Origin of the sequence: Exiguobacterium sp. s149 (genome assembly GCF_018618395.1) — a bacterium.
Lineage (GTDB): Bacteria > Bacillota > Bacilli > Exiguobacteriales > Exiguobacteriaceae > Exiguobacterium > Exiguobacterium chiriqhucha.
In genome coordinates this window covers 345698-459284 of the sequence record NZ_JACSLZ010000001.1, presented here as the reverse complement: position 1 = coordinate 459284, position 113587 = coordinate 345698, and the positions used below count along the sequence as shown (strand labels likewise).

Below are 113587 nucleotides of genomic sequence, written 5' to 3'. Positions count from 1 at the left end.
AATTGATTGTCGCGAAGCAAGAAGCGGAACGGGCCAACATTGCCAAAAGTGAATTTCTCTCCAATATGAGCCATGAAATTCGGACCCCGTTAAATGTGATTCTTGGATTTTCCCATTTACTCAAACAAGAAGGATTAGATCAAAAAAATAAACGACGTGTCGAAGACATTCTCCAAAATGGCGAACATTTACTGATGCTCATTAATGAAATTTTAGATATGTCAAAAATCGAATCGGGATATGTACAGATCGTGAAACAAACCATCTCACTTCCTGTCATGATCGAGGATCTTTATCGTATGTTCGAAATGATGGCGTATCAAAAAGGTATCGAGCTATTGGTTGAAGTGGACCAATGTGTTCCAAATCAAATCGGGAGTGACCCGACGAAAGTGAAACAAATCTTAATCAATCTCATTCATAATGCGTTGAAGTTTACGGACCGAGGAAGGATCCGAATCAAGGTCTCGGCTTCCGCCAGTCAACTTTGTTTCATCATCACAGATACCGGTCGGGGAATCGAAGGGCAAGAACTGGAGCTACTGTTCGAACCGTTCTATCAAAAAAAGTATACCGACCAACAGCAGGGCACCGGTTTAGGGCTTCCAATCAGTAAGCAATACGCTACATTGCTTGGAGGCGATCTTCAAGTGGAGAGTAGCGTTGGACACGGTAGTCGGTTTACATTCACTCTCCCGCTCGAACAGAATGAGAGAGTGGAGACCGTCAATTCAGAGTCGGAGAAATGGACGGACGTTCGATTTTCAAACATGCACGTCCTAGTCGTCGAGGATACGCCAGCCCAACAAGATATTTTACAAGAACTACTCGAAGCGGTTGGCTGCAAAGTCAGTTTGACTTCTTTAGGCAACGTTGCGCTCGAAAAAGTTCGAACAGAGCGCTACGATATGATCTTATTGGACGTTCGGTTGCCTGATCTAGATGGAATCGAAGTAGCTACTCGACTCAAATCGCATGCTAATTGTCCACCAATCATTATCATATCGGCCAACGCGTTCGACGAAGATCGCCAAAAAGCCTTTGCGTCAGGCGCAAGTGCGTTCATTTCGAAGCCATTTCATCCAAACCTATTGTTCGAGGTCATGCATCGGCACCGAAATACCATCATCGTGGATTCACAAGCGATGTTGTCCGACGTGTACACAGCCATTCAAGAAGGGGATGTGGAAACGATTGAACACTTGGTGAGCGATTACCGGATGGAGACACCTCATTTACAACCGATATGGGAAGCGATTGATCAATTTGATTACGAGCTCGCAAATCGTCTGCTTCATCAAGCGTTAAGGGGGGAAGCTGATGTGTGAAGCCAAAAAACGAATCGTGTTTGTAGTCGATGACACACCGGCCAATTTACGGCTGTTATACGACATTTTACATCAGGCCGATTACCACGTACGTGTTTACCCGAACGGTAAATTGATGTTACAGGCGATGGAGCGAGTGCAACCCGACTTGATTTTATTGGACATCATGATGCCTGATATGAACGGATATGAAGTCTGTGAGATTCTTCGGAGACGATATAATCCAAATATCCCTGTCATCTTTCTAAGTGCGCTGACCGAGTCGTATGATAAAGTGCGTGCTTTTGAAGTGGGAGGGCAAGATTACATTACGAAACCGATTCACCCAGAAGAAGTATTGCTACGTCTGAACGCTCAATTAAAACATGTGAATGAACGCGAACGATTCTCGTACAATCTAGAAGAAAAAGACAAACAGTTACACGAGTATCAGGAGGGGCTAGTCAAGACGTTACTCCGCTTATCTGGTTTGCGCGATAACGATACCGGTAATCATATTGAAAGAGTACAAGCGCTCGCGACAAGTTTGGCGGAGCTTCTTTTAACGGAATCGAGTGCACAAGTTAATCCAATGTTCGTCGAAGCGATTCGTCTGGCAGCACCGCTACATGACGTTGGAAAGATTTCCGTCCCGGATTCGATCTTGTTAAAACAAGGTAGGCTTACTGAAGAGGAATGGCAACTCATGAAAGAACATGTTCGAGTCGGGGGCGAAGTGCTTGGAGAGCTCCATCGGCAATTTCCGGAAAATTCCTTTACCCAGATGGCGATGGACATCGCGCTCTATCATCACGAGAGATGGGATGGGCAAGGTTATGTCCATGGTCTATCTGAAGAAGCAATTCCGCTTGCGGCGCGAATTGTAAGCATCGTCGATGTATATGATGCGTTACGAACTATGCGGCCATATAAACCCGCTTATTCACATGTAGAGACATTGAAAATCATGGGTCAAATGGAAGGTGCGTTCGATCCTCACTTGTTCAATCTGTTTTTGAATCACGATCTGCTTTTCTCCACTGTGTTTGATTCCATTTACGAGGCGGGGCAGGTAGAGCGTAACGCTCAGACTCCGTTTACCATTTGATTGAGGCAAGAAGCGCGACGGCTTCATCCTTCATAGATCCCCTATTCCAGACAAAAGCCCGGCTCAGATGAGCCGGGCTTTTGGATTAGAACGTCTCAGACGTCGTTTTTGCTTGCATGTGGAGCTGGATATAATCCGGTCCGCCTGCTTTCGAGTCTGTCCCTGACATGTTGAACCCGCCGAACGGCTGATAGCCGACGATGGCGCCTGTGCAACCACGGTTGAAGTACAAGTTCCCAACGTGGAAGTTCTGACGCGCGTACTCTTGGTTCGAGCGGTCACGCGTGAGGACGGCACCCGTCAAGCCGTATTCCGTGTTGTTGGCGATGTCAATCGCTTCTTTGAAGTCTTTCGCTTTCGTGAAGGCGACGATCGGTCCAAAGATTTCTTCTTGCATGAGGCGTGCTTTCGGTGCGACGTCAGCGACGACCGTCGGCTCGATGAAGTAACCTGTCGAGTCGTCAGCTTTACCGCCGGCAACGATTTTGCCTTCTTCTTTGGCGACGTCGAAGTACGACGTGATCTTCTTGAACGCGGCCGCATCGATGACCGGTCCCATGAAGTGTTCGTTTTGCTCCGTGTTGCCGACCGAGAGTTCGTTCGTCAATTCGACGACGCGATCAAGTACTGTGTCATAGACGCTGTCGACGATGACGGCGCGCGAACATGCCGAACATTTTTGACCAGAGAAGCCGAACGCCGATTTGACGATTGACTGGGCCGCGAGTTCGAGGTCCGCTGATTCGTCGACGACGATCGTATCTTTTCCGCCCATCTCTGCGATGACGCGTTTGAGCCAGATTTGGCCGTCGTTCAATTTCGAGGCACGCTCGTTGATGCGCAAGCCGACGTCACGTGAACCTGTGAAGCTGATGAAGCGAGTCTTTGGATGGTCGACGAGATAGTCACCGACTTCTGCGCCTGGTCCTGGGATGAAGTTGAGGACACCTTTCGGAAGACCTGCTTCTTCCATGACCTCGACGAATTTCGCAGCGACGATCGGTGTCGTCGATGCTGGTTTCAAGAGGATCGTGTTACCGGCAACGATGGCCGCAACGGCCGTCCCTGCCATGATTGCGAACGGGAAGTTCCAAGGGCTGATGACGATCCCGACCCCGAGTGGGATGTAGTCATAGCGGTTATATTCGCCCGGGCGGCTCTCGACTTTCTTGCCTGGTTTGAGCTCGAGCATTTGACGTGCATAGTACTCCATGAAATCGATGGCTTCCGCTGTATCCGCGTCCGCTTCGTTCCAAGGCTTGCCTGCCTCTTTGACGAGGTAAGCCGAGAACTCGTGCTTGCGCTTGCGGACGATGTTCGCCGCTTTGAACAAGACGTCGGCACGGACGGCCGGGTCGACATGGCGCCATGAGTCGAACGCTGTGAGCGCTTCTTGCATCGCACGCTCCGCGAGCTCTTGGTTCGCTTTCGAGACGTGACCGATGACTTCTTCTTTATTGGCCGGGTTGTAAGACGTGATTTTGCCTTCCGTCGTCACTTTCTCCCCACCGATTACGAGCGGATAGTCTTTTCCGAGCTCACCGTTGACTTTCTCGATCGCCGCTTGGATAGCTGCGGCGTTCTCTTTGTTTGTAAAGTCTGTGAATGGTTCATGTTTGTATGGAATCATTCTCGTTCCCCCTTAAAAGTGATCGTATATTGAAGCGCTTACGTCTGTATTGTATCGAAAAACCTAGTGAAATCCTAGTGAAACAATTTTCCAGAAAAGCGTGTCGTTTTCGCTCGAAATCGAGTCGTGGTAGGATGAGGGTACAGGACGACTTGCGAAGGGAATGATTGAATGTACAAGTGGTTAATGCCGCTCGCGCTGACCGTGTTGCTCGCGGGATGCGGGACGGCGGACGAAGCACCGACGGAACAGGCAGCCGAAGAGACGAAAGCGCCGCTCCCGGAAGAGGTCGAGACGTTGTATACGTCATACCAACAAGCGCTCGAAAGCGGGGATGCGGAAGCTCTCGCCGACATCGACTATGCGGGCGAATTGACCGACATTCCGGCGACTGGTGCTGAGATGCGTGATCTCACACCGGGCGATATGTACGAGAGCTGGGTGAACGAGGACGGGGACGTCGCGTTCATCGTCCACGAGATGGAGGATGCGGACGGCAACGAACTGCCGAACCGACTGTCGAAAGTCGCCATCAAAGACGGTGAGGACTGGAAACTCGTCGTCACCCCGGCCCTCATCCCGGCCGATGTGATTGGGGAGGTCGGCGACATGTTGACCGGCATCGAGGCGAATGAGTATGGCGTGAACGCAGAGGCAAACGCGCGACTCGCCGAAGTGCCGGAAGACGAGGCCGGCCCGATTTATGACCAAGTGAACGCCCAGACCGACTACGTCGCGCTCGAGGCCGACAATAACGTCTTCTTGCTCATGGCGGAGACGCTCACCGTGCCGGAGAATCAAGACACGATGGCCGACTACTTCGAGGCGTACCGGACGTGGTATACCGACAATGAGGCAGCACTTAAAAAGGCCGCTGCAACAGAAGACCCGGTCGAGTATCTCGAGTCGCTCGAACCGCTCAAACAAAAATTAGAACAAGCGATCGATGGGTATGACGAGAACCTCGTCGACCCGTCGTTCGGATAAGGAGGAAATCATATGTTAGCACCGACATTCACATTACCGAACCAAAACGGGGACATGGTCTCGCTCGAGGACTATCGTGGACAGAAAGTCGTTCTTTATTTCTATCCGAAGGACGCGACGCCGGGTTGTACGACCGAGGCGTGTGACTTCCGCGACGCGACACCGCGACTGAACGGGGCCGTCGTCATCGGTATCTCGGCTGACAGCCAGAAGAAGCACCAAAACTTTATCGCCAAACACGAGCTCCCGTTCGATTTGCTCGTCGATGATACGCATGAGGTGTCGGAACTATACGGCGTCTGGCAATTGAAAAAGAATTACGGGAAAGAGTACTACGGCATCGTCCGTTCGACGTTCCTCATCAACGAGGACGGCTATATCGAACAGGAATGGCGTAGTGTGAAAGTGAACGGGCACGTCGACGAGGTCGTCGCGGCGCTCACAAAATGAGGCAGGACGGCTTCCTTATGGGGGCCGTTTTTTGTACGTCTCGCATTACAAATTTATTTCAAATACTAAAATCGGAATCGAGGTGTTTCAATAGGTTAGAGAGGTATATTACGAAAGTATTACGCTGGTATCAGATGTTTGGCTCATTTGTCAACTTGACGAAGTTGAGAATGTTCTGAAAAATATGAAGGAACGGTGAACATGAGATATACATAGGGGGCATAAGCGTATGCAGCAATTTGAATCATGGGTGACGAGTCTATCCAACCTCGTCTGGGGACCACATCTCCTCATTTTACTGATTGGGACGGGCGTCTATTTGACGTTCCGGCTCGGCTTCATCCAAGTGACGCGGCTCGGGTTCGGGTTGAAAGAAGCATTTCTCCCGAAACCGAAAACGGGAGCGGAGGCGGAAAAACAGAAAACGCAACGCGGGGACATCTCGCACTTCCAGGCGCTCATGACAGCGCTCGCGGCCACGGTCGGGACCGGGAACATGGTCGGTGTCGCGACGGCGGTCGTCCTGGGGGGACCGGGCGCCATCGTCTGGATGTGGCTTTCTGGTTTCATCGGGATGGCGACGAAGTACGCCGAGGCGATTCTCGCCGTCAAATATCGTGTCGTCGATGAGCGGGGCGAGATTGCCGGTGGACCGATGTATTACTTGGAGCACGGCTTAAAGAAGAAGTGGCTCGGTATGACGTTTGCCTTGTTCGCGGCGATCGCCGCGTTCGGTATCGGCAACGGCGTCCAGACGAACTCGATCAGTATGGCGCTCAACACGTCATTCGGGATTCCGATGCTCGTAACGGGCATCGTGCTCATGGTGCTGACAGGATTCGTCATCCTCGGTGGCGTCAAATCGATCGGCAAAGTCGTCGGCGTATTCGTGCCGGTCATGATTATCGGATATGTCGGCGGGGGTCTCGTCATTCTCGTCATGAACTTCGAGTTGATTCCGTCGGCATTCGCGACCATCTTCTCGAGCACGTTCAGCGCGGAAGCCATCGGCGGCGGGGCGCTCGGTGCCGCCATCCGTTATGGGGTCGCACGCGGCGTATTCTCGAACGAGGCGGGCCTCGGCTCGGCACCAATCGCAGCCGCTGCCGCGAAGACCGATTTCCCGGGACGGCAAGCGCTCGTCTCGATGACGCAAGTATTGATTGATACGCTCATCGTCTGTTCGATCACAGGCTTGACGATCGTCATGAGCGGTCAGTATACGAGCGGGCTGCAAGGCATCGAGTTGACGCAAGCGTCATTCGCATACTTCCTCGGTCCAATCGGGGAAATCATCGTCACGGTGTCACTTGTTTTCTTCGCCTTCTCGACGGTCATCGGTTGGTGTTACTACGGGGAGCGCTCGGTCTATTACTTGCTCGGTGAACGGTCGATCGTCCCGTATCGTGTCGTCTATATCCTCGTCGCCGGACTCGGCGCGATGACGACGAACTTGAATCTGATTTGGGCCATCTCGGACGTCTTCAACGGACTGATGGCGATTCCGAACTTGATTGGTCTCTTGTTCTTGTCGGGTGTCGTCGTCGCCGAGACGAAGCGTTTCGAGCTCGAACGGCAAAAAGAACTGCGGCAAGCCGCTTAACCAAAAGGAAGCATCCTCATGCGAGGACGCTTCCTTTTGTCATACTTTGAATTGACCGATCAACGCGTTCAACTCATCCATCTTCTGTTGGGATGCCTCGGTGGCGCGGTTCAACTCGCTGAAGCGGTCGACCGACATCGTCACTTTCTCGGCGATCTCCTGTGTGCCGAGCGCGCCGTTGTTAACCGTGACGGCCACATCTTGGATGACCCCGATCATATTCGACGTCAATTGCTCGAGTTCGACGGCGGCGACGGCGAACTCTGAGGCGGTCGCTTCGAACCGGCCGGCGTCTTCGCTATAATGCTCGGCCGCCTCTTCGAGCTGGTCGTAATCCTTCAACACATTCGTATCGAGGAAATGGAGCATCTCGCTCGACGTGTCGTTCAAATGGTCGACGGAGTGGAGCACGGTCGTCGAGATGGCTTGAATCCGTTCGACGGTCGTCCGGCTCGTCTCGGCCAGTTTCCGAATCTCATCGGCGACGACGGCGAACCCGCGTCCCGCCTCACCGGCCCGAGCGGCTTCGATCGAAGCGTTCAACGACAAAAGGTTCGTCTGGGCGGCGATGTCTAAAATGTCGTTCGTGAGCGTCGCGATTTCCCGGACGGCTTTGGCGTCTTGCATTGCCTTCTCCAAGTTGACACGTGTCGACGAGAGGACGTGGAGCGCTGATGCTTTCGCCTCGACGGCATGGTCGCGCAGGGCGACGGCGCGGGCATCGACTTGCTCGGCCTCGACTTTGCGCTCGGCAGCCATCGTCACGATGTTGTGGAGCGTCCGTTCCATGTCAGAAGCCGACGCGTTCATCTCTTGGGCGCTCGCGGCCGTCTGTTGCATCCCGGCCGTCAAATCTTCGGTCGTGGCGGCCGTCGTCGTCATGTATGTGTCGAGCTCGCGCAGCTCGTCATACATGCGTGCCGACTGTTCGGTCACCCCGTGAGACACACCGTTCACTTGTAAAATCAATTGCCGGAGATTGGCGAGGAACTGGTTGAAGTCGCGGGCGAGTCCCGAGAACTCGTCGCGGCGCTTCACCGGGATAGCCGTCGTCAAGTCGCCTTCGCTCGTGGCCAGCTCCCGCATCTTCACTTTGAACTCTTTGAGCGGCTCGAAAATCGAGCGGAAGATGAACAGCATCATGAGCACCGTGAAGACGATTGCCGCGGCCATGATGATGATGAGCGTGAGCTGGACTTGCTCGAACAATGCCTGACCAGCTTCCGTGTCAGACCGAATCTCATCGCGGTTCAAGTTGACGAGCAGACCGAGCGTGTTCGAGAGGGCGTCGGCGGCCGGTGTCGCCGTATCCCGGATATAGGTGTCGGCCGCGGCTTGACCGTCCGCGTTCGAGATGCGGATGAGCTCCTCGATATTCGTTTTAAATGTCGTCCATTGATCTGTCGCTTGATCGAACAGCTCCTGATCGGCTTTCGTGATGATCGTCGACTCATAACCGCTCATCTGTTGCTCGAGAATCGTGATGCCCGTGTCGAGGTTCGTTTCGACATTTTGCTTCGTCACCTCGTCCTCAACCAAGGCGTGGCGCATCATCTGTTGACGAATCTCGAGCAGCTGTTTATCGACGAGATGGATTTGATCCATCCCTGGAACCCACGAGACGTTCATATCTTGCTGGGCGGCCTTGGACGCGTTCAACGCATAAAACGAGTAGCCGCTCACCCCGAGCAGCAACACGAGCAAGACGGTGAAGGCGACGATCAGTTTGTTACGAATTGACATAGGAATCCCCCTCGAAAAAATGATGCTTCCTCCTAAGCATAATGAGATTGGAGGGCGGACCGAATAGGGGTTTTGGGAAACGAGTCAATAGTGTGGGCGGATTCCCTAACTTTTCAAAAAATCGTTCCTCCTTGGAGAGATGGGATTTTCTTTTTTGTCTTATAAAAAAGTGGTATGATAATGGACGATGTATTGAAAACTGTTGGAGGTGGAACCTTTGGCTCGAATCACAGAAGCTGAAGTTCGGCACGTCGCCGGACTCGCCCGACTTGCGATCACAGAAGATGAAGTGACGCACTTCACGGAGCAATTGACAAAAATCCTCGAGTTCGCCGAGCAACTCGATGAACTCGATACGACGGGCGTCATCCCGACGACCCATGCCCTAGATTTGAAAAACGTACTACGCAAAGACGAGGTTCGTCCTTCACTTCCACGCGAGGAAGTCGAACGGATGGCACCTGATTGGGAGAACGGCCAAGTCCGTGTCCCAGCGGTCTTTGAATAAGGAGGCCCTTCATGAGTTTATTTGATCACGGTGTAGCCAAGCTGCATACGCTTATAAAAGAAGGCGAAGTCACGGTATCCGACCTCGTCAAAGAATCATTTGACCGCATCGAGGCGACCGACGAGAAAATCGGTGCCTTCTTGACGCTCAACGAAGACGCGTTCGAACAGGCGAAACGGATGGACGAGCTCGCCAAGACCTCGGACAACCCGCTCTTCGGTTTGCCGATTGGCGTCAAAGACAACATCGTCACGAAAGGGACACGCACGACGTGTGCCTCGAAGTTCCTCGAGAACTTTGTCCCGGCCCATGACGCGACGGTCGTCGAGCGTCTCCATGACGCCGGTGCCGTCACAATCGGGAAGTTGAACATGGACGAGTTCGCGATGGGTTCATCAAACGAGAACTCGGCGTTCAAAGTCGTCCGTAACCCGTGGGACCCAACGCGCGTACCAGGCGGTTCGTCAGGCGGTTCAGCGGCAACGGTCGCGGCCGGCCAAGTCCTGTTTAGCCTCGGCTCGGATACGGGTGGCTCGATTCGTCAACCGGCGGCCTATTGTGGCGTCGTCGGGATGAAACCGACGTACGGTCTCGTCTCACGTTACGGCCTCGTCGCATTCGCCTCGTCGCTCGACCAAATCGGTCCGCTCACACGTACGGTCGAAGATAACGCCTACTTGTTGAACGCGATTGCCGGTCATTGCGACATGGACTCGACGTCAGCAACGGTCGACCTTCCGGATTACACGAAATCGCTTCACGGCGACATTAAAGGCATGAAGCTCGCGCTTCCAAAAGAGTTCATGGCCGAAGGTGTGTCAGACGGTGTCCGCAAACAGATTGAAGAAGCGGTCGAGACGCTCAAGTCGCTAGGTGCGACGGTCGAGGAGGTCTCGCTTCCGACGGTGAAATATGCGCTCCCGACATACTACTTGCTCGCGTCATCAGAAGCGTCTTCGAACCTCGCCCGGTTTGACGGCATCCGTTACGGGCGCCGTGCCGAGGCTGATGCGCTCGAAGAAGTGTTCACGTATTCGCGCGAACAAGGTTTCGGGGAAGAAGTGAAACGCCGCATCATGCTCGGGACGTACGCACTCAGCTCGGGTTATTACGATGCCTTCTATAAGAAATCGCAACAGGTCCGCACGCTCATGAAGCAAGACTTCGCGAACGTGTTCGCCGACTACGATGCGATTATCGGACCGACTGCGCCGACGGTCGCGTTCAAACTCGGTGACCAGCTCGAAGATCCGCTCACGATGTATGCCAACGATATTATGACGATTCCGGTCAACTTGGCGGGTATCCCGGCCATCTCGGTACCGGCTGGCTTGTCAGAAGGCCTCCCGGTCGGTTTACAGATCATCGGGAACCATTTCAGTGAACCAACACTCTACCGCGTGGCCCATGCTTTTGAACAAGCAAACGGCGGTTTCAAGATGCCACAGCTCTAAGGAGGACGTACGATGAACTTTGAAACGATCATCGGGATCGAGGTGCACGCCGAGCTGAGCACGAAGTCGAAGATTTGGTGTGGCTGCTCGCGCACATACGGTGCCGAAACGAATACACAGACGTGTCCGATTTGTCTCGGACACCCGGGCGTCTTGCCTAAATTGAACGAAGAGGCGGTCAATCTCGCCATCAAGGCCGCGATGGCACTCAACTGCGAAATCGCGACCGATACGAAATTTGACCGCAAGAACTACTTCTATCCGGATACGCCGAAAGCGTACCAAATCTCGCAGTTCGACCAGCCAATCGGTTTCAACGGTCACGTCGATGTCGAAGTCGACGGTGAGATGAAGCGGTTCCGCATCGAACGCGTCCATCTCGAGGAAGATGCCGGGAAGATGAACCACACGGGCGAGAAACACTCGGTCGTCGACTTCAACCGGACTGGGTCACCCCTCATCGAGATCGTCAGTGAGGCTGACATGCGTTCACCGAAAGATGCTGTCGCGTACCTCGAGCGCTTGAAAGAAGTGCTCTCGTTCGCGGGCGTCTCGGACGTCAAGATGGAAGAAGGGTCGCTTCGTTGCGACTGTAACATCTCGGTCCGTCCGTTCGGTCAAGAGCCGTTCGGAACGAAGACGGAGCTCAAAAACTTGAACTCGTTCTCGAACGTCTTGAAGGCGCTCGAGTACGAGGAAGACCGTCACCGCAAACTGCTCATCACGGGCGGCATCATGCGTCAAGAGACGCTCCGTTTTGACGAGGCGGCGAAGAAGACGATTCTTATGCGTGTCAAAGAAGGAGCGGCCGATTACCGCTACTTCCCAGAGCCGGACCTCGTCCGTCTCGAAATCGATGAGGAATGGAAAGAACGCATCCGCGCCACGCTTCCGGAACTTCCGGTCGCACGTCGCGAACGTTATATGAATAACTATGGCCTGTCGGCGTATGACGCCAAGGCGCTCACGTCGACGCGGGAGTTCTCGGACTTCTTCGAAGCGACGACGGCAGCCGGTGCCGAACCGAAAGCGGCCGCGAACTGGCTCATGGGCGAAGTGCTCGGTCACTTGAACAAATCGGACGATACGATTGAGACGATGAAATTGACGCCGAGCTCGCTCGCGGAGTTGATTCGTTTGATTGGAGAAGGTACAATTTCTTCGAAGATTGCCAAACGCGTGTTCACAGCCATGATCGAAGAAGGCGCCGAGCCGAAGGCGTACGTCGAAGCGAACGGTCTCGCCCAAATCTCGGACGAGAACTTGCTCCGCGGCTACATCCTCGACTTGTTCGAAGCGCATCCGCAGATGATTGAAGACTTTAAAAACGGGAAAGACCGTGCCAAAGGCTTTATCATCGGGCAGATCATGAAGCAGACGAAAGGGATGGCGAACCCGGCACTCCTCGATGGCTTGTTCCACGAAGAGATTGCCAAACGCTAAACAAGCGGCCAGGCACTTGTGTCTCGCTTTTCGCTCGACTTGAGCATGGGGAGAGAATAGTATGCAACGAAAACGCGCACGGGTCATCTATAACCCGACATCTGGAAAAGAAGTGATCAAACGGGAACTCCCGTACATTTTGAACCGCCTCGAGGATGCGGGTTATGAGACGTCGACGTACGCGACGAAAGCAATCGGCGACGCGACGCTCGAAGCCGTTCGAGCCGCGGAGGCCGAGTTCGACTTGATTATCGCGGCTGGTGGGGACGGGACGCTGAACGAGGTTATCTCGGGACTCGCCCCGCTCGACACGCGTCCGACGATCGGGCTCATCCCAGTCGGAACGACGAACGACTTTGCCCGAGCGATGCGGATTCCGCTCAACGTCGTCGGTGCCCTCGACGTCATCTGTGACGGATTCGAGATGCCGGTCGACCTCGGTGAGATTGAAGGGGAGAAAGGCGACATCCATTACTTCATCAATATCGCCGGGGGCGGTATCATGACGGAGCTGTCGTATGAGGTCCCATCGAAACTGAAGACGGCACTCGGTCAGCTCGCCTATTACGTCAAAGGGATGGAGAAACTTCCACTCATCAAGCCGACGTATATCGAGCTCGAGCACGACGAGGGCACGTTCAGTGGCGAGGTCATGATTTTCCTCACGTCGAACTCGAACTCGGTCGGTGGCTTTGAGAAGATTTCACCACACGCGTCATTAAACGATGGACTGTTCGACTTGTTCATCTTGCGCAAGTGTAACTTGTTCGAGTTCATTCACGTCGTCCGTTTGTTGCTCCGTGGTGAGCACTTGTCGAGTCCGCTCGTCGAGCACGTCAAGACGGGACGCGTCAAGATGAAGACGACGACGGAACGGATGAGTCTCAACATCGACGGTGAATACGGCGGCGAATGCACGGGCGAGATGCGAAACTTGTTCCGTCACTTGACGGTGCTCGCACCAAACGCGCGCATCCGTGAGATGGAAGACTTGAACGCCCAGTATGAACGCGAACAGATGATTAAACAGCTGTTCAACGTAGCGAACGAGAAAGCAGAATGATTCGGCTCGGCGTGGCGCACACGCCGAGCTTTTCGTTCGCTTGGAACGGGTATGAACCAATACACACTATTTTTTGAATCGGGAAAGGAGAGACTCATGTTACCAGTCCAAAAGAATGACCGTCTCGATGTCCACATCCACGATCTCACGCATGAGGGCGCGGGCGTGGCACGCGTCGACGGTTATACGCTGTTCGTCCCGAACGCACTTCCGGGAGAGACCGTGGAAATCGTCGTGACGAAGACGAATAAACAGTACGGGTTCGCCCGCTTGCTCGATGTGAAAGAAGCGAGTGCGGACCGCGTCGAGCCACCGTGCCCGATTTTCTATCAGTGCGGGGGCTGTCAGCTCCAACACTTCAGTTACGACGGCCAGCTCCGTCAAAAACGGGACCGTGTCGTCGATGCGTTGAAGCGACTTGGCCAATTCGATGTGCCTGTCCACGAGACAATCGGCATGCCGGAACCATGGCGTTACCGCAACAAGGCACAAGTGCCGTTCAAAGACGAGGCCGGTCGCCTCGTCGCCGGTTTCTATCGTCCACGTTCGCACGATATCGTCGAGATGAAGGAATGTCTCATCCAAGACGAACGCAACGATGAGGCCGTCCAAGTCGTCCGTGACGTGCTCGCGGCGCACGGCGTGCCGGCGTACGATGAGAAGACAGGACGCGGCGTCATCCGCCACGTCATGGCCCGTTACGGGTATCATTCGGGTGAATTGATGCTCGTCCTCATCACGAAGACGACGAAAATCAAAGGCGTCAACGAGATTGTCGCCGACATCTTGAAGCGTCTGCCGGACGTGACGTCAATCATGCAAAACGTCAACCCGGACAAGACGAACGTCATCTTGGGGTCGACGAACAAATTGTTATATGGCCATGAGACGATTGAGGACAAGATTGGTGGACTGACGTTCACGATTTCTCCGCACTCGTTCTTCCAGGTCAACCCGGTCCAGACGGAGAAACTGTACGGCAAGGCGCTCGAATACGTGCAACTGACTGGGACCGAACAAGTCGTCGACGCCTATTGCGGCATCGGGACGATCAGTCTGTTCCTCGCCCGGAAAGCGGCGCACGTGTACGGCGTCGAAGTCGTACCGGAAGCGATCGAGGACGCGAAACAGAACGCGCTTGTCAATGAAATCGACAACGTGACGTACGCGTGTGGCGCGGCAGAAGATGTGTTGCCACAGTGGAAGAAGGATGGCATCAATCCGGACGTCATCGTCGTCGACCCGCCGCGTAAAGGTTGTGCCGAGTCGTTCCTCGAGACGATGGTCGAGATGGCACCGAAGCGGATCGTTTACGTGTCGTGTAACGTCGCGACGCAAGCGCGCGATATGCGTTACCTCGCCGACCGTGGCTACAAATTAGTCGAAGTCACCCCAGTCGACATGTTCCCGCATACGGCGCATGTGGAGACGGTGGCGTGGTTAGAAAAAGTGGAATAAGCTGAATGTAGATGAACCTTCGGATGTAAACTTCGAAGGTTTTTTTGTACATTTGTTTAGAAACTAGGACGTGATGAAGAAGTGTTGTCATCATTCAGCGTGAACAAGGGAATAGGATAACGATTGACCGCCATATGGAGATGGGACTAGTTATAAACTTGATTTCCGAAGGAGGAAACTCGGTTTGAAATCATTGAATGCGTGGATTCGAGTGTACACATCGACCGTCCAACAAGGCGACGTACCGCTTGCGTATCGAAGCATCCTTGAGTTCATGGGACGGTTGAAATCTCGCTTCATGAAGAGCGGATACGAGGTGAGCGGTCTCTACCCGGGCTATATGGATATGTCGTATGTCGCTGTGAACACATCACGTTTGAAGGAGCACGGACTGAAAATCGCCGTCGTCTATCTCCATGCGACCGGGCAGTTTAAAGTATAGTTGTCCGCTCGCAATCGGATGTTAACTGAACAGTACGCGACAACTTTCCAAGCAATCTCGGGTTTCCATGATGACCAAAACCGAGATGCCATCATCGAGCGGACGTTGACGCCAACGCCAAATTTTGATGAGCCGGAGCAGTTGGCTGAATTGATTGAGCGGGAAGTCGAACGGTTCATTCAAGATGTGGAAACAACGATTGAGGGAGGGCGCTGATGGATTGGATGACCGAAGTAGAACAGAGACTGAAACGAGGCAATCAACTTTTATTTGCGAAAGACAGTGTGCTTCTAACCGATTTGAATACGATGATTCACGGACAAAACCGGCGCACGCTGGCGTTATGGGCGTTTGAGTTGGCCGATGAGGCCGTTCAAGCGCTATCTGAGCGCTACCCGGATGAAACGAGACTGAAAACCGCAGTCCAATTGTCTAGAGCGTGGGCTGCGGGCAACGTGAAGATGCCCGTCGCAAAACAAGCGATTTTGCAGGCCCATGCTGTGGCGAAAGAAATTGATTCGCTTGAGGATCAAGCCTTGTGCCACGCCATCGGACAAGCTTGCAGCGTCGTTCATACTCCAGGGCACGCACTAGGTTTTCCAATCTATGAGCTGACTGCACTCGTTCATCGTCACGGTGTACGGGTGTGTCAACCAATCGTCGAAGCGCGCGTGAAGCACTATATGGAGCGGATTGAATCTTGGCGCGCGCATACTTCTGAGTATGAATGGGCTACGTTCATGATGAATGACTAAAAGACTTCTCAAGAATGAACCCTTCGATCGTGGATTGAAGGATTTTTACTTTGTCATGACCGGAACGCGCGTACGAAGAGACTGCGTTGTGAGGCTAGTAGGGTCAAGCCGCTCCGCTTAGCGATTTCCTCGACGACTTGTTCGACTGTAAGGTGATCGGTCTCGATTTTGTCATGTGTGATGTCGTGATGAAAGGCGTGGAGGCAGCGGTCGATTTGTGCCTTGCTCCACGAATTGAACCATTCGAAGCGCTTATTCAATCGTCTTACAAGTGTCCGCTTATCGGCGTGGAGGATATAATGGTCGACCCGAATCCCGTCACGTTGTAGGGCTCCAATGATTTCATCGTAGTAGAGCTGGTCCACGAGCGTCATCGGGACGATGATTATGCCATCGTATGACCGGGCAATCCTCGCCAACATCTCAACATTGAACGCCCGCCATTCCGGATGATGTTGGAAATCGGCAAGTCGCATGTCTTTGGGCAGATTGTCGCGAATGAAAAAGCCGACTTGTTCCGGGTCATATAAAAACGCGTTCGGTAACCGCTGTTGCAATTGTTTGGCGGCTGTCGTTTTTCCTGATCCGAAAGCGCCGTTGATCCAAACGATCATCTTTATCCATCCTTCCAAAATACTTTCTGTATTACCATTCTGATTGCATTGACGATTGTCCTGTGAAAAATAAAAAAGACGGACTATCACGCAGTCCGTCTGTCTCATATTTACAGCACTCTACTGGCCGCAGTTTCCTGTTCAGAAACAGCGTCTTCACGCATCGCATCAATTTCTTTATATTCGTTCGTGTCTTTCCACAACTCATCTTTCAACGGATTGAGTTTGTATTTGACAATCCGTGTCACTTGCCAGAAGGCGAGGACGACGTTCAGTGCCAAACTGAGCAGGGCGATCGTCCAGTTCGCTGCCGGATTGTAGGACACACTCACATTGAACGTACTACCGACAGCAAAGAAGTAAGGGAACGTCATGACCCACATCATCCAAAATGTGAGCGTCTGCGCCCGGTTTTGCATCCATGTGCCTTTTGCCCAAAGCAAGGCGGGAACCGTCGCGGCGATGTTCAAGGCGAAGCCTGAATAAAAAGCGTTACCTGGTGCGCATGAATAGACGTAAGCGATGTTCCAAATGCCGTAAGCGACAATCCAAAGTTTCGTTTGGTCCGGCCAGAGCATGTCTTTCTTTTTACCAGATGTCGCGAAGATCCCGACCCAGCCGCAGATGAGGACCAAGTTCAAGATTCCTGCGACGGCGTTCACATAGTTCCAACCGCCCGAGATGTAGTACATTCCATCGACCATCCCTTCGAATCCCATGATCCCGACTTGGAACTCTCGAACGACGGCCTCGGCGATGTTAAGTGCCAAAATACCTGGGACAAGCATCAAATACCATGGATGCTTCTTATGGTAATCGGTGAAGCGGATGACCATGTAAATCAAGCTTCCGGCCAATGCTGAATACACTTTCACCCAATGGAACCATGAGGTGATTTCAGGATCGGCGGTGAAAAACCAAATCGGGGTCAAGGCGATTGGTACGGCCATGAACATGAAGATGCTTGCTTTTTTGCTAGATCGGACGATTTCATTCAACCCGATCAATAGACCGAAGACGACGAACCACATCACGACATTGTACCAAGGGATAGACTCAAAGAAGAACATACGATAACGCCCCTTTCATTTCTAAAGGATAGTGATGAAGCAACGATGAAAAGATGATGTCTTTGAACATACCGAACGTTCGTTATGTTTATGTGAAAAGTGTAACAAACTAATGAAAGCAATGTCAATACGATTTGGTACGTCACAGGGACATGTCATAAATCCGACAAATCATTATGATATAATTAGCCATTATTACGTGAGGAGCGTCGGGCATATGATGAACGAAGGAAAACAAAAGATATTAGATGCGGCGCGAGCGACGATTATCGAAAACGGGATTCAAGGTACGACGCTTCGGGGAATCGCAAAAAAAGCAGGCTTTAGCACGGGCGCGATCTATCATTATTACAGTTCGAAAGAGGCCATTCTGTATGACGTGATGGACGAAGGATTAGGTGAGATTCGACGAATCGCGACCATCTCGCTTGAAGATAAGAAAGAGGCCCGCGAAATCATTCAAGAAATCTTCGATGGGATGCAAGACCGACTCAAAAAAGATGCGGAAAGCCGTTTGCAGTTTTATTTGGCCCATGAGGCGATGCTCGGGAATGTGGAGTTACAAAATAAGTTTAAGGAAAAATATGAGGATTGGATCAATCGCGTCGAAGCCATCTTTGTGAGAGCGTACGGCGTTGAACGCGGACCTTCGACGAGAGCGGTCGCCGCATGGACGATGGCGGCAATTGATGGGATGGTGCTCCAAACGTTATTGAATGTTCAAGTCGTCGAGTCTGTTCATACGAATCGTATACTGGAGTATTTGCTGCAGGACGGGTTTACACACTTCTTTAAAATCATTGAAAATGAACAACGTTTCGATTCTTGAAGTATTGTCAGTTGATACATTCCCGCGTCCATAATAAGATAGATGAAGTGATTTTATTGGATTGACTACGAAAGGGAATGATTTGACATGAAAGAAAACTTCTGGCGCGACCTTCCGCGTCCATTCTTTATACTTGCCCCGATGGAAGACGTGACCGATGTCGTCTTCCGCCACGTCGTCGCCCATGCCGGCCGACCTGACGTCTTTTTCACTGAGTTCGCGAACTCGGACAGCTACTGCCACCCGGAAGGGAAAGGTAGCCTGCGCGGACGCTTGACGTTCACCGAAGACGAACAGCCGATGGTCGCCCACATTTGGGGCGATAATCCTGACTACTTCCGCGAGATGAGCATCGGGATGGCCGAGATGGGCTATAAAGGCCTCGACATCAATATGGGTTGCCCGGTCCCGAACGTGGCGAAGCGCGGCAAAGGGAGCGGGCTCATCCTCCGTCCTGACGTCGCGGCGGAACTCATCCAAGCGGCGAAAGCTGGTGGGATCCCAGTCAGCGTCAAGACACGTCTCGGATTCGCGAAGCTCGACGAGTGGCGCGACTGGTTGACGCATCTCTTGAAGCAAGACATCGCCAACTTGTCGATTCACTTGCGCACACGCAACGAGATGAGTAAAGTCGACGCGCACTGGGAGATGATCCCGGATATCGTCAAATTGCGTGACGAGATTGCGCCGGACACACTGATCACGATTAACGGTGACATCCTCGACCGTCAGATGGGGTTAGAACTCGTCGAGAAGTATGGCGTCGACGGCGTCATGATTGGTCGCGGGATTTTCAAGAACCCGTTCGCGTTCGAGAAAGAGCCGCGTGAGCATTCGATGGAAGAGTACCTCGACTTGCTTCGTCTCCAACTCGATTTGCAAGACAAGTTCCAAGAAGAAGTGCCGCGTTCGATTTCAAACTTGCACCGCTTCTTCAAGATTTACGTGAAAGGGTTCCGCGGGGCGAGCGACCTCCGTGTGAAGCTCATGGACACGAAATCGACAGACGAAGTGCGGGCACACCTTGATGCGTTCGTCGAGAACTATCATAGAGAAGAAGCGGCGCTTGCCGAGGCGGCGTCGACAGTCGAATAATGTTTTACGGGGATTCAGTGTATACTGGGTCCCTTTTTTATGTGGCGATAATGAATCGAAACTTTTGATCCACTTGGTTCGTAAGAAGGGATGGGAGGGATGAACATGAACGAATGGCGTGAATCTGCGGTCGGTCTTGGCCTTGCGTTTGGAACGGCTGGCGGGCTAATTATCTCATTATTAGTCAATTTTCCGTCCATGTATGGAATCGTCATCGGTTCGATTATCGGCTATTGGATTGGGCTCTTCATCTCTATCCGTGCTATGAAACGATAACGACCCATTATTAAAACAGGAGGAGCGTTTCAATATGAGTGAATTTCAATTTATAACGAGCGATCGACCACTGAAAGAAGTCGAAAATCCATATATCGAGTTCTTATCGATCAACGAGGCCATCAAAAAAGGCGTCGTGTTGCCTGACATGCTTACAGACGACGAAGACCTCGATCGTGACGAAAAGATTTTGATGAGCGTCGAGTCGGAAGAGCAGCTCGACGAGATTGAGATCAAGCGAGACTTGTACTATGACGTGGAGAACGTCGAGGCGTATTCCATAAAACCGCACGTCGTTGAGTTACGTTGGCGCTATTCCGATGTGAGAGCCGAACAGCTCATCGAGTATATAACCGACCACTTGAAGACGGCGGAGGAAGTCGAGATTTGGAAAGTGTGGGTCGATGAACAGACAGCACCAAACGTTCAATCGATCACGCTCGATGCGTTAACGAGTGATGCGCTAAGTTTTTTAGGTACAGATGGGTTCGATCGGCCGGAATGCCTTCGCGTGACAAAAGCATAACCTGACCGAACGAGATTTCTCGTTCGGTTTTTGTTTTGTCTCCTCACTTGAAAAAGACTGCTATATTATGAAGAGAAGAGTCAGGAGGGAATCAGATGCACATTTTAATCGTTGAAGACGACCGGACAATCGCCTCCGGTCTCCAATATTCGCTCGAACAAGAACAATTCACGACGACGTTGTGCCAGAACGCGACCGACGCGACACGTTTGATTGAACAACAGTTACATACGATCGACCTGTGTCTATTCGATTTGTCGTTGCCGGACGGGAGCGGCTATGACTTATGTCGGCTCGTGAAGCAAAAACAGGATACGCCCGTCATCTTTTTGACGGCGTTCGATGATGAAGTGAACGTCGTCATGGGACTCGATATGGGAGCGGACGATTACATTACGAAACCGTTCCGGGTCCGTGAACTTATCTCGCGGATTCATTCGGTGTTGCGCCGCTACCATAAACAGGTCAGCTCGCCCGTTTTGACAATCGGGTCGGTCGAAATCAACACGCAAGACGCGAAAGTCAAAAAAGATGGAAGCGAGATCCTGTTGACAGCGCTCGAGTATCGTTTACTGCTCATCTTCGGGAAACATACGGGCCAAGTGTTATCACGGACCCAGCTGCTCGACCAGATTTGGGACATGGGCGGGGATTTCGTGAATGACAATACGTTGACCGTCTACATCAAACGGTTACGCGAGAAGCTCGAGGATGACCCGCAGCGGCCGACGTTGATTAAGACGGTTCGCGGGATTGGCTATAAGGTGGAACGCTGATATGTTGCGCAATCGAGAAATCCGTATCTATTTAGTCAGTCTGTTGCTGCTGATTGGGGTGGCTTCTATCGTCGCAGCTTTGTTCCTATCGATGGAGGCCGTCATTCTCGTCCTCCTTTTGTCGGTTGCGTTCTTGATCGTGACATATCGGTTCACCGCGTGGCGCTATCGGGAAATCGACCAGCTGTCGAGCTACCTCCAAGAGATCAGCAACGGCAACTATAAACTCGACGTCCGGGACAATCGCGAAGGCGAGCTCAGTCTATTGAAGAGCCAGATTTATAAAGTGACGAAGATGTTGTCCGAACAAGGGATGCATCTCGAGGAAGACAAGCAGAAGCTGACGGATGCCATCTCCGACATCTCTCATCAGTTGAAGACACCGCTCACGTCAATGACCGTCATGGCAGATTTGCTCAGTGACCCGAGACTGTCGGATGACAAGCGTCAAGAGTTCACACATAACGTGCAGGTACAGCTCGAGCGGATGGAATGGCTCGTGTCGTCGCTACTCAAGCTGTCTAAAATTGATGCCGGGACGATTCATTTCAAACGGGAACCGGTGTCCGTCCCCGTGCTCGTTCAAGCCGTGACGGAACCGATGCTCGTGCCGATTGATATTAAAATGCAGCGGCTTCAGATTAAGGGTGAGCGTGATGTCACGTTCGAAGGCGACTTGAAGTGGACGACCGAGGCGCTCATCAACATCTTGAAGAATTGCGTCGAACACACACCGGAACAAGGGGAGCTGTTCATCGACTTCAGCGAGAACACCCTGTATACGGAAATCGTCATTCGCGATACGGGGAGCGGCATAGCCAAACAAGACATCCCGTATATTTTCCAACGTTTTTATAAGGGTATGAATGCGAGTGACGACAGCGTCGGCATCGGGCTCGCCATGGCCCACAGTATCATCACAAGTCAACAAGGTGAACTGACCGTCCGCAGTGAACGTGGAGCCGGGACCGCGTTTCAAATTCGATTCTACAAAGCAATCGTCTAAGTGACGAAACAGTCACTTTCGAGTCACGGACGTGTCACACTCGCTCGGTACACTCAAAGTAGATCAAGTACTGGAGGGTGCAAACATGAACATATTAGAAGTGCAACACTTATCGAAAGTATACGGAAAAGACGAGATGGAAGTGCGGGCGCTCGATGACGTGTCGTTCACGGTCAAAAAAGGCGAGTTCGTCTGTATCGTCGGACCGTCGGGCTCGGGGAAGTCGACGTTGTTACATTTGCTCGGCGGCGTCGATGTCCCGACGAGTGGACAGGTGTTGATCGACAACACTGATATTTACAAGTTGGATGAGACACAGCTCGCCATCTTCCGCCGTCGTCAAATCGGGTTGATTTATCAATTTTATAACTTGATCCCGATTTTGACGGTCGAGGAGAACATCACGTTACCGATGTTGTTGGACGAGCAAAAAGTCGACGCCGCCCATTTGGAGCGCATCATCGGCATCCTTGGTCTGTCGAACCGATTGACTCATCTGCCAAACCAACTGTCTGGCGGGCAGCAACAACGCGTTTCCATCGGTCGTGCGCTCATCAGCAACCCGGCCATCATCTTGGCCGATGAGCCGACAGGGAACTTGGACAGTCAAAACAGTGAAGAAATCATGAGCCTCCTCAAACTGTTCAACAAGAAGTTCAATCAGACGCTGATCATCATCACCCACGACGAACGAATCGCCTTGCAGGCCGACCGGATCATTTCGATCGAGGATGGGAAGATTGCGAAGAACGAGGTCGTCCGCTCATGAACATCATCAATAAAATGACGCTTCGACACTTGCGTGAAAACAAGCGGCGTTCGCTCGTCACCATCATCGGGGTCATCATCTCGGTGGCGATGATCACGGCTGTGACGACACTCGGTTCATCGTTCTTAGACTTGATGATCCGTCAAGACATCGCGGACAATGGGGAGTGGCACGTCAAATATGTCAACACGAACGAAGACCAGGTCGAGGCGATCCGGAATGACGCGGCCACGAAGGACGTCATCCTGTCGAGTGACGGCTATGCGGAATTAAAAGAATCACAGAATGCCTATAAACCATACTTATACGTTAGGAACTATAACATCTCGGGGCTGAAGAATTTTCCTGTCGACTTGACGGAGGGACGCTTACCGAACAAAGAAGGCGAAGTCGTCATTTCCGAGGCCATCCGTCAAAACGCACAAGTCACGTACAACATCGGGGACGAATTGACGCTCGAGATCGGCGAACGCATTGACGAATCGTCAGGTCGTGTGTTGACGCAAAGCGATGGCTTGATGCGTGACGGGGAGACGATGCTTGAACAGTTGAAAATCGAGGATACGGTGACGTTGACCGTCGTCGGCACGATGACGCGCCCAGCCTGGGAACCGACGTGGTCGCCTGGCTATACGGTCGTCGGATACATCGACGACAAAGCGTTGAACGGTGCGACCGTCGATACGTATGTCGCCTTGAACGATGTTGACGGCTCGATTTATGAAGAAACGAAACAACTGATGCGCGAACAGAAAATCGAAGGGATTGATTATAACTCTTCGTTGCTTCGCTATTATGGGGTGACCGATGATGACGGCTTGCGCAAGACGCTGTACGGGTTCGGGGGCATCATCATGGCGGTCATCGTCATCGGCTCGATTTCGCTCATCTATAACGCCTTCGCCATCAGCGTGTCCGAGCGCTCGCGCTACCTCGGGATGCTCGCGAGCGTCGGGGCGACGAAGCGGCAAAAGCGGAACTCGGTCTTCTTTGAAGGGTTCGTCATCGGAGGGATCAGCATCCCAATCGGTATCCTTGCCGGGGTGGCCGGAATCGGGGTCACGTTCCTGTTCATCAACGCCTTCGCGGAAAAAGCGCTCAACGTGACGGAGAAGTTTGAGGTCGTCGTCACACCGCTCACGCTCCTGTTGACGGTCCTCATTTCGAGCGTGACGATTTTCATCTCGTGTTATCTGCCGGCGCGCCGCGCTTCGAAGATTTCGGCGATTGACGCGATTCGTCAAACCCAGGACGTGCGACTGACGTCGAAGAACGTGAAGACGTCAAAATTTGTGCGCCGTATCTTCGGGTTGGAGGCAGAGATTGGATTGAAAAACACGAAACGTAACCGGAAACGGTATTTGGCGACCGTGTTCTCACTCGTCATCAGTATTGTGCTGTTTTTAGTTGTTAGTTACTTCACGGACCGGCTCGAACAGTCGCTCGAGATGTCGCAAGGCACGTACGAGTTCGATATCCTCGTGAACGGGTCGAATCTCACGAAGGATGACTTACGTCGCTATGAGACGTTGGACAATGTGACGGGTGGGACGTACTTCGAGAACACGACCGTCCAGACGATGGTCGACGAAGCGCAATTACCGAGCGCGTTGACCGAGAACAAAGACTTGGCATCAGCCTTTGTCGATGGGAAGTTCATGTACTACGTCTCCCTCTACCAATTGGATGACGACAGTTTCGATGCGTACTTGAAGCAGATCGGAGCATCCGCCAGCAACTTTGAAGATGGAGACGTCCCAGGCGCCGTTTTGATTGATGAAGTGTCGTATCAAGATGTGGACAAGAAAAAGTTCGTCAATTCGAAGACGATTGAGACCGAAATTGGCGATACGCTTGAACTCCGGGACGAGAATGCGACGGACGAAGCGGCACCGCTTAAAACAATCAAAATCGGAGCCATGACCGACGTCGCCCCGACCGGTGTGATGACGAGTTCACTCGGATGGCTCGATGTGATCGTCCGGGAAGGGACGTTCGAAAAAGATGCGATTGGGAAGTTGATGCAGCAGTCGAGCCCATCAATCGCCTTGAACACGAGTAATCCTGAGGCGACGCAACAAGTGATTGAGGCGGAACAAAATATGGACCAATACATCTTCAACGTGTCGGAGCAGCGTGAACAACAAGAGCAGGTGTTGTTGCTGTTATCGATTTTCGTCTATGGGTTCATCGTCTTGATCTCGCTCATCTCGGTGGCGAACATCTTCAACACGATCTCGACGAGTGTCTCGCTCCGTCGTCGCGAATTCGCGATGCTGCGGTCGGTCGGGATGACACCGAAAGGGTTCAACAAGATGGTGTATTATGAGAGCATCTTCTACGGCATGAAGGCGCTGGCGTATGGCGTGCCGGTCAGTGTGCTCATCATGTACCTCATTTATCGTGCGCAAATCAACACGTTCGAAGCCCCGTTCACGTTGCCGTGGGGCGACATCTTGTTCGTCACGGTCGTGATTTTCCTTATCGTCGGTTCTTCGATGTTATATGCCATTTCGAAAGTGAGGTCGGATAATATCATCGACCGGTTGAAGCAAGAAAATAACTAATATGCATGGAAAGGGATTCAGTGTCTACTGAGTCCCTTTTTTTTGTAAACTAAGAATGAGAAAAGAGGTGGGAGAATGGACATCCGAGAAGTATTGAGTGGCGGAGATTTGCGCTCGGTCGGCCACGTCGATGAGGTCGTCGCCTACGTCGGGAACGACCCGGACCGATTCAGTGAATTGATGACCGGTTTGACCGATGCCCGTCCCGTCGTCCGGATGCGGAGTGCGGACGCGATGGAGAAAGTGACGCGTCGTCATCCGGAGCTGCTGCAAGCACATCAGGCGTCCTTGTTCGAGCAGCTACAGATCGCCACCCAACAAGAAGTGAGGTGGCACTTGGCCCAACTCATGCCACGGCTGATGTGGACGGAAGACGAGGCGGCCGACGTCGTTCATATGCTCACCGATTGGATTGCTACGGAGACTAGCGCCATCGTCATCGTCAACTCCTTGCAGGCGATCTTCGACTTGAGCGCCGAGCATTCACGCTTCCGTGACGACCTGAAAACCTTGCTCGAATCGCAACTCGAGACGGGGAGTCCAGCCGTGAAGAGCCGCTCAAAAAAACTATTAAAGAAGTTGTGACCGATGGACTTCATTTCCGGTCTATAAAGATGTAAGTACATCGAAAGGGGGATTCGATTGGACGATCAAGCGATTATCGATTTGTATTGGCAACGTTCCGAGCGGGCGCTTGAGGCGACGGCGCAAAAGTATGGCGGCTATTGTCATACGATTTCCTATAACATTTTGCATAGCCGAGAGGACGCAGACGAATGCGTCAATGACACGTACATGAAAGCGTGGCAAGCGATTCCGCCGACACGTCCAGTGCGGCTCGCCGCCTATTTGGCGAAGCTTGTCCGTAACGTCTCGCTCCATAAGTATGAGAAGGCGAACGCCAAGAAGCGCGGAGCCGGGCAAGTCCCGTTCATCGTCAGTGAGCTCGAGCACTGTCTCGCCTCCTCCGTCGCGACGGATTCAGAGGTCGTCGAGTTGTTGAACGACTTTTTGGCCCGGTTGCCGCAAGAGACCCGACAGATCTTTATGGGACGCTACTTTCACTTCCAGTCGATTAAAGACATCGCGACAATGCGACACGTGAGCGAGAGCAAGGTCAAGATGGTGCTGCTTCGGACCCGTAATGACTTGAAGCAAATACTCGAAGCGGAAGGGGTGGCACTATGAACGGAGATCGGCTCACACGTTTGATGGGGGACGTCGATGACCGTTTCGTCGAGGAATCGATGGAATTCGAGGGAAAGAAACGAAGACATTGGCGTTGGATGGGAGGTCTCATCGCTGTCGCTGCTGTTGCACTCTTTGCCGTGACATGGGACGGCTTCAAAGAGTTGATTCCGCTGTCGGACAGCTCGAGCAATATGTCGGTCGCGTATATCGATGAAAAGGACATCGATGTCGGGATGTCGTCGGCAAACCTGATCGAGATGAGTGAAGATGAACTGTTCTCGAAATGGGAGCCTGTCGTGGTGCGGGGCGTCGTCAAACAGATTGACCACATCGAGCTCGACTTCAACGGACAAGAGGAATATCAGTCGATCGTGACGATTGGCGTGACAGACGTCTATCGGGGCGAGGTTGAGCCCGGGAGTGAGATGAAAGTACTCACCGTTGCAGGCGTCGGTTCGAAAGTGCTTCAGTCAGATGCGGACGTCATATCTGAACTTCGCCTCGGCATGGAAGGGATTTTTATGCCGAGACGGCATGACACTTCCCACGTCTGGTCACAAAACGGGGCAACGCTTCAAGTTATGGATGTGAGTGATTACGGCTTTCCGGACGGTGAGCGATACATGTTCTTGAACACGGACGAAGGGCTCGTCTTCAGTCGTGATGCCTATCCGTCGCTACGAGGTGCTGAAACACTCGATGACGTAGAGGCGTTTATGATGGACCGGTTCCGTTAACGGGAAGGGATATATAGGAGAAGGGAGACTACGATGACAGAACAGAATTGGCGAGCGTCGGGTGTAGGACTCGGACTAGTGTTTGGAGCGGGGATTGGCATCATCAGTTCGCTCCTATTTGGATTTGAATTGGTGTACGGAATCGCGGCAGGTACTGCATTCGGCTATCTCATCGGACTCGTGGTGTCATTGACAGGAAAGACATGATTGAAGGGAAGGCTGACTCAAAGTGATCACAAAGAAAATAATCCAGTAGGTGAAGAAACAAGGAAGCTTTGAGATGAAGGAAAACTTTCGCGAAATCAGGTTTCGGGTAGGGGGTTCGGCATTTCTTGAATCAGAAGGAGGACATCATATGGATCGCACCATCACTGTCAAAGGAACGGGAAAAGTATTGGCTAAACCAGATTTGATTGTCGTGAAAATGGAGTTGACCTCGAAGGCTGTCCGTTACGAAGAGACGATGAACGGGGCGGCAATCGCCGTCACACGTCTGCAAAAAGCGATTGAACAGGCCGGCTTTGCGAAGACGGATTTAAAGACGACCGACTTCTCAATCGACACCGACTATGAGAGCTATCGGGACAAACAAGGCAACTATAAATCCCGTTTCCGGGGTTACGTCTGTCAGCAGAAGACGAAACTCGAGTTTCCGCTCGATACGAAACAATTGTCAGCGGTCATCGAACATGTCAGCAACTCGCTAGCCGAGCCGAAGCTGTCCATCTCGTTCACGATCAAAGACGCGGATTCGATTCAAGACGAATTGCTCGCGAGCGCGGCGGCGAACGCGCGTCATCGGGCCGAACTGTTGGCGAAAGGGGCCGGGGCGACGCTCGGTGACTTGCTTCAAATCGACTACACATGGGGCGAGCTTCATCTTTATTCGCCGACTCGTCTCACGCTCCATGACGAGGTTCTCTTCTCGGAGGCGGCGATGCCGGAACTTGAGCCGGATGAGATTGATCTGAGTGACTCGGCGACGTTCGTGTGGGCGATTCGATGAGACGCGTCATCGGATTAGTATTGCTCCTTCTGTCTGTCTCTTTGTCGGCTCAAGCTTTGTCGTGGGCGTATGCGTTCGTCGTGTTGGACGGACGGGTGTATGAAGTGATGGATGTCGCCGTATTGGAGGCTGACTTGGGAGAAGTCGTCGGCGAGGTCAAGACGATGGCCGACGATATGGATGGCAGCTATTATGGGGACGCTTCGAACATGTATCCGGTTGGGACAACATATCGGAAAGTGAACGGGGAAGCGATGGAGGACGTCCTTGCGGTCGAGGGTGGGTCTGGGTGGAAGCGGGCCGAGTATCGGCATGACGCCCCGTTCAGCATGCGTGACCATCTGGATAAGGTTGCGTATGCGGTGTTTGGAATTGGTGCTGTCCTTTTTGTGTCTACACGAGTGAAGAAAAGACATAAAAATTAACTGAATCCATGATGAGGCCTCGTTCATTAAGGGAAGAGTCATATATAGATACGTAGAGCTTCCGCACAATGGAGGGAGATTGTATGAAAATTCTCATCATCTTTGACTCGATGTACGGGTGTACCGAAAAAGTCGCATATGCCATCAAGGGCGGGTTCGGCGACTTACACCGCGTCGACATCATGCAAATCAGCCACGTCGGATACGGCGACCTCGCCAACCTTGATTTGTTCATCGTTGGTTCGCCGACGCATGGCGGGCGCGAGACTGAGGACGTGAAAACTTTTTTAGACGGCCTGTCGGATCATGCGCTCCGAGGCATCCGTGCTGCGGCGTTTGATACGAGCATGGCTGAAGAAGACCAAGGCTTTTTCGTCGGTAAAATCGTCAAATGGTTCGGCCACGCCTCGACCCGGATCGAGCAGCTCTTGTTGGACAAAGGAGCAGAACCGGTATTGAAAGAGTCGTTCATCGTCCTCGATAAAGAAGGTCCACTCAAAGACGGAGAACTCGAGCGGGCGACCGAATGGGCTCGTCACTTGATGGACAAATAATCGGGCGTGTTCCTCACGGGACGCGTCTTTTTTGATGTGGAATTGTCCGAAGCGTTCTCAAAACGGGTAAATATAAGGGTATCTCTATTGTATGGAACGGAGGGAGAACGATGAAAAAATGGGAACGTGACGTCCTCATCGGTTGGATTGTCGTCTTGTTGGTGCTCGTTGCGCATTATGTGATCACGGTATCGCTCGGAAACACGTATTTTGCCGAGTCGACGATGAATCGGATGCTTTGGCTCAGTAGCTTCCCGGCCTTTTTGATTGCCTTTCTCGCAGCCCTCTTCCAAAAAACGAACACGCTCATGCTCGCCGTGCGTCGTGGCGTCATCTGGACGGCCGAACTTGTCGTCGGCCTCTCGCTCGTCGCCTGGTTTTTCCGGGCGTTCGAGACGCTGTTCGTGACTCCGGGCGCGTATTGGGTGTTCGGAGCGGTCCTACTCGCACCGCTCGTCTATTTGTTCGAGTTCCGCCGTCAGAACCGGGGCACGAAGGCCGGTGCCCACTAAGCGTAGAAAACGTCTCCTTAAGGGGGCGTTTTTAGTCTGGCCAGGAATGGGAATGGGATACAGAAGATTAGAATGGAGGGAGTCACTATGAGTCAGTATTTTTCATCATCATACGAAGAGTCGCGTGAGAAGTTTCTCGCCCTGCTCGACCGCGTCAAACCCTATTATCCGACGGCCCGCGTGATGTCCCACTCGATTGGCGAGGATACGATTGATGTCATCATCGGTGAACCTGCGGGATCACGCGAAGCGGTGCTTCTCATGACAATCGGAGAGCACGGCATCGAAGGGTACGCCGGGGCAGCCGTGACACACCAGTTCGTCGAGACGCAACTCGAAAACCTTCGGCACGAGTCGACCGGCATCTGTCTCATCCATGCCGTCAATCCGTGGGGAATGAAACACTTCCGCCGCGTCAATGAACATAACGTTGACTTGAACCGAAACTATGTCATCGACCGGGAGGCCCTCCCGCGTAACGTCAATAAAGAATATGAGGTCATGCGGCACTTGTTCGTCCCGGACGGCGTCATCGATGATTACCATGAGGCGCGCGAACACATCTACTCGTTCCTCGGATCTGGCATCAAGCTCGACGGGTTTGACGCGATGACCGAGGCGAAAGGAATGGGGCAGTATCAGTTCCCGAAAGGTGTCTATTACGGCGGCGAGTCAGATGAACCGTCCGCCATCTTTTTAAAGGAGATTCAGCACGATTTGCTCGACCGCTACGACCGCGTCATCCACATGGATTGGCACACGGCGCTCGGTCCGACGAACGAAGTGACGATGGTCATCAGTGAACGGGACGGGCGTGATGTCGACGAACTGAAGCGGACATACGGATTGAAAAATATCCAGACGTATGACCCGACCGACGTCCTCGGAGACTCGACGAACCATTTCTATTACGTAAGGGACACGCACTATCCGGACAAACAGCTCGTCTCGGCGTTATTCGAGTTCGGGACGTTCGGGACGTCGACGAAAGCGACGATTCGCGAGTTCTTGACGATCATTCTCGAGAACCGGCTCTACTTTGAAGGGACGAAAGACCCGGAAGCCCGAAACGGCATTCGTAAAGAATTCATGGCCATGTTTTATCCGGAAGACGAGTCGTGGCGGACGTCCGTATTACGCGAAGGAGCAGGCGCAATCGAGCATGTCTTGAAAGCCGAATCGCTCTGGCGCGACAGTTGACAGGTTTCTACTTCGGTCAAACGGGAAAAAGTGGGTTGTGGGCAAACACGCACGCCGCTCAACAATCCAACTGGGGGTTTTGACTAATGGGGAACTATATTACAGCACATGATGGAACGAGTATTTACGTGGAAGACGTCGGGACAGGCGACGCCGTCGTCTTCTTACACGGCTGGCCAGCGAACAACAACATGTTCGAGTATCAAAAGAATGCGTTGCTCGAAGCAGGCTACCGTTACGTCGGAATCGACTATCGTGGCTACGGCAAGTCGGATGCGCCGGCGACAGGTTATGACTATGCGACGATGGCGTCGGACGTGCACATGGTCGTTGACGGGCTTGGCATCAAAGATTTCACACTCGTCGGCTTCTCAATGGGTGGGGCGATTGGCATCCGTTACGCCGTCGACTTCCCGGATGACGGTCTGAAGAAACTTGTCCTGTCAGGTGCTGCGGCACCGGTGTTCACGCAACGACCGGACTATCCGTACGGGATGACGCAAGCTGAGGTCGATGCGTTGATTGAGGACACAAAGAAAGATCGACCGAAGATGCTCGAAGGGTTCGGTGAGATTTTCTTCGAGAAAGAACATTCGAAACCGATGCAAAACTGGTTCCATCACCTTTCGCTCGTCGCGTCGAGTCACGGGACGATCGCTTCGGCGAAAGCACTCCGTGATGAGGACTTGCGTGAGGACTTGCCGAAAGTAAATGTCGAGACGCTCATCATCCATGGCGTGCACGACAAGATTTGTCCGTTCGAGTTCGCGCTCGAGATGGAAAAGGGCATCCCGAACTCGCGCATCGAGCGGTTCGAGGAGAGCGGTCACGGTACCGTCCTTGACGAGATGGACAAGTTCAACAAGACGTTGCTCGAATTTATTTGAGTGAGACAAGCCTAGGGACATTCCTAGGCTTTTTTTGATGGAGATCTGTTGCACGTTTGTTACGGTTTTTGAGGCTAGAATGACCTCCACTCGGGTATAGCTACAGTGAAGCCGTTTTGGATAATTCCGTTTAGATTGGTCAACCAAACATGTGAGACAAGAAGTTTGATTCACGGTCAAGATTGGCTTTGGAGAAGCTGTTCGGGGCCGTGCCTGTTTGTGTGTTCACAACAACTTCGGACGGATTGTTTGGAAACGCTTTATGGTAAAGAGAGAATAAGCCTCCTTGTGACAGAACAGATGCAGATTAGATGGTCATTTTGTGCTGACTAGACCCTAATACATGGTACAATGAAGAGGTGGATTTTTAGATTGAGGAGAGATTGTACATGAATATCGCTTTCTTTTTATATCCGAAAGAAGACGTCAAATATCTAGACCCGGAATCGACGGTGCGCCAAGCGCTCGAGAAGATGAAGCATCATCGCTTCACCTCGGTGCCGCTTGTATCCGAAAACGGCTTTTATGCCGGGACGATGACGGAAGGGGATTTACTCTGGGCACTCGCCGAACAGCTTCGCGGGGAAGAAGACTACGAAAAAGTGCTGCGGACAAGGTTGAAAGATATCAAGCAACGCGTACGGTATAAGCCGGTCGCCATCACGGCGCAAATCGAGGAGCTCGTCGATGCGATCACAGATCAAAACTTCGTGCCGGTCGTCGATGACGGGAAGTATTTCATCGGCATCATCCGGCGCCGCGACATCATCGAGTATTACTCGACGAAGTTGCAACAGCTCGAGAATAAAGTGAACTGAACGAACGGACCAACCTGTGTGAAAGTAGGTTGGTTTTTGTATGGGAAAAACAGGGGCATGCTTTATACTTGTATATATAGAGTCAAGACATACAAGAAAGGAGTGACAATGGATGGCGATGCCCGATTTACATATGTTGCGTGAATCGCTCAAACCGGATTGTGCGAACTGTTTCGGTCTCTGTTGTGTGGCGTTCCACTATTTGAAATCTGAGGATTTCCCCATGGATAAACCCGCAGGACAGCCGTGTGTCCATTTGGCAGATTCGTATGCCTGCAACATCCATTCCGAACTGCGTGAGCGAGGTTTCAAAGGATGTACGGTGTACGACTGTCTCGGGGCCGGGCAGTTCGTGTCACAAGTGACGTTTCACGGACGAAGCTGGCGGGAGGATGGTGTGGACGGCGCGCGCATGTTCGCGACGGTGCCCATCATGAGCCAAGTCCATGAGCTGCTGCTCTACATCACTGACATCTTGAGCCGGGACATCCCAGAGCACGATGCCCGGATACTCGAAACACTATTGGAAGACTTATTGTCATTCCGTGAGTCACCGACTGAACAGTTGACCGGAACGGCACTGATGGCGTTCCGACAACAAGCCCGCCCATTGTTCGTCCGACTCAGTCAGCACATACGTGCGGAAGGATTGAAACAGGACGGCCTGACGTTGACGTCACGACATGAGCAAGACCGGGCCGATTTGATTGGTCGAAACGTGAGTCAGCATGACGTAAGAGGAACCTGTTATCGAGGCGCCTTATTGATCGGTGCTAACTTACGCGGGCAAGACCTGTCCTATGTCGATTTCATGGGGGCCGACGTGCGAGACTTGGACGTGCGAGGAGCAACGTTGACCGACAGTCTGTTTTTGACACAGATGCAAGTGAACGCGATGAAAGGGGACCGGCAAACGAGACTGGCACCCGTTTACACGCGACCGAGCCATTGGCTGTAACGCAAGAGACGACTTCCATGTAGGAAAGTCGTCTTTTTTGAGTACATGAGAATTACGAAAGCGGTGGGAAATGGGGGAGCACATATTCCCCGAGCTCCTCGATGACCTCGTCGGCCGGACGTTGCCCGTCGAACAAAGCGAAGAACAAATGATTGACGCCGATGGCCCGATACGCCTCGAGCAGTTTGATTAACTGATTGCGACCGACACGGAAGCCGAGCCGGATTGGAGTCGGCAGTTCGTCCGGGTCATGCGCCAAATCGAGATGCATCGGCATCGAGAACGGACGGAACCCTTTTCCATGCGTCTGACCTGATTCGCGCCAATCGTTCAGCACTTGTTGCTGGGCGAATGGGGCCTGCGGATAATACATCCACCCGTCCCCGTGTTGCCCGAGCCAGTCCATATCCTGCTGCGCGAACCCGGTGATCATCGTCGGGATGCGCTTCTTCGGACGCGGAACGAGCGTCGCCTCATGGACCTCGCCGTACAACGAATCGATGGTCGGATAGTTGCGGTAGAGCGCCTGCTCCATGACACGGAGCGACTCTTTGAATTGCTCGCCCCTTGTCGCATGGTCGACGCCGAGCCCTTTGAAATCGGCTCGACGGTCACCGGATGAGATGCCGAGAATCAAGCGTTCCGGGAACAGCGCTTCAATCGTCGCGACTTCTTTCGCCGAGCGGAGCGGATGCCGGAGCGGTAAGACGAGCGCCGACGTGCCAAGGGCGATTCGTTTTGTCTGACCAAGCAAGTGCGTCCCGTAAATCAACATGTCGTAAATCTGACCGACTGCCGGGTCCAAGAAGTTCGGGTCTTTCAAAAGAACGTCCCGGAGCCAGAGCGCCGTGAAGCCATAGTCATCTGCTTTTTGAGCGAGCTCGACTTGACACTCGAGCGTCGGGGTACGCATTTTGAAATTTTCTAACGGGATGTGGAGGCCGAGCGTGAGCTCGCCCTCCCGATACATCCGATTGTAGCTTTTGTGATTATTGAACATAAGCTCCTCCTTATTTCGCTTCCAAACGACGCGAGACGGCGGTCAAGATGACAGCGAGGATGACCATGATGCCACCGACCCAAGGTGTGTGCACGAGACCGATTGAGTCCGCGACAAACCCACCGATGGTCGCACCGAGTGCGATACCGATATTGAAGGCGGCGATATTGAGCGCCGACGCGACATCGACCGCGGCCGGTACATATTTTTCAGCCAATTGAACGATATATAGTTGAAGTCCAGGTACGTTCATGAAGGCGAGCAATCCCATCAAGACGATAGCGATGAGTCCCGCGACTTTGAACGGAATCATGAACGACATGACGATCATGACAGCGGCGTGGACGATGAACATATAGAACAACGCCTTGGCCGGGTCTTCATTGGCGAACTTCCCGCCCGCCCAGTTGCCGATGGCGACGGCGATCCCATAGACGAGTAGGACGATACTAATCAAGCTCGGACTGATGTTCGTCACGTCCTGCATGATTGGCGTCAAGTACGTGAAGGCGACGAACGTTCCGCCGTAACCGAGTGCTGTGATCAAGAAGCCGAGCATGATGCGGCCGTTCGTGAGCAATCTCTTCATATCTGAGAACTTCGCAGGCGGTGATTGTTTCAAATCTTTCGGAATCAAGAAGAAGCTGGCGATAATCGAGACAATCCCAAGTGCGGCGACGGCGAAGAACGTGGCGCGCCAACCAAACGCTTGGCCGATGAACGTGCCGAGCGGGACGCCGGTCACGGTCGCGACCGTCAAGCCGGTAAACATGAGTGCAATCGCACTCGCTTTTTTATGCGGTGGTACGAGCTGTACGGCAATCGTCGCCCCAATCGAGAAGAAGACACCGTGGGCGAATGCGGTGATGAATCGGGCGGCAATCAATAGTTCAAAGCTGGTCGACATGGCAGAGACCAAGTTCCCGCCGATAAAGACGACCATGAGTGCTATGAGCAACGTCTTGCGATTCATCCGGTTTGTGAGTGCCGTTAAGATCGGTGCACCGACGGCGACGCCGATGGCATAACCGGAGATGATGAGTCCGGCGAGCGTGATGCCGATATTCAAGTCACTGGCAATCGAGGCGAGCAATCCGACCGGCACAAATTCGGTCGTCCCGATGCCGAAAGCGCTGATGGCGAGGGCGAGCAGCGCCAGTCCTCCATTTTTAGGTGCCTGTTCGTCGACAGGCTGCGTGTACGGTTGATTCATGAGTAGTTCCTCCTAAAGTTGTGTTGGGAAGACGAGGGCCCTTCGTCTCGAGGCAGCTCGAGCATCTCAATCTTCTCTATTGTCCGGTACGGTCGAAAAAGGACCTTACTGTCTCAAGAAGTAGTTACAGGTGAGATGAGCTTGTATTACTGAGCTACAGTTGCTATCATAAGTCCATCGAAACCAGTTGGGAAGTACGCACTTTGAAGTACGATAGGCACCGAAAAGTACCTATCCCGGTCTATAAGGAGGAAGCATCATGCCATACAACATCCCGGTCGAGGCGACGCTCGACGTTATCGGCGGCAAATGGAAAGTCGTCATCATGTGTCATTTGATTAAAGGGGAACGCCGCACGAGTGAATTGAAAAAGCTAATGCCGAACATCACGCAAAAAATGCTCACGCAACAGTTGCGCGAGCTCGAGGCGGACGGTGTCATCATCCGCACGGTGTATGAACAAGTCCCGCCGAAAGTCGTCTATTCCCTCTCCGACTACGGCTGGTCGCTCCAACCGATTTTGGATGCGATGTGTGCCTGGGGAGAAGGACATATTGAACAAGCCGGGGAAGACGTCATTTCCTAAATCAAGCGAAAAGACAGCGACTCTTCAATGAGAGAATCGCTGTCTTTTTATCGTTACGAGGCGGATACGTCTTTTGAGTCAGCTTGCTTGTCACTCCATAATGTTTCCATCTCTTCGAGCGTTTTGCCTTTCGTCTCCGGTACGAGCTTCCAGACGAACAAGGCGGACAGTACGCTCATCACCCCGTAAAATCCGTATGTCATCGTGCCACTAAATTCCATCATCATCGGATAGGTCGATGAAATGAAGTAGTTGGCTGTCCATTGAGCGGCAACAGCGATCGCGACCGCTTGCCCTCGAATTTTATTTGGGAAAATTTCCGAGATGAGTACCCAACAAATCGGTCCCCATGACATCATGAATGAGGCTGTGTAGATGATGATGAAGATGAGTGTACCAATCCCGATTGCATTCGTGTAGGCCATCGAAGCGACACCGAACATCCCGATTGCCATGCCGATCGAACCGATGATGAGCAATGGTTTTCGGCCGACTTTATCGACAAACAAGATGGCGACGATGGTGAAGACGACGTTGACGAGCCCCATGACGACGGTTTGCATCATGGAAGCGTCTTTAGCGGCACCCATACTTTCAAAGATTCGTGGGGCATAGTACAATGCGACGTTGATTCCGACAAATTGTTGGAACACCGATAAGAGAATCCCGATGGTGATGACCAGTTTTCCGTAAGTGAACAGCTTGGCTGAAGAATGACTGACAGACGATTTGATGTCTTGCATAATCGCTTCGGCGCGTTCTTTGCCATTGATTCGACTGAGGATGTGGAGAGCCTTTTCTTCCTCGCCTTGGAGCGCCAAATACCGTGGTGTTTCCGGAACAATCAATAAGAGCGAACCGAAAAGGAGGGCCGGAATGGCTTCAGAGGCAAACATATACCGCCAACCGATGTCATCGATCCAGGCGACCGTTTGTCCACTTGTGATCGACCAGTTGACGAAGTAGACGACGAGCATCCCAAGGATGATGGCAAATTGGTTTAGCGACACGAGCCGCCCTCGAATCGCAGCTGGCGCGACCTCACTGATATACATCGGCGTGATGGCCGAGGCAAGTCCGACGCCGATCCCGCCGATGATGCGATACAAGTTGAACGTAAGTAGAAGGGCAATCGTCGGTTCGCCTTTCGTAAAGAAGAGGACTTCGGGATAAGCCGAACCCAATGCAGACAATAAGAAAAGAACGGCCGCGAAAATCAATGATTTTTTGCGACCAAATCGGCTTGCGAATATACCAGAGATGATTCCTCCGATGATACAGCCAATCAATGCCGAGGAAGTGGTCGCCCCGTGTACGAGCGAACTTAAGTTCAGCCCGTCAATAAAATACTTCTCCAATGATTTCTCTGCGCCTGAGATGACAGCAGTATCATAACCGAACAACAGGCCACCTAATGTCGCGACGAGTGTGATGGTCATGAGGTATAGCGTGTTCTGATTTTGTTTCATCACGTTTTGCCCTCCTTGGAATTGGTAACGCTTACAATATCGAGTTAAAAAATAAGTTAGTTTGTTTGACGGATAAACTAACTATTCTTATCATACAAAATGAGGCTCGAATTCTCAACTATATTTTTGTGGTTTTTGTATAATGAATTTGAGAGTAAAACGGAATGGAACGAAAGTTAAACGATGGATGAGACATCACTTCGTATAAAGGGGAGACAAAGTCATTGGCAAAATTAGATGTGACCGCTGATCAACAGCTTGTGAAAAAAATGAATAAAACCGTATTGTTGAATGAAATTATTCGTAGTTACCCAATTTCACGCGCAAAACTGTCAGAAGTAACGGGATTGAACAAATCGACGGTATCTGCGCAAATTGGCGCTCTATTGAACGAAGATCTCATCTTTGAAATCGGACAAGGCGATTCAAGCGGGGGGCGTCGTCCGGTCATGCTCGTGTTCAACCAGCAGGCAGGATTCACCATCGGAGTCGATTTAGGCGTGAAAGCGATCAATGCGGTATTGACTGATTTAAAAGGTAACGTCGTGGAGTCTTTGACGACCGAGTGGGCCGAGGCGGACCAAGAGGCGGAACCGAAAGTGAGAGCTGCCATCGATGCGTTGCTTGGGAAAATGCCGTCCTCGCCATATGGGCTCATTGGAATCGGCGTCTCGGTGCCTGGACTCATTAATCGCGAGCAACAAGTTATTTTTGTCCCGAACCTCCGTCCTTACGTGACGGGTTTGAAGCACGATTTAGAGAACCGTTATGATGTGCCCGTTAATTTAGAGAATGAGGCCAATGCGGGGGCTTACGGAGAACGACGATTCGGGGCAGGGAAAGACCATGGGGAGATGGTCTTCGTTAGTCTCGGGACAGGTGTTGGTACGGGCATCATCTTACACGGGGAATTGTATCGAGGCGAGGATGGGTTCGCTGGCGAGTTCGGGCATATGTCCATTGAATACAATGGACCGAAATGTACGTGTGGCAATCGCGGGTGTTGGGAATTGTATGCCTCAGAAAAAGTACTATGGGACAAGTATTTGCCAGGTCATACGGTCGAGACGCTACAACGAAGTTTACAGGCCAATGAGGCATCTGTGTTAAATGAATTACAAAAATGGTGCTTTTATGTCGGGGTCGGGTTGAACACGGTACTGAACGTCTATAATCCGAAAGTAATCGTCATTCAAAGTCGGGTCATCGAGTCACATCCGATGGTTCTCAACATGATTCGTACGGCGATCTCATCGCGGGTGTATGCGCAAGCCGATCATTCGTTCGAGCTCATCCCGTCGAAATTGAGCGACCATGCTTCTGCAATCGGGATGGCCTCGCTTGCCATCGAGCAGTTTTTACAGCGTCGAATGATGCAATGACAAATAGCCCGTCACCTTCAGGTGGCGGGCTATTGTTATGAGGCAAACGTCCACGTCGTCTCGGCGACGTACGTCTCGCCGGGACGTAACACACTACGAGGGTCCAGCAAATTCGGTGCCTGTTGCGTCTCTAAACAAAGGCCGGTCCGTCTCAGCTCATTCGGAAGCATATTACCCGAATAGAAGACGACGCACGGTTCTGTCGTGTGGACGGAAAGCCTGCGACCAGAATCATGACGAAGATCGATTTGAGGACGTTCCGTTTGGGGCAGGCAAAACGGGTGATCGAAGCCTCCGGCGAGGTCAAGTTGCGCATCTGAATCATTTAGACCATCTTCGATTCGTTTCGCCTCTCTAAAATCGAAAGCCGGGGAGGTCATGACGGATTTCACGCGGTGCGGAATAAGGGTCTTGTCTAGCTTGTAGAACGAGTCACTCATAAGCTGAAGCGTATGGTCAGAAATCGGCATGGACGTCCCTGATAAATTGAAGTATGTGTGATTTGTCATGTTCATGACGGTCGGCGCGTCGGTCTTCGCCTCATAGCGGATGGCCACGGCGTGGGGGGTAATCGTGTATTCGACCGAGACGTCAATATTCCCAGGGTATCCGTGATGTCCATGAGGAAACGACCGTTCAAATCGAATGGTCACGCCATCATCCGTTTGTTCGATGGATGGGGTCCAGACGACCTTATGGAAGTGATCACCGTGAAGGTGGTTGGGACCGTCGTTCAAAGACAGTTGAACGGTCTGACCGTCGAGTGTGAACTGACCATTCTGTATCCTTCCGGCCACCCGTCCGACCACGCAACCCAGATAATAATCGTGACGGACGTAATCCTCAAGCGAATCAAGCGCTAATACGACGTTCTCCATGTTCCCCAGTTGATCGGGGACGGCAATTTCCGTGATGGTACATCCATAATCGATACAAGAAAAGCTGAACGAGTCTGTCGATACGCGGTGACGCGAGACGGGGATACCGTCTACGCTCCCGTAATGGTCGGATGTATAGTTCATCGTCGTCTCACTTTCTCCGAAATGCGGACAGGCCATGAGAGAGCTGTTTCGTGGCCGGATAGACTTGTTGGTAGAGTGCGAACAAGGCATGGTAGCGTGTGACGTTTTCTGGAATCGGTTCATATCGTTTCGCTTCCTGAATGAACGCCTTACTGCAGGCCTCAAGACTATCAAACCACCCACAGCCGTATGCAGCCAACATAGCGGCACCAAGCGCACAGCCTTGCTCGTTGGAAAGCTTGATGATAGTAGCGTCGAAGATGTCTGCCTGCATTTGCAGCCATGCCTCGTTTTTGGCGCCCCCTCCAATCGAAACGATCGACGTGATTATTTTCCCTTCCGCACGGAACAGCTCGAGGGACTCTTTTAAGGAGAACGTGATTCCTTCTAACACTGCCCGTGAAAAATCGGCGAGGCGATGGGTGGAGTCCATTCCGATAAAGCTTCCTCGCACCATTGCATCCGCGTGAGGAGTCCGTTCCCCGACGAGATAAGGAGTGAACAACAACCCGTTCGCCCCGATCGGTACGTCTTTCACTTCGGCGAGCAACGTCTCGAATGATTGGTCCGGTGCGAACGTATCCTTGAACCAGGATAAGCTATGTCCTGCTGCCAAGGTGACACCCATCGTATAATAGGCACCTGGCTTAGCATGATTGAAATAATGGACTTTCCCTTTGAAATCAAGCAGGGCGGTTGGTTCATAGGCCAAGACGACACCCGATGTACCGATGCTGCACATCGTTTGTTGATCGTTCAAAATACCTGCCCCGATGGCACCACAGGCATTGTCCGCACCTCCGGCGAACACGTTGACGTTCGAAGAAAGGCCGGTGCGCGTCGCGTAGTAAGAACTGAGCGTCCCGATTTGATCAGACGACTCGACGAGTGGGGGACAAAGGGATTTCGGCACACCAACCCGTTCACAGATTTCGTCGCTCCATTCCTTTTTAGCGATATCGAGGAGAAGCGTTCCGGCCGCATCGGAATAATCCATATGCAGTTGACCTGTCAACGCATAGCGGACGTAGTCTTTTGGGAGCAGGAAGACGGCCGCTTGACGGAACAAGTCAGGCTCATACCGCTTCACCCATAGTAGTTTCGGAAGCGTAAAGCCCTCGAGCGCAGGGTTTTTAGTGAGATCGAGGAGTAGTGGTCCAAGTCCGTCCTTGATTTCCTCGCATTCAGCCGTCGTCCGCGTATCGTTCCAAAGAATCGCATTGCGAAGCAACTGATGTTGCGCATCGAGTAAGACGAGCCCGTGCATTTGTCCTGAGAAGCTGATGCCTTCGATGTCTTCAGGACGTCCTTCAAACTTTTGAACGAGCTCGGTCAAGGCGTTGACCGTCTGTTCGACCCAGGCTGATGGATCTTGTTCGCTATAGCCTTCTCGTTCTTGGATGAGAGGGTAGGCGCGACTCGCTTCCCCGCAGATTTGTCCGTTTTGGTCGACGAGAATGGCTTTGACCGCACTTGTCCCTAAATCGATTCCGATGACATATTTCATTAGGTTCATCCTTTCTAGTTTGATGGAAAAGCCCAGACCCCATCATGGAGTCTGGGCTTCGCGATTAAGGGCGTTGTACATCCAACAAGTATTGGTTGAGGATGTGACGGAGCTGTTCTTGACGTCCCGATTTATTTTGGATGTCGGCAAGCGTGAACGCGTGGGCCTCAAGTTTGTGGAAGTCGGTTTGACCGGAGACGATGTCTTTTCCGATTCCTTCTTTGTAGCTTGCGTAGCGATCTTGAATGATGTTTTCGAACACACGATCATCAATCAAGCGTTGAGCAACTTTCGCACCGACGGCGAAGCTGTCCATGCCTGCGATGTGGGCATAGAACAAGTCCTCAGGTTCGAATGAACCGCGGCGGACTTTTGCATCGAAGTTGAGCCCACCGCTTCCAAGCCCACCATTCAACAAGATCTCATACATGGCGAGCGTCGTTGAATACAGGTCGGTCGGGAATTCATCCGTATCCCAGCCGAGGAGCGGGTCACCTTGGTTCGCGTCGACGGATCCGAGCATCCCATTCACGCGGGCGACGCGAAGCTCATGTTCGAACGTGTGTCCGGCGAGCGTCGCATGGTTGGCTTCGATGTTGAATTTGAAGCGGTCCGCCAAGTCATATTTCTGTAAGAAGGCGAGACCCGTCGCCACGTCGAAGTCGTATTGGTGTTTCGTCGGCTCTTTTGGTTTCGGTTCGATCAAGAACTGGGCATCAAAGCCGATCTCTTTGGCATAGCTATCGGCCATGTGGAAGAAGCGGGCCAAGTTATCAAGCTCAAGTCCCATATCGGTGTTGAGCAACGTTTCATACCCTTCACGACCTCCCCAGAACACATAGTTCTCGGCCCCGAGCTCTTTTCCGACTTCGAGTCCTTTTTTCACTTTAGCTGCTGCGTATGCGTACACATCTGCATTCGGCGCAGTCGCGGCTCCATGAATCCAGCGTGGATGTGAGAACATGTTCGCTGTGTTCCAAAGTAATTTTGTCTTACTTGTTTTCATATATTCTTTCATCATCGAGACGATGACGTCGATGTTTCGGTTTGTCTCAGCGAGCGTGCTTCCTTCAGGAGCGATATCGAAATCATGGAAGCAGAAGTAAGGCACGTTCAACTTGTCAAAGAACTCGAACGCCGCTTCGACGCGGGCTTTGGCGAGATCCATTCCTGAAAGGCGGTCATACGGTCGGATCATCGTGGCCTTGCCGAACGGGTCGCTTCCATCGGCTGAGAACGTATGCCAGTACGAGACGGCGAAGCGGAGCAGTTCTTCCATCGACTTCCCACCAATTTTTTCTTCTGGATTGTAGTGTTTGAAGGCGAATGGATTGGTAGAAGAAGCTCCTTCAAATTTGATTTGTCCGACACCTTCATAGTATTCCTTTTTCGTTTGAGTTTGTGACATGCGAATCATCCTCCTCATTTCTGTAATCGTTTTCAGGAATAGAATACATCAAACTTTTTAGTTTGTCTATCGAACAAACTAAGTTTTTTGAATTATCTTTTTGAACTTTTCACCGTGATTTGGCTCACAGGTTAATCGTGCGTCAACTCGGGTACAAAGACAGAGACAAGGAGGGGATGACAATGGATATGAAGAAATATCGATTTGAAGACGACGGTTCGATTCCGAACAATCCAAATTTTCCGGTGCTTTTATACCGAGGCGTGTTCGACGAGCCGGACGGCATGCAAGAGACGTTCGAACATAACGGCTGGGGGAACAGCTGGGTCAACGGGGTGTTCGATTACCACCACTACCACAGCAACACACATGAAGTGCTCGGCGTGAAATCGGGCCGGGCGACGGTTCAACTCGGGGGTGCGACCGGGGACCTCGTCTCGCTTCAAGCGGGGGACGTCTTGATTTTACCGGCCGGGACGGGACATCGCCGTCTCGAGGCGAGTGAAGATTTCGCCATCGTCGGTGCGTATCCGGAAGGACGCGACTACGACACGTTGACGGGGAAACCGGAAGAGCGACCGGACAGTGTGTTGCGCATCGAACGAGTCGACAAGCCGGCGACCGATCCCGTCTTCGGGACGACTGGACCATTACACGAACAATGGACGAAGGAGGAGATGGCATGAACCGCATTCCACATACATTAATTTTGGCGGCATTGAAACAACACGTGGCTGAACTGCCAGACGGGCGTGAGATGAGGGCCCTCGGGCAAGGCACATGGCGCATGGGAGAAGACGAATCGAAACGGGAAGCCGAGATCGAGGCACTCCGGACGGGACTCGACTGCGGGTTGCACGTCATCGATACGGCGGAGATGTACGGGGAAGGGAAATCGGAGTCGCTCGTCGGTGAAGCGATTCGAGACCGGCGAGAAGACGTGTTTCTCGTCTCGAAAGTGTATCCGCATAACGCCGGAGGCGACAAGCTCGTCCAAGCGTGTGACGCCACGCTCGAACGTCTTGGCACCGATTACCTCGACTTGTATCTGCTTCATTGGCGCGGGAACATCCCGCTCGAGGAGACTGTCGATGGGCTCGAACAGTTGAAGGCGGACGGTAAAATCCGAGCGTGGGGTGTCTCGAACTTTGATGTCGACGACATGAAAGAACTGCTCGCCTTACCGAACGGGAAGCATTGTGCCGTCAACCAAGTGCTGTATCACCTCGGCAGCCGTGGTGTCGAGTACGACTTGTTGCCGTTCTTACAGGAGCAAGAAATCCCGATGATGGCTTACGCCCCGCTCGCCGAAGGGAGCGACGTGAAAGAGAAAGTCTTCAACGACGAGACGTTGAAACGGATCGCCGAGGCGTATAGCGCGACACCGGCCCAAATTTTGCTTGCGTGGACGGTGCGGAGCGGAAACGTCATCGCCATCCCGAAAGCAGGGCAGAAAGCGCACGTCGAAGAGAATGGCGCGGCAATGCTCCTCAACTTGACCGAGGACGACTATAACGCGCTCGACGAGGCGTTCCCGCCACCGAGTGGGAAAGAACCGTTGGATGTGATTTGACGAAAACAGGTGAGTCCCATTGATGGGGCTCACCTGTTTTCATATCGACATTAAAGCCGAATATCATTTATCTTAGCTTCATGGTCGTGGAATTGTTCAAGCTACTTTTTGTTTGGTACGGTCAAAACCTAGTTTTTGAATCAAATATCTGCCTAATCGGATTCCTGGTAACTCGATTAAGCGATATGCGACATATGCAAATAAGATTGATACAAGCAATGTAGTTAAAAATATGATTAATAGAGCATTCGTTGCCGTCATTGAACTTGTCAAGGTATCTAGCAACACGTAATTAACTATGTCTAATACAAAGAAGTGTACCAAATAAATACTAAAACTGATTGTCCCAATGAATTGAATTGATCGGTTGTCCAATATACGGTTAGGGGCGCCTGACAATCCAAGTGCTAAAAGACAGAAAGTGAGTCCGAATAATACATGTTTAGGCATGAGAGAGCTCATGTCGTATGGGGTGATACCGAGAATTAGTATAAATAGGATTGATAGTGCGGTAAAGCTGCGATATGCAACCAAACTGAATTTATACTTCCTACCGACAAAGAATAATGCAATTCCCATCAAAAAGATAGACAGTTGGTTTGGGAACCAATAAAACAAGTAACTTGTCACTCCTGAGAAGGGTGATGTACTTCCGAAAACACTATGTAGAGCGATACTTCCTAAGATTGAAACGACCACGAATATAAAGGCTACTCGCGGTGTCCGTATCCAATAGAACAGGAATGGGATGCAGAGATAAAACAAAAATTCATTAGAAATCGACCATCCTCCAGGCACAAGGCTAAATAACCAGTCTGGATGGAGTACGCTTGTAAACGTGATTGTCGACAAGAGAAGGTGAATCGATACTTCTGGATAAGATGAATAAATGCCTAATGCATCACTTACTAAATCAAAAATTATATAAAAGATTAAAGCGAAATAAAACATCGGGGCAATACGAAAAAAGCGTTTTATATAAAAATCAGGTATTGAGAATTGTCGACTCGCTGAATGTTTTTCTAATGAATAGAATAAGGTAAAAGCGCTAACGATGAAAAAAAGTTGGACGCCACGTGATCCTTGAATGCCAAATTGGTATAATGCCTCAGAGATATCTCCATGAAATTTTCGGGTAGTATGTGTTAAAATCACGCCAAGAATGGCGTATCCGCGCAAAGCGTCTAAATAAGTTAATTTCTGCAATTGAACAGTTCACCTCTCCTACGTATATTCGTAAGTTACATTTTTTAAACCAAAGCTTGTTTTCACTTATATAAATGTATCATCATAGCACAACCTATGTAAAATTATAGAAAAAAATAATAGTAGGTTAGTGATCGAATTGCTTTCGAGTACTAACCTACTATTTAATTTAAACAAACGTTACGATTTTAAGTCTACTTCAGTTCGAGAGTGGATGTTTCAACAGGTAGTCTTCAATCTGTCCGACCGTCTGTTTCAATACACCGTCCTCGAACGGCGACTTGAGACCGGCCAATTCGACGAGCTCGAGGAACGAGCGGCTACCGCCGGCTTGGCAGAGCGTGAGGTAATCGCTCCATGCGGCTTCACGGTCCTCATGCATGCGTACCCAGAATTGGAAGGCACACACTTGCGCGAGCGTGTAGTCGATATAGTAGAACGGGCTCTGGAAGATGTGCCCTTGTTGGTGCCACCAAGCGCCTGACTCGAGATAGTCGTTCGTCTCATAGTCGCGATGCGGGAGGTATACTTTCTCAAGATCACGCCATGCCTGGCGACGTTCAGCGGCTGTCATTCCTGGGTTGCGGTAGACGACGTGTTGGAACTCATCGACGAGGACGCCATACGGCAAGAATGTGATGCTTCCGGCCAAGTGATTGAACTTGTACTTGTCGACTTGATCGCCGAAGAACAGCTCCATCCATGGCCAGCAAAAGAACTCCATCGACATCGAGTGGATCTCACACGCCTCGTATGTCGGGAACGCGTATTCCGGTGTCGTCAAATGACGGCTCTCGTACACTTGGAAGGCGTGACCGACCTCATGTGTGAGCACGTCGATATCGCCGGCCGTCCCGTTGAAGTTCGAGAAGATGAACGGGAGACCTTCTGACGGGAGGTACGTGCAATAGCCGCCGCCGGCCTTGCCCGGTTTCGCCGTAAGATCGAGGGCGCCGCGCTGTTGCATGAATTGGAAGAACTCGTCCGTTTCTTTCGAGAGTTCGCGATACATCGTGTTCCCGCCTTCGATGATGAACGCCTCGTCGCCCTGTGGCGTCGCGTTGCCGTCTGGGAAGACGAACGACTCGTCATAATAATAGAGGGCGTCGACATCGATCCGTTTCGCTTGCTTCTCTTTTAACGTCGTTGCGAGCGGGACGATGACATCGCGCACTTGTTTGCGGAAGTTGTCGACTTTCGACTCGTCATAGCCGACGCGTTGCATCCGGGCGTAACCGAGCTCCACGAACGACGGGAAGCCGAGCGCGTGAGCGATGTCGGTCCGGACGCGTACGAGTTCACCGTAGATGCGGTCGAGCTCGTCCCCGTTGTCGGCGAGATATGTATAACGGGCCTCGGACGCCGCTTTTCGCACCGAACGGTCAGGGGATTGCAGATACGGGCCGAACTGGGACAAGTTGAGCGTCTTGCCGTCGAATTCGATTTGGGCCGCCGACATGACTTTCTGATAAGCGGTCGCCAATCGGTTCTCTTCTTGAAGTTTCGGGATGAGCGACTCTTCGAACGTCTTAAGAGCGCGCTCGGCGAGTTCAAACAACTGGCTGCCCCATTCCTGTTCGAGTTGGCTGCGAAGGTCGTGCTCGGTCAAGACCCGATAATACGCTTGCACTTCTTTCTCGTACACCGGCAAGGCATCGTCAAAGAACGTTTGCTCGGCCTCATAGAACGCATCACGCGTGTCGATTGAGTGGCGGATCGAGACGAGCTGACTTTGCGTCTCGAATTCGTTCCGTTCCTGGTTGATTTGGCGAATCAATTCGTTCGCTTCCTCGAGTGTGCTCGCTTGTTGCAATTCGACTGAATAGTCCGACAATCGGCTGTTTAGAGCGTCCAAGTCGGGCCGTTCATATGACAATTTTGTGAAAGTCGTCATTGTAAGCGCCTCCATCATGTGAAATTTTTATAAAGTGTAAAAAGGGCTTGCAAAAGCGATTGCACACTCGTATTCTTACGATGTGTAAACGAATTCGCACTACCTTATTACAACTATACCGTTTATAGGGTAGGGATTGAAGAGGAAGCTTTTCGGGTATAAAAGCTAAGACTTTGATTAACAGAACATGTTGGAGGGATTAAGCTATGGGATTCTTTAAAAAACTATTCGGTGGTAAAGAAGAACAACTTAACGCGGTTTCACCGCTTACAGGGAAGGTCATTGACATCACGAACGTTCCTGACCAAGTGTTCTCGCAAAAAATGATGGGTGACGGCATCGCTGTCGAACCGACAGACGGCAAAGTCGTCTCGCCGGTCAACGGTACAATCGCGACTGTCTTCCCGACAAAACACGCGATTGGCATTAACGCTGACAACGGTGCCGAGTACTTGATTCACATCGGTCTCGACACGGTCAACCTTAAAGGTGAAGGCTTCGAAACGCACGTGACAGAAGGTCAAGCGGTTAAAGCTGGCGACACGCTCGTCACATTCGACCTCGACTTCATCAAAGCGAACGCGCCGTCGACGATCACACCGGTGATCATCACGAACCACGACAGCTTCGGCGTGAACAAACTCGTTGCTGAAGGCGACACGGTCACAGCCGGTTCTTCAGAAGTCGTCGAATTGACGAAAAAATAAGTTGAACATTTTACTCGGAGGCATACGCTTCCGAGTATTTTTTTATGGATTCGGGAACTATACTAAAAAGAGAGGGGGAGAGTCACATGGATGGAAAGAACGCACCGTATCGGGGGTATGGGGATCGGATTCGAATTTTACGTGAGCGGGCCGGCATCTCGGTCGAGGCACTTGCCGATCGCATCGGCGTCGCCCCGTACTTTATTCGCCGGACCGAACTGAGTGAAGTCTACCCGACGATGCCTTACATAGAGGCGCTCGCCGAGGCGCTCAAGATTGACGCGAACTATTTGGCTCGCCATATTTGGACGGGCGAGTCGCTCAAAGTGCTCATGAAAGGGACAGTCCCGGAGCTCGAGCAGATGAAGCTCGCCTACGATGAGGCGATGCACGGCAAGTCGACTGAGGACATGCAGCGACAGCTCGAGGCGCGCATGCGCATCTTTGACCTGATGCATGAGGAAGAACTCCGTCGCATCTTCGCCGAAGACGAGGAACCAACGTCACATCAAGCGCTCGAGGCGCTCGTCGATGCTGTGCTCGACCTAGGACGCTCGCATGAACCGACGCATCGGATTATGCCGTTCGCTCGCTATATCGAGCAGCTCGTACCGGACCAGTTCGTCGAAAACTCGTTCCAATACACGGAGTTTGAGGTCGTCGCTAAATCGTATAAATTGCAGTGAACAACACGGGCTAAAAGTTCGTGTTTTTTTAATTTAGTTAGGGAGGAGGTACAGATATGGAGATGGTGGAAACAATGAAAAGCACTAGGGAGCAATTAGGTAAAAGTTATCGAAGTGCGGATCGTGAATTTAGAGATTTGATGTTTTATGGACAGAAATTAAGCAAACGAGAAAAAATGATGCTAACCCTTAAACTTGATGAACTACTTGATGCGTCGATGTTATATCATCAGCAAATTGGAAGGGAGCAGAGCAAAGGATGAATACAAAAGGAGCCAAGACAATGCGTCTTGGCTCCTTTTATTGATATTAACGCGCCATGCGCGCGTCGTAGCGTACTTTCGGTCGTGTCCCGGCAAGTAGGAAGCCGAGCACGATATTGAGGATCGTGAGCACCCAGCCGACGTAACCGAATGTATAGGCGAGGCTCGCGAGCATCGTCTGCCAGTCGAGTAAGGACGCGGCGTCACCACGAATGGTGAAGCGGATTGCGGTGAATCCGAGGAGCGTCGTCGCTGTGATCAAGATGCCGATCCACGCGCCGCCGAACCGCGACGTCTCCGGACGCCGGCTGACCGGATACCAAAAAGCGAGCGTCCCGAGGAACGTGCTTCCTGCGTATGCGAGCAAGATTTGCCACAGCGCGTCGGCGTCCAAGAAGACGGTATAACAGATGAACGTCGTGAGCGTCGTCATGAAAGTAAAGATTAAAGCTGCGAGTAATCGTGATCGCATAGTTCGTTTCCTCCTCATTTTGCACATTCTTTAGAGTATACGAAAACGAAAATGCTGTAAACGTTATTGTCGATTCTGTAATATTTGTCGCCATTGTTTAATCGCATTGTTGCCGTAGAACAAGACGCCGCCGCGATAAAATTTCGAGCCGACCCACAAAATCACACCGATTGTGGCAATCATGATACCGATTGATAACGCGACTTCCCACACCGGGACATCGACGAGCATGACGCGAAGGAACATGAGCATCGGCGTGAAGAACGGCACGTACGACAGAATCGTGACAATCGGTGCCTCCGGATTGTTCAAACCGAACATGGCGGCGAGGAACCCGGCGACGAGGAGCATGATGACCGGCATCGTCATTTGTTGCGACTCCTCGACCCGGCTGACGAGCGAGCCGAGCACGGCGAACATGGCCGCATAGAGCAGATAGCCGAGCGTGAAGAACGTCAACAGATAGACGACGGCGCGGACGTTGCCCGCGTTGTCGATGACCGACTGGGCCATCTCGTTGCTGCGGGCGCTGAAGTAACCGAAGCCGAGGAAGATGGCGATTTGGAGCAGGGCGAGCGTCCCGATGGCCGAGATTTTAGCGAGCATGTGCGTCACCGGATGCGTCGTCGAGATGATGAGCTCCATGACGCGCGACGATTTCTCGGTCGTGACCTCGGTCGAAATCATCGACCCGTACGTGATAATCGAGACGTAGAGCAACATGAGCATGACGTAGACGAAGGCGAACGACGAGAACAGCTCGTCCGAGTTCTCTCCGCCGCGGCCGAGATACGATTCCTCGACCGTCACAGGCTCATTCAACGCCGCGAGGACGGTCGGATCGATGTTCGACGCCTCAATCAGTTCGGCGTTCCGGACTTCTCGTAGCGCCGTCTGTAACACCGTCGTGAAATCCGGTTCCGGCCGTTCCGATAAAACGCGTGCCGAATCCCCTTCGATGAAGGCGACAATCTCATAGTCGCCGTTATCGAGCCCGGCGCGCGCCTCGGACTCGGTGATGGCGGACGATTCGATGTCCTCATAACCGAGCGACTGCATGAGCGTCGTCAGTTCATTATTGTCGGTGACGAGGATGGCTTGCGCCTGGTCGGTGTCCTCGAAGTTCGCGAGCAATCGGTCGATGTTCGTGAAACCGAAGATGAACAGGATCGTCAACAGCGTCGAGATGAGGAACGCCTTCGAGCGCAATTTCGAGCGTAACGTGAACGAGTAGAGTGGTCCGAAGTTATGAAACATGTTGGCCGACCTCCTTGATGAAGATGTCGTTTAATGAGACGGGCTGGCGCATGAACGTTTTGATGGCGGCCCCATTCGCCACGAGGGCACCGAGCACCGCATCGCTGTCGTCGAACGAGTCGAGCCGAACGAAGTGGCCATTCTTATGTGGTTCGACCGCCCGGACGACCGGGAGGGCTTGCAGCAGGTCCGGTCGATCGGTCTCGATGAAGAGCACCGGCTCCTCGTAACGAGTTTTGATCGTCGGGACGTCGCCGCTGACGACGGCACGGCCGCCTTTCAAGATGCCGATATGTTGGCACAGCTCTTCGACATGTTCCATCCGGTGACTGGAGAAGACGATCGTCGTCCCGGCGTCACGGAGCGCGAGCACTTCACGTTTCAAGATTTCGACGTTGACCGGGTCGAGCCCGCTGAACGGTTCATCGAGAATAAGCAGTTCCGGGTTGTGGAGCAGGGCGGCCACGAGTTGAATCTTCTGTTGGTTCCCTTTGGATAGTTGTTCGACGCGCATCGTCTCATACTGAGGGATCTCGAGCCGTTCGAGCCACGTCTTGACGGCCCGCTTCGCCTCGGCTTGCCGCATGCCTTTCAGGCTAGCCAAGAAGACGAGCTGGTCACGGACGGGTGATTTCGGATAAAGGCCTCGTTCTTCCGGCAAATAGCCGACGATGCGATGGTCGACGTTGCGACCGTCCCACGTAATCGTCCCGGCACTCGGTTTGAGGATGTCGAGAATCATGCGGAACGTCGTCGTCTTCCCGGCGCCGTTCGCCCCGAGCAGCCCGAACATCTCGCCTTTCGGGACATGAAAGCTCAAATCGTCGACGGCCGTGAAGTCGCCGAACTGTTTCGAGACACGATCAATTTGTAACGTCATAGTATGTACCTCCTTATAGGTGTCTACTAGTAGCGTACGCCATGTTGAGCAAAAAGTTTCACATTTCTTCGAAAATGATTTATCTTGAAATCAAGATAATAAAAGGGAGGACATGACATGACGAAGCAATCAGCGGGTATCCATCACATCTCGGCGATGGTGAAAGACCCACAACGCACATTAGATTTTTACGGGAATGTCCTCGGACTTCGATTCGTTAAACAGACGGTCAACTTCGACGACCCTGGCACGTACCATCTCTATTTTGGGGATGAGCAAGGAGCGCCGGGGACGGTCATCACGTTCTTCCCGATCCCTGGGATTGGGAAAGGAAGCGTCGGCAGCGGACAGGTCGGTGTCACGGCCTATCTCGTCCCGGAAGGCAGTCTGTTGTTCTGGGAGAAACGATTGAACGACCATGGCGTCGGTACGGTCGCGACCGAGCGCTTCGGCGAGCCATCGCTTTTGTTTGAAGACCCGGACGGACTCGTCGTCGAGCTCGTCGCCCGGAAAAGTTCGAAACAGACAAGTTGGGTCGTGCCAGGCGTGACGTCACGCGAGGCGATTGTTGGTTTTGCCGGGGCGACGCTGTTGTCGAAAGACCCGGAGGCGACGGTTCGCCTGTTGACCGGACTGTTTGGCTTTGAGACGGTAGGGGAAGATTCAGAATGGATTCGCCTCGAGGCGACGGCTGATTATGGCAACGTCATCGACGTGAAAAAGACGATCCTGCCGAACGGGGTTCCTGGTTCAGGGACGGTCCATCATATCGCCTGGCGCATCAATGACGGGGAAGACTATACCTCGTGGCAAGATGCCATCTTCGAGCTCGGGCTACGCCCGACCGAAGTGAAAGAGCGTCACTATTTCCGCTCGGTCTACTTCCATGACGGCGGCCGGATTCTTCACGAACTGGCGACCGACGCCCCTGGCTTTTTAATCGATGAGAGCTTGGAAGGCCTCGGCTCGACACTCAAACTCCCGGCTTGGTTCGAACAAGACCGCGAGGCGATCACTCGCACGTTACCGACGATTACAATCCCGAGAGGAGACATGACATGATTCATCAATTCATCAAAGGCACGACCGAGACGACACTCATTTTATTGCACGGAACAGGAGGGACGGAACAGGACTTGATTCCGCTCGCTCGAATCCTCGCCCCCGAGGCGAACATTTTGACGCTGCGCGGTGATGTCCTCGAGAACGGCATGTCCCGTTTCTTCCGCCGTCACGCGGAAGGCGTCCTCGACCTCGAGGACTTAAAGAAACAGACGGAACGGTTCTTGACGTTCTTGGATGACGCCACGACAGAGTACGGCATCAACCGGGACAAGATGATTCCGCTCGGTTATTCGAACGGCGCCAACTTGATCGGCTCGGCGCTGTACCGACAAAACGCATTCCACGCGTCGCTCTTATTCCACCCGATGGTCCCGGACCGCTCGCTCACGTTACCGGACCTCGCTGGTGCGAACGTGTTCATCTCGGCCGGAGAACGTGACCCGATTTGCCCGAAAACAGAAACAGAAGAGCTCACGTCGACGCTACGGGGTGCCGGAGCGGACGTCGAACTCTTCTATCACGGAGGTGGGCACGAGCTGCGCATGGAAGAAGTCGAGGCAGCTCGGGCATGGCTAGAACCGTTCCTCGGTTAAGCCATCTTCTTCGGTTTCGGTGGTCTCGAATAGACGACGAGCACACCTCGATCAATTAAATAGGCGGCGAACAGACGTTTCGCCTCTTCAGAACGAACGGTTCGGTCGATTTGGATATACAATCGGCCGAGCTTTTTTTGTGACGTGCGGGTCAATAACCAGATGGAGTCAAGCGTGTACTGCCAACCGCGGAGCGTATCCGCGCCGATGTACATATACCGGTTCGACGTGCGTTCAAGCAGATAATTAAGCCACCAAACGTCCCGGGCGAGCTTCATGGCGACACCGATGAAGAACGAGATGAACACGAACGACAGGGCAGACAGAATCGGATGGATGGCGGTAAATCGTTCCCGGATGGGTTCGAAGGCGACGATGAGCAGTCCGACGGAAAAGGCGCCGGTGAACCACCAAAATCCGAAGTTAGAGAATGAACGTTTCGGGTCATGCACCATATGATGACGGTTACGGATGACGGAAGCCATTCTCCACACCTCCTTTTATTAGAATATTCTGATTATTTAGTAACACTACTATACTATACTGTACCCACTCTCGTCTATTTGAATACGCGTGAAACGTGCTCTAGCTTGAAGATTTCTTGACGTTTCGGCTTGCGGAGGGCAAATCCGGGGAATGATGACAGTGAAGTCATCATTTTTTTGTGGAATCGTAATTTCATCAGCTCAAAAAATCGGCTATGATGGATGAGGCAAAATAGAGAGAACATCAGAAAACTAATTAAAGAACTAGAGGGAAAGACATGCGAAATCATTGGTACGATAATATTAAAGGCGTGCTCGTCTTGCTCGTCGTGTTCGGTCACTTGTTGACCGACGTACGCGGCGCGTATGACGACATCTTGCCGAAATGGGTCTATTTATTTTTATACACGTTCCACATGCCGTTGTTCATCATGTTGAGCGGTTACTTCTTCCGGGAGAACCGTTATTTGCGCGTCATCCAGTTGTTCGTTGTATACGTCATCTGGCAAGTGATTCTCGGCTCGTGGTTCGCCTTCACCGAGGGCATCGCGCTCTTATCGCTCGAAAACCCTGCGCTGAACATCTTGACGCCGTATTGGGCACTCTGGTATTTGATGGCGATTATCATCTGGTACGTCATCACCCCGTACGTGACACAATTGAAAGGATACGTGCTGTTCGCGCTCTTGTTCGCGCTCCTGTTCGGCTTCCAAGCCGAGTCGACCGGGTTCTTCGCGCTCCGGAAAGTCATCATGTTCTATCCGTTCTTCTTGATCGGGAACTGGATGAGCGAACGGAACACGTTGAACTTCTTTGAATTGCCGAAGCGGGCCGAGCAACGCAACCGTTACCGGATTGGCGGTTTTGCCGTCTTCACGACGCTCACGCTCGGGCTACTCGCATCGATGAGTTTCCAACAGGAGGGTACGTTCTATCATATCGGTAACTTGTTCAAATTCCGGTTCGCCTATGAGTCGGCGGTGCCGGAGGCGATTTGGAGCGGGCCGTTCGCTTTCTTGATCGTCTACACGGTGTCGATTCTCATGGCGATCAGCTTCGCCTTGATGATTCCAGGGCGTGAACTGCCGGTGTTCACCCGGGCCGGAAAGTATAGCCTCTACGTCTATTTGGTGCACGTCTTCCTCGTCGTCGCCTGGAAGGCGTTCATCCCAGCCGGTTTCATGCCGACGTCGTGGCTCCAATTGCTCGTCTTGTTCGGCGTCGCCTTCTTGATCGTCCTGGTCATTATCAGCCCGTCGGTCGTCAAGCTGTTGAAGCCGCTCGTCGAGATCGATGTTCGCCGTGCCCAAGATGTGAAGGACGTGAAATCGTAAACCCTTTTCTAAATGGCGTTTTTCCGCTACACTTTAAGATGGGAAGCGAAACTAGAGTTAAGGAAGTGACACCATGCCATACGAAAATGGAATGCACAGCACTGAAGGAGACGTCAACGTCTCACGCCACGTCGTGGAAATGATCGCCGCTGTCGCGGTCAAAGAGACGAAACACGTGTCGTTCACACAAGAAGATACGAAATTGTCAGAGCGCGCGCTCATGAAACACGTCAAAGTCGACGAGTCGTCAGAAGGCGTCACAATCAACTTGTCACTTTACATCGCGTACGGTCAATCGATCGTCAAGACGGTGACGGGCGTGCAAGAACGCATCACGCAAGACATGGACACGATGCTTGCCATGACACCGTTATCGGTGAACGTGAAAGTCGTCGGAATCCAATTATAAGTCGTGGGAGAAGCACCTGCTTCTCCTGCTTTTTTATTTTTTTGCGAAAGCGGTTGCATGATGATGTCTTTTTCATTTATAATAGAAATCGAACAAGTGCAACCGTTTGCATCAATGACCAATCGTGCAACGGGTACTTGTCAAGTTCCCTTAATGTAGTCTGACGACAGAAGCATTAGAAGGAAAGGCGGAAAGCATGTATGTCGACGATTGAAGCAGTCATTTTTGATTTGGACGGTGTCATCACTGACACCGCGGAGTACCATTACCTCGCTTGGAAACAACTTGGAGAAGAGCTCGATATTCCGTTTGACCGCGAGTTCAATGAGACGCTAAAAGGCGTGAGTCGGACGGACTCGCTCGAGCGCATCCTCGCGCTCGGTGGAAGACAGAACGATTTCACACCGGATGAAAAAGCGGAACTCGCGCAGAAGAAGAACGAGCATTACGTTGAACTCATTCAACACATCTCTTCAGCCGACTTGTTGCCGGGCATCATTTCATTTCTCGATGAAATTAAAGAGGCTGGTCTCAAAATCGGAATGGCTTCGGCTTCTAAAAACGCATTCGCGGTTGTAGACGCACTTGGTGTCCGTCATTACTTCGATCACATTGTCGATGCAGCAACTGTCGCCGAATCAAAACCACATCCCGAAGTGTTTTTGAAGGCTGCCTCTGCCCTTGGCGTGAAACCCGAACATGCCATCGGCGTTGAAGACGCAGCTGCAGGCGTAACTGCAATCAAAGCGGCAAACATGTTTGCTGTCGCCGTCGGGGAAGAGTCGATGCTCGGTCATGCAGACCTCATCGTTTCTTCGACCGATGAACTCTCGCTCGCACGCATCCTCGAACGCGTCGGCGCGTAAAGACTACGATCATCTTCCGTGAGATGACGACTGCCCCGAACAGTCGTCATCTTTTTGTGTTGGTCTAAAAGACCTAAAATAGATAGAAATGCCTAAAAATAGATGACAAGTACATTACAAAAACGTTACACTTTTATATGGGAACAAGTAATAACTGGTAATAATTGATGAATTTGGGTGATGGGGAACATCAATTAGGTGTAGAGGAGGATTTGTGCATGGAATCTACAAACGTGAATGAAAATATTTATCGGGAACTGATGGAGATTGAAGAGTCGTATCGCCAGCTGCAACGCCGGGCCGAGTATTTGATTTCGGAACTGAACCGGAACAAGCGGGAAGAAGAATCGCTACTCGATCCGTCGAAACGAATGCGCCCACGTCGCGTCAATCAACGTTATCCGCTCGAGGTCTATGTCCATCAGGTAACAGACCTGTTGAAGGAACGGAAAACGATGAGTGTGCGGGACATTCAAATGGAGCTCGAGTTGCGTTATCGTCACCACATTAGCAATATTTACCAGCTAATGGTTAAAATCGAGTCAGTCAATCCTGACATCAAAAAAGTGGGACGCGGGTTATATACATACGAAGCCACGGATGACGTGATGACGCACCCGGCCCACGCCTGACCAGACCCGACGAGATTCACTCGTCGGGATTTTTTGTTGTAACATTTCTGATACGTCTCGCCTCACGGGAAATATGCTATAATTCGCCAGAGTCTATTTTTTATGAGAGAGGAACGTTGGCCCATGTTATGGATTGCCATGTTGGTCAGTTTTGTGATGGCCATCTTGATCACGCCGCTCGTTCGCCGGTTTGCTTTTCTGATCGGAGCGGTCGATCACCCGAACGCCCGAAAAGTACATTTACGGACGATGCCACGGATCGGCGGCCTCGCCATCTTCATCGCTTTCTTTATCGGCTATGCGCTCCTGTTGCCGACGAGCCGTTATAACGATGCCATCTTGATTGGGGCGGTCGTCATCCTGTTGACCGGTTTGATTGATGATCGCTTCCAACTGACGGCCCGCGTCAAACTGATGGGCCAGATGATCGCGACGGTCATCGTCTTGAACTCAGGCATGCGCATCGAATTGATTAACCTGCCGTTCGACCAACAGCTGTATCTCGGTTCGTGGAGCATCCCGGTGACGGTGCTCTGGCTGATCGGCATCACGAACGCCATCAACTTGATCGACGGACTCGACGGACTCGCCGCCGGGGTCTCGAGCATCGCCCTTGGGACGATCGCGCTGCTCGCAATCATCCAAGGGAACGTTTATTTGACGATGATGGCGCTGTTGCTCCTGGCGAGCACGCTCGGCTTTCTCGTCCATAACTTCTATCCAGCGAAGATATTCATGGGCGACACCGGGGCGCTCTTCCTCGGCTATATGCTCGCCGTCTTCTCCTTGATCGGATTCAAGAACGTGACGCTGTTCTCGCTCGTCGTCCCGGTCCTCTTGCTCGGTCTGCCGATCTCGGACACGATTTTCGCGATTGTCCGCCGGCTCGTGCAAGGGCGTCCGCCGATGTCGCCCGATAAGTCGCACATGCATCACCAGTTGATCGATATGGGCTTCACGACGCGGCAAGCCGTCCTGCTCATGTACGGGATGACGTTCTTTTTCGGCATCGCCTCGATTCTGTTCGCGAAGACGACGATGCTCGGAGCCATCATCACGTTCGTCATCGTCCTGATCGTCATCGAGCTGATCGTCGAGTCGACCGAGTTGATTCACCCAAACTATAAGCCGATTATCCAGACGTCCCGGCGTCTGCTCGGACGGCCGAAGACGTGAGTCATCAACAAAAGCCCAAAGACATCGTGTCCTTGGGCTTTTGTTGTGGTCAGTAGGTCGTCGTCTCGCTGAAACCGTCTTCCGTTTCATTCAAGCCGTCGCCCGTCCCGTTGTCACTGTCTTCCGCCGTGAGCGGGAGGCCGAGCTCGGTCTTTAAGAGTGAACGCTTCTCACTCAAGTCGGCCGGGTCGAGCTCGTAATAGTAGACGCCTCCGATCGTCAAATCGCCGCCTGCGAGCGTCTCTTGATTGAACGAGCGGAGCGACTTCGTGTACGGCTGTAGCTGTGACGCCTCGGAGAGGGACATGTTCGTTCGGATGTTATCGCCGACCGCATTCATGATCCGGTTTAGCTTCGTGAACGAATTGATCGTCGTCGCCTCGTTGATGATCGCCTCGAGCACTTGCTGTTGACGCTTCGCCCGTCCGACGTCGCCTTCAGGGTCATCTTTGCGCATGCGCGCATAGGCGAGCGCTTCCTTGCCGTCTAGCGTCTGGACGCCTGGTTCGAGTTCGACGTTGCCGGTCGCCCGTCCGGAGATCGGGATGAGCACATCGACCTCGACGCCGCCGACAGCATCGACGAGATCCTCGATGCCATCAAAGTTGATCGTCGCGTAATAGTCGATTGGGATGTCGAACAGCTTCTCGACCGTCGCGATCGTCGTGTCGATGCCGCCGTAGGCGTAGGCGTGGTTGATTTTGTCCTTGAACTCCCCGTCGGTCGTGACGATATCGACGTACGAGTCGCGCGGGATGCTGACGAGCGTCACTTGGCGCGATTCCTTGTTGAACGTCGCCACCATGAGCGAGTCGGTCCGTCCTTCTTCCTCGAGCGAGGCACCGCCATCGACGCCGGCGAGTAAGACGGAGAAGTGATCTTTCGTCAAATCGACCGTCTCTTCACGGCGATCTGATTTGTCCCCGCGTGTCAGTTCGCTGTTCGCGTTCTCCGCCGTCTCGTTCGCCTTATAGACGAAGTAGCCGAAGGCCGACCCGCCGATCAGCAAGACGAGACCGAACACGAGCAGTACGATTTTCCACACGGGACGTTTCTTGCGGGAGTCTTGTTCCATGTCGTCTCCTCATTTCATTCGTTTCCTTTAGTATACGTGACCTACCGCACAAAATCACGTTCGATGATACGTTGGTCCTGGGTCTCGAGTCCTCCTTGGCCGTTCGTCAAATCGACGAGCCAGGCGAGGGCGGCCTCGGTCTCTTCCACCGGCACCGAGATGTGGAACGTGACGGTGTCCGCGTAGACGATGTTGTCGAGGAGGTATGACGATTGGCGTAGCTCGTTCTCGACTTTGCCGATCCAGCCGTAATCGACCGTGAGCGTCAAGCGTTGCATCGGGATACGTTCGACGATGCCGACCGCGTCGAGCCCTTCGCTCACCGTGCCGCCGTAGGCACGGATGAGACCGCCGCCACCGAGTTTGATGCCGCCGAAGTAGCGGGTGACGACGACGACCGTGTCCTTCAAGTCGCGTTTGCGCAACACCTCAAGCATCGGCAACCCGGCCGTCCCGCTCGGCTCGCCGTCATCGTTCGCTTTTTGGAACTCGTTCCGTTCGCCGATGATATAGGCGGAACAATTATGGTTGGCGTTCCAGTGCGCCTTCTTGATGGCTTGGATGAACGCCTGCGCCTCGTCCTCGGACGTGACCCGTTTGAAGTGGGCGATAAATTTCGACTTTTGAATGACGACCTCGTATTCTCCGTCTTGTTTTATAGTATAATTCGGTTCAGTAGACATTTCTGAAAATTCTCCTTTCTATTTTTGAATATTTTTTTTAAAATTCAAGTAGGCGTCAACGCCAGTTGCGGCGAAATGGAAGGAGAGCCTCCAAGTTTTACTGGAAACGAACGTTCCGCAGACGATAATAGGAATAGATGAGGACTTACTACCGAATTATTAGGGGATGGCATCGTGAATCATATTACTGATCGTACAGCTTTAGAACATATCATAACAAATATGATTGATACGGTGACGGAAAGTAAAGAGGAGATCGTCCGGATTACCGAGAGTTCGGCCAACGAGTATTCGTTGATTCAGAACGAACTGAAAGAGTTGACGCAAAAGATTGAGTTTTATATCGAGGAGTCGGAACGGCTCGACCTGCTCGTAAAAGCGGCGAAGAACAAACTCGTCCAAGTGAGCAAGAAGTTTCATATACATAGCGAGCAAGAGATTCGGGAGGCGTACGAACGCGCCAACCAAATGCAGCTCGAGCGTTTTCTCATTCAAAAAGAAGAGATGGCCGGCCAACAGCGTCGCAACGACCTTGAACGCCGCCTGCTCATCCTCGAGGACACGATTGAGCGGGCCGACAGACTCGTCAGCCGCGTCTCTGTCGTATTGAACTTCCTGCGGGACGACCTGCAGCAAGAGTACTCGGACATGATGAAGAAGCAAGAGATGGCAATCAGCGTCTTTGAGGCGGCCGAACGTGAACGGCGCCACCTCGCCCGTGAGATGCACGATGGACCAGCGCAATCGCTTGCTCACATCTTGATTCGGGCCGATTTGATTGAGAAGACGTTCGACAAGCGGGGGAAAGACGAGGCGTTCGCCGAACTGCACGAGCTGAAACGCCTCATCCGCGGCGCGCTCGTCGACGTCCGGCGTCTCATCTACGACCTTCGTCCGATGTCGCTTGACGACCTCGGTTTCTTGCCGACGCTCGAACGCTATCTCCATCAGACCGAGGAATATACGGCCATCAAGACCCGGCTCAACTACCGGGGATCACGGGCCCGCCTTCCCGAAAAATTGGAGATTAACGTGTTCCGACTCGTCCAAGAGGCCGTCCAAAACGCGATCAAACATTCGAAAACGGCGGAGATTATCGTCAACGTCGAGCAAGCGCATGATGCGATACATATTCATGTACGCGACCATGGGGTTGGATTCGTGCCGAGTTCGATTGGCGAAGAGTCATTCGGGATCGTTGGGATGCGAGAACGGATCGAGTTGGTGAACGGAAGCATGACCATTGATTCGGAAGTCGGCAAAGGGACGGTCGTCCGCATGTCGATTCCGATCACGTAAGACAAGAACAAGGGGGAGTATCCAGATGGAACAATTACAAACACGCATCGCGATTGTGGATGACCATGAGCTGTTTCGAGAAGGCTTGAAACGGATTTTTGATTTAGAGGACGAGTTCACGGTCGTCGCCGAAGGGCGCACCGGGATCGAGGCGATTCGCATCGCCGCGGACCACAAGCCGGAAATCTTGATTATCGACATCAACATGCCTGAATTGAACGGGATTGAGGCGACGAAGCAGTTGTCCGTGCTCTCACCAGAGACGCGCGTCCTCATCTTGTCGATCCACGACGATGAGTCGTACATCACGCATGCACTCGAAGCCGGGGCATCTGGGTTCTTGCTCAAAGAAGTCGCATCGACCGAGCTGATCTCGGCCGTGCGCTCGGTTGCGAAGGACGGGGCGTACTTGCACCCGAAAGTGACGACGAACGTCTTGAAAGAGTACCGTCGCTTGCTCCAATTCAAAGGCGAACAGGCCGGCCGCAACGTCGAGAGCCGTACCGACGATCCCGTCTACCAATTGCCCTCACGCCGTGAAGTCGAAGTGCTCCACTTGCTCGCTGAGGGCCGCTCGAACCGCGACATCAGCGACATGTTGTTCATCAGCGAGAAGACGGTCAAGAACCACGTCTCGTCAGTGCTCCGCAAGATGGAAGTGAACGACCGGACCCAAGCCGTTGTCGATGCCATCCGTCGCGGGTGGGTCGAGATTTGACCTCGACCGATGCAATACATCGTTTTTATGCTACAATATGGAATGGAATCCACATTCAATTGGAAAATGAAACGATGTAAAGTGAGGATATAGCATGGGAAACATAGCCATTTTGACCGACAGTACCGCCTATTTGCCGGCCGAATTTTGTGAGCGCCACGACGTCCACGTCGCACCGCTCAGCGTGATTTTTGACGGGAAGTCGTTCCGCGAAGCCGTCGATATCACGACCGAGGCTTTTTATGACCGGATCGAGGCAGGGAACTTGCCGACGACGTCCCAGCCGAGCATCGGTGAAACGATTGAACTGATTGAGCGCCTCCCGAACGAGGTGACGGACGTGATCGCGATCACGCTCTCGAGCGGCATCAGTGGGACGTATCAATCGATGATCGCCTTGAACGACATGGTCGACGTCAACGTTCACGCATTCGATTCGGAGATCTCATGTATGCCTCAAGCGTTCCTCGTCGAGGAAGCGATTCATTTGCGCGATGCAGGCGCGTCGGCGCAAGAAATCATGGCCCACCTTGAAAAGATGCGCGAGTTGATTCGGGCGTACTTCGTCGTCGATGACCTCGACCACCTCCAACGGGGCGGCCGACTCAGCGCGGCTCAAGCGCTCGTCGGGTCGTTCCTTCAAATCAAACCGGTGCTTCATTTCCAAGACCGGATGATCGTCCCGTTCGAGAAGATTCGGACGTACAAGAAGGCGGTCCGTCGCATCGAAGAGATGATGGAACAGTCGATTCAAGGCGACGGGACAGGCTACTGTATCGGCATCATCCACGCCAACTGCCCGGAACGTCAGGCCGAGGAAATCGCCTCGATGAAACAGAAGTTTCCGCAGGCGCATGTCACGGGTGCTTATTTCGGACCGGTCATCGGGACACACCTCGGACCAGGCGCGATCGGCATCACGTGGTATCGCCGCGAATGGTAAACAAAAGACGGCCATCCGGTCGTCTTTTTCGATAGAGAGGAGTGAGCCTGTGGCCAAATATCGTCAAATCTATGAGCGCCTCGCCGAGCGGATGAAGACGGGCGAATATGCAGCGGAGTCGAAACTGCCGTCCGAGACCGAGCTCATGCACGAGTATGACGCGAGCCGAGGAACGGTCCGGAAGGCGCTCGATTTGCTCCAAGAGCACGGCTATGTCCGGAAGCATCACGGGAAAGGCGTGTTCGTGCTGCGGCGCGATCAGATCGAGTTCCAGTTCAACGGCATCGTCAGTTTCTCGGAAGTGTATGCTAGCATGCTCGGTCGCTCGATTCAGACATCGGTCGCCTCATTCGAGGACATCGAGGCGCCGGCGTGGCTCGCCGACCGGATGAACTTGACGCCGGGCACACGGATGTATCGGATTGAGCGGGTCCGCAACTTCGATGGCGAGAACGTCATTTTGGATGTGAACTATTTCGTCAAAGACCTCGTACCCGGCCTGACGGAAGAAATCGCTGCGCAATCGATTTACGCCTATGTCGAGCACGAGCTCGGGATGCAAATCAGTTACGCCAAACGGAAGATCGCGGCCGAGGACGTGACCGAGCTCGACCGGTTGCGGCTCGATCTGCACGATTATGAATATGTCATCGTCATCACGAACGACACGTTCCTCTATGAGGGCAGACAGTTCGAATATACCGAGTCCCGCCACCGACTCGACAAGTTTCAGTTCAGCGATGTGGCGCGTCGTTAAGGCTCCTTTTTCGAAAGGAGTCTTTTTTCGTTTTGAATCAAAGCAAGAGGGAACAAAAATACTGAACGCCTGTCACACAGTTGTCACACCTAACTTATATAGATAAGTTGTTGACATGACTTATCTATATAAGTTAAACTTTGTTTGTACTCATAAGTAACCGTTTTCAACAAACGCTTTCAAACAAAGGAGGCCTACAATATGAAGGCAGATTATCGTCAAATCGCCGCGGATATCCTTGAAGCCATCGGGGGCAAGGATAACGTCGACAAAGCGGCACACTGTGTCACGCGTCTCCGTCTTTCGTTGAAAGACCAGTCGCTCGTCAATGAAGCGAAAGTGAAAGAAGCCGATCTCGTCAAAGGGGCATTCGAAAACTCGGGTGTGTACCAGGTCGTCATCGGAGCCGGTGACGTCGAGCGCGTCTACGCCGAGTTCATCAAACTCGCCGGGCTTGAAGCAGCGACGGTCGCCGAGGTCAAATCGTCCGGCGGCAAGAAGATGAACCCGCTCCAGAAACTCGTCAAAGTGTTCTCGGACGTGTTCATGCCGATCATCCCGGCCATCATCGTCGCCGGTCTCTTGATGGGGATTAACAACTTGCTCGCCTCAGAAGGACTGTTCGTCGAAGGCGCGACGCTGATTGAGGAGTATCCGAACCTGCAAGGGTTATGGGACCTCGTCAACATGATGGCGAACACGGCGTTCGTCTTCCTCCCGGCGCTTGTCGGTTGGTCGGCGACGAAACGGTTCGGCGGCAGCGAAGTGCTCGGGATTGTCATGGGTCTCTTGCTCGTCCACCCGGACCTCTTGAACGCATGGGGCTACGGACAAGCGGCGCTTGAAGGCGAAGTTCCGACGTTCAACATCCTCGGCCTGTTCGAAATCGAGAAGGTCGGCTACCAAGGTCAGATTCTTCCGATTTTGGCCGCGGCCTTCATTTTGAGCCACATTGAAATCTTCTTGAAGAAACATGTACCGAACGCAATTCAATTGCTCGTTGTGCCGATCACGACAATCGTCATCACCGGTTTCCTCGCCCTCTCAATCGTCGGACCGCTCACACGCGGCCTCGGTAACGTGATTGCGACGGGAATTGTCAACGTGTTCGAAGCGGTACCGGTCGTCGGGGCACTCCTGTTTGGTCTGCTCTACGCACCGCTCGTCGTCACAGGGATGCACCACTTGTTCCTAGCCATCGACTTGCAGCTCATCGCAGAAACGAACGGGACATTCCTCTGGCCGATGCTCGCTTTGTCGAACATCGCCCAAGGTGCAGCCGCACTCGCGATGTTCCTCGTGTTCAAACACGACGCCAAACAAAAGAGTATGGCTTCGACGTCATCGATCTCGGCATTCTTCGGGATCACCGAGCCGGCCATGTTCGGGGTGAACTTGCCGAACAAGTTCCCATTCTACTCGGCGATGATCGGGTCGGCCGTCGCGGCGGTGTTCATCACATTGAACGACGTCCAGGCGTTCGCTGTCGGGGTCGGGGGTCTTCCTGGATTCCTGTCGATCTTCACCGATAAGATTCTCATCTTCATCATCGGGATGGTCATCGCCCTCGTCATTCCGTTCGTGTTGACGCTCGCGCTGTCGAAACGTTACATGAAAAAAGGCGAGATTGAGAAAAACAAAGTCGCATAAGAAGATCACGGACAAGGGGAGGGACGGAGGTTCTTCCCCTTTTCCTGTACAAATGAAAACTCTTACAAAAGGAGATTACATCTATGACACAACCAAACTGGCGCAAATCTGTCGTCTATCAAATTTATCCAAAAAGCTTCTATAGCCCGGAAGGCAATGCCACCGGCTCCATCAAAGGGGTGACGGCGAAGCTCGATTACTTGGCCGAGCTCGGCATCGAATACATTTGGATGACCCCGGTGTACAAGTCGCCGCAAAACGACAACGGCTATGACGTCAGCGACTACTACGCGATCGATCCATCCTACGGGACGATGGACGACCTCGACGAGCTCATCCGCGAGGCCGAAGCGCGCGGCATCGGGCTCATGATGGACATCGTCGTCAACCACTCCTCGACCGAGCATGAATGGTTCCAGAAGTCGCTCGCCGGTGACGAACGGTATCGCGACTACTACATCTGGCGCGACGAACCGACGAACTGGGAGTCGAAGTTCGGCGGCAACGCCTGGAAATATGACGAGGCGAGCGGCCAGTATTACCTCCACTTGTTCGATGTGACCCAAGCCGATTTGAACTGGGAGAACGAGCAGATGCGTGAGGACGTCTATGAGATGATGCGCTTCTGGCGCGACAAAGGCATCAAAGGGTTCCGCCTCGACGTCATCAACTTGATCTCGAAGCAGCAGGACTTCCCAGAAGACGATTCGGACGGCCGCAAGTTCTATACGGACGGGCCGCGCATCCACGAATATTTGAAAGAGATGAACCGCGAAGTATTCGACGGGCACGACGTCATCACGGTCGGCGAGATGTCGTCGACGACGCTCGAGCATTGCGTCCGTTACTCGAGTCCGGACGAGCGCGAGCTCAGTATGACGTTCAGCTTCCATCATTTGAAAGTCGATTATCCGAACGGCGAGAAGTTCGTCGCCGCACCGTTCGACTTCGTGCAACTGAAAGACATCATGTCGACGTGGCAGGAAGGAATGCACGGCAAGGGCTGGAACGCCATCTTCTGGTGCAACCACGACCAGCCGCGCGTCGTCAGCCGCTTTGGCAACGACACCGACCACCGCGTCGAGAGCGCGAAGATGCTCGCGACGGTGCTCCACGGCCTGCAAGGGACGCCGTACATCTATCAAGGCGAGGAGATCGGGATGACGAACCCGGGCTTCGACTCGCTCGACGAGTATCGCGACATCGAGACGCTCAACGTGTATAAGTTGAAGCGCGAACAGGGCGTGTCGCACGAGGACATGATGGCCGCCATCAAACAAAAGTCGCGTGACAACTCGCGGACGCCGATGCAGTGGGACGCGACGCCGCACGCCGGATTCACGAGCGGGACACCGTGGATTAACGTGGCGCCGAACTATGCGGATGTGAACGTCGAGACGGCACTCGATGACCCGAACTCGGTGTTCTACCACTACAAGAACTTGATCTCGCTCCGCAAAGAGCTCGATGTCTTGACGGACGGGGACTATACGATTCTGACGCCGGACGCGCTCGACGTCTGGGCATACACGCGCAAGACGGAACACGAGGAAGTGCTCGTCGTCGCGAACTTCTATGGACCGGAGACGACATATGAGATTCCGGCCGGTTTCACGCATGCCGACGTCGTCAGTCATAACTATGATGTGCCGCAACTCGACGGGACGACGCTGTCGCTCCGGGCGTATGAGGCGATCATGTTCTATAAACAAAACTGAGTGTTCGGAGGCGTTCCATGTGAGCGCCTCCTTTTAGTTGCCGAGAGGCGGGCTCTCATGGTAGGTTATTCATTAGGCAAGGACACAGTCGTGTGACCTTGTAAATTATTTATATGGAGGTGACCCTCGAGTCTCTCGAGGAACATGTGGACAGGATCTACTCTACACACGTAATGGCTGCCGGTGGCGGTGGCGGAGAAGTGGAAGGCCCGATTTGGGTATTGTTGTTGTTGGTGGCGTTATTGATCGCGCTCACTGCATTTTTTGTCGGATCGGAGTTCGCGGTCGTCAAAGTGCGGATGTCACGACTCGATCAATTGGTGGCGGAAGGGAACAAGTCGGCGATTCTCGCGAAAAAGGTCGCATCTGACCTCGACTATTACTTGTCGGCGTGTCAGCTCGGTATCACGGTGACGGCGCTCGGACTCGGTTTCCTCGGGGAACCGTCGGTCGTGCGATTGCTTACCCCGCTCTTTAACGAGTTCGACATCCCGGCGTCGCTCGCATCGATTATCTCGTTCGCCGTCGCGTTCGCGATCGTGACGTTCTTGCACGTCGTCATCGGGGAACTCGCACCGAAGACGCTCGCGATTCAATATGCGGAACGGATGACGCTCATCTTCGCCCGACCGTTGTTCTGGTTCGGACGGATCATGTTCCCGTTCATCTGGTTATTGAACGGATCGGCACGGATGTTGCTCGGATTGTTCGGCGTCAAACCGGCCGGACATGAGCAAGCGCACTCGGAAGAAGAGTTGAAGATCATCATGGCGCAAAGTTTCCAAAGCGGTGAAATCAACCAGACGGAACTCGCGATGATGCAAAACATCTTCTCGTTCGACCAGCACGTCACGAAAGACGTGATGGTGCCCCGGACGAAAGTCGAGGCGATTGATATTGAAGCGACGCGGGCCGAAGTGCTCGAGACGTTCGCGGACAGTCAATATACCCGTTATCCGATCACTGAGGACGGCGACAAGGATAACTTGATCGGCTACATCAACGTCAAAGAGGTATTGATGGGACTCGCGGTCAGCCCGTCCATCAATCTCTCCACTTATGTGAAAGAGCTTCCGGTCGTGCATGAAATGACGCCTTTGGAAGATACATTGAAACAGATGCGTGAGGCTCGGACCCACATCGCCATCGTCTTGGACGAATACGGCGGGACGGCCGGTCTCATCACGCTCGAAGACTTGCTTGAAGAAATCGTCGGAGAAATCCGTGACGAGTTCGACGAGGACGAGGTCGACCCGATTCATACGGTTGACGACACGACGTATGAAATCGATACGCGCGTCTTGCTTGAAGAACTCGAGGAACGGTTCGGCATCACGTTCGAACGTTCAGAAGGCATCGATACGCTCGGCGGTTGGCTCCAGGTCCACCGCGAGACGCACGAGGTCGGTGACACGCTCGAGTTCGACCGTTACGTCTTGACCGTCATCGAGATGACGGAGAATCACGTGGAGCGGGTGCGACTCGCCTTGCGTGAGACGGCGTCGGAAGACACGGACGAATCATAAACACAGGTGCGCCAGAAATGGCGTGCCTGTTTTTTTTGTCTGCTCATGATGGACGACGAAAAGGTTCAACCGATGGCCGTCGGTTGAACCTTTTGTCAGTCAGTGGATGTGCGGTCCCGGATAATCTCTGCAAGACGCGGTGACGAGATCTCCTCGTACAGGATGCTGCGGACGAAGTAGACCGTCTCGTAGTCGAGGAGGCTGAGGCTGATGGAATGAAACGGGACGTCTTCGGTGTCGAAGAAGCGCTTCGTCGCCGTCAACGAGTCGGCCATCGCCTCAGGCGAGAACGGCCCGTCCGGCAAATCGAGGTGGATGTGGCCATACTCGGCCGCATAGCGGGACACGTCGAGCGTCTCATCGAGCTGAAGGTCTGCGAGCCGGACACCTGGGGGGCTCGTCTGATCGTCTTCCTGAGGGATGTGGCCATGCCCATATGTGACCGCGAACGGGAAACGCCCCGACGTGAACAGACGGTCCGTCAGTTCGAAGTAGGCGTCGTTCAATCGTTGATACGTCTGTTCGCCACTGATGACGTCCTCATACTCATCATGGATGACGTCGCCGGATTTCGTGACGAGGACCGCAAACGTCGTGTCGACGCTCGTGGGCGATGTGAACGTGACGGCATAGCTCGAACCGTACGGGAACATGTATTGCGTGTCCGACACGTCGAGCGTGAGCGCGGGATACGTCGTCGCGACGTAAGCCTCCGCCGCGGTGATGGCCCGCTGTTTCGCTTTGTCGCTCCCGAGCACCTCGTAGGAAAGCCAGAGACCAGCCAGCAGGACGCCGAGCATGCCTAAACCGGTCAAGATATTGTGGATGGGTCGTTTGAACATGACTGTTTCCTCATTTCCAGTAATTGGTCTACTTGGAGTATAGTCGATTGTCTGCTCGTTCACCTCCGTCTACAGCCTGAAATGAGAGGGTGTCTTGCCGTTAACCGTCCACGTTCCATCGACGAACGTGACGTGTGGACGTGATGTTCGTCTGCTAGCGTGTATAGAAAAAGGATTGATGTTATGGGTCAACTCATCGTGACACCCGAAGGAACTCCCGCCATCCGCTTCGGCGTCTGCCAGCGCTGTCTGAGCACGGACACGCGTGCTTATATGTGCCATCACGGACCGTGCCGCTATTGCCGCAACTGCCTCCACCTCGGTCGCGTCTGTCAGTGCGATCGTCTTGCCGAAGCGGAGGTGACGACGTCGGTCGAGCCGACTGACCTCGTCATGCCGTTCCAATTGGGTGCGGACCAACAGCGCGTGAGCGCACAGCTTCTCACTTGGTGGGAGACGAAGACGAGCGGGCTCGTCCATGCCGTCTGCGGGGCGGGGAAGACAGAGATGACGTTCCCTGTCATCGCGCGTGCCGTCAATGACGGGAAGCGCGTCCTCATCGTCTCACCGCGCCGTGACGTCGCCATCGAGTGGGCCGACCGGCTTGAGGCCGCCTTCACCGTCCCGATCACCCGGCGCTACGGCGGTGGGGACAAGGACACAATCGGCATGATCACCGTCGCGACGGCGCCGCTGCTCGTGAACCTCCGACATGTGTTCGATTTTGTGCTCGTCGACGAGTCCGACGCCTTCCCGTTCGCCTTCGACCTCGCGCTCTGGTGGACGCTCCGCCGGGCCGGGAAAGGATTGTTTTTATTCGTGACGGCGACGCCGACCGTCTGGCAGCGTCAGTTCCCGACGGTGCATCTGTCCCGGCGCTATCACGGCCATGACTTGCCCGTGCCCCGGCTCATCCGTGAGAAGGAATCCGCCATCCTCGACTTCTGTCGCCGGTACGAGGCGGCACCGCGTCTGTTGTTCGTCCCGACGAAACCGGACCTCGTCCGTTACGGGGAACTGCTCGCGGCGAACGGGTTCGCCTACCAGGCCGTCTCGGCCGATACGGATGAGCGGACCGACGTGCTCGAGTGGCTCGAATCGACGAACGGAATCGTGCTCGCGACATCGATTTGGGAGCGGGGCATGACCGTCACCGGGGTTCACGTCGCCGTCCTCGACAGCAGTCACGCCTTGTTCTCGTCGCGCGCCCTCATTCAGATGGCTGGCCGGGCCGGGCGCAAACCGACCGCACCGACCGGCGACGTCGTCTTTTTTTACGACGAGCGCACGTTTCGCCAAGACAAAGCCATCCGTGAGATTGAGGAGGCGAACCGGCGATGAACTGCCTCGTCTGCCGAAAACCGTTCACCGTCCCGTGGAGCCCGGCGACGCTGTTGAAGCGGGATTGGGCCTGTCCAGACTGTGAGAAGATGTTGACACCGCTCGTCGCGGGTTGTCCGCGCTGCGGGCATCCGACCGAGGACGGAGCGACGTGCGGCGATTGCGTCCGTTGGCTCGCCCTTGACCTCGACTTGACCGTCCGTTCGCTCTACGCCTATGACGAGGCGGGCGCGAATTGGCTCCATCGTTATAAGTTCGGCGGCGACGTCGTCTTGGCGCACCAACTGCGCGACGTATTACGCGCGGTGCGGGAACCGGGTGTCGTCTACGTCCCGATCCCGCTCAGTGAGGAGCGGTTACGGACGCGGCGTTTCAATCAGGCGGAGCTGCTCGCAAGGATGATCGGACCGACGGAGCAGGTGCTCGTCAAATCCGAGGTTTCGAGTCAGCGTGAACTTGGGAAAGAAGAAAGGCGGCACCGTACGAATCCGTTCGCTGTACAGCAGTTGCCGCGCCGTGGCAAAATTGTCCTCGTCGACGACGTCTATACGACGGGGACGACGCTCCATCAGGCGGCGCTCACCTTGCGCCGGGCCGGGGCGGAACAAGTTTCTGCCGTTTGCCTGTTCCGGACGCTAAACAAATCAAAAATGCGTCCGATATAAAGGGCAGAGGTGAATGACTGTGGAAGCAACAACTTGTCAAACGTGCGGACGGCTGTTCATGAAACAAAGCCGCTCGCCATACTGCCCATCCTGCGCGGAAGTCGATTTCCAAAACTTCTTGAAAGTCCGGGACTTCATCCGCGAACCCGCCAACAAACAGACGACAATCGGAGCCCTCGTCGAAGCGACAGGCGTCTCCGAACTTGATATCACGCGATATATCCATGAAGGACGCCTGATCATCAAGGACAACCCGTCACTGAACATCGCCTGCGTGCGTTGCGGCAATCCGACGAACCAAGGAAAGGTATGCGCGGGCTGTCAGAGCGACATGCAGCAAGAACTGAAAGGGCTACAAACCAGCGTCACGAAACAGAGCGTTCGCGCTTATCGTTTGGATTAACAACTGAGAAGAGGGGGGACACGCATGCGCATCGATTCTGCAAAGTGGGTACACTTACCGAACACTTATGAGAAGAAAACGCAACCTGAGACGAAGCCCGAGCTGACACGCCAAACGGACCAACTATCGATATCGGCCGAAGCCCGCGCCCGGTTTGAAGAACCGGTGAAACACCCGGAGCGCCTGGAGAAAATCAACGCCTTGAAGGCAGAGATTAACGCCGGGACGTATTCACGGGACGCGCGCGACATCGCCAAACGCTTTCTACAAGGATGAATGAAAGCGGGGTCCGAGGGAGACCTTCGCATAAATAAGATGGCACGGAAGCTGACTAAACAAGGGACACCCTTTCTTTAGTCGGCTCTTTTTTTGGACAAAGGAGAGACTTATGCTCACATTACATACACGCTTGCTCGAACTGGCTTATGACAAAGAACGGCTGCTCGTCAACGGCGACATGCCTGCTTTCAGCGCGCTCGTCAAGGAAGAGGCGACGCTCGTCCGACAAATCAAACAAAAAGAAGCGGAACGACTTCAAGGAACGCTCGTTTTGGACGATGAAGAGAAGGAAGCGTTACGACCGGTTCTCTTCGAGCTGAAACGGCAGAATGAATTGAACGCCGTCCTGCTCGAACAGTCGCTCCGGTATATCGAATGGCATTTGGACATGCTCATGCCAGAGGCAGATGATTTCACGTACGGTCAACAGGCGCTCGAGACGCGCTCGTTCAGCCGGGATGTATAAGGAGGAAGTTTGATGGGCTCAACATTTATGGGATTAGAAACGGCGCGCCGCAGTTTAACGACGCACCAATGGGCGCTCCAGGCGACAGGGAACAACGTCGCCAACGCCTCGAACCCGGGCTACTCGCGTCAACGCTTGTCACTCGGCATGACCGAACAACTCAGCGTCAACTTCGGGGGAACGAAGGCCGGGCAGTTCGGGACTGGTGTACGCGGTGAGACGCTCGCCCGAATCCGCGATTTGATGATTGACCAGCAATACCGCGACGAGTCGGTGAAGAACGCCTACTACGCGACGAAAGAGGCGGCGTTCGGTCGGATGGAGGATATCGTTAACGAGCCTTCCGAGACAGGACTCGCCAAATCGCTCGACTTGTTCTGGGCCTCGCTCCAAGACTTGTCGGTCAACCCGGATGATGCCGGCGCACGTAGTGTCGTTCGCCAACGGGCGATGACGCTCGCGGAGACGTTCAACTACATGTCGTCCTCGCTCCAAAAAGTGCAGGCCGACCTCGCCTCAGAAGGTGACGTCGTCGTCAAGAAAGTGAACGACTTGATGACGAAAATCAGTCAGGTCAACCGTCAAATCGGGGATGCGGAGCCACTCGGCGTGCTTCCGAATGAACTGTATGACGAACGTGACCGCTATATGGACGAGCTCGCCCAATACATGGACTTCACACGCGTCCCGGTCGACTATACGAACGGGGAGTCGCGCGGTAACTCACAAAAAGTCGCTGAGGGCCGCATCGACATCATCGTCTCGATCAATGGCGTCGACCACAAACTCGTCGACGGCATCAACGGCACGGTCGGATCGTTCGACGGTCTCGATATGACCGATGCGAGCGGGACCGACGTGGCCCTCACGCACGCCACGATGCCGAACGGCAAATGGAAAGCGCTCGTCGAGATGTACGGCACGGATACGCCAGAGTCAGGTAGCGTGAACGGCGTCTACGCGACGATGCTGAAAGACTTGGACGAGATGGCCGGCAAGTTCGCCTCGGCGTTCAACACCGCCCATAGCACAAACATGGACGCCAAAGGCAACGCCGGAACGGCGAATTTCTTCGAAGGGACGGCGAGCGCTGCGACAATCAAAGTGAGCGACGCCGTCATGAACAACCTCGACTTGATCGCCGCTTCTAAAGACGGCAATATCGGGGACGGTAGCGGTGCCCTCGCCTTGGCAAACTTGAAGTCGGCCACGCTCAGCTTCGACGGGTCGGTCCAGACGGACACGTCGATCGGCAAATACTATCAGAACGTCATCGGCAACATGGCCGTCGCCGCCGACCAGAGCGGACGCCTCGCCAAGAGCACGTTCGCGCTCATGGCGAGCTCGGACCAGCGCCGCCAAGCGGTGAGCGCCGTGTCGCTCGACGAGGAGATGACGATGATGATTCAATATCAACACGCCTATAACGCGGCGGCCCGCAACATCACGGCCGTCGACGAGATGCTCGACAAAATCATCAACGGCATGGGTGTCGTAGGGAGGTAATGCTTGATGCGAGTCACACAGACGATGCTCACACAGACGAACTTGAAACATTTATCGAGCAGTTATAACAAGCTCGCCCAAGTCCAGGAACAGCTCATCAGCGGGAAACGGATTCAGAAGGCGTCCGAGGACCCGGTCGTCGCTATGCAGGGCATGCGCTATCGGACCGAGGTGCGCGAGGTCGACCAGTTCCGCCGCAACGTCAGCGAGGCGACGAGCTGGATGGACTTGACTGATTCGACGTTGAACGAAGTAACGGAAGCCGTCAAACGGATTCGTGAATTGACGACACAGGCGGCCAACGATACGTACGAGTCGTCGCAGCGTCAAATCATCCAGAGTGAGGTCAATCAGTTGATTGAACATCTCGGCTCGCTCGCGAACGCGAAGTCGGGCGAGAAATATATCTACAACGGCACGAAGACGGACCAGCCGCTCGTCGATATGGACGCCTTGAAGGCGTTCCTTGCCGACCCGAACGGGGACGTCAACAGCATCTACCCAGGCGGGGCACCTGCCGCGAGCGGGAAAGTCGCCTTCGAAGTATCGAAAGGCATCACCGTTCAAGTGAACATGCAGCCGGAGACGGTGTTCGGGAGCGATGTGTTCGCTGGACTCCACGACCTCGTCTCGAAATTGGCCGACCCGAACACATCTGGGGAAGTGCTCTCGAACGAGCTCGCTGACCTCGATGTCATTGCCCAAAACTTGATTACGGAGCGGGCCGAGCTCGGGGCGCGTGCCAACCGGTTAGAACTCGTCGATAACCGTCTGCAAGAACATGAGATTATCGCCAAGACGATCATGTCCGATAACGAGGACATCGACATCGAAAAAGTCATCATGGAGCTCAAGTCTCACGAGACGGTGCACCGGGCCGCGCTATCGGCCGGAGCCCGGATCATCCAACCGACGCTCCTCGACTTCCTCCGGTAAGCGATGGATATCGCCCGGCTTGAGATGCGGCAAGGGAGGGCCGATGTGTCGATGACGCAAGGCAAGGTCGAGATGACCCAACAGACGAGACAAGGCACCCTCGAAGTCGACTCGTCGGTCGCGCGCAGTGAAAGCAACTTGAAGGCAGCACTCGAGCTCGGCCGCCACTTCGGTCAGCTCGGGGAGCAGGCAGCCCGAGAAGCGACATCGAGCACGGCCCGGGACGGGGACCGGCTCATGCGCATCGAGAACGGCAACCCGATTGCCGCGATGGCCGCGGAGAAGACGAGCGCCCCATACCCGGTCGTCGACATGGACTTCATGCCGAAGTCGCTCGACCGCGTGAAGTTGACGTATACGCCGGCGGATGTCAAAATCGAGTGGAACCTGACGCCGGCACAGATTGATGTATCACTCACCCCGGCCGACATCTCGTTCACGCCATGGACGACGGACATCTCGCTCCGTCAACAGGCATCGCTCGAGATGTGGCCGGTCGGTGGCATGTATGATGAGACGCGTTGAAAGTGAGGATAACCCATGTTCATTGAGACAGACTATTTTGGCAAGATCGAAGTAAATGAAGACGAGACGATCTCGTTCGTCAGCGAGATTCCCGGGTTCCCGGAGTCGAAGACGTTCGCCCTCATCCCGTACGGCGACGAGCTCCCGTTCTGGTCGCTCCAGTCGCTCGAGGACCCGGCCTGCGCCTTCGTCGTGACGAACCCGTTCTGGCACAAGTCGGACTATGCGTTCGAGTTGACCGACGGCGCGAAAGAGCAGCTCGGCATCGATGAGGCGGAACACGTCTCGGTGTATGCCATCGTGACGCTCCGCGAACCGTTCGACGCCTCGACGCTCAACTTGAAGGCCCCAATCGTCATCGAGACGAAAGAGCGCCGCGGGAAGCAAGTCATCTTGGATGACGTCTACCCGGCCCGGTTCCCGCTCGGCGGTCAGAAAGAAGAGGTGCGCTGATGCTCGTATTGAAACGAAAACAAGGCGAGGCCATCCATATCGGGGACGATGTGACGCTCACCGTGCTCGCCATCGAAGGCGACCAGGTCAAGCTCGGCATCGACGCCCCGCGCCATATCGACATCCATCGTCATGAGGTGTACGTCCAGATGCAGGCCGAGAACGAATCGGCCCGCGACAGCGCCAACTTGATGAAACAGATGATGCAAAACAAGTCGGAAGCGTGAGCTTCCGGCTTTTTAGCTGTCCTAAAATTTGGATAGGGTGACATGCGTCACTTTTGTACGATAGGATAGGAGGAAAGAAATGGCGGGAGAGGACAAGGCTTGGGTCAAGTCATCAACATCTTTTTCATCAATGCCAGTATCATCTATCTCGTTTTATCACTGGCCCTGTATCTCATGCGCCAGCTGTTGCCGATTCAGGCAGGTTCTCCTTATGCGGTCCGCATCTGGTTTGGTCTCGCCATGGGGCTCGCGGCCGTACTGTTGACGGTCAACTCGTTTCAAGTCGGAGAGGCAAGAGTCGACCTCCGGATTATCCCGCTCGCGCTCTCAGGCGCCTATGCCGGACCGGTCGGAGTCGCCGTCACGATGGGGTTGACTCTTCTCGGTCGCTTCGGTCTCGACGGCATGACCGACCAATTCATCCGCTCGTTCGGCACGCTCGGCTTGTTCTTCGTGTTGTCGCTCGTGTTAAATCGACTGGTGATGCGACGCGGTCACTTGTATTCGGCCTATCTCGTGTTCGGGGCCGTGCTCGTCTTGTTTCGAATTGCTGGCAACGTCCCGATTCAGGCGTTCACGACCGTGTTCTTGCCGTATTTCGTCATGACGTTCCTCGGTGGCTGGATGTGTTACTGGGTCGCGAAACAGATTGAGACGCACCTGCGCATGTTCCGGCTGCACGCGCAGCGGGCGACGATTGACGAGCTGACGGGTCTCCCGAACCGCTATATGACGCTCGAACGTTTGAACGAGGTCGAGATGTCTGGTCTCCCTTGGGCGCTGTTCGTCATCGATGTCGACCGGTTCAAGCAGTTGAACGATACATATGGTCATCGAGCCGGTGACGCAGCGCTTCACCACATCGGTCAAACGTTACAGGCGAACTGTCCGCCGGACGGCTTCGTCGGGCGCTACGGCGGGGAAGAGTTTCTGATGGTGCTCGAGGATGCCGGTGACGTCCGGTTGATCGCGGACGATATCGTCAAGGTCATCCGCGACACCCCGTTCTCGTTTGAAGGGATGCACATCCCGATGACGGTTTCGCTCGGGGCATCGCTCGCCGGGGCCGAGCCGGGCACGGTCGTGTTCGAAAGGGCCGACGCCGCCCTTTACGCGGCGAAGACGAGCGGGCGCGATCAAGCAAAAATCGGATAAACAAAAAATCGGTCCCGGGGGGCCGATTTTTTTAGTGGATATTTTTCTTTTTGAACTGGCCGCCCCGGACGTCATGGATATTGCCGATGGCGAGGAACGCCTTCTCGTCATAGTCGTCGAGGATGTCTTTCAGTTTCGTCTCTTCAAGTCGGCTGATGACGGTGAAGACGACCTTCTTGCCGTCGCCGGTGTAGGCGCCTTCCCCGTGCAAATACGTCACACCCCGGCCGAGTCGGTCCATGATGGCTTGACCGACGTCATCGGGTGAGGTGGTGATGATCCACGCGGCCTTCGACTGATCGATTCCTTCGAGCACGATATCGATCGTCTTGAAGGCGATGAAATACGTGAGGAGCGAGTACATGGCCCGGTCCCAGCTGAAGATGAACCCGGCCATTCCGAGGATGAAGATGTTGAAGAACATGACGATCTCACCGACGGAGAACGGCAACCGGTCCGTGAACGATACGGCCAAAATCTCGGTCCCGTCGAGCGACCCACCGGCCCGGATGACGAGCCCGACCCCGGCGCCGAGCAAGAAGCCGCCGAACACGGTCGACAACAGCAAATCGTCAGTGAACGGCTCGACCGAATGGAGCAAGATCGTGAAGCCGGACATGAGCGTAATCGCCAACAACGTGACGACGGCGAACGTCTTCCCGATTTGGCGATAGCCGAAGAAGATGAACGGGATGTTGAACAAGACGAGCCAGATGGCGAGCTTCGTGTCGGTCAAATATGACGTGATGATCGAGACGCCGACGATGCCGCCGTCGATGATCTGGTTCGGGACGAGGAATGCCTCGAGCCCGACCGCGAAGATGAAGGCGCCGAGCAACAGGAGCAGCCCCTTGGCGAGAAGCTCGGTCGGTTTGATCGGGTTATGGACACGTTTCAAGCGGAGCACTTCCTCCGGAGTCGGGGAAGGCATCGGTGGACGCTGCATCGGGGGTCACTCCCTTTTTCTTTTTAGTATAGCAAACCTCACACGGGATGAAGCAGAAGCGGCAGAGAATCTGACACAAGTTTTTCATCGACACCGAAGATGTTATTCTACTATTTTTTTATGTTAGACTAGGAAAGTTAAAACAAAAAGGAGGACGTTACTCATGAAACGTGACAATCGAGCCTGGCTCATGGGCTTTCAAATCATCATGAACATCATCGGCGGGATGATCGCGGCGTACGGCCTCGAGTCGGTGTTGATCCCGAACAGCGTATCGGACGGGGGCATCACTGGGATCAGCATCGTCGTCTCCCAACTCACGGGTCTCCCGCTCGGCGTGTTCCTCGGGATTCTCAATATCCCGTTCGTCTATCTCGGCTATAAGCAGATCGGGAAGAGCTTCGCCATCCTGTCGGTCACCGGCATCGCCTCGCTATCGGTCGGGACGCTCATCATGCACCACGTCCCGACGATTATCGATGGGGACACGCTGCTCGTCACCGTCGTCGGGGGGATCATCCTCGGGCTCGGGATGGGGCTATCGCTCCGGAACGGGGGCGCCCTCGACGGCATCGACATGCTGGCCGTCCTGTTATCACGGAAGTTGCCGTTCGGGACGAGCGACTTGATTCTCTTCTTGAACGTGTTCGTCTTCATCGTCGTCTCGACGGTGTTCGGCCTGCAAGGAGCGGTGCTGTCGGCCATCGCCTACTTCATCGCCTCGAAAGTGATTCATATCGTTGAGGAGGGACTGAGCGGTGCGAAGACGTTCAAGATCATCACGGGCGCGCCTGAGGTCATGGTCGAGACGATTCGCGACCGGCTCGGTCGGAGCACGACGCTCAACCAGATTCAAGGTGCGTACTCAAAAGAGTGCTATTACGAGATCACGTGCGTCATCAACCGGCTTGAGGAGCGGAAGATGAAAGAGATCATCAACCAGGTCGACCCCGAGGCGTTCGTCGTCGTGTACGAGGTGTCCGAGGTCAAAGGCGGGAATTTCCGAAAACGCGATATCCATTGATTCACATCGAGCAGCCGCGGCTGCTTGATTTTTTTTGTAGAAGCAGGGAAATGCGGGACGGATAGGGAACAAGTGGGGATTCAGAAAGGAGAGACCGTATGCGTCCGCTGTTATTAGGTGTACTCGCCGCCTTGTTTTTCGCGAGCACGTTCGTCTTGAATGAATCGATGCAGGTCGGCGGAGGCAGTTGGGCGTATAGCGCCTCGCTCCGCTTCCTGTTCATGATCCCGCTGCTCATGGTCGTCGTGGCCGTCCGGGGTAGCATGACCCGGGTGCGCCACGCCATCGTCGACGAGCCGTGGCCGTGGCTCGTCTGGGGGACGGTCGGCTTCGGTCTGTTTTACGTCCCGATCTGTCTCGCCGCCGAGGTTGCCCCGCCTTGGCTCATCGCCGGCACGTGGCAAGTGACGATCATCGCCGGGGCTTTGTTGTCACCGCTGTTCCGTAGGAGTGACGGGACGCGAGAGCGGATTCCGTGGACGGCGCTCCGCTTCTCGGGATTGATTCTGTTCGGCGTCGTCTTGATGCAAGTCGAGTTCCTCGCCGACTTCGAGCCGCGTTTTCTATGGATTGGGGTGGTGCCGGTATTGATTGCCGCGTTCGCCTATCCGCTCGGCAACCGGAAGATGATGGCCCACACCGACCTTGACGTGTTCGAACGCATCCTCGGCATGTGCATCGGCTCACTCCCGGTCTGGCTCCTGTTGTTCGGCTACGGGCTGACGACGGGGGCACCTACGAACTCTCAACTGACGCAGACGCTTCTCGTCGCCCTGTTATCGGGCGTCGTCGCGACAGTGCTCTTCTTCAAGGCGACCGACCTCGTCAAGCACGATATGGGGAGACTGGCCACGGTCGAGGCGACCCAGGCGCTCGAGGTGCTGTTCGCGCTCATCGGCGAGTTGATTTTCCTGCAGGCGCATCTGCCGTCCGGACTGTCGCTCGTCGGCATCTCGCTCGTCATGGTCGGGGTCGTGTTGCATAGTCGTAGCCAATTCAACGTAAAGGAGACTGTCGTACCAGTGACGAATCGATATGACAAGGAGGGATGAACATCTCCTATGGATTGATCGGAAAACTGACCGCCGTACCAGGTGAGCGCGAGACGCTGCTCGCGATTTTGCTCGAGGCGGCGACGGCGATGGAACGAGAGCCGACGTGCGAAACATACCGGGTGAACGTCTCGCTCGACGATGAGTCGATTGTCGTCTATGAGGTATGGGCAAGTAACGAGGCGCATCAACAATCGCTGTCGCTCGAGACGACGCAGACGTTGATTGGGAAGGCACGGCCGATTCTGGCCAATATCGAGCGCTTGGCGGTGTTCGAGCCGCGGGACGGTCATTAAAAAAATCCACGTCCGTGGACGTGGATGAAAGGTCATGCTTTCGTCAAGCTGCCTTTGACTTGCTCATAAAACTCGTCCATCATCCCAGTCCGGCTACCGAGCTGGCAGATGAGTTCGAGCGTCTCTTTATAGAACTTTTTGACGAGTCCCTTGTTTTTGATGTTGTCCATCGACGCCATCGTCTTGTCGAGGTTTTGGAGAATCTCTTCAATCTGGTCGTCCGAGTCCGGTTTGACGACTGTCATATTGTCCGGGATTTTGACGACTTTGTCTTGCTCCTGATGACGGAACGACGCGCCGAAGCCAAGGTTCTCGATGAACAAGTGCGGCATCACTTTCTGACCGAAGAACTGCTTATGCCATTCTGTCGCTTTCATCGTGTCCATGTCCTGTTTGAACGTGGACGCCGTCGAGACGTACTTTTTGAATAGGTCGGTCATGAACTTCTCGATGACCGGGATTTGAAGGGCGAAGACGTTCTTTAAGAGCGCGTCGAGCTGTGCACGTGACAATTGTTGTTCATTTGACATGTCAGTTCCTCTTTTCTATAATGCGATACTTTTATCGTATGGGATTGCGGAACGTGCGTCAACGCATCCCCAAACATTTTTTCAGAATATTTAATGATTTAGGGTCATTTTGTGCGATAATCATCTCATGGCAAGACAAAAGAGGAGTGAATCCATATGAACAAAACAATGAAATGGGCGGTCGCGCTCGGCGTGACGGGTGCCCTCGTCGCAACGGTCGGTGTCGTCTCGTCCCGGGGACGGACGGACGATACGACGCAGACGATCCGTGACCGTGAGCTCGGATACGAGATCATCCTCCCGTCGAAAATCGTCGAGGCAATCGAGCGTGGGGACGTCTATATCGAGAAGGCGCAGGACGTCGTCGATGTCGGCGACAAGAACAGCTACGGCACGTTCGACCTTTACTATAACGTCGAGGATGGCGACGACCAGTTGTTGTTCCATTTGGACTTGATTGACCGTGAACTATCGGAAGAGGCGTTCGCCCAGGAAGTTGGCTACGGCAACTACCTCGGTGCGAGCGACAAGACGTTCTTCTGGGTCGAACCGACCGAGGCCGTCCCAGGTGCCGAGGCGCACACGGACGAGATCGCCGAATTGCTCGAGACGCTCCCGGAGCTCGAATTCCGGACGTTATGAGTCCGCCCGCTACGGCGGGCTTTTTCGGTTATGCTACAATATGACGTGAGGTGATTTCATGAATTGGACAGTAGAAGAAGTGAGACAGGCAGAACAGGTTGGCGCGCTCGAGGCAGCGGTCAATGCATACGACAAGATTGACGTGAAACTCGGGCACGTGGCGGTCGGCCAGAACGACTACGCCGTCTATGAGGGTGACACGCTCGTCGGCTATATGATGCTCTTCCCGTATCTCCCGAACGAGTATGAAGTGAACGCGCTCGTGCATCCGGACTACCGGAAACAAGGAGTCTTCACGGCGCTGTTGGAGGCGGCGAAGCAGGACGCGAAACAGAACGGCTGTGAGGCGTTTACGTTCGTCATCGACCGAAAGTCGAAGGACGGCAAGGCGGTCATCGACCATCTCGGCGCGGCGTACCAGTTCTCGGAATACAACTTGGTTCTCAAAAAAGCCGAGCTGTTCTTGAAACCAACTGAGGTATCGCTCCGCGAGGCGACGGAAGCGGACCGTTCGCTCATCATCGAGACGCTCAGTGAGGCGTTCGGCGACCCGCTCGACGTGACGGAGAACATCTATCAACAGATTGACACGCCGGACCGGGTCACGTACATCGGCGAGGTCGACGGTCGTCCTGTCGGAATCATTCGTGCTCTTCTTTCGGGTGAAGATGCCGGCAGCATCCATGCGTTCGGCGTCAAGGCGGACGAGCAAGGCAAGGGCTACGGCACGAAGATGTTGAAGCAGATGGTCCAGCAACTGTTCCGCATGGGCCGGACGAAGCTCGAGCTCGACGTCGAGACGGAGAACAAGGCCGCGCTCGAGATTTACAAGCGGGCCGGATTTGCGGAAAACGGCGGCTATGAGTTCTATCTATTAGAACTGTGAGGTGAGATAAATGGTTCGGAATTTGAAATGGCTCGGGGCCGCCTTTGAGGCGTTTCTCGGCATCCCAGCACTCGGTGGGCTGTTCATCATCAGCATGGGCTACACACCGCTCGGGTTCATGCTCGTGTTCCATATCATCTTGCTCGTCTTATCGGTGTCGCGGCTGAAACGAATATCAGTCGGGGCAATCGTCGGCATCACAGCTTCGGTACTCGGGGTCATCCCGTTCCTTGGCATGATATTGCACTGGGTGGCCGCAACCGCTCTCGCGATTGACGCGCTCATGACACCGCGTGAACAAATGTACATGACAAAAGAAGACGATCGTTTTTAAAGTGAACGCTCTCGGAGACGAGAGCGTTTTTTCATTGACCAAAACTTCAACTGAAAACGCTATACAAAACCTGAAATTCGGACGATATAGTAGGTGATGAATTACACAGAGGAGGAACTCATAGTGAAGCTATTCAAAAACTTTACGACCCAACTGCTCGCATGGATTTTGGTCACATCCTTTATCACGGGCGGAGCGGTCGGCTGGATCACGCTCTTGCTGCTCACCGAGCTTGAGATGGCGAAAGGACAGGTCATGCTCGTCGGGACAGCCGTGGCCTTACTAATCTCAGGTTTAGGTGGAGCTGTCATTTACTTGATTGCCCGCCGTCCGCTCAAGGCCATCGAATTGGCTTCGGACAAGGCAGTCGAGGTCGGAAACGGTGACTTGACAGTCGTATTTGCGGACGAGACGACGACAGACCGTTCGGAAATGGGCCGTCTGCTTCTGTCGATGGACAATATGGTCGGACACCTTCGTGAACAAGGGACGAACATGCGCTATACGGCGGACCAGCTCACCGGTTCGGCGCAAGAGATTGCGGCAGCGGTCCAAGAAGGGAACGTCGCCGGTGAGAATATCCGTCAAGCGATGGATGCCTTGAACAAAATGCTCGAAGACAACGTCAACGCGACGTACAGCTCGATGGACCTGCTCGGTGCTGTCGCTCGGACGATGGAGAACATCCGTAATGAGATGGGATCGGCTTTGAATTCGGCAAATGAGATGCAACAAGAAGCGGAGAGCGGCAAAGGCCTCGCCTCGTCGTCGGTCGATGCGATGCATGCGATTGCCGGCAAGGTCGAGCAATCATCGACACTCAACAGCAAGTTGACGGAAATGACAGGCGAGATCTCGCGCATTACGGACGTCATCAGCGATATCTCGGCGCAGACGAACTTGCTCGCCTTGAACGCGTCGATTGAAGCGGCCCGGGCCGGCGAACATGGACGCGGCTTCGCAGTCGTCGCGGCCGAGGTCAAAAAGCTCGCCGAACAGACGGCGAACTCGACGCAAGAGATCACGGATTTGATTGTTGACGTCAAACGTTTGGTTGGCGACACGTCGTCATCGATGGCGAACGTGAAAGCGGAAGTGGAGACGGGCGTCGGCCTCGTCGAGAAGGCGGGCGGTGCGTTCGCATCGATCCACAACTCGGCGAACGAAGTGTACAGCCACGTCCATTCGGTCGATGCGCTCTTAGATGAGTCGCGTGGCCAGATCGACTCGGTCGTCACAAACTCGGCCGGCATCGCCGGCATGGTCGAAGAGGCGTCACGCTACGCGACGGAAGTCACGTCAGCGGCGAGCCAACAGGCGGCGAGTCTCGGTGAAGTGAACGGCGCGATGACGGAGCTCGTTCGTGTCGCGGAGAGTTTGCAGAATGAGACGGAACAAGTGAAGGTGTCGAACGTATAACGTGAAATGAGGAGGATTATCTGATTCGAGATAATGCTCCTCATTTTTTATTTGTCGGGTTAGAGTTAGAACAAAAAAGAAGGAGACCGTTATGGCTCCTTCTAGCGTCTGAATGAAATTAATAAATAAAGCGTGGAATATCGAATTCGACAGTGTATTCTTCAAGCAACTTGTAAATCTCATGGATTTTGAACGTTTGCTTGTATGCCCACTCGATATCGGTCGCATATTGATATGTTCCAGGTTTATCTGGATTGAAGCGCATCTTGTACAACGTGTTTTGTTTACGTGTGTTGTTGACGTAACGGTTGCTGATCCATTGACCGCCACCTTTGATGGCTTCGGCAGGTGTGAACCACCCGTTGTCGAAGGCGTATTTTGCACCCCCTGCTGTCGGGTTGGCATCTGTTGCGCCGATTCCATACATGTTATAGACAAGTTTGTAACGTGTGCTCGTCGATGTGCTTAACTTCCCGGTCTGGTCGACCCAAACTCCTGAAGCGAGGGTAGAAGTTCCGTTCCCCGTCTCAAGGAAAGCATGTGACATGAGATAAATCTCGTTGATGTTATATGACTTGCCCGCATCGATAAAGGCTTGCGCCTGACCAGACAAAATTCCTTTTCCTTGAAGTGCTTTGTTTAAAATCGTAGCTGAAACGTTGGCAGACTTCGAGAGGTCCAAGTATTGGAACGATTCACGTGGTGAATCAAGGGCAGCTTCGAACTTCACGAGACGTGGATCGACTTGGTTCAAAATATCAGACTCCGTCGCTAAGCGCCATGTGTTATCGAAGACACGTTCCGATTCGCCGGTCTTCCGCTTGTACGAGATCAAATAGAAGTTGTCTTTCTCACCGAGGACGTTGACGACACTGTTCATGTTAAGGATGCCATATACGTGCGAGTTCGTCGTCGCATCCGCCCGGACATTCAAGGCGTTTGCCGAGACTTTGCCAGTTTGAGTTCCTTCAATCAATTGGATAAACTCTTTTGATACAAAAGCGGCAGTCCCGCGGTATTTATCGGTTTGAGCATTGACGTTCTTTTGGATTTGAACCATGTCGGTCAACTTCAAATCATAGTCGCTGTAGTTCAAAACAACGTTTTTTGTACCAGGTACGGTCTCTGGTACAGTCGGACCAGTATATGGTTTGATATACGAACTATGCACGTATGCTGGTACCAATTTCCCATTCAGTTCAAATTCGATTTGAACCCACGAATCGTTGATTTTCTTGATTACTCCGATGATTTGATTGTGAAGTACCGTACCAATTTGGGTTGAACCTGCATCTGGCGCAGTCCGAACGTTCAATCTTGGCATTGCAGTGACGACAGCCTCATAAGCAATCGTATAGTCTTGCTCGGTTTCAACCGGTGTGCTCGGTGCGACAGGGGCCTTCTCGGTCAAATATTTCTTTGAGACGAAACCGACTTTATTCTCGTACTTGATTTTGTACCAATCACCGTGTGCCGATACGAACTCGACTTTTTTATTGGGCAATAAAGTCACAATGACTTTTCCGCTTAACGAGTTCGAGGCACGCAAATTCAAGTTCGCAGTCGTGTAATAATACTTTTTCGCAGCTGGCGTGACCGGCTTTGCCGGAGCTGGTTTGACTGCTGTCAAATAGCTGCTTGCAACATAGCCGGTTTTTCCGTTGTAAGTGACACGCATCCAATCACCAGACTTCGAGACATAAGTCACTTCTTTGTTTTTTGGAATCGTGAGAAGGATTTTACCAGACCATGATGCCGCACTGCGCAAGTTGAGGTTTTCTTTTGTTTTATAAGTGACCTTATTCGAAGGAGCGGCAGCTGGTGGCTTAGGCGCTGGTTTCGCAGGGGTCACCGTTTTCGTAGTCACTGAAATGTACGTGGCAGACACGAAACCGGTTTTCAATCCGTACTTGACTTTGTACCAATTTCCAGACTTCGAAATGTATTGAACTTCTTTGTTTTTTGGAATGGTGACAAGCACTTTTCCTTTTGTCGAGGCCGTGCTACGCAAGTTCAAATTTTCTTTGGTCTTATACACTTTTGTCTGCGCCGATGTGGCAGCAGGAGGTTTCGGTGCAGGCGGTTTTGGCGCAGCAGGCTTGATAGGAGCTGGACTGACGGTTTTATTCGTCACTTTGATATAGCTAGCAGACACAAAACCAGTTTTGGAGCCATATTTCACCTTAATCCAATTGCCAGACTTCGCGATGTATTGGACTTCCTTGTTTTTCGGAATCGTAACGAGTACTTTGCCTTTCGTCGAGGCCGTGCTACGTAAATTCAAATTCACGGTTGTGGCATACACTTGTTTCGTCGTGCTAGATGAAGCGTTGTTTTTTGTGACTGTAGTAGGCTTCGGTGCAGCCGCGGTAGCATTTTTGACGACTGTGTTTTGTACCTTGACGTATTTGGCTGCGACATACCCAGTCTTTGATCCGTACTTTACGCGATACCAAGTTCCTGTTTTTGAAAGGTATTGCACCTCTTTATTCTTAGGGATGGTGACAAGGACTCGCGCTTTCAGGCTGGCCGATTGACGCAAATTCAAGTTATCGGTGACAGTATATGTCTGCTTGACCTTACTTGTCGGTGCAGGTGTTACTGTTGTCATTTTTAAATAGGCGGAAGAAACGTAGCGTTTCGCCCCTTTATAGTTAATCTCAGCCCAAGACCCTTTGACGTTCAATACAGAGACTTTGTTTCCTTTTGTCAACTTTCCAACGATTGGAGATGATGTAGAGGAAGATTGTCGAACATTTAAGATAGATGTATCGACAGTAGCTGTTTTCGATGCGGCATTTACGTCTTGAGTATACATCGTGGCAAACAGCACACCGGATAAAAAGATGGCTGTACTCAAGCGTTTACTTCGTTTGTTCAATGGTTTCCCTCCCTGGTTTCCCTTTGTTCTAGATATGGCTCGAACCAAGTATAGAGAAAATTGGCAAAGGATTGAAAGGAAATATTTCAAAAATAGGTAAACGATTCAAGAGACTCATAAAATGTATGATTTTATAAAAAATTCTGGCTAATAAATGTGAGGTGAAGATTTCGGGATTTTTTAGAGAGGATAATGGATGTGACAAGTTTTTTTACAGAACAATCGTTTTATAGGATGAGTGATGATGCTCTCTTAGGAGGAGAGCCGGCCCCAATCACTGCCATGTCTAACTATTACTGAACTCACTAAAAGGAATCGGATACTCATGTCTGTCAATCAAATTACGATTATTCTTGGAAAAATGATTTAAAGCCGCTTAGATCGGTTTTTGGTCGCGGACACCAAAGTTATATCGAGGACGGACAATTCCCAGCCGGTAGCATGTTACCGAAAGTCGAGTCGGCACTCGCTTTCGTGACCTCACGTTTCGGGCGTGAAGCCATCATCACGTCGCTCGAGCGAGCCGGGGAGGCGATTCAGGGGAAGACAGGGACGAAGTTTGTGGATGAAGCGAGAATAGTTGTGAAGTGAGGAGGAGCGACCCAGCGATGGGTCGTTTTTCTATTCAAAACTAAGAAACTACGGAAAATGAGTAGAAAGTTGATAAAAACACTAAACAGAATGAAGATGGCTCCGATATAGAGTATGGAAACGATAAAACGTTCCAAAATAATACAAGGTGAGGGGCCGGCCTAAACCTTGTATGCTCTGACAAATGGATTTGGAAGGGCTTAAAAAACTCAAACCTATGGAGGGAAATTAAAATGATTATCAACCACAACCTTAACGCTATGAACGCACACCGCAACATGGGCTTCAATACAGCTCAAACGGGTAAAGCAATGGAGAAACTTTCTTCAGGCCTTCGCATCAACCGCGCTGGCGATGACGCAGCTGGTCTTGCGATTTCTGAAAAAATGCGTGGACAAATTCGTGGTCTTGATATGGCTTCGAAAAATGCACAAGATGGGATTTCACTCATTCAAACGGCTGAAGGTGCTTTGAATGAGACACATTCAATTCTTCAGCGTATGCGCGAACTATCTGTTCAAGCAGGAAATGATACAAACCAACCAGAAGATCGTGCAGCAATCGGGACTGAGATTAGTCAGTTGAAAGACGAAATCACTCGTATTTCAGATACGACTCAATTCAATGGCAAACAGCTTTTAGGTGGTAACCTAGGCGTCTCGAGATCTGGTGGTACATTGAATAGTACTGTTGTAGGACTTTCGAGTCTTGATGACATTAAAGTTGCAAATGCGGCTAAACAAAGTACTTATACTATCACCGAAACAGCTACAACAATAACTTTGGCTGTAACTGCCACTGTTGCCGATTCTGGAGCAAAAGTAGGAGATTCACAAGTGATTTCTAAGACGGGTCTTGTTGCAGGTGGAACTCTAGATTTCGATTCGTTAGGTGTCAGTATTAAAACAGACACTGCTTATGTACCAGGGAATACAGCATTCACAGGTTTAACTATCCAAACCGGAAATGCAGACGGAGCAACTTTCCAAATTGGCGCTAATGAAAACCAAAGTTTAGCGATTACAATTGGTGATATGAGTGCTACAGGGCTTTCTCTAACTGCTCTTGATGTAACGACTCATGCAGGTGCAAAGTCAGCCGTTACTACAATTCAGTCTGCAATTGACAAAGTGTCGAATCAACGTTCGAATTTAGGGGCTGTACAAAACCGTCTTGAACATACTATTAATAACTTAGGGACTACTTCAGAGAACTTGACAGCAGCTGAATCACGCATTCGTGACGTGGACATGGCGAAAGAGATGATGAACTTCACGAAGAACAACATTCTCAACCAAGCTGCGCAAGCAATGATGGCTCAATCGAATTCCCAACCGCAGGCAGTACTTCAACTCCTTCGGTAAGGAATGACGGGCGTCTTATCTGGTAACAGATAAGAGTACAACTGGGTGAATTGCTGGGACTCCTTAGAGCCCTCCTTACGACAACGTGACTGGAAACGGTGAGCGTGAACGTTCTGAAAAAAGGAAGGGATTGGACAATCAGCAGCCAAGCATCTGTCAGGAAACTGTGATGAAGGTTCAACGACTAGGATGAACGACCTACCGACTAACTGTCCATGGTTATGAGATCCGTACCTCGTAAACGGCGAGGGAAGTGCCCAGCCCCTATTTTACAATAACTATATACATTATTTCTATATTGTAAAAGGGTGAAGATATAGTCTAGACCATATTGAAAAATATGGGCATCTGCAAGCAAATCAACAGCCTCAAGCTGTGCTTCAATTGCTCCGTTAATATAGCAATTGACTATTTAAAAGTTATACTAAAAACCGTGGAGCTTATGCTTCACGGTTTTTGACGTCTTGCCATTTATAAACGACCGACCAATACGTACGGTTCAATCGTCGGGCAATCTCTTTGTCCGTCACGCCCTGCTGTTTCCATTTAATGAGTAAAGCGATATCCTCGTCACAATACGGCCTAGCGGGGACGGAGACGCGAATCGTGTAGTCCGGGTGTGATTGCCTATAAAGCTCGATTTCGTTTTGCAGACGTGTTTCCCATGACAGTTTATATGTGAATTCTGGTAGTTCGGCGATATATGACTCGAATAAATTCAGAATGTCGAACGTGTCTGTTACTTTTGTCGTTTTTAAATAATAGCCTGTACCGCTCGGCGTACCTGTTGTTCGCACATTGATGTCATAACGTGCTTTCATCCAGATGGCTAACTGTTCCAACTGTTGTCTCGAGAAGGCTTGTAAGTAGAAAGCGATATGAGGGGTAAATTGAATCTCTTTCTTGTTGTGATTGAATCGTTTACTGAGGAGAAGAGAACCATCGTCCAAATAGAGTGTGAGCAGAAATGAAGAATGATGAATGTCTTCAAGCAACTCGAACGGAATCTGTTTCTTATTGTCCGGATAAAAATGAGGGAAGAGTTTTGTCATCAGAGGAATGGAGCGCGACACAAGATTGTTTCCTCGTAAGTACAATAAGTTAGAGAGCTTTTTTTGCTTCCATTGGCGATAACTTAACTGCCCCATCCCGAAATGCTCCCGGTAACTGTTGTTGACACGTCGATCATATGGATAGCACTTCGTGATTTCACTATCTCCTAAAATACTAGCGACTAAAATGGCTACCTGCTCTTCAGATAATCCTTCCCAATCCATCTCGCTTCTCTCCTTTACGTAGTAATCTCTTCACAGAAATCATTCCCGATTTATCGGAATGACCTGATTCAATAATTCGTCAGCCCATCTCAAGTTTTTGATTGACATGTCGATACATAGGAAGAGAGAAGGTGTTTATATGGGCAAGGATTTGATAGAAGAGCTGGAGGCTGTCTACACCGAACAAAAGCGATTAGACGAACTAGAAGACTTATTGCGGACGATGCGGTCCATCGCGATTGAAGCGACGACTTGCGGAGATAAAAGACGAATGCAGTTGCAGGAACAATTTCAAGGTTTACAAGCCCAGGTCAACTATTTAGAAGTAAAGAAACGAGAACCATTTCGTCAAAGCACTACAAATTGACCTGATTTCTACCGATATAGTCCATGAGAACAACTAAAGAGGAGTAGACGCAAATGAACCCGACCATTTCTGAAGTCCGGCTTCACCTACCTTCTTCCGTCTTGCCGTATGAACAAACGAAAAACGTGTTCGTCGAAGCGAATCAAGCGAAACTCGCCGACGAAGGCATCGTCATCCTGCCGACGCCTCAACACGTCACAAAGTTAGAGGCGGCCGTCGAGAAGGCAAACTTGGTACTCGAACAACAACGTACCGGCTTGAAGTTCATGAAACATGAAAAACTGAACGACTATTATATTCAAATCGTGGATACGCACAACGAAGTTATCCGCGAAATCCCAAGCAAGAAGTCACTTGACTTCTTCGCCGCGTTCATGGAGTTCAATCAACTGTTCGATGAACGTGTTTAAAGGAGGCTAACTATGACATCACCAATCCGGTTTGGCGGACTCGCCAGTGGAATTGATACCGATACAATCATTAAACAATTGATGCAGGCAGAGCGTGCGCCGGTCGACAAGCTCGAGCAAAAAAAACAGACGACCGAATGGAAACGTGATGCGTATCGTGAAATTAACCGCTCGCTCATGACGCTTCGTAATAGCGCTGTCGATTTGACGTTTAGCCGGAACTTTTATGCGAAGACAGCCAGTTCGTCGGACACTTCACGCGTAGCGGTCGTCGCTGGACCTTCAAGCGGGAATACAGCCATCCGAGTCGACTCAGTGACCGATTTGGCGACGGCGGCGACGTTAGCGATGGAACCGAAGACACTCGCTGATGCAAACATCACAAAAACAACGAAGCTATCTGATATGGGCTTCACGCCGACACCGAGAACGGCGACATTGGACACTACTGTGAAAGAATGGACACTCGCTCCTATGCCGAAAGTGAGCAGTGTCAAATTACGTGATGCAAGCGATCAGCTGTTAGTCGATGGGAGTTATAGCGTTGATGCGACAGGTAAAGTAACGATGACGGATGGGTCAGATATTCCAGCTGGAACGAAAGCAACGTTCACGTCAGGTTATGAGCTTCAATTACGGTCTGTCCAAAATGGGGCAATGCAAAAGATTCAATTGGCTGAAGATGCGACGGTTGATAATCTCATCACGGCATTGAATGGAAAAGATACCGGCATTTCCGCATTTTTTGAGCCGAACTCCGGTAAGCTCGCATTGACACAAAAGCAAACGGGATCAAACGCGATTATTGAATTTGATTTGACTACGCAAACTGCTTTAGGCATTGCGGTAACTGATGCAGTCAAAGCAGGAACGAACGCAAGTTTCGTCGTAAACGGGATTACAATGACGCAGAGTTCGAACACGTTTACAATCGACAATATGACGCTCACCTTGAAATCAAAGTTTCCGACACCAGACAATCCAATAGGTGCACCGGTCACCCTCTCCGCTGCCACCGACACCCAAAAAATCTTCGATAACATCAAAGGGTTCGTCGACAAGTACAATGAGACGATTGATTTGATGAACAAGAAAGTCAAAGAAGACCGTTTCCGTTCATTCGCACCGCTCACAAAGGCACAGAGAGACGAGTTGTCTGAGGATGAAATCAAAAAGTGGGAAGAGAAAGCAATGAGCGGGATGCTTCGCGGCGACACGATTCTTCGCGGGACGATGGACACGCTTCGTAGCAAATGGTCAGGCGCGACGTCTTTGACAAATGACAAAGAGATGCAGCAGCTGTTCCAAATCGGTCTTTCGACCGGTTCCGACTTCACGAATGGCGGCAAAATCGAGCTGAACGAAGAAAAGCTGAAGGCCGCCATCGAGAAAGACCCGGAACAAGTGTATAAACTGTTCACTGATGAAAAGACGGGGCTATTGCCACAAATCCGTGATGCGGCGTCGAGTTCACGGACATCTATCACTCGGATTGCCGGTGCTGATGGGGCCGGTGCTCCGACGTACTCGATGGGACGTGAGATGACGCAAATCGATACACGAATCAAGCGTTTGAACGATTTGTTAGTCGATAAAGAAAATGCCTACTACCGTCGCTTTGCAGCGATGGAAACGGCGATGAACCAGGCGAATTCGCAAGCCGCCTCACTACAACAGTTCATGGGCGGCGGGATGTAAGAGGAGGAATTTAAATGGTAGCTAATCCATATGCAGCATATCAAAACAATGCGGTCACGACCGCGAACCCACAGGAACTCACGCTCATGCTGTATGACGGCGCGCTCAAGTTCACGCGTCTCGCCAAACTCGCACTCGAGCAAGGAAATCCTGATTTGAAGAACACGAACATCCAAAAGACACAAGCGATCTTCCAAGAGCTTCGTCTGACGCTCAATAAAGACATCGCCATCTCAGCAAACTTGGATTCGCTCTACGAGTACTTGTGGCGCCGCCTCGTCGATGCGAACGTCAAGAACGACAGGACCATCCTTGACGAAGTGCTCGACTTCACGACCGAGCTCCGCGACACGTGGAAGGAAGCGATGAAACTCGCGAAACAAGGATGAGACCGATCGATGAGATCATTCTCAAAACACAACGGCTGAAGGATTTGTTGGCGCAAGTACCGGAAGAGCCGACATACGATACGTGGATGGACCAAATTCACGAATTGCTCGACGACCGTGAGCAATTGCTCGCGGCGCATGGACCGGATTTGAAGGACGCCGACCAGACGGTAATTCGTCAGCTCGTCGACGACAGCCAACAGATCGCCCGGTTGATCGAGGCCGAGCATCAACGGCTCGGCATGACGCTCGGGACGGCACGGCAAGAACGTAAGACGGTCAAGTCATACGTCGATCCGTATGAAGACGTCGATTCGAACTTCTCAGGACTGTTCGATCAACAGACATGAAACAGCTCGAAGGCACGCCTTCGAGCTGTTTTTATTTATGAGGCTTTGACTTGTCGTCGTACTTTCAACAGGATTCTGGACAACGTAAACAAAACCAGCCCGCTCACATTGAATTTTAAATACGTGAGTAAAGCTTCTTGTAACGACGTCACCGGCAGAAAACCACTAAAAATGACGAGTGGCAAAATCGTCACATGCATCGTCGCCCAATGAATGAAAATCTGTTTCGGGAACGACCAACGTCTCACTTCATAAATGACGCTTGTCAGGCCGAGAAAAAACGCCATTACGCCATAGACGAGCATATTATGTACACCTTCGTATGTCCGCTCCACCACTGATACGTCGTCAGCAATCCGAATAACGCGAACCACTTCACGCCGCGAACAAATCCTTTTTTTAATAAACTCATCCATCTCGTCCCCTCATTCATATGTTGTCTTTGTATACGATTTTATATACGATTTTATTTGGAAAAAGTTTCAATCTGGATGCAAGGATGCAAAGACGCCTGTTTTCGTATAAAATCGGGTAAATACAACTGTAACCGTTGCTTCTTTTCTGGAAAGGGGAGGGAAACGAGATGAGTGAGAAAAAAGTGAAACCTGAGTCAGTGAAAAACCGTCGTTACTTCGTCTACGGTCCAGAAGGGGCGTACGATGAGTATGTGGAACGCGATCCGAAAATTGAGGCGTATGTCGAAGACGATGCGCCGCTCGAAGACGGTCCCGATCCGTATGAGGAAGAAGATCTCAAATCAAGAGGATAATATAGCCGAAGTCAAGGTTCTTTCAAAGACCTTGGCTTTTATTTGTATAGGTTGGCAACCCTATACGTTTTCTTACACCGGTCGGGCTAGACAATCCAGTATGCTCATCTTATCAACCACCACTCATACGAAAAAGGAGAGAACTAAGATGAACATGAAACGATACGGATTGTTGCTAGTCTTACCATTGACACTACTTGTCGGCTGCGGAGAGGCCGATGAACTGAAGACGACGGCGACCGACACGGAGGAAGTCGTCGAGGCCGAAACGACGGAAGAACCGGCGACAGACACAACAGAAGAGATAGAAGTGCAGGAGAGCGAACTTGGGTCCAACCAGATTTATATGAAGAACAAAGCGATCGACATCAAAGAGACGATCGGCTCCGTCAACTTCGCCATCGATAAAGTGCAGACGTCACGACTCACGGTCAACGAGGCGTACCGCGACTCGTTTGACGGGCAAGAAGAAGTGACAGTCGTGGCGATAAATGTCATCGTCGAGAATACGATTGACGACACCATCAGTTTCCACCCGAACCAGGCGACGCTCGTGACGAACACGGGCGAACAAGTCTCAGCCGACTTGTGGTTCTCGGATGACGTCGGTGGCGAGTTCCTCGGGAAAGTGAAGAAGGGAGGGAACGTCCTCTTTTTCGTCAAAGCGATGCCGGAAGAGTTAGAGGACGTGAAAGTTGTCATCGACGGGCCGTCGGACGCGAACTATCAGTCGATTGGGGAATCCCGTTACGAATATACAATCAACGTCGAGAAATAAAGGATGGCCGCTCCAGGGAACTGGTGCGGCCATTTTATGTCCAGAGTAATACCCAAAAAATTTAACGTTTACCTCGAATGCCCTTTTAAAAATGGGGAATAAGATTTATATAAGTTGGAAAAGTCTTGAGGTAAAGGAGAGGATTGGATTGAAGTCGTACGGATTCATCTTAGCCATTCCCTTGCTCGTGTTAGTCGGATGTGGAGACACGGAGCCATCATCGACTACTACCGAACCTACCAACCAAAGTGAAAGCGTTCCGTCGACAGACAGCCAAAAAGAGACGACAGAAACAGAAACCGTACAAGGTGAAGAGTTTGAAGTACAGGAAGATGAGATTGGGCGCAGTCAAATTTACATGAAGAATAGTGATTTAGGCATTGAAGAAACGATTGGGCCAATCATCTTTCAAATCGATAAGGTGCAAACGCTGCGTCTAGAAGTCGCTTCTGATTATCGTTTCTTCTTCGATGATCAAAAAGAAGTGACCATCGTTTCGTTCAATGTCATCGTCGAAAATACGAGTGATGAGACTGTCAGCTTTCACCCAAACCAAGCCAGGCTCGTCACGAACACAGGCGAACAGGTTGATGCTGACATCGTCATTTCAAAGGATGTAGGCGGAGAATTTTTAGGAAAAGTGAAGAAAGAGGGCGGCGTGCTGTTCCATGTCGAGTCGATGCCTGAAGAACTGACCGAAGTCCGCTTTGTTGTGGAGGGACCTTATAATGATCAGTTCCATAAAATTGCCGAGGAGCGATATGAATACACGATCGACGTCACCAAATAAAGAGAACGCGCATCTCCGTGATGCGCGTTCTCTTATTGTCATTGATGCGGCAACGGAATCGTCAACACGTTCCAGTTCTCGCCGGCGAATATTTTCGCGAGAAAGACAATCTGTCCGACGTGATAACTGTAGTGTGACACTTGCTTCTCAATTGCCCAGATGACGGTCTTCTCTTCACCGCGGATGAAGACGGTCTTACCGAGGTCTTCTGGTGTGAGGCTCGCCAAGACGTCGTCTAATAGTTGCCAACGTTCGTCCCACGTCGCCATCAGTTCGGCGCGTGACTGTTGTTGGTCCTCGAACTCGGCGTCACGGTTTCGGTCAGGTTTCTCGCCGTCCGTCGTCAAAAAGTCGGTCCAGCGGGACTTCATGTTGTTCGAGATGTGCTGCACGATGACTGCGAGTGAGAGCGTATCTTTCGCGAGCACGCGAGGCATATCCACGTCGTTCACTTGCTTCAACGCGTCCTCGGCGAGCTGTTTCTGTTCCTGAAAAATCGAGCGTACCGTTTCGATATAGCGGGTTTCAAACATGGAATGACCTCCTTTGGATTCCTACTAACCATACCCCAATCTGACCGTGATAAAAATCATTGAGACTGAACCGTGCAAGACGCCACCGCGTGGTCGGTTCTTGGGTGCCCTGTTTAGGTTTAGACGGGAGTCATGTCTCGTCGATCTCCTTTCGGTTTGGGGGTTCATCCGTATAGAGAATCGATCGCGTTTGTCCGTGAGTGGATGAGCGCGGTTTTTTGTATGCGAAAAGGGAGAGCCGCGGCTCTCCCTTTTACGCGTGTTCGATTCTAAAGTCTTCCCAATGTGAACGGGCCTGGGTGCGAATCCGCTCCGACACTTCTTTACTTCCTAGCAGGATGCCGTACCAACGCCGCGCGTCTTCATACAGACCGAGCGCAGCCGACAAGTCGGCAATCCGCAACATGAGCTGGTCGTACGGGAGACCGGTCCGGACTTGGTCCGTGTACGCCTCCTGCACCTCGTTGTACTTGTCGAGCGTCCGCTTCATCCATTCTTTCTCGGATATCTCATCGCCCGTCAAGCGGTACATCCAGACGAGCCGCATGCCGAGCATGGCGACGACGGACGGTTTCTGCCCGCTCAGTTGGGCCGTCACGACGGCGAACTTGTAGAGCCGGATGACGTGCTCGGCCGAGCGGTCGCCCGTGAGCGCCTCGGCGTTGACGCGGTCGAAGTAGCCCGACTTGAGCGCCTCGCGATTGTTTTTCCGTACCTTGTCAAACGAGTCGTGAAAGACGAGGTGACAGTGACTGCAGACGGTTGGCTCATAAAAATATGGGTTGGCGCCATCGTACGTCGTGTACCCATCCTTCGCGACTTCCTGCGGCCGGATGTGACGCGACAGTACGCGCGGCGTCTCGCTCTGTTTCAAACAATACGGACATTTCACTTTTTTCGAAAAGATATGTTCTGCCATTACCTCACCTCACACGTATACGTTGACGAGCAGGCCGCGAATTTCGCCGACTTGATCGAGGAGCGAAAGACGTGATGCTTCGCCCGAGATGACTTGATCGGTCAAGGCAAGTAGCTTCTGGTCGACTTGTTCGACAATCTTATAAATCTTGGCTCGGCCGCGACGGTTGAAGCCGCGTTTGTCCTCGAGGCGGAGTGCCGCGTCAACGGCGTCTTTCATAAAGTCTTTAATGAGTTGCTTATATTCAGCGAGCGATTCGACAGTCTGGCTCTCGGCGAGGAGCTCGCCTTTCTCGTGGATGGCCGCGATTTGGCGTTGGAAGCGCTCATGCTCGCGGTCCTCACGTTTTTGACCGATGACGTTCTGGAACGAGACGCCAGGCTCAGCCTCGGGGCGTTTCGCCTTTCCGGTGCCGTGAAGCGACTGCGTCTCCATGATGCGACGAATGTCCATAGAATCCGTCCTTCCTTAAGTTAGTTCAACAATTGTAGCACGCCTTGCGGCAATGCGTTCGACTGGGCGATCATCGCCATGCCGGATTGATTCAAGATGTTGAGGCGGGCGAAGTCCATCATCTCACGCGCCATATCGGCGTCGCGAATCCGTGACTCGGATGCCGTCAAGTTCTCGGAACCGATTGCGACGACACTCACGTTCGCCTCGAGCCGGTTTTGGATGGCACCGAGCTTCGATCGTTCGAGCGAGACCGTTTTGATAGCTATATCGAATTTGGCGATGGCGTCGTTCGCGCCAACTTGCGTCATCACATCGAGACCTTCAATCCCGAGCGCGTTAGCCCGCATATCGTCGACGTTCAAGACGATACCTTCGCCGCTGCCCGCCCCGAGTTGGAAGAAGAGCGTCTCATTGCCGGCGATATAGTCACCGTTCATGATCTTCTTCGAGTTGAACTCGGTCGTCTCGGCGATCCGGGTCACTTCATCGGTGAGCGCAGAAATCTCGTCTTGAACGGCTTTCGTATCGTCCGGGCTGAGCGTCCCGTTGGCGGCTTGGACCGATAGCTCGCGCATCCGCTGCAGGAGAGCGTGTGTCTCGCTCATCCCGCCTTCAAGCGTCTGCGTGAGCGAGATGCCGTCGAGTGTGTTGCGTTCGGCCATCGACAGCGAGTCGAGGCGAAGACGCATCTTCTCAGAGATGGCGAGCCCGGCCGCGTCGTCAGATGCCTTGTTGATGCGGACACCACTCGAGAGGCGGTCCATCGTCTTCTTCATTGTCGTCTGATTCAATGAAAGTGAGGTATAAGCTTTTAGCGCTTGGACGTTATTGGTAATTTTCATAGCGATTTCCTCCTGCCGGTACGGGTTTCAGACGGGCATTCTCGATTGCCTCGCCCCATGTCTGGTCGAGCTCGGTCGCGAGACCATGGAGCTCCTCGATTTTGTCCATGTCTTGTTCGATCAGCGCCTCAAGGCTCGATTTCGCCATATAGAGGTAAAGCTCATCGAGTTGGGCCGAGATGATGCCGCCACCGTCATGGAGTCCTTGATGGAGCTTCGCGAGCAGTTCACGCGCTTGGCGCAAGTGGCGGTTTCGTTCGGCAATCGTCGCCGTCCTGGCATTAGAATAGTGGTAGACGAGCGCGTGGAGCATCGCTTGCGTCAGCTCTTCCGGGCTCATTTCATATAGTCGGTTCGAATTCATGATGGGTCTCCTTTGATGGTGTCGAGTTCTTCGATCAGTAATAGCACTTCGGCCATGACGTCATATAGTTGGGGCGGAATCGCGTCCCCGAGGTCGAGGTCGAGCAGGTGGCCAAGGAGCGAATGGTCATGCTCGATGGCGACGCCGCGCGCTCTCGCCTCGTCTAAGATTTTATCGGCGACGGCACCCGTCCCGCGGGCAACGATGACCGGGGCGCGGTCAATCGTCTCGTCATAGCGGACGACGGCGGCCGTCTTGCGTTTTGTCAAATCCATGCGTTGATACATAACAGCCTCCTAGATGCGGAAATCATAGCCGGTCGTCTCGAGCGTCGGGCGCTCGGTCTCCGGTTTATCGGACTTCGTCAGCGGGCGGAACTGGGTCGTCACGCTCTTATAACCGATTGCCTCGAGCGTCGTCTCGATCTTACCGAGCAGGGGACGCGCGAGTGCCTCGACGGTCGGATCATCATGTTCGAGCGTGAGCCGGAGATTCCGGTCGATCGCTTCGAGCTTGACGCCGATCTCGCCGAGCCGCGGCGTCTCGAGCCGGATATAGAGCACGCTGTTCTCCCAGTCGACGACATCCCCGGTCTCACGGTTTTGGATATGGACGTGAATGCCGGTGTCGATCTCTTGGACTTTCGCCGGCAAGGCGAGGATGAGCTGCTGGAGCTGCCCGCCGTCCAACCTGTTCAACGTCTGCTGGACTTGGAAGAACGAGGCGAGCCGTTGCGCCTCGGGTGTCGCCGCGTCGGCTTTCAATGACAACGTCGATGCCTGGACGCGCTGCGCCGTCTCTTGGATGACGCGGCCCGATAGGTTCGGGTCGACTTTGAACGGCGTGACGCGTGGCAATTCACCTGCGCGGGTCGCCTGTTGCGGAATATATTCGAGACGAACGTGATTCGGCACGTAACGGAACTCGTTCAGGCTGGCGCGTACTTCTTTGATGAGCGCGGCGCTCTCGGCCGGTTTCGTCGAAAGCAGGCCGAGGGCGACGTCGAGCTTCGCCGTCATTGCGACGAGCGCCTTCTCATGGGTCGCACTCGTATGTAACAAGGCGTCCGTCTTTTGAATGAGCTGCGTCAAGCGGGTCGATACCGTCTCGAGTGCGGGACGTGCCTGATGCGGGTTCGTCTCGACGAGGGCGGCGACTTGGCCGAGCTGTTTCGTCACTGTCACTTGTTCGCTTCGGAACGTGTTCGTCACGGTCGCGAGATGCGTCGTCACTTCCTTGACGAGCACCGGACGTCCGAGGACGGGCGGTAACGCCTCACGTGGTTCGATTCGTGTCGGGTGCGGCTCCGGCAACTCGTTGATGAGCCGATCGACCGTCTCCGGTGTCGGCGTCATGCGCTCGCTGACGGGGCGTGACAGATTGACGTGCTCGATGAACCGTTCTTTCTGCGGGTACGGCGCGTCAGGTGGCGGTGGTTTCATTTGTTGTCTCGCTTCATCTAATGACGCGACGGCGAGGTCGCGCGCGACATCACGCGGTAGCGTCGGCGCCTCGACCGTCTTCAGCCAGAGGACGGCATCGCGCATGTCGCCTTTAAAGACGGTCTCGAGCAGACGCACCGTGTCCTCGTTCATCGGCAGCCGTCCTGATTGGAACAAACGGCTGACGGCACTCCGGATCTCGGACGGGACCGATGCGAGCAACGCTTGAATCTTCGTATCGAGTTTCACCGGTTGACCGCTCGGCATGTCCGGCGTCTCGGGTTCAGGTTTGACGACAATCGTCGCGATGAGCTGGCCGTCTTGTTCGGCGAGTGTCAGTTGGAACGGGTTCGTCTTCGGGAGCCCGCCCTCGAACGTGACCTCGACGTGCTCGCCATTGATTTTGACGATCCCGGAGTCGGGTCCGGTCTGTTTGACGAGCTCGGCTTTATAGATGCGATTCGTCTGGATGCCGGCTGTGACCGCAACGGCCGCGGTCATGGGGGTTTGGATTTGCATAGTTGTCACCTCGACCAATATATCGACCTCTTTTTCAAAAAGTGAAGCGAAACCGACAGAAAAAAACCTCCCGTCGATTCGACGGAAGAGTCAAGAGTTGAGCGTTGCGCTCTGGTTTAATTGTTGGAACCGGGCGACGAGTTCGCCCGTCGCTTTCAATTGATTGCGGAGGACGTATGAGGTCGCATTCGTGACGATCCGGTGACCGTTCTGGGTGACGACCAAGCCTTTCGACTCAATCGGGTCACTCGTGATATCCCGGATGTGCGACCAGGCGTACCATTCACATTCAGGACGCTTCGGGGACATCGTCGGGAAGAAGACGAGCCCGGACGTCGGTTCGATGACGACGGGCACTTTGCCTTTGATGCCGGCGACGCGCTTGGCGACGAAGATGCGCTCCTCGATTGAACTGCTGTACTGGCGGCATGAGAGCTGCAAGAGCTGATAAGGCCGGAGTGGGGTTTTAATCTCGGAGCCGTCCTCAAGAATGACTCGTGATTCCCAGGCTGTCTCGTAACAAGGCATAATGGCGACCGTTCGCTTCGTAATACGGTACTTTTCTTCGGAGTGGTAGGGGCGCATATGGCTGCACCGTCCTTTTCGTATTGGATTTTCAGGCTCGGTTCGCCCACATGGCGTACAAACCTAAATCATCCACACTATGATATATCACAAAATATGTAAATTCAATATCTCTATATGAAAAGTAGGGAAATAGAATTCCAATGTAAGCCAAAAGGCGATTCATTTACAAAAATATGAGAAAGTGTTTGTCACGCTTCCAAGAAGGTGGTAAGATTACCGATAGAGGGAAAGCCTCTGTATTCTTCAATGGTGAAAGGAATGGATTTACACATGGTAGGTAAAGTAAAATGGTTTAACTCAGAAAAAGGTTTTGGATTCATCGAAGTAGAAGGCGGCAAAGACGTATTCGTACACTTCTCTGCAATCCAAACTGACGGCTACAAATCACTTGACGAAGGTCAAGAGGTAGAATTTGAAATCGTTGATGGCGAGCGTGGCCCACAAGCGGCTAACGTTACAAAATTATAATTTCAAGCCGTAAGCCGGTTCCCTCGTGGAGCCGGCTTTTTATTTTTCTTACATAGCGTCCTTCGAATCAAAATCGCGTTTAAGAACGGGCAGAACGGGTAGTTTCTTTTTATACCGCCGATTCAAGTTGAAGACGACGCAATCGGAACAAAATTGTCATTATTTTCTGATGATAACGTTTTCAAAAGATTTGAATTCGGGGTATACTATAAATGAGCCACCTGGTTCCACTTTCTTTTCAGAAATGAAGCAGGAGATTCGGTCCAAATCGACGAATCATTGGGTCAAGCGGTTATTTTAAGGAGGAGTTCAGATGATTTATAACATTCGCGGCGAAAACATTGAAGTCACACCAGCTATTCAAGACTATGTCGAGAAAAAGTTGGACAAATTGACTCGGTATTTCACAACTCCTACGGATGCACAGACGGCTTACGTCAACTTGAAAGTGTACAATGAGAAGCAAAAGGTGGAAGTGACGATCCCGATGCCGAACTTGTTGCTCCGTGCTGAGGAAACAAACCTCGACATGTACGCGGCGATTGACCTCGTCGTCGATAAATTGGAACGTCAAATCCGTAAGCACAAAACGAAACTCAACCGTAAATCACGTGCCAAAGATGGCGGTATCGGCGAGTACTTCAAGTCACTCGAAGGTCCTGAGGACGTGGTCGTCTACGACGAGGACGAGGCAGAACTCGAACTTGTGCGGACGAAGCGTTTCACGCTCAAACCGATGGATACGGAAGAAGCGATTCTTCAGATGGACATGCTCGGCCACAGCTTCTTCGTCTTCTCAGACGCAGAAACGGGCAACACGAACGTCGTCTATCGTCGTAAAGACGGGAAATACGGCTTGATCGAACCAGAATAATTTAACCTTGAAACCACACGGCCCTCCAACTCGGAGGGCCGTTTCGTTTGGCCTTTCCTTGAAAGCGAGGGTCACTTCGGTTAAACTGTACATTAGGGAAAAAACATGCATTTTTCAGTGAATGCAGAGGAGATAAAGCGTATGGCGAACTTTTTGAAAGATTTATTTGCTCCACAGAAACGAGTATTGAAAAAAGCAGAAAAAGCGGCCGACCTCGTCGAGTCGTTCGCCGAACCGATTAAGGCATTGTCTGACGAAGCACTTCAGGCGAAGTCGATTGAGTTCCGGGAGCGTTTGGACAAGGGCGAGACGCTTGATGATATCTTGCCAGAAGCGTTCGCGGTCTGTCGCGAGGCGTCTGAGCGGGTGCTCGGCATGCGCCACTACCGTGTCCAGCTCATCGGGGGCTACGTGCTCCATAACGGTGACATCGCTGAGATGAAGACCGGGGAAGGGAAGACGCTCGTCGCGACTCTTCCGGTATATTTGAACGCGCTCACGGGCCGCGGCGTCCACGTCGTGACGGTCAACGAATATTTGGCTCGCCGTGACAAAGAACTCATGGAACCGCTCTACTTCGCACTCGGCCTTTCGGTCGGCCTCAACGTGTCGAACATGGACCGTGTCGAGAAGCAGGCAGCGTATAACTGTGACATCACCTACTCGACGAACAACGAGCTCGGTTTCGACTACTTGCGTGACAACATGGTCCTTTATAAAGAAGACCGTGTCCAACGCGAGCTCTACTTCACAATCGTCGATGAAGTCGACTCGATTCTCGTCGATGAGGCGCGGACCCCGCTCATCATCTCGGGTTCGGCCCAAAAATCGACAGAGCTTTACACACGGGCCGATGCCTTCGTCCGCACGCTCAAAATCGAGGACGACTACACGGTCGACGTGAAGACGAAGTCGGTTCTCCTCACGGACAAAGGGGTCGACCTCGCCGAGAAGTTCTTCGGTATCGACAACTTGTTCGCGATCGAGCACGTCTCGGTCAACCACCACGTCGGGCTCGCCCTTCGTGCCAACGCCGTCATGCATCATGACGTCGACTACATGGTCCGTGACGGCCAAGTCATGATCATCGACCAGTTCACCGGTCGGGTCATGGACGGACGCCGCTACTCGGAAGGGTTGCACCAGGCGATCGAAGCGAAAGAAGGCGTCGAGATTCAGCGTGAATCGATGACGCTCGCGACGATCACGTACCAGAACTACTTCCGTATGTATGAGAAGCTGGCCGGGATGACCGGAACGGCGAAGACAGAGGAAGAAGAATTCCGTAACATTTACAACATGCAGGTCGTAACGATCCCAACGAACAAACCGATCCTTCGAGAAGACCGTTCGGATCTCATCTTCAAATCGATGGATGGCAAGTTCAAAGCTGTCGTCGAAGAAATTATGGCAGCCCACGCGACGGGACAACCGGTCCTCGTCGGGACGGTCGCCGTCGAGACGTCGGAGCATTTGAGTAAGCTTCTCTCGAAGAAGAAAATCAAACACGAAGTCTTGAACGCGAAGAACCACGCCCGTGAGGCCGAGATCGTCGAGAACGCCGGTCAAAAAGGCGCGGTCACGATCGCGACGAACATGGCCGGACGCGGAACCGACATCAAGCTCGGCGAAGGCGTCATTGAGCTCGGCGGATTATACATCGTCGGGACCGAGCGCCACGAGTCGCGCCGGATCGACAACCAGCTCCGTGGACGGGCCGGCCGTCAAGGAGACCCGGGTAAATCCCAGTTCTACTTGTCGCTCGAAGATGAGCTCATGCGTCGCTTCGGGACGGACAGCCTCCAGAACATGATGGAGCGCCTCGGCATGGACGACACGCAACCAATCGAGAGCCGCATGGTCTCGAAAGCGGTCGAGTCGGCCCAGAAACGTGTCGAAGGGAACAACTACGACGCTCGGAAACAGCTCCTCGGTTACGATAACGTCATGGCCGACCAACGGAAAGTCATGTACAAAGACCGGGCCAGCATCCTCGAGAACGAATCGGTCACGGACATCGTCCGTTCGATGATTCAAGAGACGGTCGAGACGGGCGTCGCACAATATACACCGCTCGAGCTCGTGCCGGAAGAGTGGAACATCGATGAGCTCGCGCACTGGGCCAACCAGACGCTCGCCCTCGAGCAGCCGGTCGAAGGTAAGGACTTCTACGGCAAAGAGCGCGAAGAGATCATCGAGCTCTTGAACGAACGCACGACCGCGCAGTATGAGGCGAAACGCCAACTCGCGCCGCCGGAACGCTTCAACGAGTTCGAGAAGATCATCGTGCTCCGTGCCGTTGACTCACACTGGATGGCACACATCGACCACATGGACCAACTCCGTCAAGGGATTCACTTGCGTGCCTACGGACAGAACGACCCGCTCCGCGAGTATCAGGCGGAAGGCGTCAACATGTTCGACGCGATGAACGTGGCCATCTCCGAAGAAGTGACCGGCTTCGTGCTTCGTGCCGAAGTCGGCGACAATCTCCGACGCGAGAAAGTCGTCGAGGAGGAAGTGGCGGTGTCTGGCAAGGACGACACCCCGCTCAAGAAAAAGCCGGTCCGTCGCACGGAAGACCAACGGCTCGGGCGCAACGACCCGTGCTGGTGTGGTTCAGGCAAGAAGTTCAAAAACTGCCACGGCAAACAACAGGCTTAATTTTGAAAGAGGCGAGTCCGCTCGCCTCTTTCCTACGGAAAGGTGACCTACACTATGGAAATTTCAGATATTCGCAATGAACTCGAGGCGATGGCGAAACGCCTCGAAAATTATCGTCAATCGCTCAACCTGACAGAGAAGCAGGCCCGCATCGCCGAGCTCGAGAACGAGATGACGTACCCAGACTTCTGGGACAGCCAAGAGAAGGCGCAGAAAGTCATCGACGAGTCGAACGCGCTCAAAGCGATGGTCGACAAATACCAAGAGCTCGCCGATGGGCATGAAGACGGCGAAGTCACGCTCGAACTGATCAAAGAAGAGCCGGACGCCGAGATGCAAGGTGAGTTGGGAGAGATGGTCACGGCGCTCAAGGCCGATTTCGACGCGTTCGAACTCGAAATCCTCTTGAACGGACCTTACGACGCCAACAACGCCATCCTCGAGCTTCACCCAGGAGCGGGCGGTACCGAATCACAAGACTGGGCCTCGCTTCTGCTCCGGATGTACCAACGCTTCGCGGACAAGCAAGGCTGGAAAGTCGAGACGGTCGACTATCTGCCGGGCGAAGAAGCCGGCGTCAAGTCGGTCACGCTCCGTATCGTTGGGCATAACGCTTACGGCTACTTGAAGGCGGAGAAAGGGATTCACCGTCTCGTCCGCATCTCGCCGTTCGATTCGTCGGGCCGCCGCCATACGTCATTCGTTTCGTGCGACGTCATGCCGGAATTCAATGACGACATCGAAATCGAAGTGAAGACCGAAGACCTTCGGATCGATACGTACCGCGCGTCAGGCGCCGGCGGTCAGCACATCAACACGACCGACTCGGCCGTCCGGATCACGCACGTGCCAACGGGCGTCGTCGTCTCTTGTCAAGCTGAGCGTTCACAAATCAAGAACCGTGAAGCAGCGATGAAAATGCTCAAGGCGAAACTGTACCAACGCGAACTCGATGAGCAGCAACGCAAGCTCGATGAGATCCGCGGCGAGAAGACAGACATCGGTTGGGGCAGCCAAATCCGTTCGTATGTCTTCCACCCGTACGCGATGGTCAAGGACCACCGCACGAGTTATGAAGTCGGGAACACGAGTGGCGTCATGGATGGTGACATCATGGGCTTCATCGATGCTTACCTCCGCAAGACAAATATGTGATGCAAGTGGCTCAAGGACTGACGTCTTTGGGCCACGTTGTATGTAGAGGAGAAAACCTTTAATGAAGCAAATCGTCAAAGACTATATCTATTTACTGACCGGGTCCGTCTTCGTTGCCTCGGCGTTCAGCTTGTTCCTATTGCCGAACAACCTCGCCTCGGGCGGCGTCAGCGGAATCTCGATCATCACCTACGAGCTGTTCAATATCTCGCCAAGGGCGTTCCAGCTCGTGTCGAACGTGTTGCTCCTCCTCGTCGGCTGGATGATTCTCGGGCTCGGTTTCGGCGTGAAGTCGCTCGTCGGGTCGATTTTCTTACCGGGCGTGATCTTATTTTATGAAGCGATTGACGCGGGTGCGGCCGTCAATGACACACTGCTCGCGGCCATCTTCGGCGGGGCAGGCGTCGGCATCGGTCTCGGGCTCATCTTCCGGGGACGGGCCTCGACCGGGGGAATGGATTTGCTCGCGCAGATCTTACATAAGTTCACCCACATCCCGCTCTACCTCTGTATCGCCATCCTCGACGGAGCGGTCGTCCTCGTCGCTGCTGTCACGTTCTCGTTCACGACGGGGCTGTATGCACTTATCGCCTTGTTCATCACGATCAAGATGATCGACTTTGTCCAGCTCGGCTTCACACAGGACAAGATGGCGTACGTCATCTCGGAGAAACGGGACGTCATCACGCGCGCCGTCTTCGATGAGCTCGACCGCGGTGCGACGGAAATACAAGCGATCGGAGCGTACTCGCGACTCGAGCGCCCGATGCTCCTCGTCGTCGTCCGCCAGAATGAAGTGAGCCGGCTGAAAGAAATCATTCGCCGCATCGATCCTGATGCGTTCCTCATCTTCAGCGAGGCGCACGAGGTGATGGGGCAAGGGTTCACGTCAGACAAACGCTATATCAACGTTCCCTAAGTTGTGGAATCTTTGTGTATTTTTCGTGAGTTAGGTTAGAAAGCGGTTCATAACGGCTATAATGGTAAAAGTAGGTTATTTCTACAACTTAGGAGGGGAACCCTATTATGAAAAAATGGATGATGGCGATTGGACTTGGCGCCATGCTCACGCTCGGTGCGTGTGGCGGTGGTGAGGAAGAAGATACATCAAGCAACGGGGATACCGGATCGAACACGGCGTCGGTCGACGCTGAAGCGGTCTACGCACAAAACTGTGCGGCATGTCACGGCGCAAATCTAGAAGGGATGAGCGGTCCGAAACTCTCGGATGTCGGTTCACGTCTATCTGCCAGTGAAATTGAAGAAGTCATCAAAAACGGGAAAGGCGCTATGCCTGCGAATGTGATTGAAGACGAAGAAGAAATCACGGCTGTCGCCGCTTGGCTCGCCGAGAAAAAATAATCATGGGGAACCACGAGACGACTCGTGGTTTTTTTGTTTCATTCTCAACCGAATTCGGGTCATCGTAGACGCGGATGCCTTTTGAATGTACGTTTCATCATCTGTGTCTAGGTCGTGAAATCTATCTTCAAAGCGACAATTTCACACCGAACTCAATCCAACTGAAACATTCCTGTAATGGTTATTTAAAAGTTCAATTGCTATAATTGTAGGCGCTTGAACTATATCGCCTGCCGCATTTTTCGGACAGGTGGACACGAACAAGGTCCCTTGACAGGACCAGTGCTTATCGTGTAGAACAGAGGCTAGACGAAAATATTCACTTAACTAACTAATCAAGTCTTCGTCATAGATGCATGAAAAATATATAAAAAGGGTAGGGAATACGTTATGATCTCGATGCAAAAAGTCAGTAAAGTATATCCAAACGGCGTCGTCGCCGTCGATGACCTCGAGTTAGAGATTCAAGACGGCGAGTTCTTATACGTCGTCGGACCATCCGGCGCCGGGAAATCGACGTTTATGAAAATGATTTATCGAGAGGAGAAACCGTCGAGCGGTCTTCTCATGATTGATGGGATTGACGTCGGCAAATTGAAAAACCGCCACGTCCCGAAATTACGCCGTCAACTCGGCGTCATCTTCCAAGATTATAAGTTGTTGCCGTCACTCACGGTCTACGAGAACGTCGCGTTCGCTCTTGAGGTCGTCCAGGCCGACACGAACACGATGCGCAAGCAGGTCATGGACGTGTTGAACCTTGTCGGACTGAAGCACAAGGCGCGCAACTATCCGGATGAACTTTCGGGTGGGGAGCAACAGCGTGTGTCAATCGCTCGGGCCATCGTCAATAAGCCAAAGCTCATCATCGCCGATGAGCCGACGGGTAACTTAGACCCGGACACGGCTTGGGGCATCATGGAAGTGTTCCAAGAGATTCACCGCCGGGGGGCGACCATCGTCATGGCGACCCACAACCGTGATATCGTAGACAAGATCCGCCATCGCGTCATCGCGATCGAGAACGGGAAAGTCGTACGCGATGAAGAGAAAGGAGCTTATGGCTATGATATTTAAAAGTGGATTCCGTCATCTGCGCGAAGGGTTCAAGGGAACACTTCGCAACGGTTGGATGACGTTCGCGGCCATCAGTGCTGTTACCATCACCTTGTTACTCGTCGGGGTATTTGCCCTCGTCATGTTCAACGTCAATGAGATTTCAGAGAACGTCGAGAACGACGTCGAGATTCAAGTATTCGTCACCCGGACCGCGGAGGAAGCGAACGTCGAGAAGCTCGGCGAGAACTTAGAACAGATTCCAGGCGTCGAATCGGTCACGTTCAGCTCGAAAGAGGATGAATTAGAGAATTTCCGTAACCAGCTTGGTGAAGATGCGAACGCCTACGGAACGGTCGAGAAGGACAACCCGCTCCACGACCGCTATATCGTCAAGGCGTCAGACCCGCTCAATACGGAGAAGGTCGCTAATTCGGTGCAGTCACTTGATAACGTCGATAAGGTCACATATGGACAGGACTATATCGACAAGATGTTCGCCTTCTTCAACGGGATTCGCATCGGCGGACTTGCGTTGATCGTCGGTCTCACGCTCATGGCGATGTTCCTCATCTCGAACACGATCAAGATGACGATCTTCTCACGCCGTCGCGAAATCGAGATCATGCGTCTCGTCGGAGCGAAAAACAGCTTCATTCGCTGGCCGTTCTTCATCGAAGGGCTTCTCCTCGGTGTATTCGGTGCGCTCATCCCGATTGCCGTCATCTACTTCGGTTATGACGTCGCATATAGTGCTTTACAACCATCGCTAGATCAACTGAATAGTGATATATTTAAATTGATTGATCCATCGATTTTGACGACGCAAGTGTCACTCGTCCTTTTAGCGCTCGGTGCCTTCATCGGGATCTGGGGTTCGACGACATCGCTCGGTCGATTCTTGAAAGTCTAATTTAATTTAAATATGAGGAGGAGTTGGCGGATGAAACGTTCGCTTGCGCTTGGATTAAGTTTGACGCTACTTGCCTCGCCTGTATGGGCGACGGAGAAAGACACGCTGAAAGCACGACAAGATCGTTTATCCAATCAATTGGAGGAATCCAAGAAAGCGCAAGACGAGACGGACGCCGAGCTCGAAGTCACCGAGGCGGAACGTGACGCGGTAACGACAGAAATCCGCGCCGTCAATGAACGTCTCGAAGGCTTAAGTGAACAGATCGCCGTCCAACAGGAAGAAGCGGACGCGGCGCGCACCGAGCTCGAGGAAACCCGTGATCAACTCACTGCCCAAGGGCAGTACCTCGAAAGCCAGAAGGCGCTCCTTAGTGAGCGTCTTCGTGTGCTTCAAGTACATGAGGACCAGTCCTATCTTCAAGTCGTCTTCGAGTCCCGTTCATTCGGAGACTTCGTGACACGGTTATTGACCGCGCAGACGATCGCCGATCAGGATCGGGACCTCATACATAGCTACATGAGTGAAGTCGAGCGGCTCGAAGCGCTCGAAGCACGGCAGCGGACCCAGCTTTCGTTCCTTAAACAGAAAGAGCGGGAACTAGTCGTGACGAAACAAGCGCTCGACGTCGCCGCCGAACAAAAGCGGGATTTGTTGTCAGAACTGAACGAACAAGTCGAACTGCTCGAGCTCGAGAAGATGAGCCGTGAAGAAGAACAGGCGCTCATGAGTGAGCAGAGCCGCATCATCGCCGGTCAACTCGATGCGATCGCCCAAGCGGAGCGGGAAGCCGCCGCCCGCGCCGAGGCCGAAGCGAAGGCCAAGGCACAAGCAGAAGCGCAGGCAAAAGCCGAGGCAGAGGCGAGAGCACGGGCTGATGCCAAAGCGGAAGCGGACAAGCGGGCAGACGACAAAGCGCCAGCTGCCCCAGCGCCTGCTCCAACAACACCACCACTTGCGGAAACCCCGACGAACGTGACGGGACCGACGACCTCGTTCGTGCGGCCGGTCTCCGGCTACGTGTCGAGCCCGTTCGGCCCTCGTCAAAACCCGCTCACGGGCGTGGCGGAGTCGCACCGTGGCATCGATCTCGTCAATGCGACCGGGACACCGATTGTCGCGTCGGCACCAGGCATCGTCATCAAGGCGGCCCCGGCGACCGGTTACGGCAAGGTCGTCTTCGTGTCCCATATCGTCGGCGGGGAAGTATGGACGACCGTCTATGCCCATCTCGACGCGATTACGGTCACGTCAGGGCAAACGGTCGGAGCCGGACAGACCGTCGGTACGCTCGGCAGCACGGGCTGGTCGACAGGCCCGCATCTCCACTTCGAATTACATCGCGGACAATGGGCGCCAGGGCAACCGAATGCGGTCGACCCGGGTCCATACATCGGTTACTGATGAGACGGACGTGTTCCAAATTTCTGGAACACGTCCGTTTTTCTGAACTTTTTGCTATACTGGATGAAAGACTGACAAAGAGAAATGAGGGACTACCCGTGAAAAATACAACCGCAGGATTACTAGCCGGTGCCACGTTCGTCGCCGGTGCCGGTGCTGGGCTCGCGACGATGGCGTTCACCGATACAGCGTTACCGCTTCAACCGAAAGCGGAAGGCTGGGACAAAGTCGACCAAGTCCGACAATTGATTGAGACGCATTCGTTAAAGGATATCTCGGAAGAAGACTTGTTGACCGGTGCCCTCGACGGGATGACGGGAGCGCTCGACGACCCGTACTCGGACTTCCTCGACGCCGAAGAGACGTCACAGTTCACTGACTCGATCGAGTCGAGCTTTGAAGGAATCGGCGCGACTTTGGAGAAGAAAGGAGAAGACATTTTAATCGTCGCTCCAATCAAAGGCGCACCAGCCGAAGAGGCGGGCCTTCGGGCCGGAGACGTCATCACGTCGGTCGACGGGGAATCGATTGAAGGGATGGCCGTCGAAGAGGCGGTCCAACTCATCCGTGGCGAGAAAGGGACCGTCGTCACGCTCACGATCCGTCGCGGCGGCCAAGAGGCCGACTATGAGATTACACGCGATACGATTCCGATCGAGACCGTCTATTCAGAAGTGAAAGAACAGGACGGCAAGAAAATCGGCTATATCGAGGTGACCCAGTTCTCTGAGCCGACGGCCGATGAGTTTTTGGAGCAGCTTGAGACGCTCGAGTCAGAAGACATCGATAGCCTTATCATCGACGTGCGCGGGAACCCGGGTGGCTTGCTTCCGGCCGTCATCGAGATGACCGAAGGGTTCGTCCCGACGAATAAACCGGTCGTCCAAATTGAGAACGCGGACGGGGAACGCGAGTCGCAGAGCGGCCGCGCCCGAGAAGCGAAGCCGTACGACTTGTTCGTCTTGACGGACGAAGGATCGGCGTCGGCATCTGAGATTTTGGCCGGGGCGCTCAAAGAAGGGGCCGGTGCCACGATTATCGGCAACAAGACGTTCGGAAAAGGGGTCGTCCAGACGGCGTTCGATTTAGAGGACGGCAGCAACTTGAAGCTGACGACGAGCAAATGGCTCACGCCGGACGGCAATTGGATTAACGAGAAAGGCATCGAGCCGGACGTCGAGGTCAATCAACCGGATTATTTCGGAGTGAACCGCAT

122 protein-coding genes and 1 pseudogene (2 of these 123 cut by a window edge) are annotated in these 113587 nt (G+C 52.9%); 91 read left to right on the top strand and 32 right to left on the bottom strand.

The genetic code is table 11. From position 1 onward, the window contains the following. A protein-coding gene (locus KNP81_RS02335) for a GAF domain-containing hybrid sensor histidine kinase/response regulator (RefSeq protein ID WP_214718017.1) crosses the window boundary here: on the top strand, window positions 1-1328 show its 3' portion. Its footprint begins 580 nt before the window's first position; 1328 of the gene's 1908 nt are visible here — the last part of the coding sequence; its start codon lies beyond the left edge, outside the window; it ends in the stop codon at window positions 1326-1328. Then, window positions 1321-2415, top strand: coding sequence for an HD-GYP domain-containing protein (locus KNP81_RS02330; protein WP_214718015.1), 1095 nt, complete (start codon window positions 1321-1323; stop codon window positions 2413-2415). Before KNP81_RS02335 ends, KNP81_RS02330 begins: the two co-directional genes overlap by 8 nt. Window positions 2416-2500: 85 nt before the next feature. Here KNP81_RS02330 and pruA read toward each other — a convergent pair whose 3' ends face one another. Further along, on the bottom strand, window positions 2501-4045 hold the full coding sequence (pruA, locus tag KNP81_RS02325; protein ID WP_021066482.1) for an L-glutamate gamma-semialdehyde dehydrogenase: 1545 nt from the start codon (window positions 4043-4045) through the stop codon (window positions 2501-2503). A gap of 171 nt (window positions 4046-4216) precedes the next feature. Here pruA and KNP81_RS02320 point away from each other — a divergent pair, with 171 nt between their 5' ends. From KNP81_RS02320 to KNP81_RS02310, 3 genes are all read left to right on the top strand, one after another. Beyond that, window positions 4217-5032 carry a nuclear transport factor 2 family protein gene (locus KNP81_RS02320; RefSeq protein ID WP_214718013.1) on the top strand — a complete coding sequence of 272 codons (816 nt, stop codon included), beginning with the start codon at window positions 4217-4219 and terminating at the stop codon, window positions 5030-5032. 12 nt (window positions 5033-5044) lie between these two features. Then, window positions 5045-5482, top strand: coding sequence for a thioredoxin-dependent thiol peroxidase (gene bcp, locus KNP81_RS02315; protein ID WP_214718011.1), 438 nt, complete (start codon window positions 5045-5047; stop codon window positions 5480-5482). Window positions 5483-5711: 229 nt separating this feature from the next. Next, the gene (locus KNP81_RS02310) at window positions 5712-7085 is read left to right on the top strand and encodes an alanine/glycine:cation symporter family protein (protein WP_214718009.1); all 1374 of its coding nucleotides are present in this window, start codon (window positions 5712-5714) and stop codon (window positions 7083-7085) included. 39 nt (window positions 7086-7124) lie between these two features. Here the strand turns inward: KNP81_RS02310 and KNP81_RS02305 are convergent, their stop codons facing one another. Then, on the bottom strand, window positions 7125-8828 hold the full coding sequence (locus KNP81_RS02305; RefSeq protein ID WP_214718003.1) for a methyl-accepting chemotaxis protein: 1704 nt from the start codon (window positions 8826-8828) through the stop codon (window positions 7125-7127). A gap of 217 nt (window positions 8829-9045) precedes the next feature. On the opposite strand from KNP81_RS02305, the gene gatC reads away from it, so the two are divergent. From gatC to KNP81_RS02265, 7 genes and pseudogenes are all read left to right on the top strand, one after another. Beyond that, window positions 9046-9336 carry an Asp-tRNA(Asn)/Glu-tRNA(Gln) amidotransferase subunit GatC gene (gene gatC / locus KNP81_RS02300; RefSeq protein WP_021066487.1) on the top strand — a complete coding sequence of 97 codons (291 nt, stop codon included), beginning with the start codon at window positions 9046-9048 and terminating at the stop codon, window positions 9334-9336. Window positions 9337-9347: 11 nt separating this feature from the next. After that, window positions 9348-10790 carry an Asp-tRNA(Asn)/Glu-tRNA(Gln) amidotransferase subunit GatA gene (gene gatA, locus KNP81_RS02295; RefSeq protein WP_029594953.1) on the top strand — a complete coding sequence of 481 codons (1443 nt, stop codon included), beginning with the start codon at window positions 9348-9350 and terminating at the stop codon, window positions 10788-10790. Window positions 10791-10802: 12 nt separating this feature from the next. After that, a complete protein-coding gene (gene gatB, locus KNP81_RS02290; RefSeq protein ID WP_214718001.1) occupies window positions 10803-12233 on the top strand; it encodes an Asp-tRNA(Asn)/Glu-tRNA(Gln) amidotransferase subunit GatB in 1431 nt (476 codons plus the stop codon). Window positions 12234-12294: 61 nt separating this feature from the next. Next, the gene (locus tag KNP81_RS02285) at window positions 12295-13296 is read left to right on the top strand and encodes a diacylglycerol kinase (RefSeq protein WP_128123314.1); all 1002 of its coding nucleotides are present in this window, start codon (window positions 12295-12297) and stop codon (window positions 13294-13296) included. A 96-nt stretch (window positions 13297-13392) separates the two neighbouring features. Next, window positions 13393-14754 (top strand): 23S rRNA (uracil(1939)-C(5))-methyltransferase RlmD, encoded by a 1362-nt coding sequence (gene rlmD / locus KNP81_RS02280; RefSeq protein WP_214717998.1) that lies wholly within the window; start codon window positions 13393-13395, stop codon window positions 14752-14754. Between the two features lie 184 nt (window positions 14755-14938). Beyond that, a pseudogene (locus tag KNP81_RS15515) lies at window positions 14939-15412 on the top strand (DUF7000 family protein). Then, window positions 15412-15951, top strand: coding sequence for a putative immunity protein (locus KNP81_RS02265; protein ID WP_214717991.1), 540 nt, complete (start codon window positions 15412-15414; stop codon window positions 15949-15951). The pseudogene KNP81_RS15515 and the gene KNP81_RS02265 overlap by 1 nt, the downstream one beginning before the upstream one ends. A 53-nt stretch (window positions 15952-16004) precedes the next feature. On the opposite strand, the gene KNP81_RS02260 is transcribed toward KNP81_RS02265, so the two are convergent. Together KNP81_RS02260 and KNP81_RS02255 are read right to left on the bottom strand one after the other, a co-directional pair. Beyond that, complete coding sequence (locus KNP81_RS02260; protein WP_214717989.1) at window positions 16005-16565, bottom strand: AAA family ATPase; 561 nt, start codon at window positions 16563-16565, stop codon at window positions 16005-16007. A gap of 110 nt (window positions 16566-16675) precedes the next feature. After that, window positions 16676-17635, bottom strand: coding sequence for a DUF5692 family protein (locus KNP81_RS02255; RefSeq protein ID WP_214717987.1), 960 nt, complete (start codon window positions 17633-17635; stop codon window positions 16676-16678). Window positions 17636-17852: 217 nt separating this feature from the next. On the opposite strand from KNP81_RS02255, the gene KNP81_RS02250 reads away from it, so the two are divergent. The 20 genes from KNP81_RS02250 (at window position 17853) to KNP81_RS02155 (ending at window position 33767) form a co-directional block, all read left to right on the top strand. Next, on the top strand, window positions 17853-18464 hold the full coding sequence (locus KNP81_RS02250) for a TetR/AcrR family transcriptional regulator (RefSeq protein ID WP_214717984.1): 612 nt from the start codon (window positions 17853-17855) through the stop codon (window positions 18462-18464). 87 nt (window positions 18465-18551) lie between these two features. Next, window positions 18552-19559 (top strand): tRNA dihydrouridine synthase, encoded by a 1008-nt coding sequence (locus KNP81_RS02245; protein ID WP_214717982.1) that lies wholly within the window; start codon window positions 18552-18554, stop codon window positions 19557-19559. 105 nt (window positions 19560-19664) lie between these two features. Then, window positions 19665-19835 (top strand): hypothetical protein, encoded by a 171-nt coding sequence (locus tag KNP81_RS02240; protein ID WP_214717980.1) that lies wholly within the window; start codon window positions 19665-19667, stop codon window positions 19833-19835. Between the two features lie 34 nt (window positions 19836-19869). Beyond that, entirely contained in the window at window positions 19870-20361 is a 492-nt protein-coding gene (locus KNP81_RS02235) for a hypothetical protein (RefSeq protein WP_214717978.1), read from the top strand. 95 nt (window positions 20362-20456) lie between these two features. Continuing rightward, the gene (locus tag KNP81_RS02230) at window positions 20457-21137 is read left to right on the top strand and encodes a response regulator transcription factor (RefSeq protein ID WP_214717975.1); all 681 of its coding nucleotides are present in this window, start codon (window positions 20457-20459) and stop codon (window positions 21135-21137) included. Window position 21138: 1 nt separating this feature from the next. Next, entirely contained in the window at window positions 21139-22143 is a 1005-nt protein-coding gene (locus tag KNP81_RS02225) for a sensor histidine kinase (protein ID WP_214717972.1), read from the top strand. Between the two features lie 85 nt (window positions 22144-22228). After that, window positions 22229-22912: an ABC transporter ATP-binding protein gene (locus KNP81_RS02220; protein ID WP_021066503.1), complete on the top strand. Its 684-nt coding sequence runs from the start codon at window positions 22229-22231 to the stop codon at window positions 22910-22912. Next, window positions 22909-25479 carry an ABC transporter permease gene (locus KNP81_RS02215; RefSeq protein ID WP_214717970.1) on the top strand — a complete coding sequence of 857 codons (2571 nt, stop codon included), beginning with the start codon at window positions 22909-22911 and terminating at the stop codon, window positions 25477-25479. The genes KNP81_RS02220 and KNP81_RS02215 overlap by 4 nt, the downstream gene beginning before the upstream one ends. 75 nt (window positions 25480-25554) lie before the next feature. Next, a complete protein-coding gene (locus KNP81_RS02210) occupies window positions 25555-26064 on the top strand; it encodes a hypothetical protein (protein WP_214717968.1) in 510 nt (169 codons plus the stop codon). A 57-nt stretch (window positions 26065-26121) separates the two neighbouring features. After that, the gene (locus KNP81_RS02205; protein WP_214717966.1) at window positions 26122-26667 is read left to right on the top strand and encodes an RNA polymerase sigma factor; all 546 of its coding nucleotides are present in this window, start codon (window positions 26122-26124) and stop codon (window positions 26665-26667) included. After that, window positions 26664-27407, top strand: a complete 744-nt coding sequence (locus tag KNP81_RS02200; protein ID WP_214717963.1) for a hypothetical protein — start codon at window positions 26664-26666, stop codon at window positions 27405-27407. The genes KNP81_RS02205 and KNP81_RS02200 overlap by 4 nt, the downstream gene beginning before the upstream one ends. Window positions 27408-27440: 33 nt before the next feature. Further along, the gene (locus tag KNP81_RS02195; protein WP_214717960.1) at window positions 27441-27614 is read left to right on the top strand and encodes a hypothetical protein; all 174 of its coding nucleotides are present in this window, start codon (window positions 27441-27443) and stop codon (window positions 27612-27614) included. Window positions 27615-27762: 148 nt separating this feature from the next. After that, window positions 27763-28413, top strand: coding sequence for an SIMPL domain-containing protein (locus tag KNP81_RS02190; protein WP_131471936.1), 651 nt, complete (start codon window positions 27763-27765; stop codon window positions 28411-28413). Continuing rightward, entirely contained in the window at window positions 28410-28838 is a 429-nt protein-coding gene (locus KNP81_RS02185; RefSeq protein WP_131471938.1) for a hypothetical protein, read from the top strand. Before KNP81_RS02190 ends, KNP81_RS02185 begins: the two co-directional genes overlap by 4 nt. Before the next feature lie 83 nt (window positions 28839-28921). After that, window positions 28922-29392: a flavodoxin family protein gene (locus KNP81_RS02180; protein ID WP_251130229.1), complete on the top strand. Its 471-nt coding sequence runs from the start codon at window positions 28922-28924 to the stop codon at window positions 29390-29392. 110 nt (window positions 29393-29502) lie between these two features. Continuing rightward, the gene (locus tag KNP81_RS02175; RefSeq protein ID WP_214717954.1) at window positions 29503-29904 is read left to right on the top strand and encodes a hypothetical protein; all 402 of its coding nucleotides are present in this window, start codon (window positions 29503-29505) and stop codon (window positions 29902-29904) included. Between the two features lie 87 nt (window positions 29905-29991). Beyond that, a complete protein-coding gene (locus KNP81_RS02170; RefSeq protein WP_214717952.1) occupies window positions 29992-31104 on the top strand; it encodes a M14 family metallopeptidase in 1113 nt (370 codons plus the stop codon). Between the two features lie 86 nt (window positions 31105-31190). Beyond that, window positions 31191-31991: an alpha/beta fold hydrolase gene (locus KNP81_RS02165; RefSeq protein ID WP_214717950.1), complete on the top strand. Its 801-nt coding sequence runs from the start codon at window positions 31191-31193 to the stop codon at window positions 31989-31991. A gap of 389 nt (window positions 31992-32380) precedes the next feature. After that, window positions 32381-32809 carry a CBS domain-containing protein gene (locus KNP81_RS02160; RefSeq protein ID WP_021066516.1) on the top strand — a complete coding sequence of 143 codons (429 nt, stop codon included), beginning with the start codon at window positions 32381-32383 and terminating at the stop codon, window positions 32807-32809. 223 nt (window positions 32810-33032) lie between these two features. Further along, entirely contained in the window at window positions 33033-33767 is a 735-nt protein-coding gene (locus KNP81_RS02155; RefSeq protein ID WP_214717942.1) for a pentapeptide repeat-containing protein, read from the top strand. Window positions 33768-33819: 52 nt separating this feature from the next. Here the strand turns inward: KNP81_RS02155 and KNP81_RS02150 are convergent, their stop codons facing one another. Both KNP81_RS02150 and KNP81_RS02145 read right to left on the bottom strand, forming a co-directional pair. After that, window positions 33820-34767, bottom strand: coding sequence for an LLM class oxidoreductase (locus KNP81_RS02150; protein WP_214717938.1), 948 nt, complete (start codon window positions 34765-34767; stop codon window positions 33820-33822). 10 nt (window positions 34768-34777) lie between these two features. Continuing rightward, window positions 34778-35980, bottom strand: coding sequence for an MFS transporter (locus tag KNP81_RS02145; protein WP_214717937.1), 1203 nt, complete (start codon window positions 35978-35980; stop codon window positions 34778-34780). 256 nt (window positions 35981-36236) lie between these two features. Between KNP81_RS02145 and KNP81_RS02140 the strand changes: the two genes are divergently transcribed. Next, window positions 36237-36566 (top strand): winged helix-turn-helix transcriptional regulator, encoded by a 330-nt coding sequence (locus KNP81_RS02140; protein WP_214718351.1) that lies wholly within the window; start codon window positions 36237-36239, stop codon window positions 36564-36566. A gap of 53 nt (window positions 36567-36619) precedes the next feature. On the opposite strand, the gene xylE is transcribed toward KNP81_RS02140, so the two are convergent. Beyond that, window positions 36620-38035, bottom strand: coding sequence for a D-xylose transporter XylE (gene xylE / locus KNP81_RS02135; protein WP_214718350.1), 1416 nt, complete (start codon window positions 38033-38035; stop codon window positions 36620-36622). Window positions 38036-38304: 269 nt separating this feature from the next. Between xylE and KNP81_RS02130 the strand changes: the two genes are divergently transcribed. Then, window positions 38305-39417, top strand: a complete 1113-nt coding sequence (locus tag KNP81_RS02130; protein ID WP_214718349.1) for an ROK family transcriptional regulator — start codon at window positions 38305-38307, stop codon at window positions 39415-39417. Window positions 39418-39452: 35 nt separating this feature from the next. Here KNP81_RS02130 and KNP81_RS02125 read toward each other — a convergent pair whose 3' ends face one another. From KNP81_RS02125 to xylA, 3 genes are all read right to left on the bottom strand, one after another. Next, on the bottom strand, window positions 39453-40439 hold the full coding sequence (locus tag KNP81_RS02125) for an aldose epimerase family protein (protein WP_214717936.1): 987 nt from the start codon (window positions 40437-40439) through the stop codon (window positions 39453-39455). A gap of 7 nt (window positions 40440-40446) precedes the next feature. After that, the gene (xylB, locus tag KNP81_RS02120) at window positions 40447-41946 is read right to left on the bottom strand and encodes a xylulokinase (RefSeq protein ID WP_214717934.1); all 1500 of its coding nucleotides are present in this window, start codon (window positions 41944-41946) and stop codon (window positions 40447-40449) included. Between the two features lie 64 nt (window positions 41947-42010). Next, the gene (xylA, locus tag KNP81_RS02115; protein WP_214717932.1) at window positions 42011-43354 is read right to left on the bottom strand and encodes a xylose isomerase; all 1344 of its coding nucleotides are present in this window, start codon (window positions 43352-43354) and stop codon (window positions 42011-42013) included. Between the two features lie 182 nt (window positions 43355-43536). On the opposite strand from xylA, the gene KNP81_RS02110 reads away from it, so the two are divergent. Both KNP81_RS02110 and KNP81_RS02105 read left to right on the top strand, forming a co-directional pair. Then, window positions 43537-44040 (top strand): cupin domain-containing protein, encoded by a 504-nt coding sequence (locus tag KNP81_RS02110; protein ID WP_214717929.1) that lies wholly within the window; start codon window positions 43537-43539, stop codon window positions 44038-44040. Next, entirely contained in the window at window positions 44037-44927 is an 891-nt protein-coding gene (locus KNP81_RS02105) for an aldo/keto reductase (protein WP_214717926.1), read from the top strand. Before KNP81_RS02110 ends, KNP81_RS02105 begins: the two co-directional genes overlap by 4 nt. Window positions 44928-45023: 96 nt before the next feature. Here the strand turns inward: KNP81_RS02105 and KNP81_RS02100 are convergent, their stop codons facing one another. Together KNP81_RS02100 and KNP81_RS02095 are read right to left on the bottom strand one after the other, a co-directional pair. Next, the gene (locus tag KNP81_RS02100) at window positions 45024-46133 is read right to left on the bottom strand and encodes an acyltransferase family protein (protein WP_214717923.1); all 1110 of its coding nucleotides are present in this window, start codon (window positions 46131-46133) and stop codon (window positions 45024-45026) included. Between the two features lie 199 nt (window positions 46134-46332). Beyond that, on the bottom strand, window positions 46333-48027 hold the full coding sequence (locus KNP81_RS02095) for a M3 family oligoendopeptidase (RefSeq protein WP_214717921.1): 1695 nt from the start codon (window positions 48025-48027) through the stop codon (window positions 46333-46335). A gap of 206 nt (window positions 48028-48233) precedes the next feature. Here KNP81_RS02095 and KNP81_RS02090 point away from each other — a divergent pair, with 206 nt between their 5' ends. The 3 genes from KNP81_RS02090 to KNP81_RS02080 all read left to right on the top strand — a co-directional run bounded on the left by KNP81_RS02090 (window position 48234) and on the right by KNP81_RS02080 (window position 49683). Beyond that, window positions 48234-48734, top strand: coding sequence for a PTS sugar transporter subunit IIA (locus tag KNP81_RS02090; RefSeq protein ID WP_029594982.1), 501 nt, complete (start codon window positions 48234-48236; stop codon window positions 48732-48734). 86 nt (window positions 48735-48820) lie between these two features. Then, the gene (locus KNP81_RS02085) at window positions 48821-49420 is read left to right on the top strand and encodes a helix-turn-helix domain-containing protein (protein ID WP_214717918.1); all 600 of its coding nucleotides are present in this window, start codon (window positions 48821-48823) and stop codon (window positions 49418-49420) included. A gap of 56 nt (window positions 49421-49476) precedes the next feature. Continuing rightward, window positions 49477-49683, top strand: a complete 207-nt coding sequence (locus tag KNP81_RS02080) for a hypothetical protein (RefSeq protein ID WP_214717916.1) — start codon at window positions 49477-49479, stop codon at window positions 49681-49683. Between the two features lie 46 nt (window positions 49684-49729). On the opposite strand, the gene KNP81_RS02075 is transcribed toward KNP81_RS02080, so the two are convergent. The 3 genes from KNP81_RS02075 to KNP81_RS02065 form a co-directional block, all read right to left on the bottom strand. Then, on the bottom strand, window positions 49730-50155 hold the full coding sequence (locus tag KNP81_RS02075) for a hypothetical protein (RefSeq protein WP_214717913.1): 426 nt from the start codon (window positions 50153-50155) through the stop codon (window positions 49730-49732). Window positions 50156-50218: 63 nt separating this feature from the next. Then, window positions 50219-51412, bottom strand: coding sequence for an ABC transporter permease (locus KNP81_RS02070; protein WP_214717910.1), 1194 nt, complete (start codon window positions 51410-51412; stop codon window positions 50219-50221). Beyond that, the gene (locus KNP81_RS02065; RefSeq protein WP_214717907.1) at window positions 51402-52292 is read right to left on the bottom strand and encodes an ABC transporter ATP-binding protein; all 891 of its coding nucleotides are present in this window, start codon (window positions 52290-52292) and stop codon (window positions 51402-51404) included. The genes KNP81_RS02070 and KNP81_RS02065 overlap by 11 nt, the downstream gene beginning before the upstream one ends. Before the next feature lie 117 nt (window positions 52293-52409). On the opposite strand from KNP81_RS02065, the gene KNP81_RS02060 reads away from it, so the two are divergent. Both KNP81_RS02060 and KNP81_RS02055 read left to right on the top strand, forming a co-directional pair. Continuing rightward, the gene (locus tag KNP81_RS02060; RefSeq protein ID WP_214717904.1) at window positions 52410-53354 is read left to right on the top strand and encodes a VOC family protein; all 945 of its coding nucleotides are present in this window, start codon (window positions 52410-52412) and stop codon (window positions 53352-53354) included. Next, entirely contained in the window at window positions 53351-53950 is a 600-nt protein-coding gene (locus KNP81_RS02055; protein ID WP_214717896.1) for an alpha/beta hydrolase, read from the top strand. The genes KNP81_RS02060 and KNP81_RS02055 overlap by 4 nt, the downstream gene beginning before the upstream one ends. Here KNP81_RS02055 and KNP81_RS02050 read toward each other — a convergent pair. Then, window positions 53947-54435, bottom strand: a complete 489-nt coding sequence (locus KNP81_RS02050) for a hypothetical protein (protein WP_029594986.1) — start codon at window positions 54433-54435, stop codon at window positions 53947-53949. The two genes, KNP81_RS02055 and KNP81_RS02050, sit on opposite strands and share 4 nt — an antisense overlap. Window positions 54436-54713: 278 nt before the next feature. On the opposite strand from KNP81_RS02050, the gene KNP81_RS02045 reads away from it, so the two are divergent. The 5 genes from KNP81_RS02045 (at window position 54714) to KNP81_RS02025 (ending at window position 58852) form a co-directional block, all read left to right on the top strand. Next, window positions 54714-55769: an acyltransferase family protein gene (locus tag KNP81_RS02045; RefSeq protein WP_214717894.1), complete on the top strand. Its 1056-nt coding sequence runs from the start codon at window positions 54714-54716 to the stop codon at window positions 55767-55769. A 73-nt stretch (window positions 55770-55842) separates the two neighbouring features. Then, window positions 55843-56178, top strand: a complete 336-nt coding sequence (locus KNP81_RS02040) for an Asp23/Gls24 family envelope stress response protein (protein ID WP_214717893.1) — start codon at window positions 55843-55845, stop codon at window positions 56176-56178. A gap of 200 nt (window positions 56179-56378) precedes the next feature. Then, window positions 56379-57044 (top strand): beta-phosphoglucomutase, encoded by a 666-nt coding sequence (pgmB, locus tag KNP81_RS02035; protein ID WP_214717892.1) that lies wholly within the window; start codon window positions 56379-56381, stop codon window positions 57042-57044. Between the two features lie 218 nt (window positions 57045-57262). Further along, window positions 57263-57676, top strand: a complete 414-nt coding sequence (locus KNP81_RS02030; RefSeq protein WP_214717891.1) for a Rok-like winged helix domain-containing protein — start codon at window positions 57263-57265, stop codon at window positions 57674-57676. A gap of 123 nt (window positions 57677-57799) precedes the next feature. Next, complete coding sequence (locus KNP81_RS02025) at window positions 57800-58852, top strand: glycosyltransferase family 4 protein (RefSeq protein WP_021066539.1); 1053 nt, start codon at window positions 57800-57802, stop codon at window positions 58850-58852. 49 nt (window positions 58853-58901) lie between these two features. Here the strand turns inward: KNP81_RS02025 and KNP81_RS02020 are convergent, their stop codons facing one another. Beyond that, complete coding sequence (locus KNP81_RS02020) at window positions 58902-59927, bottom strand: LCP family protein (protein ID WP_214717890.1); 1026 nt, start codon at window positions 59925-59927, stop codon at window positions 58902-58904. A 41-nt stretch (window positions 59928-59968) separates the two neighbouring features. Then, window positions 59969-60610, bottom strand: coding sequence for a YigZ family protein (locus KNP81_RS02015; protein ID WP_214717889.1), 642 nt, complete (start codon window positions 60608-60610; stop codon window positions 59969-59971). A 174-nt stretch (window positions 60611-60784) separates the two neighbouring features. Between KNP81_RS02015 and KNP81_RS15420 the strand changes: the two genes are divergently transcribed. The 7 genes from KNP81_RS15420 (at window position 60785) to KNP81_RS01980 (ending at window position 69221) form a co-directional block, all read left to right on the top strand. Continuing rightward, entirely contained in the window at window positions 60785-61909 is a 1125-nt protein-coding gene (locus KNP81_RS15420) for a sensor histidine kinase (protein WP_214717886.1), read from the top strand. A 25-nt stretch (window positions 61910-61934) separates the two neighbouring features. Continuing rightward, a complete protein-coding gene (locus KNP81_RS02005; protein ID WP_214717883.1) occupies window positions 61935-62627 on the top strand; it encodes a response regulator transcription factor in 693 nt (230 codons plus the stop codon). Between the two features lie 94 nt (window positions 62628-62721). Then, window positions 62722-63570, top strand: a complete 849-nt coding sequence (locus KNP81_RS02000) for a DegV family protein (RefSeq protein WP_214717881.1) — start codon at window positions 62722-62724, stop codon at window positions 63568-63570. Between the two features lie 91 nt (window positions 63571-63661). After that, the gene (treR, locus tag KNP81_RS01995; RefSeq protein WP_251130253.1) at window positions 63662-64327 is read left to right on the top strand and encodes a trehalose operon repressor; all 666 of its coding nucleotides are present in this window, start codon (window positions 63662-63664) and stop codon (window positions 64325-64327) included. 201 nt (window positions 64328-64528) lie between these two features. Further along, window positions 64529-65977, top strand: a complete 1449-nt coding sequence (gene treP, locus KNP81_RS01990; protein ID WP_214717876.1) for a PTS system trehalose-specific EIIBC component — start codon at window positions 64529-64531, stop codon at window positions 65975-65977. 83 nt (window positions 65978-66060) lie between these two features. Then, complete coding sequence (gene treC / locus KNP81_RS01985) at window positions 66061-67695, top strand: alpha,alpha-phosphotrehalase (protein WP_214717870.1); 1635 nt, start codon at window positions 66061-66063, stop codon at window positions 67693-67695. 173 nt (window positions 67696-67868) lie between these two features. Further along, window positions 67869-69221 (top strand): hemolysin family protein, encoded by a 1353-nt coding sequence (locus KNP81_RS01980; protein WP_251128823.1) that lies wholly within the window; start codon window positions 67869-67871, stop codon window positions 69219-69221. A gap of 95 nt (window positions 69222-69316) precedes the next feature. Here the strand turns inward: KNP81_RS01980 and KNP81_RS01975 are convergent, their stop codons facing one another. Beyond that, window positions 69317-70063 carry a hypothetical protein gene (locus tag KNP81_RS01975; RefSeq protein ID WP_214717868.1) on the bottom strand — a complete coding sequence of 249 codons (747 nt, stop codon included), beginning with the start codon at window positions 70061-70063 and terminating at the stop codon, window positions 69317-69319. 183 nt (window positions 70064-70246) lie between these two features. Between KNP81_RS01975 and KNP81_RS01970 the strand changes: the two genes are divergently transcribed. The 11 genes from KNP81_RS01970 (at window position 70247) to KNP81_RS01920 (ending at window position 78019) form a co-directional block, all read left to right on the top strand. Beyond that, a complete protein-coding gene (locus KNP81_RS01970; protein ID WP_214717866.1) occupies window positions 70247-71404 on the top strand; it encodes a helicase-related protein in 1158 nt (385 codons plus the stop codon). Continuing rightward, a complete protein-coding gene (locus KNP81_RS01965; protein ID WP_214717864.1) occupies window positions 71401-72069 on the top strand; it encodes a ComFC family protein in 669 nt (222 codons plus the stop codon). Before KNP81_RS01970 ends, KNP81_RS01965 begins: the two co-directional genes overlap by 4 nt. Window positions 72070-72088: 19 nt before the next feature. Further along, a complete protein-coding gene (locus tag KNP81_RS01960) occupies window positions 72089-72472 on the top strand; it encodes a flagellar protein (RefSeq protein WP_353048066.1) in 384 nt (127 codons plus the stop codon). 24 nt (window positions 72473-72496) lie between these two features. Beyond that, window positions 72497-72748 carry a flagellar biosynthesis anti-sigma factor FlgM gene (locus KNP81_RS01955; RefSeq protein WP_021066556.1) on the top strand — a complete coding sequence of 84 codons (252 nt, stop codon included), beginning with the start codon at window positions 72497-72499 and terminating at the stop codon, window positions 72746-72748. Between the two features lie 112 nt (window positions 72749-72860). After that, entirely contained in the window at window positions 72861-73217 is a 357-nt protein-coding gene (gene flgN, locus KNP81_RS01950) for a flagellar export chaperone FlgN (RefSeq protein WP_214717862.1), read from the top strand. A gap of 12 nt (window positions 73218-73229) precedes the next feature. Beyond that, window positions 73230-74723, top strand: a complete 1494-nt coding sequence (gene flgK, locus KNP81_RS01945) for a flagellar hook-associated protein FlgK (RefSeq protein ID WP_214717860.1) — start codon at window positions 73230-73232, stop codon at window positions 74721-74723. Between the two features lie 6 nt (window positions 74724-74729). Continuing rightward, entirely contained in the window at window positions 74730-75659 is a 930-nt protein-coding gene (flgL, locus tag KNP81_RS01940; protein WP_214717857.1) for a flagellar hook-associated protein FlgL, read from the top strand. A 3-nt stretch (window positions 75660-75662) separates the two neighbouring features. Then, entirely contained in the window at window positions 75663-76184 is a 522-nt protein-coding gene (locus tag KNP81_RS01935) for a DUF6470 family protein (protein ID WP_353048065.1), read from the top strand. Window positions 76185-76199: 15 nt separating this feature from the next. Next, window positions 76200-76637 (top strand): flagellar assembly protein FliW, encoded by a 438-nt coding sequence (gene fliW / locus KNP81_RS01930; protein WP_214717854.1) that lies wholly within the window; start codon window positions 76200-76202, stop codon window positions 76635-76637. Next, window positions 76637-76864 carry a carbon storage regulator CsrA gene (gene csrA, locus KNP81_RS01925; RefSeq protein WP_021066562.1) on the top strand — a complete coding sequence of 76 codons (228 nt, stop codon included), beginning with the start codon at window positions 76637-76639 and terminating at the stop codon, window positions 76862-76864. Before fliW ends, csrA begins: the two co-directional genes overlap by 1 nt. 99 nt (window positions 76865-76963) lie before the next feature. Continuing rightward, complete coding sequence (locus tag KNP81_RS01920) at window positions 76964-78019, top strand: GGDEF domain-containing protein (RefSeq protein ID WP_251130226.1); 1056 nt, start codon at window positions 76964-76966, stop codon at window positions 78017-78019. Window positions 78020-78050: 31 nt separating this feature from the next. Here KNP81_RS01920 and KNP81_RS01915 read toward each other — a convergent pair whose 3' ends face one another. After that, entirely contained in the window at window positions 78051-78965 is a 915-nt protein-coding gene (locus tag KNP81_RS01915) for a YitT family protein (RefSeq protein ID WP_214707187.1), read from the bottom strand. A 163-nt stretch (window positions 78966-79128) separates the two neighbouring features. On the opposite strand from KNP81_RS01915, the gene KNP81_RS01910 reads away from it, so the two are divergent. The 3 genes from KNP81_RS01910 to KNP81_RS01900 all read left to right on the top strand — a co-directional run bounded on the left by KNP81_RS01910 (window position 79129) and on the right by KNP81_RS01900 (window position 81337). Then, the gene (locus tag KNP81_RS01910; protein ID WP_214717851.1) at window positions 79129-79989 is read left to right on the top strand and encodes a YitT family protein; all 861 of its coding nucleotides are present in this window, start codon (window positions 79129-79131) and stop codon (window positions 79987-79989) included. Window positions 79990-80087: 98 nt separating this feature from the next. Continuing rightward, window positions 80088-81041 carry a DMT family transporter gene (locus KNP81_RS01905; RefSeq protein ID WP_214717849.1) on the top strand — a complete coding sequence of 318 codons (954 nt, stop codon included), beginning with the start codon at window positions 80088-80090 and terminating at the stop codon, window positions 81039-81041. Beyond that, complete coding sequence (locus tag KNP81_RS01900; protein WP_214717847.1) at window positions 81038-81337, top strand: putative quinol monooxygenase; 300 nt, start codon at window positions 81038-81040, stop codon at window positions 81335-81337. Before KNP81_RS01905 ends, KNP81_RS01900 begins: the two co-directional genes overlap by 4 nt. A gap of 32 nt (window positions 81338-81369) precedes the next feature. Here KNP81_RS01900 and KNP81_RS01895 read toward each other — a convergent pair whose 3' ends face one another. Beyond that, on the bottom strand, window positions 81370-81867 hold the full coding sequence (locus KNP81_RS01895) for a hypothetical protein (protein ID WP_138859046.1): 498 nt from the start codon (window positions 81865-81867) through the stop codon (window positions 81370-81372). Window positions 81868-82023: 156 nt separating this feature from the next. Between KNP81_RS01895 and KNP81_RS01890 the strand changes: the two genes are divergently transcribed. From KNP81_RS01890 to KNP81_RS01875, 4 genes are all read left to right on the top strand, one after another. Further along, window positions 82024-82509: a hypothetical protein gene (locus KNP81_RS01890; RefSeq protein ID WP_021066569.1), complete on the top strand. Its 486-nt coding sequence runs from the start codon at window positions 82024-82026 to the stop codon at window positions 82507-82509. A 58-nt stretch (window positions 82510-82567) separates the two neighbouring features. Then, window positions 82568-83395 carry a GNAT family N-acetyltransferase gene (locus KNP81_RS01885; protein ID WP_214717845.1) on the top strand — a complete coding sequence of 276 codons (828 nt, stop codon included), beginning with the start codon at window positions 82568-82570 and terminating at the stop codon, window positions 83393-83395. A gap of 10 nt (window positions 83396-83405) precedes the next feature. Further along, window positions 83406-83729, top strand: coding sequence for a hypothetical protein (locus KNP81_RS01880; RefSeq protein WP_214717843.1), 324 nt, complete (start codon window positions 83406-83408; stop codon window positions 83727-83729). A gap of 123 nt (window positions 83730-83852) precedes the next feature. Beyond that, entirely contained in the window at window positions 83853-85148 is a 1296-nt protein-coding gene (locus tag KNP81_RS01875) for a methyl-accepting chemotaxis protein (RefSeq protein WP_214717841.1), read from the top strand. A gap of 118 nt (window positions 85149-85266) precedes the next feature. Here the strand turns inward: KNP81_RS01875 and KNP81_RS01870 are convergent, their stop codons facing one another. Continuing rightward, entirely contained in the window at window positions 85267-88029 is a 2763-nt protein-coding gene (locus KNP81_RS01870) for an SH3 domain-containing protein (RefSeq protein WP_214717834.1), read from the bottom strand. A 441-nt stretch (window positions 88030-88470) separates the two neighbouring features. Here KNP81_RS01870 and KNP81_RS01865 point away from each other — a divergent pair, with 441 nt between their 5' ends. Both KNP81_RS01865 and KNP81_RS01860 read left to right on the top strand, forming a co-directional pair. Beyond that, window positions 88471-88620 carry a hypothetical protein gene (locus KNP81_RS01865; protein WP_214717831.1) on the top strand — a complete coding sequence of 50 codons (150 nt, stop codon included), beginning with the start codon at window positions 88471-88473 and terminating at the stop codon, window positions 88618-88620. 233 nt (window positions 88621-88853) lie between these two features. After that, entirely contained in the window at window positions 88854-89984 is a 1131-nt protein-coding gene (locus KNP81_RS01860; RefSeq protein ID WP_214717829.1) for a flagellin N-terminal helical domain-containing protein, read from the top strand. A gap of 440 nt (window positions 89985-90424) precedes the next feature. On the opposite strand, the gene KNP81_RS01855 is transcribed toward KNP81_RS01860, so the two are convergent. Continuing rightward, window positions 90425-91261 carry an endonuclease gene (locus KNP81_RS01855; RefSeq protein WP_214717827.1) on the bottom strand — a complete coding sequence of 279 codons (837 nt, stop codon included), beginning with the start codon at window positions 91259-91261 and terminating at the stop codon, window positions 90425-90427. A gap of 139 nt (window positions 91262-91400) precedes the next feature. On the opposite strand from KNP81_RS01855, the gene KNP81_RS01850 reads away from it, so the two are divergent. Genes KNP81_RS01850 through KNP81_RS01830 form a run of 5 tightly spaced genes read left to right on the top strand, consistent with a single transcriptional unit; the run spans window position 91401 to window position 94475 of the window. Beyond that, window positions 91401-91628 (top strand): hypothetical protein, encoded by a 228-nt coding sequence (locus KNP81_RS01850; RefSeq protein WP_214717824.1) that lies wholly within the window; start codon window positions 91401-91403, stop codon window positions 91626-91628. A 53-nt stretch (window positions 91629-91681) separates the two neighbouring features. Then, the gene (locus KNP81_RS01845; RefSeq protein ID WP_211780735.1) at window positions 91682-92038 is read left to right on the top strand and encodes a flagellar protein FlaG; all 357 of its coding nucleotides are present in this window, start codon (window positions 91682-91684) and stop codon (window positions 92036-92038) included. A gap of 12 nt (window positions 92039-92050) precedes the next feature. Continuing rightward, the gene (gene fliD / locus KNP81_RS01840) at window positions 92051-93736 is read left to right on the top strand and encodes a flagellar filament capping protein FliD (RefSeq protein WP_214717822.1); all 1686 of its coding nucleotides are present in this window, start codon (window positions 92051-92053) and stop codon (window positions 93734-93736) included. Between the two features lie 14 nt (window positions 93737-93750). Then, window positions 93751-94125: a flagellar export chaperone FliS gene (gene fliS, locus KNP81_RS01835; RefSeq protein ID WP_214717812.1), complete on the top strand. Its 375-nt coding sequence runs from the start codon at window positions 93751-93753 to the stop codon at window positions 94123-94125. Further along, window positions 94122-94475, top strand: coding sequence for a flagellar protein FliT (locus KNP81_RS01830; protein WP_214717806.1), 354 nt, complete (start codon window positions 94122-94124; stop codon window positions 94473-94475). The genes fliS and KNP81_RS01830 overlap by 4 nt, the downstream gene beginning before the upstream one ends. 35 nt (window positions 94476-94510) lie before the next feature. On the opposite strand, the gene KNP81_RS01825 is transcribed toward KNP81_RS01830, so the two are convergent. Further along, window positions 94511-94891: a DUF3021 family protein gene (locus KNP81_RS01825; protein WP_214717803.1), complete on the bottom strand. Its 381-nt coding sequence runs from the start codon at window positions 94889-94891 to the stop codon at window positions 94511-94513. A 167-nt stretch (window positions 94892-95058) separates the two neighbouring features. Here KNP81_RS01825 and KNP81_RS01820 point away from each other — a divergent pair, with 167 nt between their 5' ends. From KNP81_RS01820 to KNP81_RS01810, 3 genes are all read left to right on the top strand, one after another. After that, on the top strand, window positions 95059-95244 hold the full coding sequence (locus KNP81_RS01820; protein ID WP_214717784.1) for a hypothetical protein: 186 nt from the start codon (window positions 95059-95061) through the stop codon (window positions 95242-95244). 148 nt (window positions 95245-95392) lie between these two features. Then, window positions 95393-96022, top strand: coding sequence for a DUF4352 domain-containing protein (locus KNP81_RS01815; RefSeq protein ID WP_214717783.1), 630 nt, complete (start codon window positions 95393-95395; stop codon window positions 96020-96022). A gap of 148 nt (window positions 96023-96170) precedes the next feature. Then, the gene (locus tag KNP81_RS01810; protein ID WP_251130224.1) at window positions 96171-96812 is read left to right on the top strand and encodes a DUF4352 domain-containing protein; all 642 of its coding nucleotides are present in this window, start codon (window positions 96171-96173) and stop codon (window positions 96810-96812) included. Between the two features lie 38 nt (window positions 96813-96850). On the opposite strand, the gene KNP81_RS01805 is transcribed toward KNP81_RS01810, so the two are convergent. The 8 genes from KNP81_RS01805 to KNP81_RS01770 form a co-directional block, all read right to left on the bottom strand. Beyond that, entirely contained in the window at window positions 96851-97345 is a 495-nt protein-coding gene (locus KNP81_RS01805; protein WP_214717782.1) for a DUF1572 family protein, read from the bottom strand. 253 nt (window positions 97346-97598) lie between these two features. Then, complete coding sequence (locus KNP81_RS01800; RefSeq protein ID WP_214717781.1) at window positions 97599-98264, bottom strand: DUF2225 domain-containing protein; 666 nt, start codon at window positions 98262-98264, stop codon at window positions 97599-97601. 9 nt (window positions 98265-98273) lie between these two features. After that, window positions 98274-98717, bottom strand: coding sequence for a YaaR family protein (locus tag KNP81_RS01795; RefSeq protein ID WP_114166765.1), 444 nt, complete (start codon window positions 98715-98717; stop codon window positions 98274-98276). A 20-nt stretch (window positions 98718-98737) separates the two neighbouring features. Beyond that, on the bottom strand, window positions 98738-99562 hold the full coding sequence (locus KNP81_RS01790; RefSeq protein WP_214717780.1) for a flagellin N-terminal helical domain-containing protein: 825 nt from the start codon (window positions 99560-99562) through the stop codon (window positions 98738-98740). Continuing rightward, complete coding sequence (locus KNP81_RS01785) at window positions 99546-99926, bottom strand: flagellar protein FliS (protein WP_214717779.1); 381 nt, start codon at window positions 99924-99926, stop codon at window positions 99546-99548. Before KNP81_RS01785 ends, KNP81_RS01790 begins: the two co-directional genes overlap by 17 nt. Beyond that, window positions 99923-100213 (bottom strand): EscU/YscU/HrcU family type III secretion system export apparatus switch protein, encoded by a 291-nt coding sequence (locus KNP81_RS01780; RefSeq protein ID WP_021065408.1) that lies wholly within the window; start codon window positions 100211-100213, stop codon window positions 99923-99925. The genes KNP81_RS01785 and KNP81_RS01780 overlap by 4 nt, the downstream gene beginning before the upstream one ends. A 9-nt stretch (window positions 100214-100222) precedes the next feature. Continuing rightward, window positions 100223-101887, bottom strand: a complete 1665-nt coding sequence (locus KNP81_RS01775; RefSeq protein WP_251130223.1) for a hypothetical protein — start codon at window positions 101885-101887, stop codon at window positions 100223-100225. Between the two features lie 90 nt (window positions 101888-101977). Further along, on the bottom strand, window positions 101978-102472 hold the full coding sequence (locus tag KNP81_RS01770; protein ID WP_214717778.1) for a competence protein ComK: 495 nt from the start codon (window positions 102470-102472) through the stop codon (window positions 101978-101980). Between the two features lie 273 nt (window positions 102473-102745). Between KNP81_RS01770 and cspD the strand changes: the two genes are divergently transcribed. From cspD to KNP81_RS01720, 10 genes are all read left to right on the top strand, one after another. Continuing rightward, window positions 102746-102943 carry a cold-shock protein CspD gene (cspD, locus tag KNP81_RS01765; RefSeq protein ID WP_021065411.1) on the top strand — a complete coding sequence of 66 codons (198 nt, stop codon included), beginning with the start codon at window positions 102746-102748 and terminating at the stop codon, window positions 102941-102943. Between the two features lie 313 nt (window positions 102944-103256). Beyond that, window positions 103257-103817 (top strand): ribosome hibernation-promoting factor, HPF/YfiA family, encoded by a 561-nt coding sequence (hpf, locus tag KNP81_RS01760; protein WP_021065412.1) that lies wholly within the window; start codon window positions 103257-103259, stop codon window positions 103815-103817. A 141-nt stretch (window positions 103818-103958) separates the two neighbouring features. Continuing rightward, entirely contained in the window at window positions 103959-106481 is a 2523-nt protein-coding gene (secA, locus tag KNP81_RS01755; protein ID WP_214717776.1) for a preprotein translocase subunit SecA, read from the top strand. A 54-nt stretch (window positions 106482-106535) separates the two neighbouring features. Then, window positions 106536-107636, top strand: a complete 1101-nt coding sequence (gene prfB / locus KNP81_RS01750; RefSeq protein ID WP_021065414.1) for a peptide chain release factor 2 — start codon at window positions 106536-106538, stop codon at window positions 107634-107636. Between the two features lie 61 nt (window positions 107637-107697). Beyond that, on the top strand, window positions 107698-108555 hold the full coding sequence (locus tag KNP81_RS01745) for a YitT family protein (RefSeq protein WP_214717774.1): 858 nt from the start codon (window positions 107698-107700) through the stop codon (window positions 108553-108555). 107 nt (window positions 108556-108662) lie between these two features. After that, window positions 108663-108998, top strand: coding sequence for a cytochrome c551 (gene cccB, locus KNP81_RS01740; RefSeq protein ID WP_128124081.1), 336 nt, complete (start codon window positions 108663-108665; stop codon window positions 108996-108998). Window positions 108999-109388: 390 nt separating this feature from the next. Further along, entirely contained in the window at window positions 109389-110075 is a 687-nt protein-coding gene (gene ftsE / locus KNP81_RS01735; protein ID WP_214717772.1) for a cell division ATP-binding protein FtsE, read from the top strand. After that, window positions 110065-110967 (top strand): permease-like cell division protein FtsX, encoded by a 903-nt coding sequence (ftsX, locus tag KNP81_RS01730; RefSeq protein ID WP_058764154.1) that lies wholly within the window; start codon window positions 110065-110067, stop codon window positions 110965-110967. The genes ftsE and ftsX overlap by 11 nt, the downstream gene beginning before the upstream one ends. Before the next feature lie 30 nt (window positions 110968-110997). Further along, the gene (locus KNP81_RS01725) at window positions 110998-112371 is read left to right on the top strand and encodes a murein hydrolase activator EnvC family protein (RefSeq protein WP_214717770.1); all 1374 of its coding nucleotides are present in this window, start codon (window positions 110998-111000) and stop codon (window positions 112369-112371) included. A 98-nt stretch (window positions 112372-112469) separates the two neighbouring features. Continuing rightward, on the top strand, window positions 112470-113587 hold the 5' portion of the coding sequence (locus KNP81_RS01720; RefSeq protein WP_214717769.1) for a S41 family peptidase. It continues 286 nt past the right edge of the window; only the first 1118 of its 1404 coding nucleotides appear in the window; its start codon is at window positions 112470-112472; its stop codon lies off the right edge, out of view.

Excerpts from the sequence above, each read along its gene's own strand:
- KNP81_RS02285 (WP_128123314.1), top strand. The coding sequence starts at position 12,295 with ATGCAACGAAAACGCGCACGGGTCATCTATAACCCGACATCTGGAAAA.
- KNP81_RS02230 (WP_214717975.1), top strand. The coding sequence starts at position 20,457 with ATGCACATTTTAATCGTTGAAGACGACCGGACAATCGCCTCCGGTCTC.
- secA (WP_214717776.1), top strand. The coding sequence starts at position 103,959 with ATGGCGAACTTTTTGAAAGATTTATTTGCTCCACAGAAACGAGTATTG.
- KNP81_RS02145 (WP_214717937.1), bottom strand. The coding sequence starts at position 35,980 with ATGAATCAACCGTACACGCAGCCTGTCGACGAACAGGCACCTAAAAAT.
- KNP81_RS01780 (WP_021065408.1), bottom strand. The coding sequence starts at position 100,213 with ATGTATCAACGCATGGATTTGACAAAACGCAAGACGGCCGCCGTCGTC.
- KNP81_RS02070 (WP_214717910.1), bottom strand. The coding sequence starts at position 51,412 with ATGTTTCATAACTTCGGACCACTCTACTCGTTCACGTTACGCTCGAAA.
- KNP81_RS02240 (WP_214717980.1), top strand. The coding sequence starts at position 19,665 with ATGAACGAATGGCGTGAATCTGCGGTCGGTCTTGGCCTTGCGTTTGGA.
- KNP81_RS01820 (WP_214717784.1), top strand. The coding sequence starts at position 95,059 with ATGAGTGAGAAAAAAGTGAAACCTGAGTCAGTGAAAAACCGTCGTTAC.
- fliS (WP_214717812.1), top strand. The coding sequence starts at position 93,751 with ATGGTAGCTAATCCATATGCAGCATATCAAAACAATGCGGTCACGACC.
- KNP81_RS02225 (WP_214717972.1), top strand. The coding sequence starts at position 21,139 with ATGTTGCGCAATCGAGAAATCCGTATCTATTTAGTCAGTCTGTTGCTG.
- KNP81_RS01895 (WP_138859046.1), bottom strand. The coding sequence starts at position 81,867 with ATGTCAAATGAACAACAATTGTCACGTGCACAGCTCGACGCGCTCTTA.
- KNP81_RS02190 (WP_131471936.1), top strand. The coding sequence starts at position 27,763 with ATGGATCGCACCATCACTGTCAAAGGAACGGGAAAAGTATTGGCTAAA.
- bcp (WP_214718011.1), top strand. The coding sequence starts at position 5,045 with ATGTTAGCACCGACATTCACATTACCGAACCAAAACGGGGACATGGTC.
- KNP81_RS01910 (WP_214717851.1), top strand. The coding sequence starts at position 79,129 with ATGAAACGTGACAATCGAGCCTGGCTCATGGGCTTTCAAATCATCATG.
- KNP81_RS02015 (WP_214717889.1), bottom strand. The coding sequence starts at position 60,610 with ATGTCTACTGAACCGAATTATACTATAAAACAAGACGGAGAATACGAG.
- KNP81_RS02200 (WP_214717963.1), top strand. The coding sequence starts at position 26,664 with ATGAACGGAGATCGGCTCACACGTTTGATGGGGGACGTCGATGACCGT.
- KNP81_RS02005 (WP_214717883.1), top strand. The coding sequence starts at position 61,935 with ATGGAACAATTACAAACACGCATCGCGATTGTGGATGACCATGAGCTG.
- KNP81_RS01935 (WP_353048065.1), top strand. The coding sequence starts at position 75,663 with ATGGATATCGCCCGGCTTGAGATGCGGCAAGGGAGGGCCGATGTGTCG.
- KNP81_RS02210 (WP_214717968.1), top strand. The coding sequence starts at position 25,555 with ATGGACATCCGAGAAGTATTGAGTGGCGGAGATTTGCGCTCGGTCGGC.
- KNP81_RS01745 (WP_214717774.1), top strand. The coding sequence starts at position 107,698 with ATGAAGCAAATCGTCAAAGACTATATCTATTTACTGACCGGGTCCGTC.
- ftsE (WP_214717772.1), top strand. The coding sequence starts at position 109,389 with ATGATCTCGATGCAAAAAGTCAGTAAAGTATATCCAAACGGCGTCGTC.
- KNP81_RS01915 (WP_214707187.1), bottom strand. The coding sequence starts at position 78,965 with ATGCAGCGTCCACCGATGCCTTCCCCGACTCCGGAGGAAGTGCTCCGC.
- KNP81_RS02195 (WP_214717960.1), top strand. The coding sequence starts at position 27,441 with ATGACAGAACAGAATTGGCGAGCGTCGGGTGTAGGACTCGGACTAGTG.
- KNP81_RS02025 (WP_021066539.1), top strand. The coding sequence starts at position 57,800 with ATGTTATGGATTGCCATGTTGGTCAGTTTTGTGATGGCCATCTTGATC.
- KNP81_RS02000 (WP_214717881.1), top strand. The coding sequence starts at position 62,722 with ATGGGAAACATAGCCATTTTGACCGACAGTACCGCCTATTTGCCGGCC.
- KNP81_RS01830 (WP_214717806.1), top strand. The coding sequence starts at position 94,122 with ATGAGACCGATCGATGAGATCATTCTCAAAACACAACGGCTGAAGGAT.
- KNP81_RS01860 (WP_214717829.1), top strand. The coding sequence starts at position 88,854 with ATGATTATCAACCACAACCTTAACGCTATGAACGCACACCGCAACATG.
- KNP81_RS02150 (WP_214717938.1), bottom strand. The coding sequence starts at position 34,767 with ATGTTCAATAATCACAAAAGCTACAATCGGATGTATCGGGAGGGCGAG.
- KNP81_RS01825 (WP_214717803.1), bottom strand. The coding sequence starts at position 94,891 with ATGGATGAGTTTATTAAAAAAAGGATTTGTTCGCGGCGTGAAGTGGTT.
- KNP81_RS01885 (WP_214717845.1), top strand. The coding sequence starts at position 82,568 with ATGAATTGGACAGTAGAAGAAGTGAGACAGGCAGAACAGGTTGGCGCG.
- KNP81_RS02160 (WP_021066516.1), top strand. The coding sequence starts at position 32,381 with ATGAATATCGCTTTCTTTTTATATCCGAAAGAAGACGTCAAATATCTA.
- KNP81_RS02305 (WP_214718003.1), bottom strand. The coding sequence starts at position 8,828 with ATGTCAATTCGTAACAAACTGATCGTCGCCTTCACCGTCTTGCTCGTG.
- KNP81_RS01970 (WP_214717866.1), top strand. The coding sequence starts at position 70,247 with ATGGGTCAACTCATCGTGACACCCGAAGGAACTCCCGCCATCCGCTTC.
- KNP81_RS01790 (WP_214717780.1), bottom strand. The coding sequence starts at position 99,562 with ATGAAAATTACCAATAACGTCCAAGCGCTAAAAGCTTATACCTCACTT.
- fliW (WP_214717854.1), top strand. The coding sequence starts at position 76,200 with ATGTTCATTGAGACAGACTATTTTGGCAAGATCGAAGTAAATGAAGAC.
- KNP81_RS02095 (WP_214717921.1), bottom strand. The coding sequence starts at position 48,027 with ATGACGACTTTCACAAAATTGTCATATGAACGGCCCGACTTGGACGCT.
- KNP81_RS01955 (WP_021066556.1), top strand. The coding sequence starts at position 72,497 with ATGCGCATCGATTCTGCAAAGTGGGTACACTTACCGAACACTTATGAG.
- KNP81_RS02250 (WP_214717984.1), top strand. The coding sequence starts at position 17,853 with ATGATGAACGAAGGAAAACAAAAGATATTAGATGCGGCGCGAGCGACG.
- KNP81_RS01845 (WP_211780735.1), top strand. The coding sequence starts at position 91,682 with ATGAACCCGACCATTTCTGAAGTCCGGCTTCACCTACCTTCTTCCGTC.
- KNP81_RS02075 (WP_214717913.1), bottom strand. The coding sequence starts at position 50,155 with ATGCGATCACGATTACTCGCAGCTTTAATCTTTACTTTCATGACGACG.
- pgmB (WP_214717892.1), top strand. The coding sequence starts at position 56,379 with ATGTCGACGATTGAAGCAGTCATTTTTGATTTGGACGGTGTCATCACT.
- KNP81_RS02110 (WP_214717929.1), top strand. The coding sequence starts at position 43,537 with ATGGATATGAAGAAATATCGATTTGAAGACGACGGTTCGATTCCGAAC.
- KNP81_RS01865 (WP_214717831.1), top strand. The coding sequence starts at position 88,471 with ATGTTACCGAAAGTCGAGTCGGCACTCGCTTTCGTGACCTCACGTTTC.
- KNP81_RS02330 (WP_214718015.1), top strand. The coding sequence starts at position 1,321 with ATGTGTGAAGCCAAAAAACGAATCGTGTTTGTAGTCGATGACACACCG.
- hpf (WP_021065412.1), top strand. The coding sequence starts at position 103,257 with ATGATTTATAACATTCGCGGCGAAAACATTGAAGTCACACCAGCTATT.
- treR (WP_251130253.1), top strand. The coding sequence starts at position 63,662 with ATGAAGACGGGCGAATATGCAGCGGAGTCGAAACTGCCGTCCGAGACC.
- KNP81_RS02055 (WP_214717896.1), top strand. The coding sequence starts at position 53,351 with ATGATTCATCAATTCATCAAAGGCACGACCGAGACGACACTCATTTTA.
- KNP81_RS01815 (WP_214717783.1), top strand. The coding sequence starts at position 95,393 with ATGAACATGAAACGATACGGATTGTTGCTAGTCTTACCATTGACACTA.
- KNP81_RS02220 (WP_021066503.1), top strand. The coding sequence starts at position 22,229 with ATGAACATATTAGAAGTGCAACACTTATCGAAAGTATACGGAAAAGAC.
- KNP81_RS02045 (WP_214717894.1), top strand. The coding sequence starts at position 54,714 with ATGCGAAATCATTGGTACGATAATATTAAAGGCGTGCTCGTCTTGCTC.
- cspD (WP_021065411.1), top strand. The coding sequence starts at position 102,746 with ATGGTAGGTAAAGTAAAATGGTTTAACTCAGAAAAAGGTTTTGGATTC.
- flgN (WP_214717862.1), top strand. The coding sequence starts at position 72,861 with ATGCTCACATTACATACACGCTTGCTCGAACTGGCTTATGACAAAGAA.
- KNP81_RS02170 (WP_214717952.1), top strand. The coding sequence starts at position 29,992 with ATGAGTCAGTATTTTTCATCATCATACGAAGAGTCGCGTGAGAAGTTT.
- KNP81_RS01850 (WP_214717824.1), top strand. The coding sequence starts at position 91,401 with ATGGGCAAGGATTTGATAGAAGAGCTGGAGGCTGTCTACACCGAACAA.
- KNP81_RS01770 (WP_214717778.1), bottom strand. The coding sequence starts at position 102,472 with ATGCGCCCCTACCACTCCGAAGAAAAGTACCGTATTACGAAGCGAACG.
- KNP81_RS02065 (WP_214717907.1), bottom strand. The coding sequence starts at position 52,292 with ATGACGTTACAAATTGATCGTGTCTCGAAACAGTTCGGCGACTTCACG.
- KNP81_RS02265 (WP_214717991.1), top strand. The coding sequence starts at position 15,412 with ATGGATTGGATGACCGAAGTAGAACAGAGACTGAAACGAGGCAATCAA.
- KNP81_RS01775 (WP_251130223.1), bottom strand. The coding sequence starts at position 101,887 with ATGCAAATCCAAACCCCCATGACCGCGGCCGTTGCGGTCACAGCCGGC.
- KNP81_RS01805 (WP_214717782.1), bottom strand. The coding sequence starts at position 97,345 with ATGTTTGAAACCCGCTATATCGAAACGGTACGCTCGATTTTTCAGGAA.
- KNP81_RS01890 (WP_021066569.1), top strand. The coding sequence starts at position 82,024 with ATGAACAAAACAATGAAATGGGCGGTCGCGCTCGGCGTGACGGGTGCC.
- KNP81_RS01880 (WP_214717843.1), top strand. The coding sequence starts at position 83,406 with ATGGTTCGGAATTTGAAATGGCTCGGGGCCGCCTTTGAGGCGTTTCTC.
- KNP81_RS02320 (WP_214718013.1), top strand. The coding sequence starts at position 4,217 with ATGTACAAGTGGTTAATGCCGCTCGCGCTGACCGTGTTGCTCGCGGGA.
- fliD (WP_214717822.1), top strand. The coding sequence starts at position 92,051 with ATGACATCACCAATCCGGTTTGGCGGACTCGCCAGTGGAATTGATACC.
- KNP81_RS02130 (WP_214718349.1), top strand. The coding sequence starts at position 38,305 with ATGAATAAAACCGTATTGTTGAATGAAATTATTCGTAGTTACCCAATT.
- KNP81_RS02080 (WP_214717916.1), top strand. The coding sequence starts at position 49,477 with ATGGAGATGGTGGAAACAATGAAAAGCACTAGGGAGCAATTAGGTAAA.
- KNP81_RS01975 (WP_214717868.1), bottom strand. The coding sequence starts at position 70,063 with ATGTTCAAACGACCCATCCACAATATCTTGACCGGTTTAGGCATGCTC.
- gatB (WP_214718001.1), top strand. The coding sequence starts at position 10,803 with ATGAACTTTGAAACGATCATCGGGATCGAGGTGCACGCCGAGCTGAGC.
- xylB (WP_214717934.1), bottom strand. The coding sequence starts at position 41,946 with ATGAAATATGTCATCGGAATCGATTTAGGGACAAGTGCGGTCAAAGCC.
- KNP81_RS02260 (WP_214717989.1), bottom strand. The coding sequence starts at position 16,565 with ATGATCGTTTGGATCAACGGCGCTTTCGGATCAGGAAAAACGACAGCC.
- KNP81_RS01795 (WP_114166765.1), bottom strand. The coding sequence starts at position 98,717 with ATGGACATTCGTCGCATCATGGAGACGCAGTCGCTTCACGGCACCGGA.
- KNP81_RS01855 (WP_214717827.1), bottom strand. The coding sequence starts at position 91,261 with ATGGATTGGGAAGGATTATCTGAAGAGCAGGTAGCCATTTTAGTCGCT.
- KNP81_RS02155 (WP_214717942.1), top strand. The coding sequence starts at position 33,033 with ATGGATAAACCCGCAGGACAGCCGTGTGTCCATTTGGCAGATTCGTAT.
- xylA (WP_214717932.1), bottom strand. The coding sequence starts at position 43,354 with ATGTCACAAACTCAAACGAAAAAGGAATACTATGAAGGTGTCGGACAA.
- cccB (WP_128124081.1), top strand. The coding sequence starts at position 108,663 with ATGAAAAAATGGATGATGGCGATTGGACTTGGCGCCATGCTCACGCTC.
- KNP81_RS02235 (WP_214717978.1), top strand. The coding sequence starts at position 19,870 with ATGAGTGAATTTCAATTTATAACGAGCGATCGACCACTGAAAGAAGTC.
- KNP81_RS02040 (WP_214717893.1), top strand. The coding sequence starts at position 55,843 with ATGCCATACGAAAATGGAATGCACAGCACTGAAGGAGACGTCAACGTC.
- KNP81_RS01900 (WP_214717847.1), top strand. The coding sequence starts at position 81,038 with ATGAACATCTCCTATGGATTGATCGGAAAACTGACCGCCGTACCAGGT.
- KNP81_RS02060 (WP_214717904.1), top strand. The coding sequence starts at position 52,410 with ATGACGAAGCAATCAGCGGGTATCCATCACATCTCGGCGATGGTGAAA.
- gatA (WP_029594953.1), top strand. The coding sequence starts at position 9,348 with ATGAGTTTATTTGATCACGGTGTAGCCAAGCTGCATACGCTTATAAAA.
- KNP81_RS01725 (WP_214717770.1), top strand. The coding sequence starts at position 110,998 with ATGAAACGTTCGCTTGCGCTTGGATTAAGTTTGACGCTACTTGCCTCG.
- KNP81_RS02245 (WP_214717982.1), top strand. The coding sequence starts at position 18,552 with ATGAAAGAAAACTTCTGGCGCGACCTTCCGCGTCCATTCTTTATACTT.
- pruA (WP_021066482.1), bottom strand. The coding sequence starts at position 4,045 with ATGATTCCATACAAACATGAACCATTCACAGACTTTACAAACAAAGAG.
- treP (WP_214717876.1), top strand. The coding sequence starts at position 64,529 with ATGAAGGCAGATTATCGTCAAATCGCCGCGGATATCCTTGAAGCCATC.
- KNP81_RS01980 (WP_251128823.1), top strand. The coding sequence starts at position 67,869 with ATGGCTGCCGGTGGCGGTGGCGGAGAAGTGGAAGGCCCGATTTGGGTA.
- KNP81_RS02125 (WP_214717936.1), bottom strand. The coding sequence starts at position 40,439 with ATGAACTATACATCCGACCATTACGGGAGCGTAGACGGTATCCCCGTC.
- KNP81_RS01785 (WP_214717779.1), bottom strand. The coding sequence starts at position 99,926 with ATGAATTCGAACCGACTATATGAAATGAGCCCGGAAGAGCTGACGCAA.
- KNP81_RS02175 (WP_214717954.1), top strand. The coding sequence starts at position 29,503 with ATGAAAAAATGGGAACGTGACGTCCTCATCGGTTGGATTGTCGTCTTG.
- KNP81_RS02085 (WP_214717918.1), top strand. The coding sequence starts at position 48,821 with ATGGATGGAAAGAACGCACCGTATCGGGGGTATGGGGATCGGATTCGA.
- csrA (WP_021066562.1), top strand. The coding sequence starts at position 76,637 with ATGCTCGTATTGAAACGAAAACAAGGCGAGGCCATCCATATCGGGGAC.
- KNP81_RS02215 (WP_214717970.1), top strand. The coding sequence starts at position 22,909 with ATGAACATCATCAATAAAATGACGCTTCGACACTTGCGTGAAAACAAG.
- KNP81_RS01905 (WP_214717849.1), top strand. The coding sequence starts at position 80,088 with ATGCGTCCGCTGTTATTAGGTGTACTCGCCGCCTTGTTTTTCGCGAGC.
- KNP81_RS02090 (WP_029594982.1), top strand. The coding sequence starts at position 48,234 with ATGGGATTCTTTAAAAAACTATTCGGTGGTAAAGAAGAACAACTTAAC.
- xylE (WP_214718350.1), bottom strand. The coding sequence starts at position 38,035 with ATGAAACAAAATCAGAACACGCTATACCTCATGACCATCACACTCGTC.
- KNP81_RS02255 (WP_214717987.1), bottom strand. The coding sequence starts at position 17,635 with ATGTTCTTCTTTGAGTCTATCCCTTGGTACAATGTCGTGATGTGGTTC.
- KNP81_RS02185 (WP_131471938.1), top strand. The coding sequence starts at position 28,410 with ATGAGACGCGTCATCGGATTAGTATTGCTCCTTCTGTCTGTCTCTTTG.
- flgL (WP_214717857.1), top strand. The coding sequence starts at position 74,730 with ATGCGAGTCACACAGACGATGCTCACACAGACGAACTTGAAACATTTA.
- ftsX (WP_058764154.1), top strand. The coding sequence starts at position 110,065 with ATGATATTTAAAAGTGGATTCCGTCATCTGCGCGAAGGGTTCAAGGGA.
- rlmD (WP_214717998.1), top strand. The coding sequence starts at position 13,393 with ATGTTACCAGTCCAAAAGAATGACCGTCTCGATGTCCACATCCACGAT.
- flgK (WP_214717860.1), top strand. The coding sequence starts at position 73,230 with ATGGGCTCAACATTTATGGGATTAGAAACGGCGCGCCGCAGTTTAACG.
- KNP81_RS02105 (WP_214717926.1), top strand. The coding sequence starts at position 44,037 with ATGAACCGCATTCCACATACATTAATTTTGGCGGCATTGAAACAACAC.
- KNP81_RS02165 (WP_214717950.1), top strand. The coding sequence starts at position 31,191 with ATGGGGAACTATATTACAGCACATGATGGAACGAGTATTTACGTGGAA.
- KNP81_RS02050 (WP_029594986.1), bottom strand. The coding sequence starts at position 54,435 with ATGGCTTCCGTCATCCGTAACCGTCATCATATGGTGCATGACCCGAAA.
- prfB (WP_021065414.1), top strand. The coding sequence starts at position 106,536 with ATGGAAATTTCAGATATTCGCAATGAACTCGAGGCGATGGCGAAACGC.
- KNP81_RS02030 (WP_214717891.1), top strand. The coding sequence starts at position 57,263 with ATGGAATCTACAAACGTGAATGAAAATATTTATCGGGAACTGATGGAG.
- KNP81_RS01965 (WP_214717864.1), top strand. The coding sequence starts at position 71,401 with ATGAACTGCCTCGTCTGCCGAAAACCGTTCACCGTCCCGTGGAGCCCG.
- KNP81_RS02310 (WP_214718009.1), top strand. The coding sequence starts at position 5,712 with ATGCAGCAATTTGAATCATGGGTGACGAGTCTATCCAACCTCGTCTGG.
- treC (WP_214717870.1), top strand. The coding sequence starts at position 66,061 with ATGACACAACCAAACTGGCGCAAATCTGTCGTCTATCAAATTTATCCA.
- KNP81_RS01800 (WP_214717781.1), bottom strand. The coding sequence starts at position 98,264 with ATGGCAGAACATATCTTTTCGAAAAAAGTGAAATGTCCGTATTGTTTG.
- KNP81_RS02180 (WP_251130229.1), top strand. The coding sequence starts at position 28,922 with ATGAAAATTCTCATCATCTTTGACTCGATGTACGGGTGTACCGAAAAA.
- KNP81_RS02020 (WP_214717890.1), bottom strand. The coding sequence starts at position 59,927 with ATGGAACAAGACTCCCGCAAGAAACGTCCCGTGTGGAAAATCGTACTG.